Consider the following 113,844-nt stretch of genomic DNA (forward strand, 5'->3'; position numbering starts at 1 on the left):
TTCGACAACACCATCCCCCCCTTCACCGGCACCACCCCCGACGAAGAGGAAACCGGCAGCCGCGAAACCGTCGTCGTCGAAGTCGGCGGCAAACGCCTCGAAGTCTCCCTCCCGGCACACCTCGGGATGGCGCTGGCCCGGACCGGTCTGGCGGCGGGCGCGAAGCCGAAGCGCAGGGCCGCGGCGAAGGCGGCGACGGCTGTCTCCGGCGACACGCTGGCCTCGCCCATGCAGGGCACGATCGTGAAGGTCGCCGTCGAAGAGAAGCAGACCGTCGCCGAGGGCGACCTGATCGTCGTCCTCGAAGCCATGAAGATGGAGCAGCCGATCAACGCGCACCGCGCCGGCACCGTCATCGGCCTGAAGGCGGAGGTCGGCTCCTCGATCTCCTCGGGCGCGGTCATCTGCGAGATCAAGGACTGAGACCCGCGGGGCGGCTGGCGCCACGTCAGCCGCCGCTCACCCGAACCCGCTCCTGATGGACGACGACGCCGGTCGCACTGGTCACGGGACCAGCCGACCGGCGTTCGTGCGTGCGGGGCGGGCCGGCGGTGCGGCCCGTACCGCCGGCTCAGCGCAGCGCGGGCTTCGGCGGCGCCTTGAGCAGGAGCACCATCACCAGCGCGGCGGAGACGAAGATCGCGGCGAGGGTGAAGGCGGCGGTGGCACCGTTGATGAACGCGTCGCTGTGCGCGTGCCGGGAGACCGTGCCGAAGACGGTGACCAGGATCGACAGGCCGAGGCTGCCGCCGACCTGCTGCATCGTCTGGAGCAGGCCGGACGCGGAACCCGCGTCCTTGGGCTGGACCCCGGACAGGATGAAGGTGTTCAGCGGCATCATCGTCCAGCCCACCCCGAAACCGACCAGCATCAGCGGGCCGAGGATGCCGGCGGCGTAGCCGTCGGTCGGGCCGAGCTGGGTGATCCAGATCGTGCCGGCAAGGTTGATCGGCAGGCCGATACTCACCACCGTCTTGGCGCCGAACGTGCCGATCATGCGCGGCGCGAGCCGCGCGGCCAGGAAGAGCAGCCCGGCCAGCGGCAGGAACGCGAAGCCGGTCTTCAACGGGCTGAAGTGCAGGTAGGTCTGGAGGTACTGCGTGCTGAAGTAGAAGACGCCGAACATCCCGGCCGGTACCAGCAGCATCACGCTGTAGGCGATGGCCCGGTTGCGGTCGGCGAACAGCCGCAGCACCACCAGCGGGCGCTCGACCCGTGTCTCGTTGACCAGGAACGCGCCGAGCAGGGCGACCGCGATCGCGAACGAGGTCAGCGCCCGGCCGTCGCTCCAGTCGCTCTCCCCCACCCGGATGAAGCCGTACACCAGGGTGGCCATGCCGAGCGTGCCGGTCAGCGCGCCCGCGACGTCGAAGCGGCCGCCGCGGTGCCGCTCGGTCTCCTTGATGAAGCGGGGCGCGAGCAGCATGATGGCGATGCCGACCGGCACGTTGATGAAGAACACCCAGCGCCAGGAGCCCAGGTCGGTGAGGACACCGCCCGCGGTCAGGCCGATCGCCGAGCCCGCGCCGGACACCGCGGAGAAGACGCTCAGCGCGCGGTTGCGCTCGCTGCCCTCGGAGAACGACGTGGCGATCAGGGCGAGGGTGCTCGGTGCCGCCAGCGCGGCGGCGGCGCCCTGGAAGCCGCGGGCGACCAGCAGCGTGGTGGCATCGTTGGCGACGCCGCCCGCGACGGAGGCGAGGGTGAACGCCGCGACGCCCCACACCATCGCGGTGCGCCGGCCGATCAGGTCGCCTATCCGGCTGCCGAGCAGCAGCAGGCCGCCGAAGGCGAGGGTGTAGACGTTCAGCACCCAGGACATGCCGGTGGCCGAGAAGCCCAGGTGGGTGCCGATGCCGGGAAGCGCGACGTTCACCACCGTGGCGTCGAGCAGGATCATCAACTGGGTGCCGACGATGGCACCGAGAACGAGGTAGGAGTGCCTGCTGGCGGGGGACGACGGCAGGCGGGTGGCGCCCGTGGTGGCGCCGGTGGTGCCGGCGGCCGGGCCGGCAGCGGTGCCGGTGGGGCCGTCGGAATCACGCGTAGTGGACGTGGACATGTTGAGTAAGCCTCCAGCGGAGAGGTAAACGGAGGTCTCCTCCGAAAACTATACGGAGGCACCCTCCGGAAGTACAATCGCTTTCGGCGAGATGTTCCGGAGTGGAGGCGTGACGACGATGCGGGCAGATGCTCAGCGCAACTACGACCGGTTGCTCCTGGAGGCCCGTCAGGCGTTCATCGTGCACGGCACCGATGTCGCCCTCGAGGACATCGCGCGTCACGCGGGTGTCGGCATCGGCACGCTCTACCGGCACTTCCCGAGCCGCTACGACCTGATGAACGCGGTCTTCCTCCGCGAGATCGACCAACTCGCGGCGCGTGCCGAAGAGTTGATGTCCGCCGATGACCCGACGGAGGGCCTCGTCGGATGGCTGCAGGCGGTCGCGGTCCACTCCACCGCCTACCGCGGCATGGCGGCGGCGATCGTCGAGGCGTCCGAGACGCAGATGCCCGCATGCAAGGCGAGCCTGCGCGCGTCCGGCGGGTCACTGCTCGCGCGCGCCCAGCGCGCCGGCGCCGTCCGCGAGGACATCACGATCGGCGACCTGCTCAAGCTGACCTACGCGATCGTGCAGGCGGCGGAGAAGGACCCCGCGGAGAAGGGCGTCTTCCAGCGGCTCATGTCCCTCGCGGTGGACGGCATGCGTCCGCGTCCGGCCGGGGACGCCTTCCGGGCGGGCGGCCCGCACGGCGCGAGCGGTCCGGTCGTGGCGGCCGCCGCCGACGCCCCCGCCCATTCCGGCTGAGCGCGCAGCCTGCCGGGCCGGGGACGGGGGCGCCCGGATCAACCGGGCGGGCCGGGTTCGATCGGGTTCGATCGGGTCAGCGCCGCCGGACGTCGGCGAGGCGCGGGGTGGGGGCCTCCCCACCGGCGGGGGCGCCCAGCGCCTGGCCGCCCCGCAGTCCTTGGTGCCGGCGCGGACCCGGCAGGTCGCGGTGGCCGCGACCGGTCGCGAGCCCGTCCGCCGCGGCGGCCGCCGCCACTGCTGGCGACGGCCCCACCCCGGGCAGGGACGCGACGGTGATCTGCACACCCCTGTCGGCCAGCACCTGAAGCTCCGTACCGGCCCGCTCGTCGTCCGGCTCGGGATCGTCGGTGACGAGATGGGTGATCCGGTCGGTCGGCACCGTCTGGAACATCGTGTCGGTGCCGAGCTTCGTGTGGTCGGCGAGCACCACGACCTCCGCGGCGGCCTGCACCAGCGCCCGGTCCACGCTCGCGGAGAGCATGTTGGACGTGGACAGCCCGCGCTCGGCGGTCAGACCCGCGCCGGACAGAAACGCCCGGGACACCCGCAGCCCTTGCAGCGACTGCTCGGCTCCACTGCCGACCAGGCCGTAGTTCGAGCCGCGCAGGGTGCCTCCGGTCATCACCACCTCGACACGGTTGGCATGGGCGAGCGCCTGCGCCACCAGCAGGGAGTTGGTGACGACGGTCAGCCCGGCCACCCGGGCCAGCCGCCTCGCCAGCTCCTGCGTGGTGGTGCCCGCGCCGACCACGATCGCCTCGCCCTCCTGGACGAGACCGGCCGCGAGATCGGCGATGGCCGTCTTCTCCGCGGTCGCTAGATGGGATTTCTGCGGGAAGCCGGACTCCCTGGTGAAGCCACCCGGCAGCACCGCACCGCCGTGCCGGCGGTCCAGCAGTCCTTCCGCCTCCAGCGCCCGTACGTCCCTGCGCACGGTCACTTCGGACGTCTGGACGACCCGGGCGAGCTCCCGGAGCGACACCGCTCCGTTAGCCCGCACCATTTCCAGAATCAACTGACGACGTTCTGCAGCGAACACGGAACCGACAGTAATGCCAACGACCGGACGGTTTCAGCGTTTTGCACCCGTTGATGGAAGACGTGCACAAAACAGACCGTCAAGTGCTATAGCTCGACCGCGCGTTCCCTTCCCCCCAGGGTTGTGCGCCCCCTCCCCGCTCCCCCCCCCGCACGGCGGTTACGCCGGGCCGGCGTGGTGATCCGGTCGGGGTCGAACCCGGCGAGTCGGCCGCTCCCCTTCGCCGGCTGCTGCTTCTTCCGCGCCGCGGCCTGGTCGTCGAGCGTGCGGGCCTCGACCTCCCAGCGGCCGGCATGTGGCTTCACCGGAGGGGGATCAGGTCACCGAGAACGAGCGAACGCGTCCCACTGTTACCGGACCGGGGCCGGCCGTCACCGCCATGTGACAGCGGGGCGGCGGGAGTTCAGCTGCCGTAGCCGGTCTTGCGGGCGTGCAGCTGGCGGGCGACCTCGGCGATGGAGCCGGACAGCGACGGGTAGACGGTGAAGGCGTTGGCGATCTGCTCGACGGTGAGGCTGTTGTCGACGGCGATCGAGATGGGGTGGATCAGCTCGCTCGCCTTGGGCGCGACCACGACGCCGCCGACGACGATGCCGGTGCCGGGCCGGCAGAAGATCTTGACGAAGCCGTCGCGGACGCCCTGCATCTTGGCCCGCGGGTTGCGCAGCAGCGGGAGCTTGACGACGTTCGCCTCGATCCGCTGGGCGTCGACGTCGGCCTGGGTGTAGCCGACAGTGGCGATCTCGGGGTCGGTGAAGACGTTGGAGGAGACCGTCTTGAGGTTGAGCGGCGCCACCGCGTCGCCGAGGAAGTGGTACATCGCGATCCGGCCCTGCATCGCGGCGACCGAGGCCAGCGCGAAGATGCCGGTGACGTCGCCCGCCGCGTAGACGCCGGGGGCGCTGGTGCGGGAGACCTTGTCGGTCTTGATGTGGCCGGAGTCGGTGAGCTTGACGCCCGCCTCCTCCAGGCCCATCCCCGCGGTGTTGGGGATCGCGCCGACCGCCATCAGGCAGTGCGTTCCGCTGATCATCCGGCCGTCGGCGAGGGCCACCTCGACCCGGTCGCCGACCAGCTTGACGGACTGCGCGCGGGAGCGGGCCATCACGTTCATGCCGCGGCGGCGGAAGACGTCCTCCAGGACGGCGGCGGCGTCCGGGTCCTCGCCGGGCAGCACCCGGTCGCGGGAGGAGACGAGGGTGACCCGGGAGCCGAGCGCCTGGTAGGCGCCGGCGAACTCGGCACCGGTGACGCCGGAGCCGACCACGATCAGCTCCTCCGGCAGCTCGTCGAGGTTGTAGACCTGGGTCCAGTTCAGGATGCGCTCGCCGTCGGGCAGCGCGTCCTCCAGCTCGCGCGGGCGCGCGCCGGTCGCGATGAGCACGGCCTCGGCGGTCAGCCGTTCCGTGCTGCCGTCGGCGGCCTCGACCACGACGGTGCGGGTGCCCTCGGCGGTCGGGCAGCCCTCCAACCGCCCGCGGCCGCGCATCACCCGGGCGCCGGCCCGGGTCACGGCCGCGGTGATGTCGTGCGACTGGGCGAGCGCGAGCCGCTTCACCCGGCGGTTGACCTTGCCGAGGTCCACGTCGACCACCCGGGCCGGACGCTCCAGGGGGGCGCGGCCCTCCTGCCCGCCGGCGACCGCGTGGACGGAGTCGTGCACGAGGATGCCCAGCTCCTCGTGCGAGGAGTCGAAGGTCGTCATCACCTCGGCGGTGGCGATGAGGGTCTTGGACGGCACGCAGTCGGTCAGCACCGACGCACCCCCCAGACCGTCGGTGTCGACGACGGTCACCTCCGCGCCGAGCTGTGCCGCTACGAGCGCGGCTTCGTAGCCGCCGGGTCCGCCGCCGATGATCACGATCCGAGTCACGTACCCCATTGTCCCGCACGCGCCAAGCGATCCGCGCCAGGGTCCGGCCGGGACCGCCGACGGGCGGATCGTGCGGGGACGCGGTGTCCGCTCCTTACGCCGTGTCGACCCCGCTCCCGTACTCTCGTGTCCATGTCGCTCTACGCCGCCTACGGAAGCAACCTCGATGCGCGGCTGATGACCCGCCGCGCCCCGCACTCCCCGCTGCGCGGCACCGGGTGGCTCGACGGGTGGCGGCTGACCTTCGGCGGCGAGCAGATGGGCTGGGAGGGCGCGCTGGCCACGGTCGTGGAGGCGCCGGGCCACCAGGTGTTCATCGGGTTGTACGACATCGCCGAGGTGGACGAGGAGTCGATGGACCGCTGGGAGGGCGTGCCGCTGTCCATCTACCGGCGCACCACCCTGCGCGTGCACACCCTGGACGGCGACGAGGCGGCGTGGCTGTTCGTCCTCAACGACTACGAGGGCGGCCTGCCTTCGGCCCGCTATCTCGGCGAGATCGCGGACGCGGCGGAGTCCGCCGGAGCGCCCTACGACTACGTGATGGAGCTGCGCAAGCGGCCCTGCTGAGGCACCCCGCACCGCACGGCCGCCACCCGGATGCCGGAGCGCGCCCACACCGTCAATTGTCAGAAGATCCGATTTCCGGACGCCACGTGCCTGAGGCGTCTACGCGCGTAGGGAAACACGGGTTACGCTCATCCGCGTGAACGCTTCCGCAGAACCCGATCCCTACGCCGCGGCCGATGCCGCCGCCGCCCGCCTCCGCGAGCTGACCGGCGCCGACACGCACGACGTGGCCCTCGTCATGGGGTCGGGCTGGGTGCCCGCCGCCGACGAACTCGGCACCCACGACCACGAGGTACCGATCACCGATCTGCCCGGGTTCCCCGCGCCCGCCGTGGCCGGCCACTCCGGACAGGTCCGCTCGGTGCGGATCGGCGAGGTGCGCGCCCTGGTCTTCCTCGGCCGCACCCACCTCTACGAGGGGCACGGCGTCGACAGCGTGGTGCACGGGGTGCGCACCGCGGTGGCGGCCGGCTGCAAGACGATCGTGCTCACCAACGGCTGCGGCGGCCTCCGCCCCGGCTTCCGGCCCGGGCAGCCCGTCCTCATCAGCGACCACATCAACATGACCGCCTCGTCGCCGCTGCTCGGCCCCCGCTTCGTCGACCTCACCGACCTCTACTCCCCCCGGTTGCGCGCCCTGTGCCGCGAGGTCGACGCCTCCCTCGAGGAGGGCGTCTACGTCCAACTGCCCGGCCCCCACTACGAGACGCCCGCGGAGATCGGCATGGTCCGCGCGATAGGGGGGGACCTCGTGGGGATGTCCACCGCCCTCGAGGCGATCGCTGCGCGCGAGGCGGGCGCGGAGGTGCTCGGTATTTCCCTCGTCACCAACCTCGCCGCCGGGATGACCGGGGCGCCCCTCAACCACGAGGAAGTTCTCGAGGCCGGCCGGGTGTCCGCGGCCCGCATGGGAGCCCTCCTCCACCAGGTGCTGGGCCGCCTCTGAGGGTTCCTCCCCGCCCGCCCGCCCCTTTTTCCGCCCTCAATCGCCGGGCAGGCTGATATCCCCCGGCGCGCAACCGCGAAGCCGTCCCGCCAATGGCACCGAGCCCCGCCCGGCGCAAAACACGACGCGCACCGCAACCAAACCCACGCCGCCCCGCCACCCGACCTCAAGCCACCCGCCACGGCAACCAAACCCAACCCGCCCGGCGACTGAGGACAGAGCAACGAGCAGCCCGAGCACAGCCAAGCCCGCCCGGCGATTGAGGGCAGGACAACGAGCAGCCCGAGCCCAACCCAGCCCGCCCGGCGACTGAGGACAGAGCAACGGGCAGCCCGAGCACAGCCAAGCCCGCCCGGCGATTGAGGGCGAACGAACGGACCAAGGAGGACCGACGTGCGGCTCGAGCCCACGCAGTGGATCGCTGAGGACCCCGACCCCGAAACCCGAGCGGAGCTCCAAGCCCTGGTGGACGCCGCGAAGGACGGGAACGACTCCGCACGGGCGGACCTCGAGGACCGTTTCCGCGGCACCCTGGAGTTCGGCACCGCGGGCCTGCGCGGAGCGATGGGCGGCGGCCCGATGCGGATGAACCGGGCGGTGGTGATACGCGCGGCCGCCGGCCTCGCCGCGTACCTCGAGAACATCGGCGGCGGCCTGGTCGTGATCGGGTACGACGCCCGCCACCGGTCGGAGCGCTTCGCACGGGACACCGCCGCGGTGATGGTCGGCGCGGGCCTGCGCGCGGCGGTACTGCCGCGCCCGCTGCCCACCCCGGTGCTGGCGTTCGCCATCCGTCATCTGGGAGCGGCGGCCGGGGTGATGGTGACCGCGAGCCACAACCCGCCGCAGGACAACGGCTACAAGGTCTACCTGGGCGACGGCTCGCAGATCGTGCCGCCGGCCGACGCGGAGATCGCCGCGCGGATCGCGGCGGTGGGCCCGCTGGAGACGGTGCCGAGGCCGGAGGACGGCTGGACCGTACTCGGCGAAGAAATCGTCACGGCGTACCTGGACCGTGCGGTGGGCGTGGTCGCGCCGGGCGGCCCGCGCGAGGTGGCGACCGTCTACACGCCGATGCACGGGGTCGGGCTGCGCACGCTGCTGGCGGCGTTCGAGCGGGCCGGGTTCCCGGCACCCGCCGTGGTCCCGCGGCAGGCGGAACCGGACCCGGACTTCCCCACCGTGGCCTTCCCGAACCCGGAGGAGCCCGGCGCGATGGACCTCGCCTTCGCGACCGCGCGCGAGCACCACCCGGACGTGGTCATCGCCAACGACCCGGACGCGGACCGCTGTGCGGCGGCCGTACCGGACCCGGCCGCGCCCGGCGGCGTGCGGATGCTGCGCGGCGACGAGCTGGGCGCGTTGCTCGCGGTCCACCTCGTCCGGCGCGGTGCGGCCGTCCCCGGCCGGGACACCTTCGCGGCGAGCATCGTCTCCTCCTCGCTGCTGTCGAAGATCGCCGCCGGCGCCGGACTCGGCTACGCCGACACCCTCACCGGCTTCAAGTGGATCTCCCGTGTGAAGGGCCTGCGCTACGGCTACGAGGAGGCGCTCGGCTACTGCGTCGACCCGGCGGGGGTGCGCGACAAGGACGGCATCACCGCGGCGCTGCTCGTCGCCGAACTCGCCGCCACCCTGAAGCGGGAGTCCCGCACGCTCGCCGACCTGCTGGACGAACTCGCCCTCACCCACGGCTTGCACGCCACCGACCAGCTCTCCGCGCGCGTGGCGGACCTCTCCCTCATCGGCGCGGCGATGAAGCGGCTCCGGGCGGACCCGCCGGCCGCCCTGGCGGGCCTCGCCGTGACCGGCGTCGACGACCTCGCCGAAGGGGCAGGCGGCCTGCCTCCCACCGACGGCCTGCGGTACCACCTGGCCGGGGCCCCGGTCGACGGTGCCCGTGTCGTGGTCCGCCCCAGCGGGACCGAGCCCAAGATCAAGTGCTATCTCGAAGTGGTCGTGCCCGTTTCCGACGGGTCCGCGCTGACGGCCGCCCGGAGCACGGCGGCCGACCTGCTGGCAGCCCTCAAGGCCGACCTCGCGGCGGCGGCCGGCATCTGATCGCCCGGGCGGGGCCGGCTCAGCCGATCGCCGCGAGCACGATCAGGACGACCGCGCCGGCCGCGGAGGGGGCGATGATCTCGTAGCACCAGCGGATCACCGGACGCGGCCGGGTCTCCTCGTCGATCGGGTGCCGGTCGGCCAGCTCGCGCAGCTCGTTCACCGAGCGGTCGGAGGGAGCGCGGATGGTGCCGTCGTCGTCGGGCCGGCCGGGACGGCGGCGGGGCATCGCGCCGAACACGTCACGGCTGTCCCCCGCCTGCGCCCTCGCGTTCTGCCGGGCCGCGCTCTTGCGGGCGCGTACGGACACCGGGATCGCCCAGAGCTGGAACTTGTGGCCGTCCGCGACCATCTCGGTCGAGTACGCGGCGCGGATGCTGTCCACCCCGGCCCACGGCACGGTGATCGTGCGGAACGGGTTGCGCACCAGGATGCGCTCGTCGCTGGCGTAGACGACCGGCCGGAGGCTGAACGCGATGATCAGCGGGACCGCGCACAGCATCGCCGCCAGGGCCAGCCACGGGGTGTGGCCGGTGCCGCGCGCGATCGCGTCCCCGCCGAGCCATCCGGCCAGGCAGAGCAGCAGCACGCCGCCGATCACGCCGGCCACGGACCGGTAGGAACGGTCGGCGTACTTCGGCTGCCCGTTCCCGGCGGTGGCCGGTCCCGAGCGGTCGTTCTTGGGACTCGTCATAAGGTCCGATTCTGCCCGATCAGGCGTCCCTGTGGTGCCCCTGACCCCCCAGGGTGCCCCGCCCTGCCGGTCGAGGGACCATCTCCCGGTGGTGGGCTTGTCGCGCAGTTCCCCGCGCCCCTGCGTAAGTGCGGGTCCTTCCGCGAAAAAAGGTCGAGCGGCCCCCGCACGCCCGGGTACGTCCACGGAACAAGGGTCACCACCAGGGGGCGCGGGGAACTGCGCGACAAGCCACCCACCGCCAGGTGGTCCGAGAACCGACCGGACCGGGCAACCCGGCCGGACCCCTTCCGTAAGGAGCGTCACCACCAGGGGGCGCGGGGAACTGCGCGAGCAACCCCCACCGGCAGGTGGTCCGGGAACCGACCGAACCGGGCAACCCGGCCGGACCCCTTCCGTAAGGAGCGTCACCACCAGGGGGCGCGGGGAACTGCGCGAACAACCCCCACCGGCAGGTGGTCCGGGAACCGACCGAACCGGGCAACCCGGCCGGACCCGCACCCAGCCCCCCGCAGGAGGTAGCGGAGGTGTTACGCGCGTAGATATGGTGATGTGGTGACCATGTCCTCAGAAGTAGTCCCGCCCTCGACCCTCCTCCCCGACGTGAGCTCCTCCCCCCGGGCCCTGCGCAGCTACCTGCACGGCCTGCCCGGGGTGGACGCCGTCGGGCTGGAGGCGCGAGCGGCAGCCCTGGGCACGCGCTCGATCAAGACGACCGCGAAGGCGTACGCGATCGACCTGGCGATCTCGATGATCGACCTGACCACCCTGGAAGGCGCGGACACCGCCGGAAAGGTGCGCGCGCTGTGCGCGAAGGGCGTGCGGCCGGACCCGGCCGACCGGAGTGTCCCGCCGGTCGCCGCGATCTGCGTGTACGGCGACATGGTCGCCGTGGCGAAGGAGGCGGTGGCCGCCGCGGGCGGCACGGACGTGCACGTCGCGGCCGTCGCGACCGCCTTCCCGTCCGGCCGGGCCGCGCGCAGCGTCAAGCTCGCGGACACCGCGGAGGCGGTCGCCGCGGGTGCGGACGAGATCGACATGGTGATCGACCGCGGCGCGTTCCTGTCCGGCCGCTACCTGGACGTGTTCGAGGAGATCCAGGCGGTGAAGGCGGCCTGCACCCGCGAGGACGGCAGCCGCGCCCACCTGAAGGTGATCTTCGAGAACGGCGAGCTGTCGACGTACGACAACATCCGGCGCTGCTCGTGGCTGGCGATGCTGGCCGGCGCCGACTTCATCAAGACCTCGACCGGGAAGGTGGGGGTGAACGCCACCCCGGCGAACACCCTGGTGATGCTGGAGGCGGTCCGCGACTTCCGCCGGGCCACCGGCGTGCAGATCGGGGTGAAGCCGGCCGGCGGCATCCGTACCGCGAAGGACGCGGTGAAGTACCTGGTGATGGTGAACGAGACCCTCGGCGACGACTGGCTGTCGCCCGAGTGGTTCCGGTTCGGCGCCTCCAGCCTCCTCAACGACCTGCTGATGCAGCGGCAGAAGCTCAGCACCGGCCGGTACTCCGGTCCCGACTACGTCACGGTGGACTGATCCCTCATGGCACACCAGAAGTTCGCGTACGCGCCCGCGCCGGAGTCCCGGGCGATCGTCGACCTCGCACCCTCGTACGGGCTGTTCATCGACGGCGAGTTCGCCGAGGCCGCCGACGGCCGGGTCTTCAAGTCGGTCTCCCCCTCCAGCGAGGAGGTGCTCGCCGAGGTGGCGCGGGCCGGCGAGGCCGACGTCGACCGGGCGGTGCGGGCCGCGCGCAAGGCGTTCGGGACGTGGTCGGCGCTGCCGGGCGCCGAGCGCGGCAAATACCTGTTCCGGATCGCCCGCATCCTCCAGGAGAGGTCCCGGGAGCTGGCGGTGCTGGAGTCGCTGGACAACGGCAAGCCGATCCGCGAGACCCGCGACGTGGACCTGCCGCTGGTCGCGGCCCACTTCTTCTACTACGCGGGCTGGGCCGACAAGCTGGCATACGCCGGTTACGGCCCCGATCCGCGACCGCTGGGCGTGGCCGGCCAGGTCATCCCGTGGAACTTCCCGCTGCTGATGCTCGCGTGGAAGATCGCGCCCGCGCTCGCCGCGGGCAACACCGTGGTGCTCAAGCCCGCCGAGACCACCCCGCTGAGCGCGCTGTTCTTCGCCGACGTCTGCCGCCAGGCGGGCCTGCCGCGCGGTGTCGTCAACATCCTCACCGGGTACGGCGACGCGGGCGCGGCGCTGGTCGCCCACGAGGGCGTGGACAAGGTGGCCTTCACCGGGTCGACGGAGGTGGGCAAGGCGATCGCCCGCACCGTCGCGGGCACCGGGAAGAAGGTCACCCTCGAACTGGGCGGCAAGGCGGCGAACATCGTCTTCGACGACGCCCCGATCGACCAGGCCGTCGAGGGCATCGTCAACGGGATCTTCTTCAACCAGGGCCACGTGTGCTGCGCGGGCTCGCGGCTGCTGGTCCAGGAGTCGGTGCAGGACGAGGTGCTCGACGCGCTGAAGCGGCGGATGGAGACGCTGCGCGTCGGCGACCCGCTGGACAAGAACACCGACATCGGGGCGATCAACTCCGCGGAGCAGCTGGCCCGGATCACCGCGCTCGCCGAGGCGGGCGAGGCGGAGGGCGCGGAGCGCTGGGCGCCCGCGTGCGAGCTGCCCGAGTCCGGTTACTGGTTCGCGCCCACGCTGTTCACCGGGGTGACGCAGGCGCACCGGATCGCCCGGGAGGAGATCTTCGGCCCGGTGCTGTCGGTGCTGACCTTCCGCACGCCCGCCGAGGCCGTGGAGAAGGCCAACAACACGCCGTACGGGCTGTCCGCGGGGATCTGGACGGAGAAGGGCTCGCGCATCCTGTCGATGGCGAGCAAGCTGCGGGCGGGGGTGGTGTGGGCGAACACCTTCAACAAGTTCGACCCGACCTCGCCGTTCGGCGGCTACAAGGAGTCCGGCTACGGCCGGGAGGGCGGCCGGCACGGCCTGGAGGCGTACCTCGCGGCGGCGGACGTGCCGGCCGGCGGGCGGGGCCACGGAGAAGGGGAGGGCGACCGATGAAGGCGCCGGGGACCACGACGCGGCTGAGCGTCCAGAAGACCTACAAGCTGTACGTCGGGGGCAAGTTCCCCCGCTCCGAGAGCGGCCGGGTGTACGAGGTGACGGACTCCAGGGGTGCCAAGGGCTCCGGCGGCGGGCAGGACGGCGGCGCGTGGCTGGCGAACGCGCCGCTCGCCTCGCGCAAGGACGCGCGGGACGCGGTGGTCGCGGCCCGCAAAGCGGTGGCCGGCTGGTCCGGGGCGACCGCGTACAACCGCGGGCAGGTGCTCTACCGCGTCGCGGAGATGCTGGAGGGGCGGCGCGAGCAGTTCGCCCGCGAGGTCGCCGACGCGGAGGGCCTGTCGAAGGCGAAGTCGGCGGCCGTGGTGGACGCGGCGGTCGACCGCTGGGTCTGGTACGCGGGCTGGACCGACAAGATCGCCCAGGTGGTAGGGGGCGCCAACCCGGTTGCCGGTCCTTACTTCAACCTCTCCACGCCCGAACCGACCGGCGTGGTCGCGGTACTCGCGCCCCAGGACTCGTCCTTCCTCGGACTGGTCTCGGTGCTCGCCCCGGTGATCGCCACCGGCAACACCGCGGTCGTGGTCGCCGCCGAGCGCGCGCCCCTGCCGGCGCTGTCCCTGGGCGAGGTGCTCGCCACCTCCGACGTGCCCGGGGGCGTGGTCAACCTCCTCTCCGGCCGCACCGCGGAGATCGCCACGCCGCTCGCCGCCCACCAGGACGTCAACGGGATCGACCTCACCGGCGCCGGCCCCGAGCTGGCCGCCGAACTGGAGGCCGCCGCGGCCGACAACCTCAAGCGGGTCCGCCGGCCCGCCCTTGGGGAGGACTGGACCGCCGACCCGGGCACCTCGCGCCTGACGGCCTGGCTGGAGACCAAGACGGTCTGGCACCCGATCGGGGTCTGAGGGCTCCGGCGGTCAGTGCGGGAGCAGGCCGGTGACGGAGCCGGTCAGCGGCAGGCTGCCCAGCGAACCGCCGCCGGTGAGGGGCTCGGTGGCGTCGGTCGTCGACACGGTCTGGAAGTCGGCGACCTGGGAGCCGACCCCGTTGGTGAGCGGGTCGACCGTGGTGTTGCTGAGCGGGTCGAGCTTCAGCTCGCGGACCGGCTCGATGCCGTTGGCGAGGGCGCCGGTCACCGACTGGGTGGGCACCGCGGAGGTGATCCCCGAGGTGGGCAGCGCGCCGGTGGCGCTCTGGAGGTCCGGCAGCGCCGCCGGGGCGTCCGCGGCGAAGGCGGTGGCCGCCGGGGTGACGGCCACCGCCGCCGCGGCGGTCAGCGTGAGGGTGAGGGCGGTGCGCAGCGAGGGCATGTGCGTGCTCCTGTCGACGTCATCGGTTGCTGTCGCAGCGTAACGTAATGACCGCGGACGGTAGTTGTCATACCGGGGGGAGTCCCCCGGGCGTGGTTCCGGGAGAATGGTTGTCCGTGAGTTCACCTTCCCGCTCCCGCGTGATCCTGCTGGCCGGACCGTCCGGTTCGGGCAAGTCATCGCTCTCCGCGCGAACCGGCCTGCCGGTCCTGGCACTCGACGACTTCTACAAGGAGGGTGGCGACCCCACGCTCCCGCTGCTGCCCGGCGGTGACGCGGCCGACTGGGACGCCCCCGGTTCCTGGCACGCGGACGCGGCCGTCGCCGCGATCAGCGAGCTGTGCGAGCGCGGCAGTACGGACACGCCGCGCTACGACATCGCGTCCAGCGCGGTCGCCGGGTGGAACCGGCTGGACCTCGCGGGCGCGCCGCTGTTCGTCGCCGAGGGCATCTTCGCCGCGGAGATCGTCGAACGCTGCCGCGCCCTCGGGCTGCTGGCCGACGCGATATGCCTGCGCGGCAACCCCGCGACGACCGCACGCCGCCGCTTCGTCCGCGACCTGCGCGAGGGGCGGAAGTCGGTACGGTTCCTCATCCGGCGGGGCTGGCACCTCTTCCGCGCCGAACGCGCGATCGTGGCTCGCCAGGTCGGGTTCGGCTGCGCGCCGTGCGATCAGCGCGCGGCGCTTTCCCGTATCGCCGAGGCCCACCCCCGGATGCCCCTGTCCGTCAGCTGAGGGACCTTGCGGTCCGCGGTGGTTGCTCGCGCAGTTCTCCCCCAGCCTGGCGGCTGGGAGGTGCCCCCACGCGCCCCTTGGTGGTGACCCTCTTTCCGCGGAGGGACCCGTACCCATCCGGGGGGTTGCGACCTTCATTCCGCGGAAGGACCCGCACAAACCAGGGGCGCGGGGAACTGCGCGACAAGCCCACCACCGGCAGGTGGTCCCTCAACCGGCAGAACGGGGCACCCCGGAGGGTCCGGGAACCGTCGCTACGCGACCAGCTCTCCGAACGCCTCTTCCTCGCTGCGCCCGAAACTCAGCGCCTCGTCCTCCCGCATGCGCCGCAGCGACCGCCAGATGCTGCTCTTCACGGTGCCGACGCTTATGTTCAGGATGTCGGCGATCTCCGGGTCGGTGCGGCCCTCGTAGTACCGCAGCACGAGCATCGTGCGCTGCTGCTCGGGCAGCCGGGCGAGTGCCTGCCACAGCACGGCCCGCAGCTCCGTCCCGCCCATCTCGTCGGTGTCGCCGACCGTCTCGGGCAGTTCCTCCGTCGGGTACTCGCTGAGCTTGCGGCGCCGCCACGCGCTGATGTGCAGGTTGGTCATGGTCCGCCGCAGGTAACCGCCGACGGCCGCCTTGTCGCTGATCCGGTCCCAGGCGCGGTACGTGGAGAACAGCGCGCTCTGCAGCAGGTCCTCCGCCGCGAAACGGTCGCCGGTCAGGTGGTAGGCGGTCGCGTAGAGCGACGCGCGCCGCTCCTGCACGTACGCGGTGAACGCGGCCTCCGCCTCGGCGGAGTGCTGCGCGCCGCGCTGCTCCGGCACCCGCGCCGCGGCGGGCTCGGCGCCCGCGGGCTGCGTCGCGTCGACCGGCGCGATGTGCGCGGGACGCGGGCGGGCCGGCTGGAAGGTGCTGGTGCGTCCGGTGCCGCGCGCGTACCCCCGTCCGTTCGCGGCACCGGACATCTCGCTGGCCCGGAACCCGGGGCGTGCGTGCGCGGCATGAACTGCGGTGGTGGTGGTGCTGTGCAGTGCGTTCATCTCGCGCCCCCGTTGGTGGAACCTGCCACGTGGTCTTCGGCGTCGCAGCCTGTGTGGCCTCGCGTTCGTCCGATGGGCATAAGACTGCCGGGCCAGTTTCATCACGCTGTCCGCCGAGTGTCACAGAGCCGTCACAGAGGAAAGCCGCAGGAAGGCGGGGCCGGGCAGAGCACGTCACCCCCGCGCATCCAGGGTCCGTACGGCCCCTCGCCCCTCAGGAAACCCACCAGGAACCGGGCGTCACACCGGTTTACGCGCACCTGCGGGAGTCGCTACGGCTCGACCCCTTCCCGCACCCTCACCCTCGTAGGCAACAATGGCGCCGTGCCTTTCCTGTTGCTGATCGAGGATGACGACGCCATCCGTACGGGTCTCGAACTCGGCCTGTCCCGCCAGGGCCACCGTGTGGTGGCCGCTGCGACGGGCGAGGACGGCCTGAAACTGCTCAAGGAGCAGCGGCCCGACCTGATCGTGCTGGACGTGATGCTGCCCGGGATCGACGGTTTCGAGGTCTGCCGGCGCATCCGGCGGACCGACCAGTTGCCGATCATCCTGCTCACCGCGCGCAGCGACGACATCGACGTGGTGGTGGGGCTGGAGTCCGGTGCCGACGACTACGTGATCAAGCCGGTGCAGCCGCGGGTGCTGGACGCCCGCATCCGTGCGGTGCTGCGCCGCGGCGAGCGGGACAGCACCGACTCGGCGGCGTTCGGCTCGATCGTGATCGACCGGAGTGCGATGACCGTCACGAAGGACGGCCAGGACCTCCAGCTCACCCCGACCGAGCTGCGGCTGCTGCTGGAGCTGAGCCGCCGGCCGGGCCAGGCGCTGTCCCGGCAGCAGTTGCTGCGGCTGGTGTGGGAGCACGACTACCTCGGCGACTCGCGGCTGGTGGACGCCTGCGTGCAGCGGCTGCGCGCGAAGATCGAGGACGTTCCGTCGTCGCCGACCCTGATCCGTACCGTCCGCGGCGTCGGCTACCGCCTGGACACGCCTCAGTGAGCCGTGCCCATGGCGGCCTGTTCGGGTTGCTGCGCTGGACCAGCCTGCGGTTGCGGCTGATCGCGGTGTTCGCGCTGGTGGCGCTGACCGCGGCGGTGTCGGTGTCGGGGATCGCGTACTGGCTCAACCGCGACGCGGTGCTCACCCGGGCGCAGAACAGTGCCCTCAACGACTTCCGCGACTCCCTGCAGCGCAACGCCTCCTCGCTGCCGGTGGAGCCCACCTGCAAGTCGCTGGGCATAGCCGCGAACCGGATCGGGGGCCCGGACACCTACCAGGTCGTCCTGATCGACAACTCGGCCGGCGGGCCGTGCGCGGAACGGTCGGACGGCAGCACCTTCTCGATGGACGACGTGCCCGCCTCGCTGGTGCGGGCGGTGAACACCAAGCACACGAAGGACGACGGCCGCTACCACCTGCACTGGGAGCGGATCTCGCTGGAGGGCCACCCCTATCTGGTGGCGGGCGCCCGGATAAACGGCGACGGCCCGACCGGCTACATGCTCAAGTCGCTGGACGCCGAGCGCAAGGACCTCAACTCGCTGGCCTGGTCGCTGGGCATCGCCACGCTGCTGGCGCTGATCGGCGCGGCCCTGCTGGCCCAGGCGGCCGGATCCGCGGTACTGCGGCCGGTGCGGCGGCTCGGCGAGGCCGCCAAGCGGCTCGGCGAGGGCCAGCTCGACACCCGGCTGAAGGTGTCGGGTACCGACGAGCTCGCCGAGATGTCGCGGACCTTCAACAACGCGGCCGAGCAGTTGGAGGGGCGGGTCGAGGAGCTGCGGGCCCGCGAGGCCGCCAGCCGCCGCTTCGTGGCGGACATGTCGCACGAGCTGCGCACCCCGCTGACCGCGATCACCGCGGTCACCGACGTCCTGGAGGACGAGGCGGATGCGCTGGACCCGATGATCGCCCCGGCGGTGCGCCTGGTGGTCAGCGAGACCCGGCGGCTGAACGAGCTGGTGGAGACGTTGATGGAGGTCACCCGGTTCGACGCCGGGACCGCGAAGCTGCGGGTCGACGAGGTGGACGTCGCCGACATGATCATGGCCTGCATGGACGCGCGGGCCTGGCTGGACTCGGTGGAACTGGACGCGCCGCGCGGGCTGCTGGCCACCATCGACCCGCGCCGGCTCGACGTGATCATGGCGAACCTGATCGGCAACGCGCTCAAGCACGGCGGCTCCCCGGTCCGGGTGAGCCTGCGCCGGGAGGGCGGCCCGGACGGCGAGATCGTGATCGTGGTCTCCGACCGCGGTCCCGGCATCCCCGAGGACGTGCTGCCGCACGTCTTCGACCGGTTCTACAAGGCCGACGCCTCCCGGGCCCGTTCCGAGGGCAGCGGCCTGGGCCTGTCCATCGCGATGGAGAACGCGCACATCCACGGCGGCGACATCACCGCCGCCAACGGCTCCGAGGGCGGCGCGGTGTTCACGCTGCGGATGCCGGTGCGCCCGCCCGCGGAGGACGACGAGGGCGGCGCCACCCGGGCGAACGGCACGGCGGGGACGAACGGCGACGACGGCAAGGGGTCCCCGCCGCCCGGCGGATCCACCAGGAGTGGCGAGGGCGGCGCCGAAGGGCCCGCGGGGGGCGCGTGATGACGGCGAGAAACGCACCGGCGGGCGGCAGGGGGCCCGGCGGGCGCCGGGTGCGGCCCGGAGGGGGCGGGCGCGGCCCGCGCCGCTCCGCGGCCGTTCTGGCGGCCTCCTGCGCGGTACTGGTGACGCTGGCGGGATGCGGCATCCGCTCCACCACCGTCCCGGTCGACGACGGCGCGGCGCCGTCCCGGGTGGCGTGCGCGCCGCCCAAGGCCCCGTCCGCCACCTCACCGGACATGGTGGTCCACCGCGTCTACCTGGTGTGCAACACCCAGGTCGCCCCGGTCTCGCGCACCACCGAGGTGCGCGACGGGCGGATCAACCGGCTCGGCGAGGTCAGGACGCTGCTCTCGCAGCTCCAGATCAGCCCGCGCGCCACGGAGACGAAGGACGGGTTCTCCACCGCGGTGCCCGGCTTCCTGCAGATCGACGGACCCGTCAAGGGCGACCGCGCGGACGCGCTGCGCCTCAACGAGCCGCTGGACGAGCTGCCCTCCTTCGCCCTCGCGCAGATCGTGTGCACGTTGGCCGCCGACTCGGCGGTCGCCCCCGACGGCAAGGTGGTCCTCGGCGGCCCGGCGCCCGACGGCAAGCTGCGCGGGTACGGCTGCACGTCGGATCTGCTCACCGGCACCGACGAGGCGGACATGACGGGCATGCCCCTCAGCTGATCGTCAGGGGCCTCGCCAGGGGCTTGTGACCGGGATCACGCAGGTGGCGGGCGTGTCGCAGTGGCGGAACGGGAACCGGCGCGCGTGATGCGGGCGTCATCGAGAACGTGCGGCACGACGGCTTTGTCTTCAGGGTGCGCGCGGCCGGGCTGCTGCTCACCGCCGCGTATCTCGTGTTCGTCGGATGGATGCTGTTGCGGCCGCATTACGTGGCGTGGGTGCCCGCGCCGAACCTGCGGCCGCTGGGCACGATCCGCGAGGACCTGTCGATGGGCCCGGTCGAGGCCGCCCGTCGGCTGGGCGCGGGGCTCGGGCTGCTGGCCCCGCTGGGCGTGCTGCTGCCGATGGCCGGCGGGCGGCCCGACGCGTCGGGGCTCGCGTCCTTCCTGCGGACGGTCTTCGCCGGGCTGATGGTCTCGATGCTGGTGGAGTTCACCCAGACGATGGTGCCCGGGCAGCTCTTCGACGTGGACGCGCTGATCCTCAACACGGTGGGTGTCGCGGTGGCGCACCTGCTCGTCGTCCCGGCGGCCCGGCGCCGCCTCCTGCGGGGACTCCGCGAGGCCGAGCCGGTTCCCCCGCTTCCGCTGACCGCGAGCGTGCCCTGACCCTCCGGGGTGCCTCGTCCTGCCGGTTGAGGGACGTTGCGGTCCGCTGTCAACAGAACGGGGCACCCCGGAGGGTCAGGGCACCCGGGATTACTCAGCCACCGAGAGGCAGACCGCCGAGCAACCCCGTGGCCGGCCCGAGCGAGTTCCCCGACAGGTGATTGTCCGAGGGCACGAGGCTCCCCGACCCGGTCGGCAACGCGGACGTCCCGTTGCCGAGAGCGGTCTGCGCACCCGCCACCGTGGAGGTGGCACCGGGAACGAGGTTGGCGGCCGAACCGATCGGGGCGAGGGCTTCGCCCGACTGCACCAGGCCGGTGGCGGAGGCGGTACCGGCCGCCGCGGCGGTGACGGCGAGACCGAGGGCGACGGTGGTGAGGGACTTCTTGGTGAGGGTTTGCATGGCAACGGAACGTAGTCAGCTGATCGCGTTACTCGCAACCGGCGTGGCGCGGCCGTGATGCCGATCCGCACCCCGGCGCACAACCCCCTCGCTCAACCCCGCTCTGCGGCAGAATCGCTGGCCAGAGGCGGTGCGGCGGCGCCCGACGCGAACAGCCACTCCGCCTTCAACTCGGCGTAGCCCGGCTTGATCACCTCGTTGATCATGGCAAGCCGTTCGTCGAAAGGGATGAACGCGGACTTCATCGCGTTGACGGTGAACCACTGCATGTCGTCGAAGGTGTAGCCGAACGCGTCGACCAGATGCCCGAACTCCTCGCTCATGCTGGTGCCCGACATCAGCCGGTTGTCGGTGTTGACGGTGACCCGGAAGTGCAACCGCCGCAGCAGCCCGATCGGGTGGTCCCGGTAGGAGGTCGCCGCACCGGTCTGGAGGTTGGAGCTGGGGCACATCTCCAGCGGCACCCGCTTGTCGCGCACGTAGGAGGCGAGCCGGCCGAGGTGCACGCCCTCGTCGTCGACCGTGATGTCGTCGATGATCCGCACCCCGTGGCCGAGCCGGTCCGCGCCGCACCACTGGAGGGCCTGCCAGATCGACGGCAGGCCGAACGCCTCGCCGGCGTGGATGGTGAAGTGGTTGTTCTCCCGCTTGAGGTAGTCGAACGCGTCCAGGTGCCGGGTGGGCGGGTAACCCGCCTCCGCGCCGGCGATGTCGAAGCCGACGACGCCCCGGTCCCGATAGCGGTTGGCGAGTTCGGCGATCTCCTGGGAGCGGGCCGCGTGCCGCATCGCGGTGAGCAGCGCACCGACCCTGATCCGATTGTCCCCCTCCCGCGCGCGCCGCTCGCCTTCCCTGAACCCCTCGTTGACCGCCTCCACCACCTGCTCCAGGGTCAGCCCGCCCTCCAGGTGCTGCTCGGGGGCGTACCGCACCTCGGCGTAGACGACGCCGTCGGCGGCCAGGTCCTCGGCGCACTCGGCGGCGACCCGGACCAGCGCGTCGTAGGTCTGCATCACCGCGCAGGTGTGCGTGAAGGTCTCCAAGTACCGTTCCAGCGAGCCGGAGTCGGCCGCCTCGCGGAACCACCGGCCCAGCTTGTCGGGATCGGTCTCGGGCAACGCGTCGTATCCGGTCGCCCGCGCGATGTCGACGATCGTGCCGGGCCGCAGCCCGCCGTCGAGGTGGTCGTGCAGGAGGACTTTCGGGGCGCGGCGGATCTGTTCTGCCGTGGGGAGGTGAGGTGTCGGGTTCTGCATCCTCGAACGATAGTCCCTACGCGCGTAGATATCGCGTCGGGACCAACTATTTTCCGCTCGGCCATCGAACGCACACCCTCCTGTCTGCCATCGTTGCGCCATGGCTTCGCAAGCATTACCGGCACGTGGCGCGCGACTGGGGCGTCAGGTCGCACCCGGCCTGGTATCCGTGCCCCGGCAGCGCGATCAGTACGCCGGCGCGAGGACCGTGCGCGCGGTGGTGCTCGCGCTGCCCGGCGGCGACGCGCTCAGCACCCGCCGCCGCTCGCCCATGGCCGCCGCGACGATGTGGCCGCTCGCCCGCCACCTCGTCCGGTCCGGCGCGCCCGACGGGGTGGCCGCGCACGTCGTGCACTACCGCTTCCGCGGCTGGAACGGCGGTCACGCGCATCCCGCGGAGGACGCGGAGTGGGCCGTCGGCGAGGCGGTGCGGCGCTACGGCGACGTGCCGGTGTGCCTCGTCGGCCTCGACATGGGCGCGCGGGCGGCGCTGCACGCCGGCGGGCACCCCGCCGTGCGTTCCGTCGTCGCGCTCGCGCCGTGGCTCCCCGAGGATCCCGAGCCGGAGCCGGTCAAGCAGCTCAACGGGCGCCAGGTGCTGATCGTGCACGGTACCGACGACAGTTCGACCGATCCCGAGCTCTCCTATCGCCTCGCCGAGCGGGCGAAGAAGGTGAATCGGGAGGTGTGCAGGTTCGAAGTGCACTCCGACGGGCACGGGTTGCACCAGCACCGGGCGGAAGTCTTCGCGCTCACCACGGATTTCGTGCTGGGGTCTCTTTTGGAGCGGCCGTTTGCCCGGCCTGTCGCCGATGCGCTTGCGGCTCCGCCGCCTTTGGGGTTGAGGATGCCGCTTGCCTCGGGGTTCGGCCGGTCCCTGAGGGTGCCCTGACCCTCCGGGGAGCCCCGTCCTGTTGTCACGGGACCTTGCGGTCCGCGGTGGTTGTTCGCGCAGTTCCCCGCGCCCCTGATATGTGCGGCACCCTCCGCGAAAAGAGCGTCACCAACCAAGGGGCGCGGGGAACTGCTCCCCCAGAGCTCCGCCTGGGAGGTGCCCCCACAACCCACAGCGGACCGCAAGGTCCCTCAACCGACAGGACGGGGCAGGCGGGTGGGTCGGGGCGGTCAATACGTTCTCAGGGGCGGTCGATGCGTTCGAGGATGACGGGTGAGGGCGTGAAGGAAGCACCCTCGGGTGCGAGGGTGAAGGCTCCTTCGAGGGCGTCCAGGGCGGTCTGGAATCGCTCCGGGGTGTCCGTGTGGAGGGTGAGCAGCGGGGCGCCCTCGGCGACGGTGTCCCCCGGCTTCGCGTGGAGTTCGACGCCCGCGCCGGCCTGGACGGCGTCCTCCTTGCGGGCGCGGCCGGCACCGAGGCGCCAGGCGGCGACGCCGACGGCGTAGGCGTCCAGCGCGGTGAGCACGCCGCTCGCGGGGGCCGTCAGGACGTGCTGCTCGCGGGCGGTGGGCAGGGGCGCCGAGGGATCGCCGCCCTGGGCGCTGATCATCCGGCGCCAGACGTCCATCGCGGAGCCGTCGGCGAGTGCCTTGACCGGGTCGGCGTCGGGCAGGCCGGCGGCGTCGAGCATCTCGCGGGCGAGGGCGAGGGTGAGCTCGACGACGTCGGCGGGGCCGCCGCCGGCCAGCACCTCGACGGACTCGCGCACTTCGAGCGCGTTGCCCGCGGTGCGGCCGAGCGGGGTGGACATGTCGGTGAGCAGCGCGACGGTGCGCACCCCGTGGTCGGTGCCCAGCCCGACCATGGTGGATGCCAACTCGCGGGCGTCGTCGAGGGACTTCATGAAGGCGCCGGATCCGACCTTGACGTCGAGGACGAGCGCGCCGGTGCCCTCGGCGATCTTCTTGGACATGATCGAGGAGGCGATCAGCGGGATCGACTCGACGGTGCCGGTCACGTCCCGCAGCGCGTACAGCTTCTTGTCGGCGGGCGCGAGCCCGTCGCCCGCCGCGCAGATCACGGCGCCGGCGTCCGCGAGCACGGCCAGCATCTCGTCGTTGCCGAGCGAGGCCCGCCAGCCGGGGATGGACTCCAGCTTGTCGAGGGTGCCGCCGGTGTGGCCCAGGCCCCGCCCGGACAGCTGCGGAACGGCCGCGCCGCACGCGGCGACCAGCGGTGCCAGCGGCAGCGTGATCTTGTCGCCAACGCCGCCGGTGGAGTGCTTGTCGGTGGTCGGCCGGACCAGCCCGGAGAAGTCCATCCGCTCGCCGGAGGCGATCATCGCGGCGGTCCAGCGGGCGATCTCGGCCCGGTCCATGCCGTTCAGCAGGATCGCCATGGCCAGCGCCGACATCTGCTCGTCGGCCACCTCGCCACGGGTGTAGGCGTCGATCACCCAGTCGATCTGGCCGTCGCTGAGCCGGCCGCGGTCGCGCTTGGCACGGATGACTGAAATGGCGTCCATGAAACGGGACTTCCTAGCGCTTGAGGTCTTCGGGCCCGAAGGCGTCGGGCAGGACGTCGCTCATCGGCCGCACCCCGCGCGGGGTGTCGACGAGCAGGTCGGGGCCGCCGTGCTCCCACAGCAGCTGCCGGCAGCGCCCGCACGGCATGAGCAGGTCGCCGCGCAGGTCGGAGCAGGTGAAGGCGACCAGCCGGCCGCCGCCGGAGGCGTGCAGGGCCGAGACCAGCCCGCACTCGGCGCACAGCGCGACCCCGTAGGCGGCGTTCTCGACGTTGCAGCCGACCACGGTGCGGCCGTCGTCGGTGAGCGCGGCCGCGCCGACCGGGAAGCCGGAGTAGGGCGCGTACGCCCGCTCCATGGCCTCCCGGGCGGCGCTGCGCAGCGCGCGCCAGTCCACGTCGGGCCCGGGCACGGCCGCGGGGGCCGGCCCCCGGTCGCCCGGCCCCCCGGCGTCCTGCGTCATCCGCTCTGCCCCTTCCGGTACGGGAGCCCGTCCGCCTTCGGCATCCGCAGCCGCTGCGCCGACAGGCCCATGACGAGCAGCGTCACGACGTACGGCGTGCCCTCCACGATCTCGTCGGGCACGGAGTCGGTCAGCAGGTACCAGACTGCCAGCAGCACCGCGAAGCCCAGCGCCACGGCCGCGGCGATCCGCGCGCCGCGGTAGAACTTCCACAGCGCCATCGCCAGCAGCAGCACCGCGATGAGCAGCAGCAGCGCGTGCACGGACGGGCCGCCGTTGCGCAGTTGGAGGCTGTCGGCGTAGCCGAAGAGCCCGGCGCCCATGGCGAGGCCGCCCGGCCGCCAGTTGCCGAAGATCATCGCGGCGAGGCCGATGTAGCCGCGGCCGCCGGTCTGGCCTTCGAGGTAGAAGTGCGTGCTGATGGCGAGGAAGACGCCGCCCAGCCCGGCCAGCGCGCCGGAGATGACCACGGCCGCGTACTTGTACGTGTACACGTTGACGCCCAGCGACTCGGCGGCCACCGGGTTCTCGCCGCAGGAGCGCAGCCGCAGGCCGAACGGCGTCCGCCACAGGACGAAGAAGGTCCCGACGAACAGCACGATCGCCAGCAGCGTGATCGCGGAGATGTTGGTGACCACGCCGCCGACGATGCCGGCGAGGTCGGAGACGAGGAACCAGTGATGGGTCTCGACGGTATTGAGCCAGTGCGACAGGCCCGGCACGGTGAAGTGCTTGACGTCGTCGAGTTGGGGCGACTGCCGGTTGGTGCCGCCGTGCTGGGCGGCCTTGCCGACGTTGAACCACCGCTTGGCCAGGTAGGTGGTGACACCGGAGGCGAGGATGTTCATCGCGACGCCGGCGATGATGTGGTCGACGCCGAAGGTGACGGTGACGATCGCGTGCACCAGGCCGCCCAGGGCGCCGCCGAGGACACCGGCCAGTACCGCCATCCAGGCGTTGGTCTGCCAGCCCGCCCAGGCGCCGAAGAACGTGCCGAGGATCATCATGCCCTCGAGGCCGATGTTGACCACGCCGGCCCGTTCCGACCACAGGCCGGCCAGTCCGGCCAGGCCGATCGGCACCGCGCCGGCCAGCGCGCCCGCGACCTGGCCGGAGGAGGTGACGTCCTCCGCGCCGGTGATCGCCCGCACCGCGGAGACGGCTATCAGCGCGCCCGCCACGATCAGCAGGATCACCGGCAGGGTGAGCTTGATCCGGCCGCTCGCCCGGGCACCGGCCTTGGCGGAGGGCGCGGAGGGCGGCGGGGTCTGTGTCGTGGTGGCGCTCACGCCGCAACCTCCTGCTTGTCGTCGGTACCGGCGGCGGCGAGTTCCGCGCCCACCTGACGTTGCTGCCGGGTGAGTCCGTAGCGCCGTACCAGCTCGTAGGCGATGACCACGGCGAGCACGATGACGCCCTGGATCACCCCGACGATCTCCTTGTCGTAGCCCTCGAACTCCAGCCCGGCGGAGGCGCGTTCGAGGAAGGCCCAGAGCAGCGCGCCGACCGCGATGCCGACCGGGTTGTTGCGGCCGAGCAGGGCGACCGCGATGCCGGTGAAGCCGATGCCGGTCGGGAAGTCGTTGCCGTAGTCGTAGGACTGGTTGAGCAGGGTGGGCATGCCGACCAGGCCCGCCATGGCGCCGGAGATCAGCATGCTGGTGATCATCATCCGCTTGACGCTGACGCCGCTCGCCTGGGCCGCGGACTCCGAACGGCCCACCGTCCGCAGGTCGAAGCCGAAGCGGGTGCGGGAGAGCAGGAACCAGTAGATGACGCCGGCCAGCACCGCGAAGACGATGAAGCCGAAGACCGGGTCGGTGGCGGTCTTGAAGCTGAACAGGTGGCTGGAGACCGGGATCGGCTTGGTGGACACCATGTTGGCGTCCTTGTCGAGCACGCCGAGCCGGCCGCCCTGGAGGAAGTAGCCGATCACGATGCCCGCGATCGAGTTCAGCATGATCGTGGAGATGACCTCGCTGACCCCGCGGGTCACCTTCAGCACGCCGGCGATCGCCGCCCAGATCGCGCCGACCGCCATGGAGGTCAGGATGATCACGGGCACCTCGACGACGCCCGGGATGGAGATCGCGCCGCCGACCACGGCCGCGAAGAACGCGCCCAACTGGTACTGCCCGTCGACGCCGATGTTGAACAGGTTCATCCGGAAGCCGATGGCGACCGCGAGCCCGGCGAGGTAGTACGTGGTGGCCTTGTTGAGGATGTAGACCTGGCTGTCGGTCTTGTCGCCGTAGTTGACCATCACGTCGAACGCGTGGAACGGCTCCTTGCCGGTGGCCAGCAGCACCAGGGCGGTGACGATCAGCGCCCCGACCACGGCCAGCACCGGCGCGGCGATCCCCAGGACCACCCGGTCCTTGTCGAACTTCTTCATCGGTCCTCTCCCCCGGCCTGCTCGCCGATCCGGGGCTGCGCGCCGTCCCCGGTCGGTGTGCCGTTCCCGGCCTGCTGCTCAAGGTGGCCGGAGGCGGCGCCGGTCATCGCCGAACCCAACTGCTCCGGCGTGATGGTCGACGGGTCGGCGTCCGCGACCAGCCGGCCCCGGTACATCACCCGCAGCGTGTCGGACAGGCCGATCAGCTCGTCCAGGTCGGCGGAGATCAGCAGCACCGCCAGGCCCTCCCGGCGGGCCTCGCGGATCTGGTCCCAGATCTGTGCCTGCGCGCCGACGTCCACACCCCGGGTCGGGTGCGCGGCGATCAGCAGCTTGGGCAGGTGGCTCATCTCGCGGCCGACGATCAGCTTCTGCTGGTTGCCGCCGGACAGCGAGGCCGCGGTCACCTCGATGCCGGGGGTGCGCACGTCGTACTCGCGGACGATCCGCTCGGTGTCGCGGCGGGCCGCGGCGGTGTCGATCAGGAAGCCCTTGCTGTTGGGCTGCTCGGTGACGTGGCCGAGGATCCGGTTCTCCCACAACGGGGCTTCCAGCAGCAGGCCGTGCCGGTGCCGGTCCTCGGGGACGTAGCCGATGCCGTCCTCACGGCGGCGGCGGGTCGGGGTGTCGGTGATGTCCCGGCCGTCCAGCTGGAGCGATCCGCCGTCCAGCGCGCGGATCCCCATGATGGCCTCGACCAGTTCGGCCTGGCCGTTGCCCTCCACGCCCGCGATGCCGAGCACTTCGCCCTTGTGGATGGTGAAGCCGATGTCGTCCAGCACCGCGCGCTCGGTGCCCTCGGGGTCGACGGCCACCAGCCGCAGCCCGGTCACGGTGAGCATCGGCTCGTCGGTGACGGTGGACTCGCGGGTCTCCGGCGAGGGCAGTTCGCTGCCGACCATCAGCTCGGCGAGCTGCTTGGCGGTGGTGCTGCGGGGGTCCGCGCTGCCCACGGTGGTGCCGCGCCGGATCACGGTGATCTCGTCGGCGACCGACAGCACCTCGCCGAGCTTGTGCGAGATGAACAGCACGGTCAGGCCCTGGGACTTCAGCCCGCGCAGGTTCTCGAAGAGCGCCTCGACCTCCTGCGGCACCAGGACCGCGGTGGGCTCGTCGAGGATGAGGATGCGGGCGCCGCGGTAGAGGACCTTGAGGATCTCCACCCGCTGGCGGTCGGCCACGCCCAGGTCCTCGACCAGGACGTCGGGCCGCACCCCGAGACCGTAGGCGTCGGATATCTCGGTGATCTTCGCCCGGGCCCGGCCGCCGATGCCGTGCAGCTTCTCGCTGCCCAGCACGATGTTCTCCAGCACGGTCAGGTTGTCGGCGAGCATGAAGTGCTGGTGCACCATGCCGATGCCGCGGGCGATCGCGTCGCCCGGGTGACCGAAGGAGACCTGCTCGCCGTCCACCGCGATGGTGCCCTCGTCCGGCTTCTGCATGCCGTAGAGGATCTTCATCAGGGTGGACTTGCCGGCGCCGTTCTCGCCCACGAGGGCGTGCACGGTTCCGCTGTGCACGACGATGTCGATGTCGTGGTTGGCGACGACCCCGGGGAAGCGCTTGGTGATGCCGCGCAGTTCGACGGCCACCGGGCCGCTGTACTCGGGCGGCGGCGGGGTCGGTGCGGGTGGACTCGTGGACGCGTTGATGGCGCACTCCCCTCGGGGAAAGGCTCGGGCGGGCGGAACGTGGGGGTGAAGGTATCGCGCCAAGATGTATCTACGCGCGTCGTCCCGAAGATCCACAGCACGAAGAAGGGGCCCGGCGGGAGGTGCCGCAGCAACCCCCCGCCGAGCCTCCGTGTCCCTGTCCTGCTGTGTGTCTCCGGGTGGCCGGCGACGGAACCGCCGCGCGGGCGGCCGGTCGCCGGGTCACCCGGTTCGGGTCACGGGGTGGACTTGACCTTGATCTGCCCCGACACGACCTTCTGCTTCGCGGCGTCCAGCTGCGCCTGGACGTCGGCGAGGAAACCGCCCGACGTGGCCAGCGACACACCGCCGTTGGAGAGGTTGTACGAGTTGGTGCCGACCTTCGGCTTGCCGTCGTGCACCGACTTGATCAGGTCGTAGACGGCGACGTCCACGTTCTTGATCGCCGAGGTGAGGATCTGGTTCTTGTACTTCGCCAGCGCCGGGTCCTCGTGCTGGTCGGAGTCGACGCCTATCGCCCAGGTGCCGGGCTTGCCGGCGATCGTCTGGATCGAGCCGTCACCGGACAGGCCGGCCGCGGTGTAGATGACGTCGATGCCCTTGTCGAGCATGCCCTTGGCCTTGCCGGCCGCCGCGGCCGGGTCGTTGTAGCCGCGGTCGTCGGTCTCGTACAGGTACTGGTCGGTGACCTGGTCGCCCGGCTTGGTGTCCTTGACGCCCTGGTCGAAGCCGGCCTGGAAGGTGCCGATCAGGGTGTTGTGCACGCCGCCGATGAAGCCGACCTTGCCGGTCTTGGACTTCAGCGCCGCGGCCACCCCGGCCAGGTACGAGCTCTGCTCGGTGGAGAACACCATGCTGTCGACGTTGGGCGCGCTCACCACGGAGTCGACGATGGCGAAGGTGGTCTTGGGGTACTTCTTGGCTATCTTGGTGACCGCGTCGCCGTAGGTGTAGCCCACCGCGACGACGGGGTTGTAGCCCGCGCCGGCCAGCTGGTCCAGCCGCTCCTCGCGGTCGGACTCGGTGTCGGAGTTGCTGGCCGTCTGCTCCTTGGACTTCAGGCCGAATTCCTTGGTGGCCTTGTCCATGCCGCGGGCGGCGGAGTCGTTGAAGGAGTGGTCGCCACGACCGCCGACGTCGTAGGCCATGCCGACGCCCTTGTCCTTGCCACCGCTGTCGGTGGAACTGCTGCCGCACGCGGTCGCGGTCAGCGCGAGGGCCGCGGACACCACACCCGCGGCAGCGATCTTGGATACCCGGCGCAAGAGGGTCCCCTTCAGTTCGAAAGCGCCCCGTCCGGCGCTGGCTAAGCCGGAGCTTAACGCGCGTAGATCCCAGGTAAAGACCGCATGAAGACCCGTTATCGGATCGACGCATTTCGACCAGGTGAAGCCCCGGTAGCCGGGGCTTCACCCCCTGTCAGGACAGCAGCGCAGCGGCGGTGAACAGCTCCACGCCGACCGCGATCGCGCCCTCGTCGATGTCGAAGTCCCCTTGGTGCAGGTCGCGTTTGGTGGTGTCCCCGACCGGCCGGACGCCGAGCCGGGCCAGCGCGCCGGGCACGTGCTCCAGGTACCAGGAGAAATCCTCCCCGCCGAGGCTCTGTTCGGTGTCCTCCACGCTGTGCCCGCCGAACCGGCGGACCATCGCGTCGCGCAGCAGCTCCACCGAGGTCGCCTCGTTGACCACCGGCGGGACCCCGCGCTGGTAGGTGATCTCGCACTTGGCCCGGTACATCGCGGCGATCTGGTCGATCACCTCGTGCACCAGGTCGGGCGCCTCGTGCCAGGCACCCAGCTCCAGGCAGCGCACGGTGCCCTCGAGTTCGGCGCGCTGCGGGATGACGTTGGCCGCGTGCCCGGCCTGGATCCGGCCCCACACCAGGCTCAGCCCGGCGCGCGGGTCGACCCGGCGGGAGAGCGCGGCCGGCAGCTCGGTGGCGAGCTTCGCCGCGGCCATCACCAGGTCGGTGGTCAGGTGCGGCCGCGCGCTGTGGCCGCCGGGGCCGTCCAGCGACAGCTTCAGCTTGTCCGCGGCCGAGGTGATCGGGCCCACCCGCAGCCCGATCCGGCCGACGTCCACCTTCGGGTCGCAGTGCACCGCGAGGATGCGCTCCACACCGTCGAGCACCCCGGCCTTGATCGCGTCGAGCGCGCCGCCGGGCATGATCTCCTCGGCGGGCTGGAACACCAGCCGCACCGGGCGCGGCAGCCGCCCGAGCCGGTCGAGGTCGGCGAGCACCAGGCCGGTGCCGAGCACCACGCTGGTGTGCGCGTCGTGGCCGCAGGCGTGCGCGCGGCCCTCGACGGTGGAGCGGTAGGGGACCGCCTTGGTGTCCGGGACCGGCAGCGCGTCGAGGTCGGCGCGCAGCGCCAGGCGCTTGCGCCCGTCGCCCGCGGCGCCGATGTCGCAGACCAGCCCGGTCCCGCCCGGCAGGACACGCGGGCTGAGCCCGGCCTGCGCCAGCCTGGCCCTGACCTGCTCGGTGGTACGGAATTCCTGCCGGCCGAGTTCGGGATGGCGGTGCAGGTCGCGGCGGAAGGCGATCAGTTCGGCGCGCAGGTCGTCGCTGAGTACGGCCTCGTCGGGCACGCCGGACTGCGCTGCGGGTGAGTCGTTCACCTCAGTTAGGTTATGCCTCACGACCGGCTCCTCATCGGGTGATCGGAAAAAAACGATGTTCTGCTGTGAAGATCTGGAGGAGAAGAGTCGCCCGTTCGGCGCATACCTGGTCATCCTCTGGGGTATGCCCACCCTTTTGGGGTCGAGGCATGAACACCCTCATAGTCGCGCAACGACGGCGCTCCGGCGAGGCAACGCCGTACGGTCACCGCCGCCTCACACGTGCGGCCCCACACCGCTGACCTCACGCGTCACGGCGCGGCGTCCTCGGCCGGGTGGGCGGGCGCCCAGCGCAGCCCGGGGGTGCCGGCGCCGATCAGCGCGACCGCGGCCACGCACAGCAGCCCGCCGCTGACCAGCGCGGCCGTGCCCGACCAGGCACCGGCGACCAGCCCGCCGCGCATGTTGCCGAGGTCCGGCCCCGCTTGGCCGACGATCTGCTCGGCCGCGCCGACCCGGCCGAGCATCGCGTTCGGCGTGTGCAGCCGCACGATGGTGCCGCGCGAGACCACCGCCACCGTGTCGGCCGCGCCCGCCACCACCAGGCAGCCCAGCGCCGCCCACGGCCGTGTGGACAGGCCGAAGAGCGTCAGCGCGACGCCCCACAGCGCCGACCCGCAGAGCATCACCAGGCCGGGGCGCGGGAGCCGGGTGAAGGACCCGGACAGCACCGAGGCACCGATCCCGCCCACCGCGATCGAGGTAAGGAACAGCCCGAGGGTGCGCGGGTTGCCGCCGAACCGCTCGGCGTTGACCAGCGGGAAGAGGCTGATCGGCATGGACAGCACGGTGGCCGCCAGGTCGGTGAGCAGGGCGCCGCGGACCGCCGGGGTGCGGGCGAGGAAGGCCAGTCCGTCCGCGACACCGCGCAGCCCGGGCCGGGCGGGTTCGTCGCCGGGCATCATCGCCGGCAGTCCGAGCAGGCCGTACAGTCCGGCGGCGAAGGACAGCGCGTCGACCAGGTAGCAGCCGCCGACGCCCCACGCGCCGATCACCAGGCCGCCGACCGCGGGGCCGACGAGCATCTGGGCCTGGAACGCGACCCGGTTCAGCGCGAGCCCGGCGGCCAGCGACTCCTTGGGCAGCAGCCGCGGCAGGAAGGTGCCGGACGCCGGTCCGGAGAACGCGCCGAAGGACGACTGCGCGGCGATTACGGCGAGCAGTCCCGCCGCCGGGAAGCGGGCGCCCAGCCCCTGGACGGCGAGCAGGACCGAGCACAGTGCCTGGCCCAGCGCCATCGCCAGGCACAGCCGGCGCCGGTCCACCCGGTCCGCGACCGATCCGGCCGGCAGCCCGAGGGCGACCACCGGTACCGCCTGGGCCAGCCCGGCCGCGCCGGTCCACACGGTGCTGCCGGTCGACTGCCACACCTGGTACATCACGGCGACGAGCGTCATCTGCCCGCCGAACCCGGAGATCGCCCGGCCGGTCCACAGCCGCCGGAAGGCCGGGGATATCCGCAGCGGGGTGGTGTCGACCAGCAGGTGTCTCACTGCCATTCCGGGTCCTCCGCCAGGAGTGCGCGGATCCGGTCGTGGAAGCTGCGGCGCTCCAGCGCCTGCTCGATGTCGGTGACCACCCGGCTCAGCGGGTAGGGCAGTTCGGCCTCCAGCTCGACCAGTGCCCGCTCGGTGGCCTGCCATTCGGCCGCCAGCCGGGAGGCGAGCCGGCGGGACTTCGCGGTGAGCGCGACCCGCTTGGTACGGGCGTCGGAGCCGGGCACGGTGCGCACCATGCCCGCCTTGCGCAGGGCGGCCACCTTCTGGCTGACCGCGGAGTGGGTCAGGTGCACGGACGCGGCCAGCTCGGTGATGGTCATCGGGCCGCGGGCGTGCAGCCGCAGGAGTTCCATGACGTGGGTGGGCCGGATGCCCTCGATCGCCGCGCCCGCGTAGAGGCGCGCGATGTCGTCGTCCATCGCGGACAGCAGCAGCCGCAGCGGCCGCCACACGCTCTCCTCGGAGGGATCGAAGGACTGCGGGCGCGGTGCCGGTTCGTCGCTCGTCATGGGATCGATGTAACAGCACTTATATAAGTACTGTCAAAAATTTGGGCGGTGCCGGGCCGGGCCGTGGCCCGGAAGGACGCGAGGAGGAGAGGTCGCGGGTCGGGGAGGACCCGGGTCAGGAAAGCGGCGCCTGCGCGGACGGCGGGCCGGTGACGGGCGGGGCGGCGGGGGCGGACGGGGGTGCGGGCAGGGACGGGCACGCCGGGTCCGTCACGTCCCGCTGCCAGCCGGAGCCGACGACCTCGATCCGGACCGCCGAGGAGGACGCGCCACCTCCGGCCGCGGTCGGCGCCGCCCCGCCGGAGACGGCGACGGCTTTCGGCGAACCCAGCGCGCCCGCCGCCGTGCACGCCACCTGCCGCATCGCCAGGGTGTCCGGCGCCGGCCGCCCGCCGGGCAGCCGCACCGTGACCGTCTGCCCCTCGGTGTGGACCGCGACCGCGACGGGCGGCCGGGGCAGGCGCGTGGTGAGCTCGCCGCCCGGTTTCGGCGGGCCGGCGAAGAGCAGTTCGACGGCCGCGGTCACCGGATCCGCCCCGGGCGGTACGTCGCGGACAATGGGACGCAGGTTGTCGCCGTCCAGGAAGTAGACCGGCACCAGGGAGGACCGGCGCTCGGGTGCGGGCAGCCCGCTCGCGGGCACCCCGACGTCGACCACACCGGTGGTGGGCACCCCGCACCCGGCGAGCAGCACGGCCGCCGCTCCCGCCGCGGCGACCGCCGCGCCCGCACGCCACCCGGTCACGAGGCCCGCCCCGGGTGCCCGGCCGGCAGGTCGACGGTGAAGACGGCGCCGCCCGCGGGGTCGTTCCGCGCCTGGATCCGCCCACCGTGCAGCCGCACGTTCTCCGCGGTGATCGCCAACCCGAGCCCGCTGCTCTCGCTGCGGGTACGCGCCGAACTGCCCTTGTAGAAGCGCTCGAAGACGTGCGGCAGCACCTCCGGGGTGATCCCCGGCCCGCGGTCGGCGACCACCAGCCGCGCCCACCCCTCCCCCGACGGCTCCCGGCGCAGCTCCAGGGAGACGGTGACCGGGGGCGTGCCGTGCCGCAGCGCGTTGCCGACGAGGTTGGCCACCACCACGTCGAACCGCCGCGGATCGACCGGCATCCGTGCCGCACCGGGCGGTGGCAGCCGGACCGCGACCTTCTCCTGCCAGCCGCGCGCGGCCAGGGTGCGCCGCACCGACTCGGCCAGGTCGATCTCGTCCAGGTGGAGTTCGGCCGCGCCCGCGTCGAACCGGGAGATCTCCATCAGGTCGTTGACCAGCCGGACCAGCCGCTCGGTCTCCTCGCTGATCAGCTGGACGGCCTCGGCGGTGCCCCGTTCCAGGTGCGCCGCCTCGTCGTCCAGCACGTCCGTGACCGCCGACATCGCGGCCAGCGGTGTGCGCAGCTCGTGGGAGACGTCCGCGGCGAACCGCCGGGACTGCTCCTCCATGCGGCGCAGTTCCGACACGGACCGCTCCAGCGCGACCGCCGTCTCGTTGAACGCCGCGGACAGGTCGGCGAGTTCGTCGGAGCCGTTGACGCTGAGCCGGGTGTCGAGGTGTCCCGCGGCCATCCGGCGGGTCGCCTGGCGCAGCGCCCGGACCGGGCGCAGCACGCCGCGGGCGACGAACAGCGCGAGCAGCACCGCCAGGCACAGCGCCGGCACCGCCGCCCGCTCGACCGCCCCGACCAGCGCGGTCACGTACTGCTGCTCGGTGGTCTGCGGCACCACCAGGTAGAGGGTCAGCCCGGATCCGACCCGGCCGCCTTCGCCGTCGCCGTAGACGACCGGCAGGCCGACGACGAGCGAGGAGCGGCCGCCGGTGTGCACCCGCTGGAAGACCGCCACCGACCGGGTCCGCACCGAGGTGCGCAGCGTGCCGGTCAACTCGGGGAAGCCGTCGCCGGGTGCGGAGCCGGCCCGCAGGTCGCCGTAGGTGGCCAGCACCCGCCAGTGCTGCGAGCGGTGGGTGGAGGCGAGCTGGTACACCAGCGCGTCCAGCCCGGACTGGCCGGGCGGGGCGGGCACGCCGGGCGTCAACGCGTCGACGCTGTCCCGGAACTGGTTCACGACGGTGTCCTGGCTCTGCTGGAGCACTCCGGTGCGGGCCTCCCGGAAGGTCAGCGCGCCGGTGCCGAGCGCGCTCACCACCGCGATCAACCCGAAGCCGGCGACCAGCCGGAACCGCAGGCTCCGCACCGCTCCGGGCATCCTGACCATGGACGGCGACCCGCTCTCACGCGGCGCGGAAGCGGTAGCCGAAGCCGCGCACCGTCTCGATGCAGCCGGGGCTGCCGCCGAGCTTGCCGCGCAGCCGCTTCACGCAGGCGTCCACCAGCCGGACGTCCCCGTGGTAGCTGTGCTCCCACACCAGTTCCAGCAGCTGCTGGCGGCTGAGCACCTGGCCGGGCGAGGCCGAGAGGGCCAGCAGCAGGCGCAGTTCGGAGGGCGCGAGCGGAACCGGCTCGCCCCGGTAGGTGACCACCAGGGCCGACCGGTCGACGACCAGGTCGCCGAAGGTCCGCGGCCGCGGCCGGGTCAGGCCGGTCGCGTCGGGGTCGGTCCGGCGCAGCACCGCCCGCATCCGCGCCTCCAGCACGCTGGCCCGCACCGGTTTGACCACGTAGTCGTCCGCGCCCGCCTCCAGCCCGACGACCACGTCCACGTCGTCGCCGCGGGCGGTCACGATGATGACCGGGACCTGGTCGCGCTCGCGTATGCGGCGGCAGACGTCGAGCCCGGACATGCCGGGCAGCATCAGGTCGAGGACCACCACGTCGGGCCGGTGGGAGCGCAGCAGGGGCAGCCCCTCCTCGCCCGTGGAGGCGGCCGCCACGACGTGCCCGCGGTGCCGCAGCGCCCACTCGACGGCCCGCCGGACGGCCGGGTCGTCTTCGATCAGCAGGACGCGGGACACGCGCATCAGTATGGGCACGCCGCGCCGCGGGCCAACCCGCGGGAGGGCCGGGCGGGCCATCTGTTGCAGAACGGTCACATGGGCCACCGGACCGCCATCGCCCCCCAACAGGCCACATCCGCCACACCGTTACCGATCCGTGACCGTACGGACCAGGCGCGATCACGTGCCGCGGCGAGCCTGGAGGCCGCACGCACGGTGCGCGGTCCTCCCCCCTCGACCGCCCGTGCGGGCCGGCGGCACGGGACGGGACCCCAGGGGTCGCGCCGTGCCGCCGTCGTGCCGGTGATCGGAGAGGACGTGGAATGGGCAGGGCGCGCAGTCGGAGTGCGAGTTCACATGCGGGCGGGCGGGCCCGCACCGGCCGGGGGGCGTACCTGCTGTTCGGGATGATCTTCCTGGCGCTGCTCGGGGCGACGGTCTACGCGGTGAAGTCGGGCGGTCAGGCCCACGCGGGCACCTCGGCGGCCTCTGCCGCCCCGGGCGCCCTCCAGGACGGCGCGCCGTCGATCGAGGGCGACACCCCGCCGCAGGAGACGGCCACCCCGAAGGCGACCCCGAAGGCGAGCGCGTCGAAGCCCGGCACCGCGAAGGTCCCGACCCACGGCACCGGCACGTTCAGCACCGCGGACGCCTCGGCTCAGCCGGTGGGCCACGGTGACATACGCCGCTACGAGGTCCAGGTCGAGGGCGGCACGGGCGTCGCGTCCGCATCCGCCGCGCGGGAGATCCAGGACATCCTCGGGGACCCGCGCGGGTGGACCGACGACGGCCGCGACGGCTTCCAGCTCGTCTCGTCCGGGCCGGCCGACTTCGTGATCAAGATCGCCACGCCCGACACCGTCGACGACATCTGCGGCGCGGCAGGCCTGCACACCCACGGCGAGGTCAACTGCGACGTCGGTGCCACCGTCGTGGTCAACCTCAAGCGCTGGATCCTCGGCTCGCCCGAGTTCGACGGCCCGATCCACGACTACCGCGCCCTGATCATCAACCACGAGGTCGGCCACCGCATCGGCCACGGCCACGAGGGCTGCCCCGGCACCGGCAAGCTCGCCCCCGTCATGATGCAGCAGATCGACGGCCTGCACGGCTGCAAGGCGAACGCCTGGCCGTACGACAGCAACGGCCACTACATCCAGGGACCGCCGGTCGCCTGACCCGGTCCCCCACCCCGGGGGCGGGCGGTCGATCAGCGGCGCGGGCCGAGCAGGCGGCCGTACAGGTCCAGCAGGGGCGCCGACTCGGTCTGCCAGGACCACTGGCGCAGCACGTCCACCCGGTCGTACGCCTTGCGGTAGCGGCGGGGGTTGGTCAGCACCGCGCCGACCGCGCGGACGAAGTCGGCGGTGTCGCGGGCCCGGAACACCTCGCCGTTGCCGACCTCCAGGGTGGCCGCGGCCATCGCCCGCACGTCGGAGACGACCACCGGCAGCCGGGCGTGCGCGTACTCGTAGTAGCGGGTGGCCAGCACGGTCTGGTGGTGCGGGAGTTGATGCACCGGCAGCACGCCGATGTCGGCCGAGGACAGGAACGCGGGGACCTCCGGCACCGGTACGTACGGCAGGACGTGCAGCCGGGCGTGCACCCCCAACTGGGCGGCGCGGTCCAGGAGTTCGGCCAGGTGCGGGTGGTCCGGGTCGGGCACGACGAACGCCGCGTGCAGGTCGTAGAGCTTGGGCAGCGCCTCGATGACGGTGACCGGGCCGCGGTCGGGGGTGACCGGGCCGGCGTGCACCAGCAGCGGGACGTCGGGGCCGAGCCGGCAGCGGGCCCGCACGCCCGCGTCGCGGCTCGCCGGCGCGGAGGTCAGCGGCGGGGTGTTGCGGACGACGGCGGGCAGCGCGGACAGGCCGTGCCGGGCCCGCAGTTCACCGGCCAGCCGGTCGCCGACGGTGACCACGCCGTCGGCCTCGCGGGCGTACGAGCGCAGCAGCGCCTCGTCCGTGACGGCGGCCCTGCGGGTGGGCGCGGGGATGCCCGGGGGCGCGTCCCACACCACCTCGATCCGGTGCCCGGCCCCCTCGGCGCGCAGCGCGGCCCTGATCGCCAGGGCCAGCGCGCGGTGGCCGAGCGCGTGGATCAGGTGCGGGCGGACCGAGTCGAGCACCGGCCCGTACGCGATCTCCTGGTCCAGCAGGCCCGGGTCCAGGCGGCGCCAGGCACGGCGGCCGAGCAGCAGGCGGGCGAGCCCGGCGACGAGATCGTCCAGCCGCGCGTCCGGCGTTCCGCGCCGGTGCACCGCGGCCCGGTGCTGGGCGGCCCGCAGGCCGGTCCAGCCGGCCCGGAGCCCCAGCCGGACCGCGCTCATCGCGTGGCCGGTCCTGGCGAACGCCTGCAACGGCAACGCACGGTGCACCACGTCCAGTTCGGCCGCACGCGTGGCCAGCAGGGAGCGGTGGGCGGCGACGAGCGCGGTGCGGCGCTCGTACGACTCGGCGCTGCGGTAGGCCAGCGGCCAGCGCAGCCCAGGGCGGGGGCGGCGCTCGCGGTACCCGCCCAGGGCGGTGCCCACGGCCACGTGGCGTATCTCGGCGCCCGGTTGCGCCGCCCTCGCGGGAGGCGCGCCGATCAGCGTGACCTGGTAGCCGGCGGAACGCGCGGCGGCCGCCACGCGCATCGCTCGGGAGTCACCGTCGAGGGCGCCGTCGGTGAGGACGGCCACGCGCAGGGTCGGCAGGGTTAAGGGCTCCGCCATTCCCGTATCCGACCCCATCGACATGATCAAGGGGTTACGCGCGGTTGGCTACCGGGCGAACACCGCCAGGTGCCGCCCACGTCAACGGGCGCCCCGCTACGTCAGGTTGTGCAGTTCGCGGGCCTTGTCGGTGATGTCGCTCAGGAAGGTGTGGGCGCGGGGGGAGGCCGCGGTGGTCAGCCATTCCTGGTCGATGTCGCAGACGGTGATCGTGACCCCGGTGCCCGCCAGTGCCAGCGGCAGCGTGTGCACGACGGTCGAGGGGAAGGACAGCACGGACCGCCCGATCGGCCCGCGGCGGGCGACGAGTTCGAGCGGGAGGTCGGGCCGGACGATCTCCAGGCCGGTCTCCGCGGCGAGCCGGTGCAGCTTGGCCGGGGACTCGCGGCGGTGCGCGAAGTACCGCCGGGCACCGTGGCGTTCGGCCAGCCCGCGGACAACGGTGAGGTAGCGCTCGGGGTCGACCACACCCGTCTCGACCAGCGAGGTGCCGATCAGGTCGGTGCCGGACAGCGTGCGGGGCGGCCCGAACCGCCCCCGGGTCCACGCGAACCGGTTCGCCCGCACCGCCATCCCCGGCGGCGGCGTGGCCGGCATCGCGCTGAACAGCTCGATCCGGTGCCGGCGGCCGGGCGTGAGGTGGCGGCGCGCGGTCCGGGCGAAGAGCCCGAAGGCGACGTCGCCCGGGGAGCGGCGGCGCCCGCTGCGGTGCCAGCGCACCAGCTTCCCGCCGCGGGCGAGGATCTCGGTGAACTCCATGGTCGCGGTGCCGTCGTCGACGACGGTGATGTCCTTCGCCCGGCACAGCGGCAGCAGCACCTGCACCAGGCGGGAGAACGGGTCGCCGATCACCAGCCGCTTCACCCGCAGCAGCGTCGGGGCCAGCGCGCACGCGGTGCGCAGCAGCCCGCCGCGGCCACCGCGCGCCTCGTACCAGCGCACCAGCGCGCCTTCGTCGCGGGCGAGTTCGGCCATCCGCTTCAACTGGCCGCGGCTGGTGGGGTCGGCGGGCGAGAGCACGACGATGGTGAGGGGCTCCGCCGGTTCGCCGGGTGCGGCAGGCGGGCGGACGTGCCCCCACTCCAGCACGTTGAGCAACTGGACGGGGGACTCGACGAGCGCGACAGCACCCGGTGGGGCGGGCCGATCGGCCATGAGGGTTCCTTTCGGAAGGCGGCTGCACGGTTCCGCCGTTGGTGCGGGACCGGGCCCGCCGGGCGTTGCGGTCCTTCCGCGGAAGGACCGCAACGCCCGGGGGCGCCGGGGGTACTCCCCTGGTCTCGCCGGGCCCCGGCCCGCCACCGGCAACTGGTCGGGGAACCGGTGGAAGGCGGCGGCCCGGGCGGGGCCGTCAGACCGCGGCGTCGGCCGCCTGCTGCTCGGCGACCACGCCGGGCACCCGGCGCAGCTTCTTCATCGGGCCCAGCTCGCCCTCGTAGACCTTCTTGACGCCGTCACCGAGGGAGGTCTCGATGATGCGGATGTCGCGGACCAGGCGCTCCAGGCCCTGGGACTCGACGGAGGCGGCCTGGTCCGAGCCCCACATGGCGCGGTCGAGGGTGATGTGGCGCTCCACGAACACCGCGCCGAGCGCGACGGCGGCGAGCGTGGTCTGCAGGCCGACCTCGTGGCCGGAGTAGCCGACCGGCACGTTCGGGAACTCGGACTGCAGGGTGTTGATCATGCGCAGGTTCAGCTCTTCGTGCTTCGCCGGGTACGTCGACGTGGCGTGGCACAGCACGATGTTGTCGCTGCCGAGCACCTCGACCGCGTGCCGGATCTGGCGCGGCGTGGACATGCCGGTGGACAGCACGACGGTACGGCCGGTGGCACGCAGCGCCTGGAGCAGCTCGTCGTCGGTCAGGCACGCCGAGGCGACCTTGTGCACCGGCACGTTGAACTTCTCCAGGAACTCGACCGAGGGCACGTCCCACGGCGAGGCGAACCAGTCGATGCCGCGCTTGCGGCAGTACTCGTCGATCGCGCGGTAGCCGTCCTCGTCGAACTCGACGCGGTGGCGGTAGTCGATGTAGGTCATCCGGCCCCAGGGGGTGTCGCGCTCGATCTCCCACTGGTCGCGCGGGGTGCAGATCTCCGGGGTGCGCTTCTGGAACTTGACCGCGTCGCAGCCCGCGGCGACGGCCGCGTCGATCAGGGCGAACGCGTTCTCCAGGTCGCCGTTGTGGTTGATGCCGATCTCGCCGGTGATGTACACGGGCTGGCCGTTGCCGATGTGGCGCGAGCCGACGGCACGGAGGTTGGCGGGGAGGGAGGTGGTCACGAGGTGTTCCTTCACTACGGGGTTGGGACAGGGGGATGGCGCAGGCCGGAAGGGTTGGGGAGGAAGGGGGACGGCGGCGGGCCGCTCAGCGGGCGAGCGTGGGGCCGAGCAGCCAGGCGGCGATCTCGCGGATCGCGCCGTGGCCGCCGTGGGCGCTGGTCACCGCGCGGGCCGCGGCGCGCACCACGTCATGCGCGCCGGCCACGGCGACCGGCCAGCCGACCAGGCCGAAGCACGGCAGGTCGTTGACGTCGTTGCCGGCGTACAGGACCCGCTCGGGGGCGATGCCCTGCTCCTCGCACCACTGCTTGAGCGCGAGGTCCTTGCGGTCGATGCCGTGCAGTACCGGCACCTGGAGCTTGCGGGCGCGGGCGGCGACGACCGGATTGGTCTCGGTGGACAGGATCAGGACGGGCACGCCGGCCTTGCGCAGTGCGGCGACGCCGAGGCCGTCGCCCCGGTGCACCGTGACCGCCTCGTGGCCGTCGGAGTCGATCAGCACCCGGTCGTCGGTCTGGGTGCCGTCGAAGTCGAGGACGACCGCGTCGATGTCGTCGCGGCGCGGGGTGGTGGCACCGGCGTCGAGCAGCGGGGCGAGCGCGCGGGCCCGCTCCAGGTCGGCCGGCTCGTCGATCTCCAGCACCCGGGCCGGGTCGGTCCACACCAGGCTGGTGCGGCCGAAGAAGCGGTGGCCCGCGGTGCGGAAGCCGTCGGCGCGCATGCCGTAGACCGCGCCGGTCTCCAGCAGGTCCTGCGGGCGGTCCTGGCGGCGCGGGCGGGTGGTCTTGTCGTGGTTGACACCGACGCCGTTGCCCGCGTCGGTGCCGTCCTCGCGCCAGACGAAGCCGTGGAAGGGCGCGACGGTGTGCGCGGTGTCGGCGCCGCCGTCGGTGATCTCCGCGACGACACCGTCGAGTTCGTCGCCGGTGATGAACGGGCTGGTGCACTGGACGAGCAGCACCACGTCGGCGGCGGAGCCGCTCATCGCCTCGTACGCGTCCATGGCGTGCAGTACGGCGGCCTCGCTGGTCGCCGTGTCGCCGGCGATCGCCGCCGGCCGCAGCACCACTTCGGCGCCGGACACCCGCGCCACCTCGGCGATCGCGGGGTCGTCGGTGGAGACCAGCACGGCGCTGACCCGGCGCGCGGCGGTGCAGGCGCGCACCGCGCGGGCCACCAGGGGCACCCCGCCGACCGTCGCGACGTTCTTGCCCGGGACGCCCTTGGAACCCCCGCGGGCCGGGATGACGGCGAGGACCCGGGCGTCGGCGGCCGGGGCGCGGGGTGGCTCCCCCGCTGACGTGATGGTCTGGGTCATCGTGCGGCTCCTGTCGTGGCGGTGGTACTGGCCGCGGTCGCGGCGCGGTGCGTCCCGGGGACCGGGTCGGTACGGGGGCGGCCACCCCCGGCGGGGCCGGCCGGTCGCATCCCGCCACCGGCGGCGCGGGTCACCGCCCCGGGGCCGCTGATCACAGCTGGCCCCAGCGGCGGATGGCCGGGGCGACGCGCTGGACGCCCTGGCGGTAGGCGGTGCGGGCGGACTTGCGGATCATCCGGCGGGCGGCCTTGCGCACCCGGCTGCTGCCGCCGGTGGCGGTGGCCGTGCGCACGGTGGGCAGCCCCTCCGGGTCCAGGCCCTGCCGGGCGAGGATGCCCGGCAGGTAGCCGGGGGCGGTGCGCAGCGTGTAGTACGGCGTCAGTCGCGGCAGCCGGCCGGCGGCGCGCAGGGCGTGCACGCGGGCGCGCAGGTCGGCGTACGGGTCACCGGTGCCCACGCCGTGGGAGGCGGTCCACTCGGGGTCGGCCTCGGGCAGTCCGCCGTCGTCGAGCTGGTCCCAGGAGGCGAGGCAGCCCGAGCCGAGGAAGTGGTGGTTGCCGAGGGTCTCGCGGATGCCGAGGTCGGTGAGGATCGCGGTGGGTATGCCGCGGTGCAGCGACTCCAGCGCGGCGGTGGAGCTGACGGTGACCAGCAGGTCGGTGCGGTCGAGCACCTCGCCCATCGCGCCGTAGACCAGGGAGACGTTCTCCGGCGGCTCCAGCGACTCCATCAGGTGCTGGTAGGGGTGTTCCTCGATGTGCGTGGTCTGCTCGCCGGGCATGCTGCGCAGCTTCACCAGCACCTCGCGGTCGGGGTTCCGGCGGGCGTGCTCGACGGCCCGGCGCAACAGGTAGAGCCGTTCGGGCCGTTCGGCCGGCGCGGACGGCTGCACGGCGAAGGTGACGGTGAACGGCCGGCTGCTGTCGCGGCGGTACGCGGCGCCGTCGAGGAACGGCAGCGCGGTCTCCACGATGGCGCCGGTGGGAAAGCCGACCCCTTCGTACACGGACCGGAAACGCAGCGCGTCGTCGGTGCTGTTGGCGAGCACCACGTCGGCGCCGGCCCGCAGCAGCAGGCCGTCGGTGAGCTTCTCGTAGACCACGCCGACGTAGCCGGTGACCACCACCGGGCGGCGGGCGTGGCCGCGCCAGGCCCGGTCGAAGCCGTGCAGGAAGCACTGGATGGTGCCGCCCACACAGGAGACGACCAGCACGTCGCAGGTGTCCGCGCTGATCTCGGCGAGCATCTCCGCGGCGGTCTGCTCGGTCATCGTGTCGGCCGGAATCCCCAGTTCGGCGAGTTGCCGCGGGGTGGGCGTGGCACGGCCGCGCAGGAAGCGGGCATCGAGCCGCGCATCCGGGTCGATCCGGCGCGCGGTCAGCGCACCCCACTTCCAGCGGGTGTCCGAATCGGCGATCACCGTGACCCGCAGGGGCAATGACGTACGTTCTGGCACGTCGCAGACAGTAGGAAGCGGGTGGGTGGAATGGGCTAATCGAAGGCCAACGGAAGGTAAACAGAATGCCGCTACTTTGCGAGTGATCACCCAGCGCGAGCGAATCACCTTCTCGCCATTCTCCGTTTACCTGGAAGTACGCAACCGGCAAAGTACCGAGCCGAGCGGCGCCCTAAAGTAATCGCGTGGTCAAGCTCTCCGTCATCGTGCCCTTTTTCAATGTGCAGCCATTCGTTCCCGATGCGCTGCGCAGCCTCCGAGCAAACGCCCGTTCGGACTTCGAGTTCCTGCTGATGGACGACGGGTCGACCGATCGGACCCCGCAACTCCTGGAAGAGGGTGTCGGTTCGCTGCCGGGCGCCCGGGTCATACGCCGCGACCACACCGGGGTCGCGGCGCTGCGCAACGCGGGAATCGACGCGGCGCGGGGCGAGTACCTGACCTTCATGGACGGCGACGACTGGCTCGCCCCCGGCTACCTGCCGCAACTGGCCCGCGCCATGGACGAGTTGGACGTCGACTTCCTGCGCACCGACCACGTCCAGTGCACCGGCTCCACCCGCAACGTGATCCGCGCCCCGCACGGCCGCCGCAACGCGCGGCTCGACCCGCGCTCGGCGATCCTGCCCGCGGACCGGCCGTCGCTGGTCGACTACCCCTACTCCTGGGCCGGCGCCTACCACCGCCGGATCGTCGAGCAGGGCCTGGTGCACATGCCCGAGCACCTGCGCACCGCCGAGGACCGGCCGTGGATCTGGCGGCTGCACCGGGAGGCGAAGTCCTGCGCGGTGGTCGGCCTGCTGGGGGTGCACTACCGGCGCGGGGTGAACACCTCGCTGACCCAGATCGGCGACGAGCGGCAACTCGACTTCGTCCGCTCCTTCGACCAGGTGATCGCCGAACTCGCCGGCGACCCCGACGAGGAGCGGTTCCTGCCCAAGGCGATCCGCACCTACTGCGCGATCATCGCCCACCACCTGGACAACATCGACCGGTTCGAGCCGGTGCTGGCCCGGCGGCTCAAGACGCTGTCCGCCGCAGCGCTCGGCCGGCTGCCCGCGGACCTGCTCGCCGACGCGCTGGACTCGATGGACGCCGAACGCAGCGCCCGGGTCCGCCGCCTGCGCGGGCGGATGTCGGGCAGGGCCGACGGCCCCGCGGCGGGCTCGGCCGGCGATGACGGCGACGACGGTGTACGCGACAACGCGACCAGCGGATCGGCGGTGGCCTGATGGCTCGCACCCAGCTCCTCCTTGCCTCCACCCTCTACGGCATGGCCACGCTCGCCGCGGCCATCGACGCGGGCACGCTGCCGCCGGCCGACCGCCGCATCCTCGTGGTCAGCAACAACGCCGGCGTGCCCGAGACCCATGACGCCCCCGACCGGTCGCCCGGCTTCGAGCCGCTGCGCGCCCGCTTCGACCGGGTCGTGTCCTGGAACGACGCGATCCGGCCGATGCACCCGGGCGGCTGGTCCCCGCGCACCGACGAAGTCCCCATGTGGGACCGGTACTTCCGGCAGCTGTGGCATCTGGGCGAGGACGACCTCGACCTGGTCGTGGAGTCCATCCAGGTCGCGCCCGCGCTGTCCTTCGCGCAGGTCTTCACCGGCGCCCCGATCACCGTCTATGCCGACGGCCTGATGTCCTACGGCCCGACCCGCAACAAACTCGGGCTGCTGGTCGACACCCGGATCGACGCGCTGCTCCACCTGGACCTGGTGCCCGGCCTGGAGCCGCTGCTGCTCAGCGAGTTCGGCGTCCCCGCACGGGTGGTACCGAGCGCGGAGTTCACCAAGGTGCTCGCCGAGGTGGCCGAGGCGACCCGCACGAGCAGCCTCGTCGGCGCCGACCCGGTGGACGAACTGCCCGCCGACGCGGCCCTGTTGCTCGGCCAGTACCTGTCGGCGCTCGGCATCCTCAGCGTCGAGGAGGAGGAGCGGCTGCACCTGACGCTGGTGCGCGGTGCGGTCGCCCTCGGCCACCGCCGGCTGGTCTTCAAGCCGCACCCGACCGCGCCCGCGCACTGGTTGGAGCCGCTCCGCGAGGAGGCGCGCAAGCTGGGCGCCGAACTGACCGTGCTGGACAGCCCGGTGCTCGCCGAGGTGGTCTACCAGCGGGCCCGGCCCGCCCTGGTGGCCGGCTGCTTCTCCACCGCGCTGCTGACCGCGTCCGCCCTCTACGGCATCCCCGTCGCCCGCAGCGGCACCAAGCTGCTGCTCGACCGGCTCTCGCCGTACCAGAACAGCAACCGGGTGCCGGTGACCCTCGTGCACGCGCTGCTGCCCGACGTGTCCGACGCGGACGCCGTACGCGACTGGACGTCGCCCTCGCCGCAGCAGGTGGCCGACGAACTCACGCCGCTGCTGCACACGGTGGGCTACTGCATGCAGGCCGAGGCGTACCCGCACCTGCGGTCCGAGGCGGTGGCCTGGCTCGGCGCGAACCTCGGCCCCGGCACCTGGCCGTACTTCAAGCGGCGCCGGCTCACCTCGCTCGGCCTGCCCGGCGCGCTCCCGCCCCGGCGCTCGCTGGTGCCGCGGGTGCGCGCCGTCCGGAGGGTCGCCCGCGGCGCCCGCGCGCTGAAGAAGGCCGCCCTCGGGTGAGCCCGGGCACGGCCCGCGGGCTGCGCAGCTCGCCGGATAACGGACACGGTCGCTCGGACGCCCTGCCCTACGATGGAACAGTGAGCGACATCACCCGTGGAAGTCTGCGCGAGCAGCCGACGCGCGCCGAGGCGATCCTCGCCGTCGGGCTGCGCGACGAGAAGAGACGGCAGACCAGGCGCCACATCGCGGAGGTGGCCACCGGGCTGTTCCTCGAGCACGGCTTCGCCCGGGTGACGATCGCCGAGGTGGCCCGCACCGCCGAGGTGTCCGTGAACACCGTCTACACGTACTTCCCCTCCAAGGAGGACCTGGTCTTCTACCCCGAGGAGGCGTCCGCGCAGCGGATGGTGCAGATGGTGCGGGACCGCGAGCCGGGCCAGTCCGCCGCGGTGGCGGTGCTCGCCGCCCTGCGCGGTGAACTGCGCAACGGCGACCGCATGGTGGGCCTCACCCAGGGCTTCGGCCGCTTCCTCGAAATGGTCCGCGCCGAGCCCACCCTCTCCGCGCGCCTGGACGCCACCACCCGCGAGATGGTCGACGCCCTCGCCGAGACTCTCGCCGCCGAGACCGGTGCCGAGCCCGGCGACCCCACGCCGCGCCTGGTCGCCTCCCAGCTCGGCTGGGTCCAGGAGCAGCTCTTCCGCGAGATCGGCGACCGGTCCCGGGCCGGGCGCCCGCCCGGCACCGTCGCCGAGGACGCCCTCGCCCTGCTCGACTCCGTCGAGTCCCTCCTCGGCCGGCGCGTCCTGACCTACGCCACCCGCTGAGCGCCGCGCCGCGCGGCTCCGCCACGGGCGGCGGGGCGGGAACGCGGCGTCGAACCCGCCGCCCGGGGAGGCCCGTTCTAGAACGCGTCGGTGGGGACGTACGTCCCCCACACCTCGCGCAGCGCGTTGCAGACCTCGCCCACCGTGGCGCGGCAGCGCAGCGCCTCCTTCATCGGGTAGAGCACGTTGTCCGTGCCGGTGGCCGCCTTGCGGAGGGCGTCGAGCGCCTGGTCGACCGCGGCCTGGTCGCGGTCGGCGCGCAGCCGGGCCAGCCGCTCCGCCTGCTGCGCCTCGATCGCCGGGTCCACCCGCAGCGGCTCGTACGGCTCCTCCTCGTCGAGCTTGAACCGATTGACGCCGACCACGACCCGCTCGCCCGCGTCGGTCTCCAGGGCGATCCGGTAGGCGTTCCGCTCGATCTCGGACTTCTGGAAGCCCCGCTCGATCGCGTTCACCGCCCCGCCCAACTCCTCGACCTTGCCCATCAGTTCCAGGGCGGCGGCCTCGACGTCGTCGGTCATCGCCTCCATCACGTACGAACCCGCGAACGGGTCCACGGTGGCGGTGACGTCCGTCTCGTGGGCGAGCACCTGCTGGGTGCGCAGCGCGAGCCGGGCCGACTTGTCGGTGGGCAGCGCGATGGCCTCGTCGAAGGAGTTGGTGTGCAGCGACTGGGTGCCGCCGAGGACCGCGCCCAGGCCCTGCACCGCGACCCGGACCAGGTTCACCTCCGGCTGCTGCGCGGTGAGTTGCACCCCGGCGGTCTGGGTGTGGAAGCGCAGCATCTGCGACTTGGGGTTCTTCGCCCCGAACTCCTCGCGCATCACCCGCGCCCAGATCCGGCGGGCGGCCCGGAACTTGGCCACCTCCTCCAGGATGGTGGTGCGCGCCACGAAGAAGAACGACAGCCGTGGTGCGAAGTCGTCGACGTCCATCCCGGCGGCGATCGCGGTCCGCACGTACTCGATGCCGTCCGCGAGCGTGAAGGCGATCTCCTGCGCGGGCGAGGCCCCTGCCTCGGCCATGTGGTAGCCGGAGATCGAGATGGTGTTCCACCGCGGGATCTCCGCCTGGCAGTACGCGAAGATGTCCGCGATCAGCCGCAGCGACGGCTTCGGCGGGAAGATGTAGGTGCCGCGGGCGATGTACTCCTTGAGCACGTCGTTCTGGATGGTGCCGGTGAGCTTGTCGGCGGGCACCCCCTGCTCCTCGCCGACGAGTTGGTAGAGGAGCAGCAGCAGCGCGGCGGGCGCGTTGATCGTCATCGAGGTGGACACCTTGTCCAGCGGGATGCCGTCGAAGAGCACCCGCATGTCCTCGATCGAGTCGATCGCCACACCGACCTTGCCGACCTCGCCGCCGGCCAGCGGGGCGTCGGAGTCGTGTCCCATCTGGGTGGGCAGGTCGAAGGCGACGGACAGGCCATTGGTGCCGTGGGAGATGAGCTGCTGGTAGCGCGCGTTGGACTCGGTGGCGGTGCCGAACCCGGCGTACTGGCGCATGGTCCAGGGGCGGCCGGTGTACATCGACGGGTACACGCCGCGGGTGAACGGATAGCGACCGGGCTCGCCGAGACGCCCGGCGGCGTCCCAGCCCGCCAGGGTCTCCGGGCCGTACACCGGCTCGATCGGCAGACCGGACTCCGACTCTCGCGTCATGCTCTCCGCCTCCGCTGGCTCGCTGATGGGGGTACCGGGCCCTGCGGCCGGGCGCACCCGGTCCCGCCGGGATGCGCGGGGCGTACGGCGCGCGGTACGGGCGGCAGACGGGGCCGTCGCCCCCCGCCGCCCGCCCGGGTCGCGGCGAAGTGACCGACGCGTAAACGGATGGGCCCGCCACGGACTGTAGCGGGACGCGGGTGGGCCGGGCGGGATTCGCGCTGGGACCTTCCTCACAGTGCGCCGCGGCGGCACTGGGCGAGCGCGGCCGGGCAGGGGGAAAACGCACCCGGCCGCGCTCTGTGTCGCGGACACCGGTACGGGGAGAACCGGCGTCCACCGGACCGATGACCAGTCGGTCCACTCCTATACGGCGGCGCGGGGCGCGGAAGTGTCACCCGACGTGCCGGGCGGGCCGTCCGGCGGGCCCGCCGAAGGTCAGTGCGACGCGCCCGGCGGTGTCACGCGGGAGTGCCCCCGGGCGCGGTGCCGGCCGCGCGGGAGGTGCTTCTTCTGGTCGCCGTCGCCGTGCTCGTGGTTGCCGTGCGCCGAGGGCGCGACGAGCTGGCGTTCCGCACCGTGCGCGGCGCCGTGCGCGGGCGGGGCCGGGGGCGGGCCGCCAGGGTCGGGCGCGTCACCCGGCGCCTCAGCACCGTGGCCGGTCACCCCGACGACGCCTGCGTCGGGCCCGCCGGACCGGTCCGGCGTGGCGGTCGACGGCGCGCTGGTGCCGGCCGGCCGGACCGGCTCCCGGGCCCCGGCCTGCCCGGTGACCGCCGCCACGGCGACCGCGACCCCGCCGAGCACGACCACGGAGGCCGCCGCGGCCATCACGATCCGCGTCGACCGCCCGACCCGCGCCCGCCGCGCCGGCACCGCCCGTTCGGCGCACGACCGGCTCGCGGCGAACCGGCCCACCACCACGGGTTCGGGCAGCGAGACGCCCGGGCCGGGCCGGCCGGCGGCCGGACGCCCCGCCACCGGCACGCAGGGGGACGGTGCGCCGACCGCCGGCAACTCCACCGCCGGACCGTCGGTGCGGGCCGCACGCGCCGCGCGGAAGGCCGCCAGTGCCTCCTCCTCGCGCAGCGGATCGAGCGCGTCGAGCGAGGCGGGTCCGGCCGCCGCCGCCAGCAGGAGCAGCGCCAACCGCTGCGCCTCACCTTCGGCTTGTGCGTCGGCGAGCGGCGGCCGCCGCCCGGACAGCAGTGCCTCGGCCGCGTCGTGGGTCAGCCAGTCCGCGCGGCCGGCAGGCACACCGGGGTGCACGGGCACACCGCCCGAGCCGCCGGTTCCCCGCGGGCCCGGTGGTCCTTCGGGCCGTCGCGGGCCGGGGAGCCCGGCCCGTCCGTCGTCGCTCATGCCTCTTCTTCCTCACCGTGCCCTCGGCGCGGAGAACGTCACATCCGTCCGCGCTGCCGCTCGTTCCTCTGCTTCCTCCTGCGCTCCGTGAGTATCATCCTCCCGGTCCTCGCGGGCCGGGGCGAGCTGTTCGGCCAGCCGTCGCAGACCGCGATGGGTGGCCATCCGCACCGAACCGGCCCGCCTGCCGAGCACTTGGGCCGCACTGGTGGAGTCCAGGCCCATCACCACCCGCAGCAGCACCGCTTCGGCCTGCTCGCGCGGCAGGGCCGCTATCGCGGCCAGCGCGCGGTCGGTGGCCACCGCGTCCAGCGCCTCGCCCGCGGTGTCGGCCAGGCCCGGCAGGGCGACGAGTTCGTCCACCCCGGCCCCCGAGACCGGCCGGCGGCTGCGCGCCCGGATGTGGTCGAGCGCCCGGTTGCGGGCGATCCGCGCCGCCCAGCCCCGGACCGCGGCGCCGCCGCCGCGGAAGCCCGGCAGGTCACGGGCGATCTGCAGCCAGGCCTCCGAGGCGACGTCCTCCGCGTCGCCCGGCCCGACCAGGCTGCGTACGTACTGCAGCAACTGCGGTTGCACCGCGCGGTACAGCACCCTGAACGCGGTCTCGTCACCGCCTTGCGCCGCGCTCACCGCGGTTTCGAGATCCACGTCCGGCCCCGCCCCCTCGACCCCCTGGTCCCCCGTGGACATCCACCATCCTGCCCCATGGCGGCCGGTGACACTTTCGGACCTGCGTACGCCGTACAAGACGGCGGCCGGGGACGCTCCTGTGGGGGGAGGCGGACCCCGGCCGTCTTCATCCGCCCGCGGACGCCGCGACGGCGCCCGCCGGGCCCGTCGTCACCGTGCACGCGCGGGGCCGCCGCACATGGCCGCGCATGGCCGCGCATGACCGCGCATGACCGCGCATGTCGGAGGCGCTCCCGCACGTCCGCCACGCCGAGCGCACCCTCCGAACAGCCGCACGTACGGGTGAATTCGCGGATCGGGCCAACCGGCCCGGGCGCGGCGGCGTCTACTGTTGCGGTACCCCCGTCACGCGCCGCGTCACAGGCCGCGTACCGCCCGCCGTGCGACTCCCCGCACCGGCGGGACCGCATCGCGATCCAGGAGTTCCGCTGTCCAGCGACACGCCGCCCGAGGGGCTGAGCCTGCTCAACCGCGCCTCGGCCGCCGACGCCGAAACGGCCCTCCTCACCTGCTGCGGGGCCCGCCGCTGGGCCCGGCGGATAGCCGCCCACCGCCCCTACCCGACCGTCGACGCGCTGCTGGCCGCGGCCGACGAGGCGGCCTACGACCTGACGCCCGCCGACCTCGCCGAGGCACTGGCCGGCGAGGACACCACCGCGCTGCCGGACCGCGGCGGCCTCACCGTGCACACCGCGCTGCGGGCGGCGCACGCCGCGTACGAGGCGAAGTTCGGGCACGCCTTTGTGATCGCCCTGGAGGCGGCCGATCCGGCCGTCGCCCTCGACCAGACCATGTCCAGCCTGCGCACCCGGCTCGGCCACGACGCGGACCGCGAGTCGGTCGTCGCCGCGGAGCAGTTGCGGCGGATCGGCCGGGCCCGGCTGCTGCGGCTGGCGCTGCGCCCCGGCGCACGCCCGCCGATCGTGCTGGCGGACGCGGGCACCGCCTGACGTTCACCCGACCGTGCGGGATCGATCACACAAGCCCGACCCCGCCCGTCGGGGCACAGGTCACGTCGCTACGATGGCCGGGGCCGGTGGACCGTACCCGGCCGGGCGTGACCGACACGAAGCCGGCAGCCCTCACCCCGCTCCCGGAGGGTAATTTCCGTGCCGGCTGGAACGCTGTACCGCGGCCGGGAAGGCATGTGGTCGTGGGTGGCTCATCGAGTCACCGGTGTCCTCATCTTCTTCTTCCTGTTCGTCCACGTCCTCGACACCGCCCTGGTGCGGGTCTCCCCCGAGGATTACGACAAGGTCGTGGCGACCTACAAGACGCCCGTCGTCGGCCTGCTGGAGTACGGCCTGGTGGCCGCGATCCTCTTCCACGCGCTGAACGGCCTGCGGATCATCGCGGTCGACTACTGGACCAAGGGCCCCCGCTACCAGAAGCAGATGTTCTGGAGCGTGATGGGCCTGTGGATCCTCCTGATGCTCGGCGCGATCTACCCGGTCCTCGGCCACGCCGCCCGAGACCTGTTCGGGAGCTGAACGACACATGGCCACTGAAGTCTCCCCCAAGGACGCGGTGGAGCTGACCAGCTCCAGCGCCTCGTACAGCCCGGACAACCCGGCGCCGCTGATCGAGCCGCCGCGGGCCCGCACCCGGCGCACACCGCGCAGCACCCGCACCAACTTCGAGCTGTACGGCTGGCTGTTCATGCGGCTGTCCGGCGTCGTGCTGGTGGTGCTGGTCATCGGCCACCTGCTGATCCAGCTGGTGCTGGACGGCGGTGTCACCAAGGTCGGCTTCGCGTTCGTCGCGGGCCGCTGGGCCTCGCCCTTCTGGCAGTACTGGGACCTGGCAATGCTCTGGCTGGCCATGCTGCACGGCGGCAACGGCCTGCGCACGATCATCAACGACTACGCCGAGCAGCCGAACACCCGTGTCTGGCTCAAGACCATTCTGTTCACCGCCGTGGCGTTCACCATCGCGCTCGGGTCCCTGGTGATCTTCACCTTCGACCCGAACATCCGCTAGGGCCAGGGCCGGACAGGGAATCGACACCATGCAATTCCACACGTACGACACCGTCATCGTCGGCGCGGGCGGCGCCGGTATGCGCGCTGCCATCGAGGCCACCAAGCGCAGCCGCACCGCCGTCCTGACCAAGCTCTACCCGACCCGGTCCCACACCGGCGCGGCGCAGGGCGGCATGGCCGCCGCCCTGGCCAACGTCGAGGAGGACAACTGGGAGTGGCACACCTTCGACACGATCAAGGGCGGTGACTACCTGGTCGACCAGGACGCCGCCGAGATCCTGGCGAAGGAGGCCATCGACGCGGTCCTGGACCTGGAGAAGATGGGCCTTCCGTTCAACCGGACGCCCGAGGGCCGGATCGACCAGCGCCGCTTCGGCGGCCACACGCGCAACCACGGCGAGGCCGCGGTACGCCGCTCGTGCTACGCCGCGGACCGCACCGGTCACATGATCCTCCAGACGCTGTACCAGAACTGCGTCAAGGAGGGCGTGGAGTTCTTCAACGAGTTCTACGTCCTCGACCAGCTGCTGACCGAGGTGGACGGGGTGCGCCGGTCGGCCGGCGTGGTGGCGTACGAGCTGGCCACCGGCGAGATCCACGTCTTCCAGGCGAAGGCGGTGATCTACGCGTCCGGCGGCACCGGCAAGTTCTTCAAGGTGACGTCCAACGCGCACACCCTCACCGGTGACGGCCAGGCGGCGGTCTACCGGCGCGGGCTGCCGCTGGAGGACATGGAGTTCTTCCAGTTCCACCCGACGGGCATCTGGCGGATGGGCATCCTGCTCACCGAGGGCGCCCGCGGCGAGGGCGGCATCCTGCGCAACAAGGACGGTGAGCGCTTCATGGAGAAGTACGCGCCCGTCATGAAGGACCTCGCCTCGCGCGACGTCGTCTCCCGCGCGATCTACACCGAGATCCGCGAGGGCCGCGGCTGCGGCCCCGAGGGCGACCACGTCTACCTCGACCTGACCCACCTGCCGCCGGAGCAGCTGGACGCGAAGCTGCCGGACATCACCGAGTTCGCCCGCACCTACCTGGGCATCGAGCCGTACACCGACCCGATCCCGATCCAGCCCACCGCGCACTACGCGATGGGCGGCATCCCCACCAACGTGCAGGGCGAGGTGCTCTCCGACAACACCACCGTCGTCCCGGGCCTGTACGCGGCCGGCGAGGTGGCCTGCGTCTCCGTGCACGGCGCGAACCGGCTGGGCACCAACTCGCTGCTGGACATCAACGTCTTCGGCCGACGCTCCGGCATCGCCGCCGCGGACTACGCCCACGCCAGCGACCTGGTGCCGCTGCCGGAGAACCCGACCGAGAAGGTCGAGGCGCAGATCGAGCGGCTGCGCAACTCCACCGGCGACGAGCGGGTCGCCGAACTGCGGCTGGAGCTGCAGGAGTGCATGGACGCCAACGTCATGGTGTTCCGCACCGAGCAGACCATCAAGACCGCGGTGGAGAAGATCGGCGAGCTGCGCGAGCGCTACCTCAACGTGTCCATCCAGGACAAGGGCAGGCGGTTCAACACCGACCTGCTGGAGGCCGTCGAGCTGGGCAACCTGCTGGACCTCGCCGAGGTCATGGCCGTCTCCGCGCTGGCCCGCAAGGAGTCCCGCGGCGGCCACTACCGCGAGGACTTCCCCACCCGCGACGACGTCAACTTCATGCGGCACACGATGGCCTACCGCGAGGTGGACGCAAACGGCGCCGAGTCGATCCGCCTCGACTACAAGCCGGTCGTGCAGACCCGCTACCAGCCGATGGAGCGTAAGTACTGATGAGCACCCCGACGCTCGACAAGCACTCTTCGGCCCTGGACGCGGCCGAGGTCACCGGAACCCACCTGATCGCGATCACGCTGCGGGTGCGCCGGTTCAACCCGGAGGTCTCCGCGGAGGCCGAGTGGGTCGACTACCAGATCCAGGTCGACCCGAAGGAGCGCGTGCTGGACGCGCTGCACAAGGTCAAGTGGGAGATCGACGGCTCGCTGACCTTCCGCCGCTCGTGCGCGCACGGGGTGTGCGGCTCGGACGCGATGCGGATCAACGGCAAGAACCGGCTGGCCTGCAAGACGCTGATCAAGGACGTCAGCCCGGAGAAGCCGATCACCGTCGAGGCGATCAAGGGCATGACGGTGCTGAAGGACCTCGTGGTCGACATGGACCCGTTCTTCCAGGCGTACCGCGACGTCATGCCGTTCCTGATCACCACGGGCAACGAGCCGACCCGCGAGCGGCTGCAGTCCGCGGCCGACCGCGAGCGGTTCGACGACACCACCAAGTGCATCCTGTGCGCGGCGTGCACGTCGTCCTGCCCGGTCTTCTGGAACGACGGGCAGTACTTCGGCCCGGCCGCGATCGTCAACGCGCACCGGTTCATCTTCGACTCGCGCGACGAGGGCGGTGAGCAGCGGCTGGAGATCCTCAACGACAAGGACGGGGTCTGGCGCTGCCGCACCACCTTCAACTGCACGGACGCCTGCCCGCGCGGCATCGAGGTGACCAAGGCGATCCAGGAAGTGAAGCGCGCCCTGATCACCCGCCGCTTCTGATCCCGCCGGTGGGCTGCCGAGCAGCCCCGTGACGGACGCCGGGCCCCGCTCCTGATGAGGAGCGGGGCCCGGCGCGTTGCGGCCGGCGACGGGCTCCGGTCAGAGCTGGCTGAGGATGGTCCGGTCGGTGATCTCCGTGTCCCGGGCGAGCAGCATCGCCTTGCTGAGGATCACCGCGAGGGTGCGGTCCCCCTCGAAGGGCAGGTAGCCGACGTCGGGGGTGGCCGGGGCGGCCTTGGGCACGATGCACAGGTACGCGTCGTAGGGCGCGATGAGGATGTTGCCGGACCCGAGGTGGATCTTGTACGTGTGCCGGTCGCCGCGGACGTGCAGGAAGCGGCCCTCGACGTGGCAGCGGTCGCCGATGGCCAACCGGGGCACGAGCCGGGCCAGCAGGTCCCCGCGGCTGCGCGCGGTCTGCGACAGCTCGCCGAATCCGTAGCTCTCCCAGTAGGCGCGGAAGTGCCCGCCGGGACCGCCGTCCTGCCAGGTGGGGTCGTTGCCGACGCTGGCCACCCCGACGAACAGGTCCACGTCGCGCAGTACCTCGCTGAGCACCAGCGCGGGTACCTGCTCCAGCGGCAGCGCGGCCGCGACCGTCCCGGAGTACCGGCCGTAGCCGTAGCCCCCGCCGGAGGCGTGCGCCTCGTGCACGGGCGCGTCCGCCGGGTAGAAGCGGACCTGGTCGGTGGTCAGCCAGCTGTAGGCGCCGGAGTCGGTGATCCCGCCGCCCGCCTCGAAGTCGACCCCCTCGATCCAGAACTCGGCGCGCAGGCCCCACTCGGGGAGCTCGCGCATCGCCGGCGGGTAGGAGTCGTCGACGCACAGCCGGAGCCGGTTGCGCCAGCCGCGGACCGCGGCCAGCGCGTGGAACTGGTGCTGGCGCAGCACGTGCGCCGCGAACCGGTTGGAGTAGGTGCCGGTGGTCCGCTCGGCGTCGGTGAGGAGGTACACCTCGCGGTGGGCCTGCTTGAACGGCTGGGTGATCCCGTGCCGTTCGAGCCACTCCCGCCAGCCGGCCACCTCGGCCGGCTCCCGTCCCACCGGGTGCCACAGCTCGACGGCGGCGTCGTCCGCCACCGGCCCGAGCGGGGCGTCGTCGAGGGCGCGCAGGGCGTCGCCGGCCCAGCCGCAAGGCGTGCCGTCGACGGTCCACAGCAGCCGGCGGGCGAGGGTGCCGACCAGCGGGTGGTCGAGGTAGCGGTCCCGCCACGCGGCGTGCGCCCAGCTGCGGCGGGCCAGGAACTGCCGGTCCAGCCGTTCGGCCTGCGCGCTGAGCGTCCGGTCGATGTCCTTCGCGGCGGTCTTCAACTCCGCGATGAGCTCGGGTTGTTCCCGCTTCAGCGGCGCGGGCGGGCTCTTCACGTCCTTGCCCGCCGCGTTGCGCCAGGTCAGGACCGCCTTGGCGCCGCGTACGGCCAACTCCCCGTATGCGTGCGGCAGCCGGCCCACCTCGGTCAACCCGTAGGAGGGCACGGCCAGTTCCTCCACCTCCGCGCGGCTCAGCCCCATCGCCGCGGCCCGCGTCCCCAGGCCCGCGTCGACCTGCTTGAGGGTGCCCTTGAAGGTGATGCGGGAGGCCAGCCGGGCGAGTTCGGCGAGTGCGGGCTCACCCTCGATCCGGGACAGCGCCAGCACGGCGGCGTTGGCGACCTTCGGGTTGCGCGGGCCGGTGCCGGGCACCTTGCGCAGCGAGGTCTCCACCAGCCGTCCGAGGGCGCGGGCGGTGTCGGGGTGCGGCGGCAGCAGGGACAGCAGCCAGGCGAGGCCGCGCAGCGCGTTGGCGTTGTACGGGTCGTAGAGGTCGTTCTGGCCGGGCGCGTGCTCCTTCTCCTCGTACGGCAGGCTGCGGGGGCGGCCGACGAGCGCGAGCCAGCCGAGCAGCCGGGCCCGCACGGCGCCGGGGTCGAGCGGGTCGAGAAGGGCACGGCCCTGCTTCTCCCACGCCTCCGACGGCCGCGCGGCCGTCGCGCCGACCGCGTGCCGCAGCAACCCGGTCCATTCCGGACCCAGTTCGGCGGCCTCGGCGAGCGCGGTGTCGGCCCACGGCTCGCCGACGTTGAGCACCGGCTCGTGCAGCGTCCTGGCGAGGGCGGCCAGTTGCTTGCCCCAGTACGCCATCGCGGCGGTGCGCCGTATGACGCCGACCGCCTCGGGCGGCAGGGTGCGCCCGGCGGCGAGTTCGGCGGCCGCGAGGACGCTCAGCTCGTCGCCGTGCCACACGGTGTGCACGTGGGCGTACCCGGCCAGCCGCAGGGACCGCTCGGTGGCGAGCGCGTCCTCGCCGAGGCCCTGCACGGCGAGGGTCACCAGTTGCAGCAGCAGCGGGCGGGTCTCCTCGGTGCCGGCCCGGTGCCGGTCGACCAGCGCGTCAACCAGGCGCCGCCGGTCGCCGTCGGGCAGCGCCATGACGGTGGCGATCGGCTTCTCCATGCCGGGGTACAGCCGTCCGGTCCGCGTGAGGGCCTCCACGAGGGTGTCGGCCAGCCGGCCCATGTTCCCGTCGGCGGCGTGCCGTCGGGCGGCCACCACCAGCTCGCCGAGGACCGCCATCAGCCACCCACCAGCGGCACGAGCTTGAGGAAGACGACCTCGGTGCCGAGCGGCAGGTCGACCTCGTCGTCCGCCTCCTCGACCTGGCGGTCGCCGACCAGTACCAGGAAGCCGTTGCGCCGGAAGGCATCCAGCGCCAGCGCGCACTGCTCCTCGGCGTCGATCCGGCGCGGGGTGCGCAACCGATAGCCGTTCAGGGTCTGTTCGGCGTCCGTGGGCCGCACCAGGCCGCGGAACACCTCCGGTCGGGCCGCGTTGTACTCCGCGACCTCCTGGAAGACCCGCCTGCGTATCAACTCCCCTGCGGTCAGCCGCTCTTCCGCGATCTCCAGCCCCCAGGAGCCGCGCCTGTCACCGGACGTCGTCTCGTCGACGAAGGTCACCGTTGCCATGGCGGGGACTCTAGGCGACCCCGCCGACAACCACCCCGGCCCCGGATGTCGGTGGCCGCGCCTAGCGTGCCGGTGATGTCCCCGCCGGGGGACGGGCGCCGAGCGGCGCGCGAGCAGGGGGCATGCGATGACGATGACGGCACTGCTGGAAGTGCGGCTCCACCGGGCCGCGGCCGACGACCGCGAGCGGGACGGCGCGGCGGAAGGGGAGTTCGGGGCATCCGCCGTCGGCCGGCTCGTCGCGGGGCTGAACGAGGACGAACTGCTCCTGGCGGCGGAGCGGTTCCACCGCATTCTGTCGCACGCGCAGGACGACCGGGTCGTCGCCCGCGCGGTACGCGCCTTCGCCGCGATGAGGCTGCCGTGGACCGCGGCGCAGGCGGCCGTCCTGGCCGGGCGGGTGACCGGCCAGGAGGACGAGGTCTGGTCGCGGACGGCTCCGATGGTCGAACTCGCGGTGGCCGCGATGGAGTCGCTGGACCCGTCCGAACTCGCCGCGCTGCGGCCGGTCGTGGTCGAGTTGAGCAGGTGGACCCCGCACGTCAAGGGCGCCGCGGACCGGGACGGCCTGCGCCGCCGGCTCGACGTCCTCGCCCCGCCCGAGGAGGACGACGCCACCGGCCTGCCCCGGTCGGTACTGGACGACGACGACGCCTACGGGCCGCGGATGCGTGCCGAGCACGCCGACCTCCTCGCCTCCCACGGCGTCGCCGCCCTCCTCGCCCACTGCGCGACCCTGGCCCAGCCACGCGCCACGAAGAAGTTCCGCACCCTGGCCGGGCAGTTGCTCGCGGCGGCGCCCCGCGGCCCCGAGGCGGTCCGGCTGCTGCTGGCGGGATTCGCCGCGCAGCCGGAGACCGCGGTGACCGTGCGCTGGAGCTACGGCCGGGTGTCCCGGGTGCGCGGTCTGGCCGGAGCGGCCAACACCAGCCTGGTGCGGGGGCTGCTCTGGACCGCGGCGGATCTGGAGGACGACCGGGTCGTAGCCCTGGTCGGCGCGTGCGCGCTGCTCGCCGGGACCGGTATCGGCGGGTCGGGCGGCATGTCCCGCAACGGCAACGTCGCGACCGCGGCCGTGGCGGTGCTCGGTTCCTTCGAGGGGACCCGCGGGGAGCAGGCCGTCGGCGCCCTGGCGGCGGTGCGCGCGAAGGTCCGCAACCGGACGCTGCTGAAGTCGGCCGAGCGGGCGCAGCTCGACATCGCCGCCAGGACCGGGCTCACCCCGGCGCAGCTGCGCGAGCGCGCGGTGCCGTCGTCGGGGCTCGACGCGCGCCGAACGAGGGAGTTCGTCCTGTCCGGCGGGTACACCGCACTGCTCGCGGTGGACGGCGCGGCCACCGCGGCACTGACCTTCCGCACCCCGCAGGGGCGGGTGGTGCGCGCCGCTCCGAAGCCGGTGCGGGACCATGCCGCCACCGAACTCTCCCTGGTACGAGGTTCGTTGAAGGAGCTGCGGTCCCTGCTGTCGGCGGAGCGGGCCCGGCTGGAGGAATGCCTGGCGGCGGGCGCGGAGTGGACGGGTGCGGACTGGCAGCGCTACTACGCCGACCACCCGGTGACGGGCGCGCTCGCGGGTGCGCTGCTGTGGGAGGTGCGGGCGGCCGGCGCGGGTACCTGGACCGCGGGGCTCCCCGAACGCGGAGCCGCGGGCTGGGCGCTGGCCGGTACGGACGGCACCGCGGCCCGGGTCGGCGCGGCGGACCTGGTGCGGCTGTGGCACCCGCTGCGCGCGGCCGTCGACGACGTGCAGGCGTGGCGGACGGAGCTGACCGGGCGGGAGCTGCGGCAGCCGGTCAAGCAGGTCTTCCGCGAGGTCTACCTGCTCACCCCCGCCGAGGAGGAGACCCGGTCGTACTCCAACCGGTTCGCCGCGCACATCCTGCGCTTCCCGCAGGCACGGTCCCTGATGGCCGCGCGCGGCTGGTCCGCCGACCACCTGGGGTACTGGGACGGCGGATACGACGGTCAGGCGGTGCGGGTGCTCCCGTCGGCGGGCGGGTCCGGGTGGCGGGCCCGGTTCTTCTACCAGCTGGTGGAGCGGGAGGAGGACGGCCACGCCATCGCCTCGCTGTGCTCCACCGACCAGGTGCGGTTCGAGCGGCGGCCGCCGGGGCGCTCTTCCTGGGTCGAGGCGGAGCTGGCGGAGGTGCCGCCGCTGGTGCTGTCGGAGGCGATGCGGGACGTGGACCTGTTCGTCGGGGTGTCCTCCATCGCCGCCGACCCGCAGTGGCAGGACGGTGGCGACGCCCGGCACGCGGACTACTGGCGGCGCGCCGCGTTCGGCGACCTGCCGTCGTCCGCGCAGGTCCGCAAGGAGGCGCTGGCCCGCCTGCTGCCGCGGACCCGGATCGCCGACCGGGTGGAGATCGCCGGCCGCTTCCTGCGGGTCCGCGGTGAGTTGGGCGCCTACCGCATCCACATCGGCTCCGGGAACGTACTGATGGAGCCGCACGACGCGTACCTGTGCATCGTCACCGACCGGGGCAGCCGGGCACCGGGCCGGCTGTTCCTGCCGTTCGAGGAGGACGGCGGGATGCTGGCGGTGGTGCTCTCCAAGGCGTTCCTGCTCGCGGACGACGCGTCGATCACCGACCCGTCGATCCTCCGCCAGTTGCCGGGCCGGCCCCTTCCCGCCTGACGCCTTCGGCCTGGGCCTTCTGCCCGACCTTTTCCGCCCGGTCCCCTTTACCGCGGCGGCCCGCTCTTCCCCGCGTCCTCGGCGACGACCATGATCCGGCGCAACAGGTCGGACAGGGTGCGGCGTTCGGCGGCGGTGAGGGTGCCCAGCAGGCGGTACTCCTCGTGGCCGACGACGTCCAGCGCGCCGAGCCACGCGGCGCGGCCGGCGTCGGTGAGTTCGACGTCGACGCGGCGGCGGTCCTCCGCGGAGTGGCTGCGGCGCACGTACCCGCGCTGCTCCAGGCCGTCCAGCCGCCCGGTGATCGAGGCGGGGGCCATCTTGAGGTCGGCGGCGAGTTCGGAGGGGGCCGCGCGCCCGCCGCGGCCGGCGAGGGTGTGCAGGGTGTCGAACTCGTGCTTGTGCAGGCCGAAGTCGACCAGCGAGCGCTCCCGCACCCGGCGCAGGTGGGAGGTGAGCGCCTGGGCGCGGGTGACCGCGCCCTCGATGTCGGGGTCGAGGCCGGGCAGCACCGGTTGCCAGCGCTCGACGTGCCCGTCGGTCCAGTCCCGGGCGGCGTTCCCGGCATTCCCGGCTCGCGGCGGCCGGCCGGCCGGCGGGGGCGTCGGCGGGCGGGCGGCGGAGGCGGGCGTCATGACCGCATCCTATGCCGGGCCCTCACTCCTTCCTCGGTGGTGAAATATTCGTTGACGAAAGATTCGGCGCCGAAATACCCTGCTCGGCGTGACGCACCCTCTCCGGATCCGCGCCTTCCGCCTGCTGTTCACCGGGCGCACCCTGTCCTCGCTCGGCGACGCCGTCGTGCCCGCCGCCCTGGCCATCGCGATCAGCCGCGCCACCGGCTCGGCCTCCGCGCTCGCCCTCGTGCTGGGCTGCGCGATGGTGCCGCGCCTGCTGCTGCTCCCGCTGGGCGGCGTGGTCGCCGACCGGCTGGACGCGCGCAAGGTGGCCCTGACCACCGACCTCGTCCGGTGCGCCGCCCAGCTCCTGGTGGGGCTCGAACTCATCGGCGGGACACCGCGGTTGGCGCACATCGCGGTGGCCGAGGCGATCGGCGGCAGCGCGTCCGCCTTCGCGATGCCGACCACGGCGCCCCTGGTCAACGGCACCGTGGGAGCCGCCGGGCTGCTGCGCGCCAACGCGCTGACCGCATCCGCGGCGAACGCCACCCGGCTGGCCGGCCCGGCCGTCGCGGGCGGGCTGATCTTCACCGCCGGGCCCGGCTGGGCCTTCGTCCTGGACGCCGCCTCCTTCGCGGCCAGCGCCTCGATGCTCGCGGTGATCCGCATCCGCCGGGAGCGGATACCCGCGCGGTCGATCCGCGCGGACCTGGTCCAGGGCTGGAGCGAGGTGCGCTCACGCGACTGGTACTGGACCAGCCTCGTGGCGCACGGGATCTGGAACGGCGCGGCAGCCGTCCTGGCCACGCTCGGCCCGCTGGTGGCGCACCGCAGGGCCGGCGGCGACGGGGTCTGGGTGGCGGTCCTGGAGGCCGGCTCGGTCGGGCTGCTCCTCGGGTCGCTGCTGGCCTCCCGGGCCCGGCCGCGCCGGCCGATCCTCACCGGCAACCTCGGCCTGGCCACGTACGCGCTGCCGCTGGCACTGCTCGCCGCCGGCGCGCCCGCGTGGCTGCTGATCGCCTCCTACGGCCTCGCCCTGGCCGCCCTCGGCTTCCTCACGCCGGTCTGGGAGACCTACGTCTACGCGTCCGTGCCCGCGGGGGTACTCGCCCGCGTCACCTCCTACGACTGGCTGCTGTCGCTGGCCGCGATGCCGGTCGGGTACGCCGTCGCGCCCTTCGCCGCCGGCTCCTTCGGCCCGGCCGCGCCCCTGTACGTCTCGGCCGCCCTCGTCGCCGCCGCGTGCCTGGGCACCGCCGCCGTACCGGGCGTCCGCGCCGCCCGCGCGCTGCCCGCCCCCGAGGTGCGCGTACCCGCCGCCTGACCGGCGGTACGGACCGGCCGGCGCGCGGGCGGACGGGCCCGCTACACCGGGGCGAGGTGCCGGCTCACCACCGGCAGCGTCACCCGCACCGTCAGGCCGGCGCCGGGCGCCGTCTCCAGGCGGACCGAGCCGTGGTGGGCCTGGACCAGGGCGTGGACGATGGACATGCCGAGGCCGGCGCCACCGGTGTCCCGGGCCCGGTCCGGGGCGGCGCGGAAGAACCGGTCGAAGACGCGTGCGGCGTCGGCGGACGCGAGCCCGGGCCCGCCGTCGCTGACGGTGAGATGGATCCCGTCGTCGCCCTCCGCCCCGACCTCGACGGTGAGCGGGGCGTCGGCGGGCGTGTGCACGCGGACGTTGCCGAGCAGGTTGCCGACGACCTGCCGCAGCCCCGCCTCGTCGCCGAGCACCGCCGCGTCCTCGGACACCCGTATCGTCACCGGCCGTTCGGGCTGCTGCGCGGCGAGGTCGGCGACGGACTCCCGCACCAGGCAGGCGAGGTCGACCGGGCCGAAGCGCAGGGCAGGACGGTCGTCGAGCCGTGCGAGCGCGAGGAGTTCGTCGACCAGGCGGCTCATCCGCAGCGCCTCGGCGGACACCCGGCGCAGCGCCCGGTCCTGCTCGTCGGCGTCGAGCATGCCCTTCTCGTAGAGCTGGAGGTAGCCGCGGACCGACGCCAGCGGGGTGCGCAGCTCGTGCGAGGCGTCGGCGAGGAACTGCCGGAGCTGGGCGCTGGCGCGCTCGCTGTCGGTGACGGCGGTCTCGATCTGCTGGAGCATCGCGTTGAGCGAGCCGCTGAGCTGCTCGACCTCCTCCGAGCCGTTGCGGGCGGTCGGTTCGGGCACCCGCCGGGACAGGTCGCCCTCGGAGATCGCGGAGGCGGTCTCCACCATGTCCTCCAGCGGGCTGAGCCGGCGCCGGGCCGCGGTCAGCGAGCCGACCGCGAGCAGCGCCAGCAGCACCACCCCGACGCAGCCCTCCACGACCAGGAGCGTGCCGACCGCGTGCTCCACCCCGTTCATCCGCATGCCCTTGACCACGATGGTGCCGTCGGCCAGCCGCACCGCGACCACCCGGTACTTCTTGCTGCCGCTGTGCACGGTGACCGCGCCGCCCTGGGCCAGCTTGTCCGGGTTCGGCAACGCGGCGGCCAGTGCCCGCTGTTCGGCGTCGATCGGCGCCGCGCCGTTCTCGCACACCGCGGCGGGCGTGCCGCGCCGGTCCAGCACGATCAGCATGTCCTGCTGGAACGCCTTGGCGACCGCCGAGCCGTCCTTGCTGCCGAGCAGGTCCGCGAGCGTGCACAACTGCCGCAGTCCGCGCGCGTCGAGGGAGGTCTGCGCGATGGCCGACCGCGACGACTGCAGCGAGCCGTCGATCTCCCCGATCAGCACCATGTACGTGGCGGCGATGCTGGCCGCGGCGGCGAGCACCAGGCCGACGGCGAGGAAGGACACGTTGGCGATGGTGAACCGGCCGCGCAGCGACTGCGGTCGCGGCCAGAAGCCGCAGCGCGCCCGTACCGCCGGTGCGGCCCTCATGCGGCACCCCCGGTCGCGGAGACGCCGCGAGCCCCGTGCGCCGGGGGCGGCTCCGACGGGTCCGACCCGTGCGGGACCTCGCGCGCCTCGGATGTCCCGGCTCCCGCGGTGGTCGGCGAGGGGGCCGGGTGGTCCGCGCAGATGCCGTAGCCGACCCCGCGCCGGGTCTGGATCAGCGGCGGCCCGAGGCGGTCCAACTTCCGCCGCAGGTAGGAGATGTAGGTCTCGACGACGGTGGAGGACACCGCGGTGTCGTACCGCCACACGTGCTGGAGCAGCTGGTCCTTGGTGAGGATGCGGCCGGCGTTGCGCAGCAGGTGCCGCAGCAGGTTGTACTCCGTGGGGGTGAGTTCGACCAGCTGGCCGGCCCGGCGGGCGGTGTAGGTCGCCTCGTCGAGTTCCAGGTCGCCGTGGCGCAACACCCGTGCCGGGGGCAGCGGATGGCGGCGGGTGCGGCGCAGCACGGCGTGCACCCGGGCCACCACCTCGTCGACGCCGAACGGCTTGGTGATGTAGTCGTCGCCGCCGATCGCGAGCCCGGCCACCACGTCGCGCGGGGCGTCGCGGGCGGTGACGAAGATGACCGCGAGGTCGTCGGGCTCATCGGCCGGGCCGGTGCCCTCGGCGGCACGCTCCTCGCGCAGCGTGCGGCACACCTCCCAGCCGTTGCCGTCGGGCAGCATCACGTCGAGCAGCACCAGGTCGGGCCGGTGCTCACGGGCGATGGACAGCGCCTGCCGGCCGGTGGCGGCCTCGTAGACTGTGAAACCGTTGTATTTCAGGGTGATTCGCAGGATGTCGGCGATACCCGGTTCGTCCTCGACGATGAGCACGGTGGCGTCCATGCCCCTCAGTATCCGCGCGCCGAGGAGCGGGCGGGCGGCGGAGAACTTTGGAGTTCCTTGAGAGAACGCGGTTCGGCTTGGTGGCCGGGTGGACGGCCACGGACGCTGAAGGGGAGAACCACGTCCGGGTGCCCCGGACGATCTCCGACGAGATGGGGGACAGGACCGTGGCAGGTGTGGCGCGTTGGTGCTTCCGGCACAAGTGGTGGGTGATCCTGCTGTGGCTGGCCGCGCTGCTGAGCGTGGGCGGCGCGGGCCGGGCGGCCGGGGAGGCGTACTCCAACGCGTTCTCGCTGAAGGGCACCGAGTCCGCGAAGGTGCTCGACCTCCTGGACAAGGCGGTGCCCGCCCAGTCCGGTGAGGGCGACACCGTGGTGTGGCACGTGGACTCCGGCTCGGTGCGGGACGCCTCGGTGCGGGAGCGGATCACCCCGGTGCTGGCGCGGATCACGCACCAGAAGGACGTCGGCGCGGTGGTCAGCCCGTACGTCACGGCGGGCGCGGCCCAGATCAGCAGGGACGGCCGGACCGCGTACGCCACCGTGACGTACACCAAGCTCGGCGGCGACCTGTCCAACGCCCAGGCGCAGTTGCTGATCGACACCGCGCACTCCGCGCGCGGACCGGGGTTGCAGGTGGAGGTCGGCGGCGCCAAGCCGGCGCAGGCCGAGCAGCCGCTGCCCGAACTCGCCGAGGGCATCGGCATCGCGGCGGCCGGGGTGGTGCTCTTCCTCGCGCTGGGCTCGCTGTTCGGGATGCTGCTGCCGATCATCACCGCACTGTTCGGGATCGGCATCTCCTCGTCGGCGATCATCCTGCTCAGCCACGGCATGGATATCGCCGACTTCGCCCCGCAGTTGGCGACGCTGGTGGGCCTGGGCGTCGGTATCGACTACGCGCTGTTCATCGTCACCCGGCACCGGCGGGCGATCCTGCGCGGCCGCACCCCGGAGCAGGCGGCGGTGGTGGCGCTGAACACCTCCGGGCGGGCGGTGCTGTTCGCGGGCGGCACGGTGTGCATCGCGCTGCTCGGCATGTTCACGCTGCGGCTGACCATTCTCAACGGAGTCGCCGTGGCGGCCGCGTTGACCGTCATCATCACCGTCGCGGCGGCGGTCACCCTGCTGCCCGCGCTGCTGGGCCTGCTGGGCCTGCGCGTGCTCAGCCGCCGGCAGCGGCGCGCCCTGGCCGCGTCCGGGCCGCAGGTCGAGGCGGCCACCGGGCCGGCCGCGCGCTGGTCGGCGTTCCTCCAGCGGCACCCGCGCTCGCTCGCGGTGGTCGCGGTCGTGGTGATGGTGACCCTGGCGATCCCGGCGCTCTCGCTCCGGCTCGGCTCCTCCGACCAGGGCAACAACCCGGCCGGTACGACCACCCGCAAGGCCTACGACATGCTCGCGGACGGGTTCGGGCCGGGCTTCAACGGGCCGCTGACCATCCTCGCCGAAGTGCCCTCGGCCGCCGACCGGACCGCCCTGGACGGGCTGGTCACCTCCCTGCGCGCCACCCCCGGCATCGCCTACGCGGCCCAGGCGCCGATGAAGCCCGGCCAGACGGTCGCGCTGGTGGACGCGGTGCCGACCACCTCCCCGCAGGACAAGGCGACCTCCGACCTGATCGACCACCTGCGCGACGACGTGGTGCCCGCGGCCGAGCGGGGCAGCACCATGCGGGCCTACGTCGGCGGCCAGACGGCGATCTTCGAGGACTTCTCGACGGTGCTGTACGGCAAGCTGCCGCTCTTCGTCCTGGTGATCATCGCGCTCGGGTTCGTGCTGCTGCTGTTCGCGTTCCGCTCGCTGGTGGTGCCGCTGACCGCGGCGGTGATGAACCTGGTGGCGGCCGCGGCCTCCTTCGGGGTGCTGGTCGCGGTCTTCCAGTGGGGCTGGGGCGGCGCGCTCGCCGGACGGGCCGGGCCGGTGGACGCCTTCCTGCCGGTGATCATGCTGTCGCTGCTGTTCGGCCTGTCGATGGACTACCAGGTGTTCCTGGTCAGCCGGATGCACGAGGAGTGGATGCTCACCCGGGACAACGCGCGGGCGGTACGGGTCGGCCTCGCCGAGACCAGCCGGGTGATCAACTCGGCGGCGGTCATCATGATCTGCGTCTTCGCCGCCTTCGTGCTCAGCGGGCAGCGGGTGCTGGCGATGTTCGGCATCGGCCTGGCCGGGGCGGTGGCGCTGGACGCGTTCATCCTGCGCACGGTGCTGGTGCCGTCGCTGATGCACCAGTTCGGCGCCGCGAACTGGTGGCTGCCGCAGTGGCTGGGCCGGCGCCTGCCGCACCTGGCGGTGGAGCCCGCCGAGGAGGAGGCCGACGCTCCGGCGGCCGGTGACACCACGGGCGACCCGGCAGCGGGCTCCCCCGCCGGCGCGGACTCCGGCGGGGGTACGCCCGCGGGCGCGCTGGTGCGGGGGCGGGTGACCGGCTCCGCGGGACTGCCGGTGCCGCGCGCCGAGCTGACCCTGATCGCCTCCGACGGCCGCCAGGCGGGGCGGGCGCGGGCCACCCCGGAGGGCACCTTCTCCCTGCCGGTCCCGACCGGCGGCTCGTACGTCCTGGTCGCGGGCGCCCCCGGCCACCACCCGCAGACCGCGAGCGTGCTCACCGCGGGCAGCCCGGTCGACTGCGACCTGGTGCTGACCGGCACCGGCTCGCTCACCGGCACGGTGCGCCGCGCGAACGGCGCGCCCGTGGAGGACGCGAAGGTCGTCCTGCGCGACGCCGACGGCCACCAGGTCGCCGAGGTGCGCACCGGCAAGGACGGGTCGTACGCCTTCGCCAACCTCTATCCCGGCAGCTACACCCTGCTCACCATGGGCTACCCCCCCTTCCCCGCGACGGTGCGGCTGACCGACGGCGAGGAGGGCGGCGACGGCGACGGTGACGTCGACCTGGAACTGAGCCACTCCTCCGACTGACACCACCCCGGCGCGGCCCCTCTCCCTCGCGCCCACCGAACCGGGCCCGGCTCCCTCCCCCGTAGGAGCCGGGCCCTTTCGCGTCCTCGCCGGCGCGTCCCGGCGCCCGGCCTCCGTCAAACGGGGGTCGTCCCCAATCACTTGAACATGTTCAAAAACAGGTCTAGCATCCTTGCCGTCAGAGAGTTTTGAACACGTTCAACAACACTCGCATCAGGGGTGGAATGCGCCATGGACCTCACCGTCCTCGCCTATGTCATCTACCTGGCGATCAGCGTCACGCTGACCGTCTGGGTGGCCCGGACCCTCAGCTCCAACGGCAGGATCTTCCTGTCCGACGTGATGCACGGGGACGAGAAGCTCGCCGACGCCGTCAACCACCTGCTGGTGGTCGGCTTCTATCTGGTCAATCTCGGCTTTGTCGCGCTCTACCTGAAGACCACCGACACCATCGACGACGCCCGTGAGGTCTTCGAGGCGCTGTCGGTCAAGCTCGGCGTGGTGCTGCTGGTGCTCGGCGCCATGCACCTGGGCAACGTCTACGTCCTCAACCGCTTCCGGCGGCGCGGACTGAGCGACCGGGAGCAGTTCCCGCCGATCGACCCGGACGACAGCACACCCACCACGTGGGCGGTCGGACCGAAGACCGCCGGGGCCTGAGATGACCGCCGCGCCCACCCGCAGGCACGCGGCGGCCGACCGCCGGCCGCTGCGCGCGCTGACCGTGCTGTACGACCCGCACTGCGGGTTGTGCGCCTTCGCCGCGGGCTGGCTCGCCCGCCAGCGCCAGCTCGTACCGCTCGTCCTGGTCCCGGCCGGATCGGCCGAGGCACGGACCCGGTTCCCGGAGCTGGACCACGCCGCCACCGCCAAGGACGTCACGGTGGTCGGCGACCACGGCCAGGTCTACCGGGGGGACAGCGCCTGGATCGTCTGCCTGTGGGCGCTCGCCGACCACCGCCGGTTCTCGCACACCCTGACCTCCCCGGCCGGGCGCCGGCTGGCCCGCGCCGCGGTGCTCGGCGCGGCGAAGTACCGCGGCGCGACCCGCCACGGCGCCCTCGCGCATCCGCCGGCCAGGCCGCCGGGCACCGAGACGTACCCGGTCGCGCCGGGCTGGACGTACGACCGCGTCACCGGGTGGAGCCAGGCACCGGGCCCCGCCGCGGCGGCGGACCGCGACGCCGCCTGCACGGACGGCTGCGGGCCCGACCCCGGATAGGCTCACCCGGGTGGAGGACATGAACGACCGCACCACCGCGAACACCGCCCCGCAGACCGGCACGCAGGCCGACGCCGGCGAGGCCGAGCCGCTGCCCGGCGGCCGGGCCCGGCCGAAGACCGGCAAGAGCGAGCAGACCCGCGCGGCGATCCTGGACACGGCGATGCGGCTGTTCCAGGAGCGCGGGTACGACAAGACCACGATGCGGGCGATCGCCCAGGAGGCCGGGGTCTCGGTCGGCAACGCGTACTACTACTTCGAGTCGAAGGAATTCCTGATCCAGGGGTTCTACGACCTGATGACGCACGACCACGCACGCGACGCGGCATCCCGCATGGAGGGGGAGCGGGATTTCGCGCGCCGCCTGGAGATCGCCCTGATCTCCTGGCTGGACTGCGCGGCGGACTACCACGAGTTCGCCGCGCAGTTCTTCCGTACCGCCGCCGACCCGGACAGCTCGCTCAGCCCGTTCTCGAACGAGTCCCACCCGGCCCGCGAGACCGCGGTCACCCTCTTCCGGGACGTCCTCACCGGCTCCGACCTCGCGCCCAAGCTCGACACCGAACTCGCCGAGCTGCTGCCCGACCTGCTGTGGCTGCACCTGATGGTCGTCGTCCTGTACTGGGTCTTCGACCGCACCGAGGACACCGCGCGCACCCGGGAGTTCGTCCGCCGCTCCACCCCGTTCGTGGCCCGGATCATCGCGCTGTCCCGCTACCGCGCGTTCCGCCCCCTGGTCCGCGACGCCAAGGGTCTGATCCAGGACTTCATACTCCCCACCATCGGCAAGACCCCGCTCCCCCGCGCGGAGAGCGCCCCGTCCCGCCCGGCCGGACGCAAACGCCGCGGCTGACCCGTGGCTCCCCGCGGGGATCGCTCGACGGGGGCGCTGCTCAGCGGGAAGCGCTCAGCGGGTGGCCGACCGCTCCTCGACCGGGGCGTCCGCCGACGAGACCGCCGCCGCTCCGTCCGCCGCGTCACCCGCCGCCTGCTGCCGCCCGGCACCGTCCCGTTCCGGGCGCAGCGCGCGCAGCCCGCGGATGCCGAGGACGCCGATCGCCGTACCGAGGACCGTGGAGGTGATCGCGAGGGCGAGGTGGATCCAGAAGTACGCCGTCGGGTGGGAGTGGTCGCCGTGGTGGAAGGCGAGGCCGCTGGTGTCCTTCCAGAGGTTCTTCACGAACGTCGTCCAGACGATCCAACTCCACACGCCGAAGGCGACCAGGAACCAGGAGACGCGGCGGCTGAGCTTCATACGTACCAGTATGGGCGGGTCGCCCGCGGCGGCGACGGCCGGGGGCGGGGGTCGCGGGCGGCGAGAGTGCGCAGGGTCACGTGGAGCGGGACGGGGCCCGGGGGCGCGGTGGGACGGCCGAGGCGGGTACGTTCTGCGGGTGGCCAAGAAAGCGACCTCCGCCCTGAAAGCGTCCGCTGCGTCCCTGACCGCCCTCCTGCTGGGGGGAAGCGTGCTGGCCGGCACCGCGCAGGCGGCGCCGGCACCGTCGAGGACACCCGCCCCGCCCGCGGTGATGTCCAAGGTCGGTGGTGACCGGCTGAGCCTGCCGGGCACGCAGGCGAACACCGGTGCGGGCATACCCGCGCTCCCGAAGGGACTCACCGCGCGCTCCTGGATCGTCACGGACGCCGAGACCGGCGAGATCCTCGCGGAGCACAACGCGCACTGGAAGCTCGCCCCGGCCAGCACCCTGAAGATGCTGCTGGCCGACATGCTGATCCCCAAGCTGCCGCAGGCCGAGTCGCACAAGGTGGCGGCCTCGGACCTGAAGGGCATGGGCGAGGGCAGCAGCCTGGTCGGGATCAAGGAGAACCTGACCTACACCGTGAAGGACCTGTGGCTCGGGGTGTTCCTGCGCTCGGGAAACGACGCGGTGCACGTGCTGTCGGCGATGAACGGCGGCGTCCCCGCGACGGTGGCCGACATGAACGCCGAGGCGCACGAACTCCAGGCCGACGACACGCACGTGGTCTCCCCCGACGGCTACGACATGCCCGGGCAGGCCAGCAGCGCCTACGACCTGACGCTGTTCGCGCGCGCCGGGCTCCAGTTGCCCGAGTTCCGGGAGTACTGCTCGACGCCGACCGCGCAGTTCCCCGGCGACTACAAGAAGGTCGCGCACCCCAAGAAGGGCCAGCCGTCCAAGACCCGCGAGTCGTTCCAGATCCAGAACACCGACCGCCTGCTGACCGGCGACTACGACCTCAAGCCGTACCAGGGGATCGCCGGGGTGAAGAACGGCGACACGACGAACGCCGGTGCCACCTACACCGGGGTCGCGCAGCGCGGCGGGCGCAAGCTGCTGGTCACCGTGATGCACCCGGACCCGAAGTCCGGGCACAACGCGGTCTACCGCGAGGCGGCGTCCCTGCTGGACTGGGGCTTCAAGGCCGCGCCGAGCATCCAGCCGGTCGGCTCGCTGGTGCCGCCGCTGAGCCAGGTGACCGCGCCGGAGCCGTCGAAGCAGCCGGCCAAAACGTCCGCACGGCCGGTGGCCGCGGTCACCACGTCGTCGTCGTCCTCGCGCGGGCTGTGGACGGCGGCCGGCATCACCGCCGCGACCCTGGTGGTGCTCGCCGCGGTGATCATCGTCGTGCGGCGCCGCCGCCCGCTTCCGTCCGCGGTGGTTCCCAGCGGTGCGCGCCTCCCGGCGCAGCATCCGCAGCAGGCGCCGGACGAGGCGACTCCGCCGGATCAGGCGTCTTCGCCGGCTCCTTCCCCCCGTCCCGACCGTCGGCGCCGTCCCCGCTCGCTCCGGAGGCACTGACGCCGCCGCCCGGCTCGGCCCCGCCGTCCTGCGTCGCGGTCCACGCGGCGCAGTACAGCAGCAGTTTCGCCATGAAGTTGAACCACAGCAGCAGCGCGATGGGCGTGCCGAAGGCGCCGTAGATGTTCTTGCCCGCGACCCCCCGCAGGTAGCCGCTGAGCGCGACCTTCAGCAGCTCGAAGCCGACCGCGCCGATCAGCGCGGCGACGGCGACGGCCCTGCGGGGCGGGTCCACGCCGGGCAGCAGCGTCAGCAGGTAGAGCAGGATGAGGAAGTCGGCGACGACGGCGATCAGGTAGCCGACCACGGTGAGCAGGACGCGGCCCGGGTCGTGGTTGTCGAGCCCGGCCCGGTCGGCGGTCCAGTTGACCGCGGCGGTGGCGAAGCCGGACGCGCCGAGCGAGACGAGGACCGCCCCGCCCAGGCCGAGCAGGACGAGCGCGTCGTGCAGCCGGCCGGTGACCGGGTTGCGCCCCTCGTCGTCCTTGTGCCACACCGCGCGCAGGCACTCCCGCAGCGAGGTGACCCAGCTGATACCGGTGAACACCAGGGCGACGGCGCCGATCACGCCGATGGTGCCGGCGTTGGCGACCAGGCCGTTGATGTCGAGCTTGTCGGCGATCCCCGGGATCTGCTCGGTGATCTTGTTCTCCAGCTTGTCCAGCTGACGGTCCGACAAGGTCGCGGCGCCGACCGCGGCGACCACGGCGAGCAGCGGGAAGAGCGACAGGAAGCTGGTGAACGTCATCGCCGCCGCCAGCCGCGACCAGTGCACGCTCTGCAGATGGGCGAAGGCCCGCCAGGCATGCGTGCGCATCGCCCTCGCGATCCGCGGGCCGATCCACGGCAATCCGGTCAGCCAGTCCATGTCGGGCGGCTACCCTCCCCCGCCGTCCGCACGCCCGTGGCCTGCGCGGCTCCCCCGTCCGGACGAGGGAGCCGACGGTCGTCCGGCTCGACGCCGGCCCTGAACACCAGCGTTCGGGTGCCCCAGAACCGCAGCGCGGTGGCCAGAACCATCCCCACGCCCGCGCCGGAGACGATGTCGGCGCGGGCGGAGGTGCGGCCGAGGACGTAGTGCGAGAAGCCCAGGCACGCCAACTGCACCAGCGCCCCGGCCAGGTTCACCGCGAAGAACGCCCCGTACCGCCGCGCCCTGCCGCCGCCGGACCGGCCGCGGCCGCGGTAGGTGCCCAGCGCGTTGCCCAGGTACGCCACCGCGCAGCCGGCCAGGAATGACAGTGCCTTCGCGGTGAGCGGGCCCATCCCGGCCGGCCCGCGCAGCCAGACGAACAGTCCGAGGTCGGCGGCGTAGGCGGCGCCGCCGGCGAGCGCGAACCCCATCACCTCGGGCCACATCCCCGGCCGCGCTCCCCTCCTCACCGCCCGCACGAGCCGGCCCGCCACGCGCCCGGCCCCCCGCGGCGGCTCACGAATTGACCATCGCGAGCACGTACAGCGCGCTCCAGCCCAGCGCGATCACCAGCAGCGGGCGGTCGCGCAGCACCACGTCCTCGGGCTCGCCCGCGGCGCCGGCGTCGGCGAAGACCGCGTAGCGCAGCACCGACAGGGTGAAGGGGACCATGGACAACTGCCGCCAGGGCAGCAGGCCGTGCTCGCTGTGGCTGCTCTCCAGCGCCCACAGGCAGTAGCCGAGCACGGCCACGCCCGCCGCGAGCTGCCACACGAACCGCAGGTAGCCGATGGTGTACTCGCCCAGCAGCGCGCGGGTGGCGCCGACGTCGCCGTCGCGCTCGGACATCAGGACGAGTTCGGAGTAGCGCTTGGCGGCGACCATGAACAGCGCGCCGAAGCCGGAGGTGATCAGGAACCAGCGGGAGAGGTGGATGTCCAGGGCGAGGCCGCCGGCCATGGCCCGCATCAGGAAGCCGGTGGTGACGATCACGAGGTCGACCACGAGCATGTGCTTCAGCCGCAGGCAGTAGGCGAGTTGCATCACCACGTAGGCGGCGAGCAGTGCGGCGGTGTGGCCGTTGCAGGCGAGCGCGCCGGTGGCCGGGGCGAGGACGGCGAGCAGGCCGCCCGCGGTGTAGGCGGCGGCGACCGGGACCTGGCCGCTGGCGACCGGGCGGCGGCACTTCACCGGGTGGGCGCGGTCCGCCTCGGCGTCCCGTGCGTCGTTGATCAGATAGACGGCGGCCGAGCAGGCGACGAAGAGCACCAGCGCGGTCGCGAGTCGTATCGCCCCGTCCATGTCCAGCAGCCGGCCGGCGGCGAGGGGCGCGGCGAGCACCAGGCCGTTCTTCACCCACTGCCGGGGGCGGGCGGCCCGCAGCAGGCCGGTGGCGACGTCCCATCCGGTGCCGGGCGGCGCGACCGCGGCGGGCGCGGGCTTGTTGTCCATGACGACGGCGGGTTCACTCATCGCACACCCCTGTGGGTCCAGTCGCGCCCGAGGCGGGCGGTGGTCGCACCGAGCAGAGCGCCGAAGGCGACGTCGGTCGGGTAGTGGACGCCCGCGACCAGCCGTGACAGGCAGATCGCGGTCGCGAGCGGGCGGAAGGGCGCGGCCGGGGCGAGGGCGCCGAAGGCGAGCGCGGCCGCGGCGGAGGAGGCCGCGTGCGAGCTGGGGAAGCTGTGCCGCCCCGCGGTGCGCACCAGGGGGGTGGCACCGGGCGGAAGCGGCGGCCGGGGCCGGCGCACCACCCGTTTGACGGCCATGCTCGCGGCGTGCGAGGCGGCGACCAGCGTGGTGGCACGCAGCCACGCGCGGCGGCGGGCGGGGTCGGCGGCGGCGCCGGCCAGGCCCGCGGCGAGCCACACCGCGCCGTGCTCTCCGGCCAGTGACAGGCCCTTGGCGGCGGCGGCACCGTACGGGTGCCGGCCGCAGCGGCGCAGCATGTCCAGCAGGTCGTGATCCGGGCGGAACACGGGCCGCACCTCCTCGCTCCCTCAGCCGCTTCCTCGTGCGTGGCCGGCGCGTGACGGGCGTCGTGCGCGTCGCATGCGTCATACGAGTCGTACGAGTCATACGATTCGGCCACCTGACTGCGGATTCTTACCGTGCGACTCCCTCCCTTACCCCTCCCGATCGCCCGTTCCAGTGAGAAAAGCCGCAAACACTGACGTTCCACACCTCATCGGGCATTCCTTCGGGTTGGCCGGCGGTACGTTCGCGGCATGCCCGTACCGCTCGCGCCGGCCATCACCTCCGTCACCGGCTGGGGCCGCACCGCCCCGACCGCCGCCCGACTGCTGCGCCCGGGCACGTACGAGGAAGCCGTCGCGGCGGTACGGGCCGCTGACAACCGTGGCGCGATCGCGCGGGGTCTGGGTCGGGCGTACGGCGACGCGGCGCAGAACGCGGGCGGCGTGGTGCTGGACATGACCGCCCTGGACCGCATCCACGAGATCGACGTCGTCAACGGGGTCGTGACGTGCGACGCGGGGGTGTCGCTGCACCGCCTGATGGAGGTGCTGCTGCCGCTCGGGTGGTTCGTCCCGGTCACGCCCGGGACCCGCTACGTCACCGTCGGCGGGGCGATCGGCGCCGACATCCACGGCAAGAACCACCACGTCTCCGGCTCCTTCAGCCGCCATGTGCGCGCCTTCGAACTGCTGACCGGCGACGGCGAGACCCGGCTGGTGACGCCCGAGACCGAACCGGACCTGTTCTGGGCGACGGCCGGCGGCATGGGCCTGACCGGCGTGCTGCTGGCCGCCACGATCCAACTGATGCCGGTCGAGACCTCGTTGATGACCGTCGACACCGAGCGGGCCACCGACCTCGACGACCTGATGGCGCGGCTGACCGCCACCGACCACCGCTACCGCTACTCGGTCGCCTGGATCGACCTGCTGGCCCGCGGCGCCCGCACCGGCCGCGCGGTGCTCACCCGCGGCGACCACGCCCCGCTCGACGCCCTGCCGCGGCGGGCCCGCAACGCCCCGCTCGCCTTCCGGCCGCGCCGGCTGCCGGCCGCACCCCGCCCCGCGCCCGACGGCCTGCTCGGCCGCACCACCGTCGGGCTGTTCAACGAGTTCTGGTACCGCAGGGCCCCCCGCGAGCAGCGCGGCCGGCTGCAGAAGCTCGCCACCTTCTTCCACCCGCTGGACGGCCTGCCGGACTGGAACCTGGTCTACGGCCGGGCCGGCTTCGTGCAGTACCAGTTCGTGGTCGGGCACGGCCAGGAGGACGCGCTGCGCTCGGTGGTGCGGCGGCTGAGCACCCGCGGCTGCCCGTCCTTCCTCGCGGTGCTCAAGCGGTTCGGCGCGGGCGATCCCGGCTGGCTCTCCTTCCCGATGGCCGGGTGGACCCTCGCCCTGGACATCCCCGCCGCGCTGCCGGGGCTCGGCGCGCTGCTCGACGAGTTGGACGAGGAGGTCGCGGGCGCGGGCGGGCGGGTCTACCTCGCCAAGGACTCCCGGCTACGGCCCGACATGCTCGGCCGGATGTACCCGCGGCTGGACGACTTCCGTTCCCTGCGCGCCCGTTACGACCCGCGCGGCGCCATCACCTCCGACCTGGCACGTCGACTCGCGCTGTGACGTAGGGAGTTCGCTCATGAAGGACGCGTTCGGGGCTCCCCAGTCCCTGCTGGTGCTCGGCGGCGGCTCCGAGATCGGGCTGGCCACCGCGCGCCGGCTGATCGCCCGCCGCACCCGGCGGGTGCACCTCGCCGGACGGCCCTCCCCCGCGCTCGACGCCGCCGCGGCCGAACTGACGGCGCTCGGGGCCGAGGTGCACGTCAGCGCGTTCGACGCGCTGGAACCCGGCACGCACGAGGAGGTGCTCGGCAAGATCTTCGCCGAGGGCGACATCGACATGGTGCTGCTCGCCTTCGGCGTGCTCGGGGACCAGGCGCGCGACGAGCAGGAGCCGACGGCCGCGGTGCGCGTCGTGACGACCAACTACACGGGGGCGGTGTCCGCGTCGCTCGTCTGCGGCGCCGCGCTCCAGCGCCAGGGACACGGCTCCCTGGTCGTCCTCTCCTCCGTCGCCGGCGAGCGCGCCCGCCGGGAGAACTTCATCTACGGCAGCAGCAAGGCCGGGCTCGACGCGTTCACGCAGGGGCTCGGGGACGCGCTCCACCCCTGCGGGGTCCATGTCATGGCGGTACGGCCCGGGTTCGTGCGGACGCGGATGACCGGGCATCTGCCTGCGGCGCCCTTCGCGACGACGCCGGAGGTGGTGGCCGCCGCGATCGAGGCCGGCCTGCGCCGGCGGGCCGAGGTGATCTGGGTGCCGGGGCGGCTGCGGCCGGTGATGGCTGCCTTGCGGCATTTGCCGAGGCCGCTCTTCCGTAGGGTCACCGCGGCGAGGTAGTCGGCGCCCCTGTCCCCCCGGGCTGCCCCGTCCTGCCGGTTGAGGGACCACCTCACGGTGGCGGGTCGCGCGCGCAGTTCTCCCCCAGCCTGGCGGCTGGGAGGTGCCCCCACGCGCCCCTGGTGGGTGCGGGTACTCCCGGGTCAGGAACGGGTCAGCGTGGAGCCGTCACGCGGCGGGTGTGCTGGTGGGGGAGGGCGGGGGGCTCTTCCGTGGCGAAGGGGTAGACGCGGAGCTGACGCCAGACGTCGTCGGGGCCCTGCTCGTAGAGGGCGAAGCCGGACGCCGTCCACTCCGCGGAGAACCCCGCCAGCTCCAGCTGCGCGCGGTCCATCGCCTCCTCGGCGATGCCGTGCGCGACGGTGACGTGCGGGTGGTAGGGGAACTGGAGCTCCCGGGCCACCGGCCCGGACCGCACCTGCTCCTGGAGCTCGCCGCACGCGGCGTCCCCCTCGGCGACCCGCACGTACACCACCGGCGAGACCGGCCGGAAGGTCGCGGTGCCGTCCAGCCGCATGACGAACGGCCGGCCGCCCGCGGCGACCCGGGCGAGGTGCCGGTCGAGGCCGGGCAGGTCCTCGCGGAGCACCTCGGTCGGCGGGAGGAGGGTGATGTGTGTGGGGATCGCGTGCGCCGCCGGGTCGCCGAACCCGGCCCTGCGGTCCTGGAGCAGCCGGCCGTAGGGCTCCGGGACCGCGATGGACACGCCGATGATCGTGACACCCACTGCGTTCACCCCTTCCCGGGTCGCCTCGCGGCCGCGCTCGTGTGCTGTGTGCCGCGTGTGATGCGTGCTCGTCGTCCAGCTCAGTGTCGCGCGCATGCGTACGAACCGGACAGCGACGTGTGTCACAGCCCGATCCGTTCCGCGCCCGACCCTCGGTTCTTCGGTTCTTCCGTGCTCTGGTGCTGCGGTTCCTCAGTGCTTCGCGGGCAGGAAGCCCATCCGGTCGTAGGCCAGCGCCAGCGTCTCGGCGGCGACGGCCCGCGCCTTCTCGGCCCCCTTGGCCAGGAGGGAGTCCAGCGTCTCCGGGTCCCCGAGGTACTCCTGCGTGCGCTCGCGGAACGGCGTGACCCACGCCACGAAGATCTCCGCGAGGTCGGTCTTGAGCGCACCGTAGCCCTTGCCCGCGTACTGCTCCTCCAGTTCGGCGATTCCGGTACCGGTGAGGGCCGAGTGAATCCTGAGCAGGTTGCTGATGCCCGGCTTTTCCGTTTCGTCGTAGCGGACGACCGTGTCGGTGTCCGTGACGGCGCTGCGGAACTTCTTCGCCGACACCTTCGGCTCGTCCAGCAGGTTGACCAGACCCTTGGCGGACGCGGCGGACTTGCTCATCTTCGCGGTCGGGTCCTGCAGGTCGTAGATCTTCGCGACCTCGCGCACGATGTGCGCCGCGGGCAGGTTGAAGGTCGCGCCGAACCGGCCGTTGAACCGCTCGGCCAGGTCCCGGGTCAGCTCGATGTGCTGCCGCTGGTCCTCCCCCACCGGCACCGCGTCGGCCTGGTAGAGCAGGATGTCGGCGACCTGGAGGATCGGGTACGTGAACAGGCCGACGGTGGCGCTGTCCGCACCCTGCCGGGCCGACTTGTCCTTGAACTGCGTCATCCGGGACGCCTCGCCGAAGCCGGTGATGCAGTTCATCAGCCAGCCGAGCTGCGCGTGCTCGGGCACGTGGCTCTGCACGAACAGCGTGCAGCGGTCCGGGTCGAGGCCGGCCGCGAGCAGCTGAGCCGCGGCGAGCCGGGTGTTGGCGCGCAGCGTCGCCGGGTCCTGCGGCACGGTGATCGCGTGCAGGTCCACCACCATGTAGAAGGCGTCGTGGGTGTCCTGCATGGCCACGTACTGGCGGATCGCACCCAGGTAGTTGCCCAGGTGGAAGGAGCTGGCAGTGGGCTGGATGCCGGACAGGGCACGCGGTCGCTGGTTGGCCATACCCCCATTCTCTCAGGCCGCCGGGCCGCTCCCACACCCCTGTGCGATGCCGTCGGCCCGGTGCACAGGTGCAGGTCCGCGGGACGTTTCACCGGCCCGGCGGTGAGCGACGATAGAGGGAAGGGGCATCACCCCCGCCCCGCTCCAGGCCCGGCCTGGCTCCTGACGCACGACGAACGGAGTGAGCACGTGACGATCCACCCCGGCATCCCGGATTCCGGCGGCGCCCCGGCTCCCGGCACCACCGCGACCGACCGCGAGATCGCGGCCGTCGAGGAGCACAGCGCGCACAACTACCACCCGCTGCCCGTCGTCATCTCCTCCGCCGAGGGCGCGTGGGTGACCGATGTCGACGGCCGCCGGTACGTCGACATGCTCGCCGGGTACTCGGCGCTGAACTTCGGCCACGGCAATCCGCGGCTGATCGCCGCCGCCAAGGCCCAGCTCGACCGGGTGACCCTCACCTCGCGGGCCTTCCACCACGACCGGTTCGCGGAGTTCTGCCAGGCCCTGGCCGAGCTGTGCGGCAAGGAGATGGTGCTGCCGATGAACACCGGGGCGGAGGCGGTGGAGACCGCCGTCAAGACCGCCCGCAAGTGGGGCTACCAGGTCAAGGGCGTGCCCGACGGCCGGGCGAAGATCGTGGTGGCCGAGGGCAACTTCCACGGCCGCACCACGACGATCGTCAGCTTCTCCACCGACCCCGAGGCCCGCGCGGACTTCGGCCCGTACACGCCCGGCTTCACCGTCGTCCCCTACGGCGACCTCGCCGCCATGGAGGCCGCGGTCGACGAGGACACGGTGGCCGTGCTGATCGAGCCGATCCAGGGCGAGGCCGGCGTCCTCGTACCGCCGCCCGGCTACCTCGCCGGGGTGCGGCGGCTCACTCGCGAGCGCGGGGTGCTCCTCGTCGCCGACGAGATCCAGTCCGGCCTGGGCCGCACCGGCCGCACCTTCGCCTGCGAGCACGAGGACGTCGTCCCCGACGTGTACGTCCTCGGCAAGGCGCTCGGCGGCGGTGTCGTCCCCGTCTCCGCGGTCGTCGCCTCCCGCGAGGTGCTCGGTGTCTTCCGCCCGGGCGAGCACGGGTCCACCTTCGGCGGGAACCCGATGGCCTGCGCGGTCGGCATCGAGGTGGTCGCCATGCTGCGGACCGGGGAGTTCCAGCAGCGGGCCACCGAGCTCGGCGACCACCTGCACCGCGAGCTCGCCGCGATCGCCTCCGGCGGGGCGATCAGGGAGGTGCGCGGGCGCGGGCTCTGGGCCGGGATCGACGTCGATCCCGCGATCGGGTCCGGGCGCGCGCTGACCGAGCGGCTCCTCCGGCGGGGGGTCCTCGCCAAGGACACCCACGGGTCCACGATTCGGCTCGCGCCCCCGCTGACCATTTCCAAGGAGGACCTCGACTGGTCCCTCGCTCGCCTGCGGGAGGCGCTGGCCTGACCCCTCAGGCTGCCCCGTCCTGCCGGTCACGGGACCTTGCGGTCCGGCCGTGGTTGTTCGCGCAGTTCCCCGCGCCCCTGGTTCTGTGCGGCTCCTTCCGCGGAAAGAGGGTCACCTACCAAGGGGCGCGTGGGGGCACCTCCCAGCCGCCAGGCTGGGGGAGAACTGCGCGGCGAACCCCCACCGGCAGGTGGTCCCTCAACCGGCAGGACGGGGCAGCCGGGCGGGTCAGGGGCGCCCTGGACTCAGGGGCGCGCCGCGGGGCTGAGCCGGCACGTCACGCCGATACGATTCCACGCGTTCATCGTGACGCACATCGCGAGGAGCCGAGCCATCTCCGCCTCGTCGAAAAGCCCCGCAGCCTCGTCGTAGACCGCGTCGGCGACCCCGTGGGCGCCGAGGTGGGTGACCGCTTCCGCCAGCGCGAGAGCGGCCCGCTCGCGCGCGGTGAAGAAGGGCGTCTCGCGCCACACCGTCACACCGGTGAGCTTCTGCTCGCTCACCCCGTGCGTGCGCGCGTCCGCGCTGTGCTTGTCGACGCAGAACGCGCAGCCGTTGAGCTGCGAGGTACGCACCCGCACCAGCTCGCGGACGACCGGGTCGAGCCCGGCGGCGGCGGCCTTGTCGAGGGCGAACATGGCCTGGTAGAAGTCCGGTGCCTGCGCGCGAAGGTCGATCCGGGGCGGAGGCGGGGCCACGGTGTCCTCGGTGGTGGTGGCGGGAGTCTGTTCGGCTGTGGTCATGCCCCCAAACGTAGCTGCGAAGTGGCTCCGTCCCGTGGTCCACTTGAACCATGAACGCACGGGCCAATTCGGGCCACCGGGATCAGCCCTCCGAGTCGGGGCGCGCCGGCGGGTACGACCTGCTGCTGGATCTCGCGGTCGGCCGGGACCGGCGGGTCGGGGCGCGCGCCGGGCTGGAGGCGGCGCTGCGGGAGGCGGTGCGGGACGGGCGGCTCGCACCGGGGACCCTGCTGCCGTCGAGCCGCACCCTCGCCCGCGACCTGGGACTCGCCCGGAACACCGTCGCCGACGCGTACGGGCAGCTCGTCGCCGAGGGCTGGCTGACCGCGCGGCAGGGGTCGGGGACGAGGGTCGCGGCGCGGCAGGGCGTGACGGCGGTCCCGGCCGCGGCCGCCGCGCCGCGCGGCGGCGGCACCGAGCACGGCATGGTGCCGGACCCGGTGCGGCTGCCGTACTCGCTGTGGCCCGGCTCGCCGGACGTCTCGGCCTTCCCCCGGGCCGCCTGGAGCGCCGCCGCGCGCCGGGCGCTGACCGCGGCGCCGAGCGAGGCGTTCGGGTACTCCGATCCGCGCGGGCGGCCCGAGCTGCGGGAGGCGCTCGCGGCGTACCTGGCGCGGGTGCGGGGGGTGCGGGTCGACCCCGAGCTGCTGGTGATCTGCACCGGCTTCGTCCAGGCGATCGGCCTGCTGGCGCGGGTGCTGTACGCCCGCGGCGGCCGCCGGATCGCGGTGGAGGAGCTGGGCTTCCCCGACACCCGCACGCTGCTGCGGGTGTCGGGGCTGAAGACCGTGCCGCTGGCGCTGGACGCCGACGGCGCCCGGGTGGACGGTCTCGGCGACGCGGACGCGGTCCTGCTCACGCCGGCGCACCAGTTCCCGACCGGCGTCCCGCTGTCGCCCGAGCGGCGCACCGCCGTCGTGGACTGGGCCCGCGCGACCGGCGGCCTGGTGATCGAGGACGACTACGACGGCGAGTTCCGCTACGACCGGCAGCCCGTGGGCGCGCTGCAGGGTCTGGCTCCCGAGCACGTGGTGTACGCGGGCACCGCCAGCAAGAGCCTGGCCCCCGGGCTGCGGCTGGCGTGGATCACGGTGCCACCGCACCTGAGGGACGCGGTGGTCCGGGAGAAGCGGATGGCCGACCACCACTCGCCCGTGATCGACCAGTTGACGCTGGCGGAGTTCATCGGGTCCGGCGCCCACGACCGGCACGTGCGGCGGATGCGGCTGCGCTACCGGGCCCGCCGGGACCGGCTGGTGGCCACGCTCGGCGAACGCGTCCCCTCGGTGCGGGTCTCCGGCATCGCGGCCGGACTGCACGCCGTCGTCGAACTCCCCCCGGCGGCGGGCCCGTTGGACGCGCTGGTCGCCCGGGCCCGGGAACGCGGGCTGGCGCTGGGCGACGTGGACCTGCTGGGTGCCCCGGAGTCCGGCACGGCTCTGGTGATCGGCTACGCGACCCCGCCCGACCACGCGTTCGGGGGCGCGCTGGACCTGCTGTGCGAGGTGCTGGCGGAGTTCTGCCGCTGAGCGGGGACACCGTCCGCTCCCCCGCGCGCCACCCGGGTCCGGGCCCTCTCCCGGCCCCGGACCCGCGTCGACTCCGCTACGGCGCGGAGTCCTTGACGTTCGAGCTGAGCGCGTAGGCGCGGGTCGGCGAGACGCTGCCGTAGGTGTGGTCGGAGGAGGTGGGCCGCCCCTGCGCGTTGAGGCCTATGACGTCGTCGAACGTGCTGACGTGGGCGCACTTGCTGAGCTTGGAGTTGGCGCCGTCGAGGGCCTGCTTGGTGTCGGCCGGGGTCGAACCCGCCTTGCCGCCGGGGAACACGGTGCCGGTGGTCCAGTCGTTGCCGATCAGCAGCACGATCCCGGTGCCCGTGCCCTGCTTGACCGCCTTCGAGGGCAGCCCGAGCGCTTTGGCCACGCTCTGGGCCTGCGCCTGCTCACCGGCCGGGTAGCTCAGCAAGGTGGTCGCGGCGGAGGCGCCGTTGCCCGAGGTGGTCTGCTGGCTGAAGCCCTTGTCGATCAGCTCCTGCGCGATCGCGCCGGCCCGGCCGCCGGTCTCCGTGCCGTTCTGCACCGTCACGGCGATAGTGCTCGGCGGCACCGTCGGCGCGGCGGACGCCTTGGTCTTCCCGCCGCTCGCGGTGGTGAGGGACTGGTCGTCGATGATGGTCTTGAAGAGCGCGGGGGCGCTCGGCTTGCTGATCAGGGTCTCCGAGACGCCGTTCACCGTGGTGTCGTACGTCTGCAGGGTGGCGTAGGTGATGCGGTTCTGCGGGACCTTGTTGAGGTCGTTCGCGAGGCCGATCAGCTTGGACGGGGAGTCCAGGGAGTTGTCCACGGTCAGCGCGGAGGTGGCCGCGTTGGCGAGCTTCCACAGCTTCGTCGGGCTGCTCAGCGTGCCGTGGCTCTTGAGGGTGCCGACCAGGGAGTTGAGGTAGATGTGCTGCGCGACCGTACGGCCGCGGCTGTCGCTGGAGTCCCCGAAGCCGTGCCGGGTGCGGAGGAACTCCAGGGCGGCGTCGCCCTTGAGGGTGTGGTCGCCCTTCTTCAGCTTCAGGTGGCTGTAGGGGTCGTAGACGTTGTTGTCGACGCATATGGGGACCCCGCCCACCGCGTTGGACATCTTCACCACGCCGTCGAAGTCGACCATCATGAAGTGGTCGATGGTTATCCCGGTGAGCTGGTGGACGGCGTCCACGCTGCACCCGGGACCGCCGTTGAGCGCCGCGTTGATCTTCTGGTCGGTCTGCGGCCCCATCGAGGCGTGGCCCTTGTCGTGGCAGCCGCTCCAACTGGCCACCAGGTCGCGCGGGATGCTCATCACCGTCGCGTTGGAACGGTCGGCGGATATGTGCAGCACCATCTCCACGTCGGCACGGGCGCCGCTGGAGTCTGCGGCGCCGCCGAGCTTCTTGTCGGCCGCGTCGGCCCGCGCGTCCGACCCGATCACCAGGATGTTGATCGGGGTGCGGCCGAACGCGTCGGGCTTCTCCTTGCCCGCGCCGTTCTTGCCGTTCGCGGACAGGTCGTCGGACTTGATGTTGCCGGTCAGCTTGAAGTACGCGTACGCGCCCGCGCCGCAGCCGACCAGCAGGAGGAATCCCATGGTCAGGCCGACGATCTTCAGGGCACGCCGGCCGCCGCCGCGCTTCCCCCGGCCCCTGCTCCTGCGCGCCGCCGCGCGCCCGCCCGGCCCCGGCCCCGCTCCCGGCCCCGTTCCCGGTATCGGACCAGAGGGCGGGGGAGCCTCTCCGGGCCTCCTCGCGCCATGCCTCCGGGAACCATGGGAGGACCTGGTCATACGCACTTCCCCGCTACCTCGAGCCGATGGCACCTGTCTGGAACGCCTACTGAGACCTAGCAAACCCCCGTCAGGTTGCAGTCGGCTTACAACCTCACAGCGATTCTTCACCGCAACCCCGTGCACGACTGCGGCGTTCGGTGCGATTGCGGTCACACCGCCCCACCGGTGTGACGCGCCCCACACCGATCGGCACCGTGCCGCGCCGTACGCGTACGGCCCCTCCGCTCATCGACGTGAGCGGCGGGGCCGTACCGGACCGGGCCGACGGGCCCGGGTGGATCAGATCAGGCCGAGGGCGCGGACCGCGTCCCGCTCCTCCGCGAGCTCCTGCACGGACGCGTCGATGCGCGGCCGGGAGAAGTCGTTGATGTCCAGGCCCTGGACGATCTCGTAGCGGCCGTCCTTGGTGGTCACCGGGAAGGAGGAGATCAGACCGGCCGGCACGCCGTAGGAACCGTCGGAGACGATGCCCATGGAGGTCCAGTTGCCGTCGGCGGTGCCGTTCACCCAGGTGTGGACATGGTCCAGGGCGGCGGAGGCGGCCGAGGCGGCGGAGGAGGCGCCGCGGGCCTCGATGATCGCCGCACCGCGCTTGGCGACGGTCGGGACGAAGGTGTCGGCGAGCCACTTCTCGTCGTCGATCACCTCGGCGGCGTTCTTGCCCGCGATCTCCGCGTGGAAGATGTCCGGGTACTGGGTCGCGGAGTGGTTGCCCCAGATGGTGACGCGCTTGATGTCGGCGACGGCGGCACCGGTCTTCTTCGCGAGCTGGCCGAGCGCGCGGTTGTGGTCGAGCCGGGTCATCGCGGTGAAGCGGTCGGCGGGTACGTCGGGGGCCGCGGACTTCGCGATCAGCGCGTTGGTGTTCGCCGGGTTGCCGACGACCAGGACCTTGATGTCGTCGGCCGCGTGGTCGTTGATCGCCTTGCCCTGCGGCTTGAAGATGCCGCCGTTGGCCTCCAGCAGGTCGCCGCGCTCCATGCCCTTGGTGCGGGGGCGGGCGCCGACCAGCAGCGCGACGTTGGCGCCGTCGAACGCGACGTTCGGGTCGTCGGTGATGTCGATGCCGCGCAGCAGCGGGAAGGCGGCGTCGTCGAGCTCCATGGCGGTGCCCTCGGCCGCCTTGAGGCCCTGCGGGATCTCCAGCAGCCGGAGCCTCACCGGCACGTCCGCGCCGAGCAGGTGGCCCGAGGCGATGCGGAAGAGGAGGGCGTAGCCGATCTGGCCGGCCGCTCCGGTGACGGTGACGTTGACGGGAGTGCGAGTCATTGCCTTCTCCTGGCCTTCTTGCTTCGGGTGGTGCTGCGGGCGGTACTGCGGGATCTGGTCGCCCCGGCAGTGGCCCGAGCGGCCCCGAACGTGGATCTCTCGGCGTCAAGAGAGCCGTCCGCCAGGCTATCGCGCGCCGGACCGGGAGATGACGCGGCCTCCTGTGGCCCGGGTCACCGGAGGGACACGGCGGGTCGTGCGGGCCGGGCGGGGTCCGGCGGCACCGGGTGCGCCGGTCCCGTCAGCCGACGCAGACGCCGAGCAGGATCAGGCCGATGCACAGCTGCGACGGCGACGCGCTCGGCGACGGGGACGGGGTGGTGCTCGGCGGCGCGGAGGACGCCGGAGGCCCGGAGGTGCCGGTGGACGTGCCGCCGCTTCCGCTTCCGCCGCCGGTGGACGGCGTGGTGGCCGGGCCGCCGGCGCCCTTCCCGCCCGGCGTGCCGGAGGCCGGCGTGCCGCTCGTGCTGCCCGCGGCGGTGCCGGACGCCGACGGCTCGTCCGTCCCCGAGAGGGGCTGGTCCATGGCGGCGGGGTCCTGCGCGCCCGGGTCCGCGGTGGCGCCCGGCCCGGTCGCCCGGGGCGAACCGCCCTGGTGCCGCTGCCCCGGTGCGGAGGTGCCGGGCCCGGCGGGCGCCGACGCCGACGGGTTCGCCTCGCCCGCGGGCGCCCGGCCGGTGCTCGGGCCCGCGGTCAGCAGCACCGCGATCAGCGCGCCCACCGCGAGCAGGCCGATCCCACCCAGCAGCAGGAACCGCCGCCCCTTGCCGGGCAGCCCCTCCTCCGCGCCCAGCGGGTCCAGCGGATCGGGGGACGGCACCGGCCGCCCCCTGCCGCGGTCCCCCGTGCCGTGGCTCGCCTTCTCCGCGAGCCGCCACAACGCGCCGATCCGGTCGTAGTCCGCGCCGCTCGCCTGCGCCAGCACCTCCACCGCGTCCAGCGGCGGCAACTGGCGCCCGGCCAGGGCCCGTTCCCAGGTCTGGGCGGACTGGGCGGTCCGCGCGGCCAGCGCCGGCACGGTGAGTCCGCTGCGGTCCTTCATCCGGCGAAGCTGCGTGGCGAGCCGCCGCATGTCCAACGGAATGCGGTCCGCCAACGGCTCCCACTGCGCCACGGCAACCCCTCGCCCTCACCCGCGCCCTACTCCCGGTCCACGCTAGGACGAAGTTCCCCCAAGAGAAGGGGTTTCGGCCGAATTCCCGTGGAATGGGCACGCCCGTGGTAGGGGGACCCAACGAAGAGGTGCGTTCTGCCGGTTGAGGGACCACCTCCGGTGGGGGTTCGCCGCGCAGTTCCCCGCGCCCCTGGTGGGTGACCCTCCTTACGCGGAGGGAGCCGCACTTACCCAGGGGCGCCTGGGGGCACCTCCCAGCCGCCAGGCTGGGGGAGAACTGCGCGAGAAGCCACCCGCTCACGGGTGGTCCCTCGACCGGCAGGACGGGGCAGCCTGGAGGGTCCGCTAGCGAACCGAGAAGTGGATGATGTCCTCGAGGAAGGGGATGCGGATCAACGGGTCCGGCTGCGCCATGAGCGCGAGCAGCACGATCGCGGCCCCGAGTATCCCGTAGGTGATCACATCAGTGAACCTGCTGCGGATCGCGAGCATCCCGACGTTGGTGAGCGCCCACCGCAGGACCGCCCCGAGCAGCAGCGCCGCACCGATCAGGAGCGTGCCTGCACGAAACGCCCCGGTCGCCGTGACGATGAGCCCGATGATCGCGCCGGCGATGACGACGATGATCGGCCACTGCCGCGCGGGGGCCGGAGCGTCGCCGCCGGCCGCGCGGCCGCCGCCCTCGGGCCGCGCGGTGCTGCGGGTGATCGCGGGCCGGCCGCCCGGCTCGCGGGGCGCCGCGTTCGCGGTGCCGTCCGGCACGTCTGCGGGCCCGCCCGCCGCCTCAGCCGACATGGCCCGCCGCCGCGCGCTCGGCCGCTTCCACGACGTTCTGCAGGAGGAGCGCGCGGGTCATCGGCCCGACCCCGCCCGGGTTCGGCGAGAGCCAGCCGGCCACCTCGGCCACGCCCGGGTGGACGTCGCCGACGATCTTGCCGTCCTCGTCGCGGCTGACGCCGACATCCAGCACCGCCGCACCGGGCTTGACGTCCTGCGGCTTGACGATGTGCGGCACGCCCGCCGCGGCCACGATGATGTCGGCCTGCCGCAGCTGCGCCGACAGGTCCCGGGTACCGGTGTGGCAGAGCGTCACCGTGGCGTTCTCGGACTTGCGGGTGAGCAGCAGCCCGATCGACCGGCCCACGGTGATGCCGCGGCCGACCACGACCACGTGCGCCCCGTTGATCTCGACGCCGTGCCGCCGGAGCAGTTCCACGATGCCGTTGGGCGTGCAGGGCAGCGGTCCGGGGACACCGAGCACCAGACGGCCCAGGCTCATCGGGTGCAGCCCGTCCGCGTCCTTCTCTGGGTCCATCAACTCCAGCACCCGGTTGGTGTCGATGCCCTTGGGCAGCGGGAGTTGGACGATGTAACCCGTGCACGCCGGGTCGGCGTTGAGCTCGTGGACGACCGCCTCGATCTCCTCCTGCGTGGCGGTGGCGGGCAGCTCGCGCTGGATGGAGCCGATGCCCACCTGCGCGCAGTCGCGGTGCTTGCCCGCGACGTACCACTTGCTGCCCGGGTCGTCGCCGACCAGCAGGGTGCCGAGGCCGGGCTGGACCCCGCGGTCCTTGAGCGCCTGGACGCGGACGGTCAACTCGGACTTGATCGCGGCGGACGTGGCCTTGCCATCGAGAATCTGGGCGGTCATACCCCCATACTCGCGGATCGACACACCGGCCGACCAATCCGCCCGCGAACCGGACGCTTCCCGGAGGACGACCCGGCATCAACCGGCACCGACCCGGCACCGACGTGACGGCGTACCGGCGCCGAACCAGGCAACCGTGCCCCTTGCGCGGCTGCCCGCCCGGGCCCGACGATGTGCGCGCACGCCCCGTCCCCCGCCGCTCCAGCCGCCAAGGAACCCGCTCGTGAGCCAGCCCCCCGGTCCTGCCGACCCGTACGGTCCACCGCCCCCGCAGCCCTACGGCCCGCCGCCCTCCGGCGCCCAGCCGCCGTACGGGCCGGGCCCGTACCCCCAGGGCGGCCCGCAGCCGCCCCACCCGCAGGCGTACGGCGCCGGGCCGGGCTACCAGGCGGGGCCGTACGGCTACCCGCCGGCGGGCAACCTGCCGCAGGGCATGCCCCCGACGGCGAGCTGGGGCGCGCGCCTCGGCGCCCTCCTGCTGGACACCCTGATGTTCAACCTCATACCGAGCGGGCTGTTCTTCGCCGGGTACGGGCGCTTCGTGGGCAAGGTGCTCGACGCGTGGCAGACCTGCGACGACCACAACATCGACCGGGCCGACTGCACGACCCCGCACATCCCCGCCAGCTCGGTCCTGCTCATGGTGATCGGCTCGGTGCTCTCGCTCGCCGCGTTCCTCTTCCTCTGCTACCGCGAGGGTTCCACCGGGCAGACGCCCGGCAAGCGCATCGTCGGCATCCGGCTGCTGCGCGAGGCGGACGGTTCCGCCCTCGGCTTCGGGCTCGCCTTCGGCCGCCGCATCCTGCACGGCCTCGACGCGCTCCCCTGCTGCCTCGGCTACCTCTGGCCCCTGTGGGACGAGAAGCGCCAGACCTGGGCGGACAAGATGGTGCATACGGTGGTTGTCCGCGACGACGCGTAGCGGGGTGCCCCTGACCCCCCAGGGTGCCCCTGGCCGCCGGTTGCGGGACCTTGCGGTCCGCGGTGGTTGTTCGCGCAGTTCCCCGCGCCCCTGGTTTGTGCGGGTCCCTCCGCGAGAAGAGGGTCACCACCAAGGGGCGCGGGGAACTGCGCGGCGAACCCCCACCGGCAGGTGGTCCCTCCACCGGGGGACGGGGCACCCTGGGGGGTCAGGGCACCCCGGACCGCTCAGTGGAAGAAGTGGCGGGTGGAGGTGAAGTACATGGTCACGCCGGCCTCGCGGGCGGCCTCGACCACGGCCTCGTCGCGGATCGAGCCGCCAGGCTGAGCCACCGCCTTGACGCCGGCGGCAGTCAGCACCTCCAACCCGTCCGGGAACGGAAAGAACGCGTCGGACGCCGCGTACGAACCCGCGGAGCGCTCCGCCCCGGCCCGCTCCACCGCGAGCTTCGCCGAGTCGACGCGGTTGACCTGGCCCATGCCGACCCCGACGGTCGCGCCGTCCTTGGCCAGCAGGATCGCGTTGGACTTGACCGCTCGGCAGGCCCGCCAGGCGAAGGCGAGGTCGGCCAGGGCGTCCTCGGACAGCGGCTCGCCGGTCGCGAGGGTCCAGGTGGACGGGTCGTCGCCGTCGGCCTGGAGGCGGTCCTTGGCCTGGACGAGGACGCCGCCCTCGATCGGGCGGTACTCCGTCGTGGCGGCGGGCGCGTCCGCGCAGCGCAGCACGCGGATGTTCTTCTTGCGGGCCAGCACCTCGACGGCGCCGTCCTCGTAGGCCGGCGCGACGATCACCTCGGTGAAGATCTCCGCGACCTGCTCGGCCATCGCCACGGACACCGGGCGGTTGACCGCGATGACACCGCCGAACGCGGAGAGCGGGTCGCAGGCGTGCGCCTTGCGGTGCGCCTCGGCGACGTCCGCGCCGACCGCGATCCCGCACGGGTTGGCGTGCTTGATGATCGCCACGCAGGTGCCGTCGTGGTCGTAGGCGGCCCGGCGGGCGGCCTCGGTGTCGACGTAGTTGTTGTACGACATCTCCTTGCCGTGCAACTGCTCCGCGCCCGCCAGGCCCGTACCGCTGCCGTCGGTGTAGAGCGCGGCGCCCTGGTGCGGGTTCTCGCCGTAGCGAAGGGTGTTGAGGCGGGTGTAGGTGGCGCCGGTGAAGGCGGGGAACTCGTCGTCCGCGCTGTAGCCGTCCAGGAACCAGGAGGCCACCGCCACGTCGTAGGCGGCGGTGTGCTGGAACGCCTCGGCGGCCAGGCCCTTGCGGGCCGCGAGGTCGAAGCCGCCGTCGTTGACCGCGGCGAGCACGTCGGCATAGCGGGCGGGGCTGGTGACGACCGCGACGGAGGGATGGTTCTTGGCGGCGGCGCGGACCATGGAGGGGCCGCCGATGTCGATCTGCTCGACGCACTCGTCGGGGCTCGCGCCCGAGGCGACGGTCTCACGGAAGGGGTAGAGGTTCACCACGACCAGCTCGAACGGCTTGACGTCCAGCTCCTCGAGCTGCCGCCGGTGGTCCTCCAGGCGCAGGTCGGCGAGGATGCCGGCGTGCACGCGCGGGTGCAGGGTCTTCACCCGGCCGTCCAGGCACTCGGGGAAGCCGGTCAGCTCCTCGACCTTGGTGACGGGGACGCCGGCGGCGGCGATCCGCCCGGCGGTCGACCCGGTCGAGACCAGTTCGACCCCGGCCGCGTGCAGGCCGCGGGCCAGGTCCTCCAACCCGGTCTTGTCGTAGACGCTGATCAGCGCGCGGCGGATCGGCCGCTTCGTTCCGTTCCCCTGGGGAGTGTCCTGGGAGGTGGCGCTCATGCCGGAATCAGTACCTTTCGTCCCTCAATGCGGTAGCCGTCGCGCGACAGGCGTCCCACCACGTCGACGAGCAGCCGTCGCTCGACTTCCTTGATGCGCTCGTGGAGCGCTTCCTCCGTGTCGTCCGGCCGGACCTCGACCACGCCCTGGGCGATGACCGGGCCGGTGTCGACGCCGTCGTCGACGAAGTGGACGGTGCACCCGGTGACCTTGGCGCCGTAGGCGAGCGCGTCGCGCACGCCGTGCGCCCCCGGGAAGCTGGGCAGCAGCGCCGGGTGCGTGTTGACGAACCGGCCGCCGAACGAGGCCAGGAACGTCGCGCCGACGATCTTCATGAAGCCGGCCGAGACCACCAGGTCCGGGTCGTACGCCGCGGTGGCCTCGGTGAGGGCGGCGTCCCAGCCGGCCCGGTCGGCGTGGTCCCGCAGCCGCACGGTGAACGTGGGCAGTCCGGCGCGCTCGGCGCGCTCCAGGCCCTCGATCCCGTCGCGGTCCGCGCCGACCGCCACGATCCGCGCCCCGTACCCGGGGTCGGCGTCGATCGCGTCGAGCAGGGCCTGGAGGTTCGTGCCGGAACCGGAGACGAGGACGACAAGGCGGGCGGGAGTGCGGGCGGCCACGGACGGGGCCTCTCTCGGGCGTGCGGGAATCCCGCGAACGGGGACCCTGGCGGCTGTATTTCGGGCTGCTTGGATGTTTCTATGAGACCGGGACCGTTCGAATTCGGGGAACCCTACGAGAGCGCCGGCCGTCAGCAACGATACCGGCACTCCGGACAGCCCCCACGGGACGGGGGAGCGTGCGGGCGGTAGCGTCTGCGGGAGAACACGTACGCGACAGGAGTCGAGCCCAAGGGGATGGCGCATCACATCATGAGCAGCGGTCGCATGGAACTCGCGCTGCGCGCGCCCGAGGGCGATCGGCGGGACAACCCGTTCGCGCCGCCCCCTGAGGGCGCTCCGGACCGTCCGTGGCAGCCGCGGCGGCCGTCCGGTGACGCGGGCGAGGGGTCGGGAGCGGGTGGCGGGCACGCGTCCGGTTCCGGCGGCGGGTCCGGATCGGGTTCCGGCAGCGGGTCCGGATCGGGCTCCGGCGGCGACGGCTCAGGCTCAGGTGACGACTCGGGTTCGGGCGACTCCGGGCAGCAGGGTCAGCCCCCTCCCCCGCACGGCGCGCCCCAGGCGTGGGGCCATCAGTGGAGCAGCCGCCAGCCGCAGTCCGGACGCCCCGACCCGTTCGCCCGCCGGCCCGACAGCCAGCAGGGGCCGAACGGACCGCAGGGCCAGGGCCCGCGCTTCGACCCGACCGACCCGGCGCAGCGCCGCTCGCGCTACTCGCTGGTGTGCGGCGGCTGGGGCCTGATCTTCTCGCTGCTCGGCTGGACCCCGGTGGGCCTGCTGCTCGGCGCGCTCGCCCTCTACTGGGGCATCAGCGCGATGCGGATGTCCCCGGAGGACCGCGCCAACGCCCGCGCCCAGGCCGCCTCCGCGCTCGCCGACGCCACCCAGACCCCCCGCCCGGCGCCGCCCGCGCCCGGCCCGGACGCCCAGCGCTCCTTCCTCACCGCGGCCTGGACCGGCATCGTCACCAGCGCGCTCACCCTCGCCATCGTCGGCGCCACCTACGGCTTCCAGATCGCCTACCGCGACTACTACGACTGCAAGGCCGACGCGCTGACCGCCCCGGCCTCGCACGCCTGCCAGAAGCTCCTCCCCTCGCCGCTGCGCGGCCTGCCGGCCCTGAAGGACTAGGCGAGGGCGCCCCAAAGGCACGTCCACGGCCCGGCGGGGGCGGTCCCCCACCGGGCCGTCCCGCGTGCCGCCCCCGCCGGGCCGTGGACCTCGTTCGGCCCAAGCGGCGCGCACGGTCGTCCCTCAGCAGGGCGAACGCGATCCGCTGCGCCGGCGGCTCGGCAGGGTCGCCTGCACGCAGCCCGCGTCGGAGTGCCCCGTGCCGGCCGCGGCCGCGGATCTGCCCGCGTCCGGCGACCGGTGCACGGAGCCGGCGGCCGGGCTGCCCGCGGTGACGGCGAGGATGACCCGGATGCCCTCGGCGAAGTGCCGCTGCGGGACCGGGATCTCGTAGCCGTCGTCCCGCACGTAGCCGACCGCGCCGGGCGCGTAGTCCATGACGGCGTCCACGAGTTCGGTACGCGGCCGGCCGGCGCGCCCGGCGCGGCCCGCGAGCAGCCCGAGGATGCGCAGCACGGTCGGCGTGCTCGCGTCCGCGTCGTACACCTGCTGCGCCTCCTGGTAGGAGACGGTCACCCCGCGCCGCGCGGGGAGCGCTGCGCCGCTGCGCGAGGGCGGGGTGTCGAGGCGGGTCCGGCCGCGCCACAGGGACGCCAGGTCGGTCTCCCCCAGCGAACGGTGGTGCAGGTAGAGGCAGTAGGACGCGGTGCCGTTCCCGGCCCCGGCGGCGTACTGCCACCAGAAGCGCGCGCCGTCCTCGTCCGCGGCGAGCTGCAGGATGCAGGCCAGGACGTTCGCGCCCTGCGGGGCCGGAAGATGCTCGGCCTCGAAGTCCTCCAGCGCGGTGGCGGTGTGCGCGACGACCGCCTCGCACAGCGTCCGCAGGTCGTGCCCCGCGGCGTCGCTGTCGTGCCAGCCCTCGGGGATCGGCGCCGGCCAGCCCTGGCCGTGCGCGGCGGAGGCCGTCGCTCCCGCGGCCCGGCCGGCGGCGGGCGCCTCACGCGGGACCGCGGGGTCGTCCAGGAGCAGGGCGCGGGACAGCAGGACGTCGACGGGAGCCGGCGGGGTCTTCGGAGTCGGCGGAGTCACTGGGTTCCTCCCGGGTGGTGCTGGTCGAGAATGTGGGCCAGGCGCCGCCTGGCGTAGCGGTCGGCGTGGAGCACCGACGCGAGCGGCACGCCCAGGACCTCGGCGACGACGTCGTCGGGCAGGCCGCGCAGGTGCTTGAGGACCGCGACATCGAGCTGCTGGTCGGGCAGGGCGCCCACCGCGTGGAAGAGCCGCATGGACTCCTCGATCTGCGCGAGCTGCCCCCCGGGCGGGGTGCGGCTGAGCACTTCGGTGCCGAACCCGGCGGCCCGCAGGTCGGGGCGGCCGTCGCCGGTGCACGGGGTGCGCGCCATCACGGACTGCCGCAGCACCCGCCAGCCGTACCGCCGGATGTCGGGGCTGGCGAGGGCTTCGTCCCAGCGCAGCCAGAGGATGTCGAAGGTCTCGGTGACGACCTGCTCGGCCTGCTCGGCATCGGCCAGGAAGACCCGCGCGTAGAGCGTGTAGCGGCGGCCGTTGAGCTGGGTGAAGCCCCGGTGGTCCACCGGCGGCAGGTCGGGGCGCGGGTCGGCGGCGGCCTTCCTGGCGACGGCCTTCTGCGCGTCGATCCAGTCCCGCTTCTTGTTCGCCTCGACCGCGGCCGTCGCCCACAGCCGCAGCACGGGGGGCGTGGGTATGCCGAGCACCACGAGCACGCTGCAGGTGATCTCCCAGCGCGGGTAGAGCCCTGTCCCGCGCAGGAGTTCGGAGATCTTCGACTTCGCGTAGTTGGTGCGCTCGCTCAGGTCGCCCACCGTCATCCCGCTGGCGAGGAAGCAGTCGCGGACCGGCTCCAGCCAGGCCCGGTGCGCGACCCCCACCTCCGGTGCGACGGGGCCGAGTTTGCGGCCCGGCCTACTGGGGGGCTCCCCCTCCGGCTGCTCGGAGAGCACCGAACGCGGGGTCACCTGGTGCGCTCCTCGTCCGGGGCCGCCACCGGCGCGGGCGCCGGGGTGGGCGCGGGCGCGGGAACCGGGGCGGGCGGCGGAACCTGCGCCGCGGGCCGCTTCGTACCGCCGTCGGTCAGCGCCTTGACGACCTGCTGGGCGAGCAGGCCGACGGACGGGACCAGGGTCGCGATCGCGGCGACCTGGCCGAGTGCGGCCATCACCACGCTCCATGCGAGGACCGTCACCAGCCCGATGACGACCAGCACCTGATTTGTGAACATCTGACCTTCCCACGTGCCGTACGAATGTCCGGAAGGGGCTTCCGGGGGCGGTGCCGACGCGCCGTCAGGAAGCCGGGGAGCCAGCATGATGGGAAGGCGGGCGGATACGCCACGTGATCATGGGATCACGGAACATTGGGTGCGCGGGCGCGGGGGCGCACGGTACCGCCGATGCCCCGACGGCGCGGGCGGAACGGCCGGTTGACGCCCCGTGAGGGGTGAAGTCCCCTGCTTTCGTTGCGCGTTGGGGCGAGGTCGGCGCCAATGGGAGGACAGGCGCCGTCGGCGCCGACCTTCCTGTCCGGAAGGCCGCGCGGTCCCTCCGTGCCGATACGAGGGGGGACGCGCTGCGTTCCCGCCCGGCCGCACCAGGTGCGGGCCGGGCGGGAGCGGTGAACGGGAGCAGCGCGCGGGGTCGGCTCGGCCGGTGGGCTACGCGGGCTCCTCCGGCGGCTCGGGCGCCGGGGCCGTTTCCTTCGCGGGTGTCCCGTCCGCAGGCGCCACGTCCTTCGGCGCGATGTCCGAGGGCGCGGGCGGTTCGGGGAGCGCCTCGACGGGGGGTTCAGTGGGCAGTTCCGCCGGGGGTTCCGCGGGCGGGCCGGCCGGAGGCTCCGCCGCCGGCTCGGGCGGGGGACCGGCCGGCGGTTCCGACGGGGGCTCCTCGGGGCGGGGCGGGATCGGGGTCGGGGGCGCCGCTGGGGACACCGGCGGGGTCGGGGGCGCGGACGGCGGCAGGTCCGGCAGCGGCGGCGGGAAGAGCGGCAGCGGGGCCGGGCTGGGCCAGGGCAGCGGATCGGAGTGCGCCGGGCCTGGCCCGTGCAGGGGGAACCCGGCCGACGGCGCGGCAGCGCCCGCTCCCCCGTACCCGGGCGGGCCCGCGGGCGCCGCCGGCACCGTACCGCCGGGTTCGTCCGGGCCGGCCGGGCGCACCGCCGACCTCCGCAGCCGCGGCCAGGGCACGTCCGGCATCCGCGGCCGGGGAACCCGCATCCCTCCGACCAACGCCCGCCACGGGTGCGGCGGATGGGCCACGTGGTAGCGCATGACCAGCGCCGCCGGCACCGCGATCACCAGGGTCCACCCGGTCGCCGCCGCCCCCGCCAGCCACCAGCGCGGCCCGAAGTCGGCGAGGCGGTGCAGGCCGATCGGCCCGCCCGACCAGGCGGCGAGCACGGCGACACCGATGCCCAGGAACAGCGTGGCGCCCGCCGTGACGCGGACCGTGCTCCACACCGGCCAGGCGTCGTTCCCGACACACCAGGCCAGCCCGAGCGCGGCGAGCACGGGCAGCGCGAGCGTGGTCCAGCCGACCCAGCACGTCCCGCTGTGCGGCAGCGCGGCCAGCAGCGGGAACCCGGGCAGCAGCAGGTAGCCCGAGGCGCCGGCCGGGGCCACCGCACTGCCCGCGCCGACCGAGAAGCCGACGCCCAGCGCGTACGCCGACGCCCACACGACGAGGTTCGGCACCAGTCCGACGGCCAGCAGCAGCACCGAGACCCGCCCCACCAGCGGCCCGCTGAGCTGCTGGAACGACCGCCCGACCGCGCCGCCGTGCCACGCCAGCGCGATCGCCCCGATCAGTGCCCCGCCGGCCAGCAGCAGCCCGCAGGCCAGGGCGGCGGCCCGCAGCGCCGCGCCGGCCTCCTCGGCGTACGCGCGGTGCAGCCGGTGCACCCGCGCGCTCCGGACGCGGCCGAGCGGCAGCCGCTCCGCGCCCGGCCGCCCGCAGCCGGCCCACGCGCCGCACCCGGCCGCGGCGGCCGCGAACACCGGCACGTACAGGGCGCTCAGGGGGTCGACGTGGACCGTGCCGCCGGTCGCGTAGACCACGGCGATCACGGCGAGGGTGAGGTAGCCCGCGAGCACCCAGCCGGCCACCGTGAGCGCGACGTGCAGCCGGGCCTGACCGGAGAGGCGGCCGTCGGGATCGCCGCCGCCCCCGGCACGGTCCGGCCCGCCGGCGAACTCCCGTCCTCCGGCGCCGGGAGACCCGCCGGAGCCGTCGGGTGCGTCGGCGTCCTTGCCGTCGACCGCGGCGGCCACCGCCGCGGCCGTGCCGCGGAAGACCAGCCACGCGGGCAGCGCGCTGAGCAGCAGCGGCGCCACGTCGACGGGAGCAGGGTCACCGGAGAGGGTCTCGGTGCGCACCAGGTCCGCGCCCTGCGCGAGCAGCCAGAGCCCGGCCCCCACGTGCAGAGCGCCGCCGAGCCCGCTGTCGGGGTAGGGCGAGCCGATCCACAGCAGCAGCACGGCGGCGGCGATCCCGCCGAGCCCGAGCCCGGCGGCGACCGCGCCCGTGGCCAGCCCGGACACGCGGAGGGCGGCCCAGCGCGGCGGCGGGGCGGATACGGAAGCGGTCAGCGGCTCGCTCATCTGCGTCACGGCGACCCATGGTGTCATTTGGACCCGTTTCGCCCCGGGAGAAGGCAGAAAGTCGACGTGTCGGTCACTATGGCCGTTATGTGTCTTTTTATCGGACCGTCACGTCAGCGGATGGACGCCACCGGAATGGCGCAGGCCCGGCAGGAGGCGGACCGATGAGTTCACGGCGCAGGTCCCGCAAGCGCTCCACGGCCGGAGGGACGGCGCGGACCCCGCGGCCGCCCCGCGCCCCCCGCACTCCGGGCGCCTCGGGCAGCCCGGCCGCACCCACCGCCCTCGCCGACCCCGCGGGCGCCCGTCCCGCCGCACCCTCGGCCGCAGGCCACGCCCCCGCTACGGCCGGGCACCCCAGGACCACCGCCGCCCCGGGTGCGGCCACGCTCGTGGCCGCCACCGCTCCGACCTCCATCGGCGCCCCCACCAGGACGGCCACGGAGGCACCCGCGCCCGCAGCCCCGGACGCGACCACGGCACCTTCACCGGCACCGGCACCGGCACCCGCTGACGCGACCGCGGCACCCGCACCCGCACCCGCACGAACGCCCCCGCCCGCCCTGGCCCTTGGGCTGCCCGACGACGCCACCCCCGAGAACGCTTTCGACGCCCTCTACACGCACGCGGCCGGCCCGCTGCTGCACCAGGTGGAGCTGCTGACCGGTGACACGGTGCGCGCCCGGCAGTCCGTGGCACACGCCTTCGATCTGGCCTGGCAGCGCTGGGAGGAGGTGGCGCAGGACAGCGACCCGGTGGGGTGGGTGCGCGCGACGGCGTACGAGCACGCGCTCGCGCCCTGGCAGCGGTGGGTGCCGTCGTGGGCGGGCGGGCACCGGCCGCGGCCGCGGATCCCCGCGGACCCGCTGGCGGCGGCCCTGCTCACGCTGCCCCCGGTCCGCCGCAAGGCGGTCCTGCTCCATGACGGCCTGGGGCTCGACCTGCCCGCGACGGCCGCGGAGGCGGAGGCAGGCGAGGAGGCGGCCGCGGCGCGGATCGCCGGCGCCCGCGAGGCGCTGACCGAGGCGGTGCCCGACCTCTCGGCCGAGGCGCTGCCGGTGCGGCTGGGCGCCCTGCTCGACGGCGGCGCAGGTACCGAGCCGGAGCCGCCGGACCGCCCGGAGGGCGTGCGGGACGCGAGCCGGCGGGGTGCCCGGCGCCGTACCTTCGGGGCGTACGCGCTCACCGCGGCGATTGCGGTGGCCACCACCGCGGCGGTGATCCTCACCCCGGCCCACCAGTCGTCCCGCCGGCCGGTCCGGCCCGGACCGGCAGCGACGGTGCACGCACCCGCCCGTACCGGCGGTCAGGGCTCCCCCTGACATGCGGCGGCGCGGGCCCGCTCCCCTCCGGGAGACGGACCCGCGCCGCCGTGGATCACCGGGCCCGGCCTGGGCCGGACCCGGGGTGGTCCGGCCGGGGCCGGACCTGTGGTCAGCCCGCGAGGATGGACCGGGCCAGGCGTGCGGTCTCCGACGGCGTCTTGCCGACCTTGACGCCCGCGGCCTCCAGGGCCTCCTTCTTGGCCTGCGCGGTGCCGGAGGAGCCGGAGACGATGGCGCCCGCGTGGCCCATGGTCCTGCCCTCGGGCGCGGTGAAGCCGGCGACGTAGCCGACGACCGGCTTGGTCACGTTCTTCTCGATGAAGGCCGCGGCCCGCTCCTCGGCGTCGCCGCCGATCTCGCCGATCATCACGATCAGGTCGGTGTCGGGGTCGGCCTCGAACGCGGCGAGCGCGTCGATGTGGGTGGTGCCGATGATCGGGTCGCCGCCGATGCCGACCGCGGACGAGAAGCCGATGTCGCGCAGCTCGTACATCATCTGGTAGGTCAGCGTGCCCGACTTGGAGACCAGGCCGATCCGGCCCGGCTTGGTGATGTCGCCGGGGATGATGCCCGCGTTCGACTGGCCGGGGGTGATCAGGCCGGGGCAGTTCGGGCCGATGATCCGGGTCTTGTTGCCCTTGGCCTGGGCGAGCGCCCAGAACACGGCGGAGTCGTGGACGGCGACGCCCTCGGTGATCACGACCGCGAGCGGGATCTCGGCCTCGATCGCCTCGACCACCGCGCTCTTGGTGAACTTCTCCGGGACGAAGATGACGGTCACGTCCGCGCCGGTGGCCTCCATGGCCTCCTTGACGGAGCCGAAGACCGGGACCTCACCCTGCTCGAAGGTGACGCTGGTGCCGGCCTTGCGGGGGTTGACGCCGCCGACGATGTTGGTGCCGTCCGCCAGCATCAGGGTGGTGTGCTTCATGCCGGTGGCACCGGTCATGCCCTGGACGATGACCTTGCTGTCCTTGGTGAGGAAGATAGCCATGGTGTCTTGAGTCCCTCTTCCTTACTTCGCAGCCAGCTCGGCGGCCTTGTCGGCCGCGCCGTCCATGGTGTCGACGCGCTGCACCAGCGGGTGGGCGGCGTCCGAGAGGATCTTGCGACCCAGCTCCGCGTTGTTGCCGTCCAGGCGGACGACCAGCGGCTTGTTGACGTCCTCGCCCTTGGAGGCGAGCAGGGCCAGCGCCTGCACGATGCCGTTGGCGACCTCGTCGCAGGCGGTGATGCCGCCGAAGACGTTGACGAACACGGACTTCACGTCCGGGTCGCCGAGGATGATCTCCAGGCCGTTGGCCATCACCTCGGCGGAGGCGCCGCCACCGATGTCGAGGAAGTTGGCGGGCTTGACGCCGCCGTGCGCCTCACCGGCGTAGGCGACGACATCGAGGGTCGACATGACCAGGCCCGCGCCGTTGCCGATGATGCCGACCTGGCCGTCGAGCTTGACGTAGTTGAGGCCCTTGGCCTTGGCGGCGGCCTCCAGCGGGTTGGCGGCGGCCTTGTCCTCCAGCGCCTCGTGCTCCGGCTGCCGGAAGGCGGCGTTCTCGTCCAGCGAGACCTTGCCGTCGAGCGCGATGATCTGCCCGTCACCGGTCTTGACCAGCGGGTTGACCTCGACCAGCAGGGCGTCTTCCTTGACGAAGACGGTCCACAGCTTCTGGAGCACGTCCGCGACCTGGTCGGCGATCTCCGCCGGGAACTTCGCGGCCGCGACGATCTCGGCGGCCTTCTCCGGGGTCACGCCCTCCAGCGCGTCCACCGGGACCTTGGCCAGCGCGTCGGGGTTCTCCTCGGCGACGACCTCGATCTCGACGCCGCCCTGGACGGACGCCATCGCGAGGAAGGTGCGGTTGGTGCGGTCCAGCAGGAAGGAGACGTAGTACTCCTCCTTGATGTCCGCGGTCTGGGCGAGCATGACCTTGTGGACCGTGTGGCCCTTGATGTCCATCCCGAGGATCGCGTCGGCCTTCGCCACGGCGTCGGCGGGGTCGGCGGCCAGCTTCACGCCGCCCGCCTTGCCGCGGCCGCCCACCTTGACTTGCGCCTTGACGACCGCACGGCCGCCCAGTCGCTCCGCCACCGCGCGCGCCGCCTCAGGCGTGTCGATGACTTCACCGGCCAGCACCGGTACACCGTGCTTGGCGAAGAGGTCCCTCGCCTGGTACTCGAACAGGTCCACGCGCGTCCGTCTCCCTTTTGGTTTCCTGGATTCCTCGGGCTTGCCCGGAATTCAGCGTCTCGCAGGCGGCTGCCGCCGGAAGTGCAGCGCCGCCTGATCGGCTGGGCGTGCCGCTACGGGCAGGGCGACTGTGCGCAGTCACAAGGGAAGCGCACACGGTGACCGAGTACGCGGCATGTCCGTCTTGCAGGTTATCGCCGCGGGCCGTGGCGTCCTAAATCGCACCTCACATGCGGGCGGTGAGAACGGTCACAACCTTCCCCGGGATCGGCCCGCCCGCCGCGGGCCCCGGGACGCCCCACCGGGAGTCGCCCCGGGTCAGGGCTCCGGGACGGGAAGCGGCCGCTTCTCGATCGCGGCGGCCATGATCTCCGGGAACAGGTCGGGAGTGCACGCGAAGGCGGGCGCGCCCAACGCGGCGAGCGCGGCGGCGTGCTCCCGGTCGTACGCCGGCGCACCCTCGTCGGACAGCGCCAGCAGTGCCACGAACTGCACACCGGACGCCTTCATCGCCGCGACCCGCTTGAGCATCTCGTCGCGGATACCGCCTTCGTACAGGTCGCTGATCAGCACCACGACGGTCTCGGCCGGCCGCGTGATCAGCGACTGGCAGTACGCCAGCGCCCGGTTGATGTCGGTGCCGCCGCCGAGCTGGGTGCCGAAGAGGACGTCGACCGGGTCGTCGAGCGCGTCGGTCAGGTCGACCACCGCGGTGTCGAAGACCACGAGCTTGGTGTCGATCGAGCGCATCGAGGCGAGCACCGCCCCGAAGACGGAGGCGAAGACGACGGACGCGGCCATCGACCCGGACTGGTCGATGCACAGCACGACGTCCTTCTTCACCGCCTGGTCCGCGCGGCCGTACCCGACCAGCCGCTCGGGGACGATGGTGCCGTGCTCGGGAAGGTAGTGCCGGAGGTTGGCCCGGATGGTGCGGTCCCAGTCGATGTCGCGATGGCGCGGCCGGAAGGTCTTCGCCGAACGGTCCAGCGCCCCGGTCAGCGTCGCCCGGGTCCGGGTGGCGAGCCGCTTCTCCAGGTCGTCCACCACCTTGCGCACCACGGCCCGCGCGGTGTCCTTGGTGGTCTCCGGCATCGCCCGGTTCAGCGAGAGCAGGGTGCCCACCAGGTGCACGTCCGCCTCGACCGCCTCCAGCATCTCCGGTTCCAGCAACAGGGCCGACAGGCCCAGCCGGTCGATCGCGTCGCGCTGCATCACCGAGACGACGGAACTCGGGAAGTAGGTGCGGATGTCGCCCAGCCAGCGGGCCACCCGCGGCGCGGAACCGCCCAGCCCCGCCGACCGCTCCGCCCCTTTCTCGCCCCGCCCGCTCCCGCCGCCGCTGCCGTAGAGCGCGCCGAGCGTACGGTCCATCGCCTCGTCCCGCCCGGTCAGCTCGCAGCCGGTGCCGTCGGCCGCGCCGCCGAGGACGAGCCGCCAGCGCCTCATCCGCTCGTCGGCGTCCGCTTCCCGCCGGGTGCCGCTGGTGTTCATCGGTGTGCTCCCCCTTGGTCGTCCCGCTCCGCCGGGTCGCCGTGGTCCTCCCACTCGCCCGGTCCTGTGGTGCTGCCGCGCCCGAGCAGCAGCCGGACGGTCCTGGCCGCGGTGTTCGCCCGGACCCGATCCAGGTCCGGCCCGAAACCGGGCAGTCCCGTCTCACCGGTGGCGGCCGATGCCCGCGGACGGCGCACCGCGGCAGGCCCGCGCCGCACCAACTCGCCGACCGAGCGGCGCACTCCGGGCTCGAACTCCGCGAACGTCCGCCGCAGCAGCGGGAGTACGTCGGTGAACGCCTCCCGCGGCACCCCCGCCAGCCATCCGTCCACCAGCCCGAGCAGCCGCTCGTCGTGCAGCAGGAGCATCCCGCCGCCCGCGAGGAAGCCCTCGATCCAGCCGGCCGCCTCCGCGGGGCCGGTACCCGGCGAGAGCGCGAGCCCCATCAGCCGGGCGGCTTCCGCGGCGTCCAACCGGCCCTCGTCCAACAGCAGTCGGGCCGCGGCGCCCCGCAGCAGTCCCGGCACCGCGCCGTCCCGCTCGGCGAGTGCCCGCAGCATCCCGGCCCACCGGTCCCGGAGACCGCCCGATGCGGGCGCGCCGCCGGATGCGGGCTCCCTGCCGGACGCGGGTTCGCCGCCGGACGCGGGCCGCTCGGCCCCGGTCGTCGGTCCGGCCTCCGACGGGGACTCGGGGAGCAGGGCGATCGCGCGGTGCACCTCGTCCATACGGGCGCGGAGCGCGGCGGCGCCGTCCTGGTCGAGATTGACGCAGGCCGGGGGGAAGCCGATCCGGATCCGCTCGGCGAGACCCGCCGCGACCCGGGTGAGCGCGGTGGAGTCGGTGCCGCGGACGTCGCCGTACCGGACCGCGCGGACCAGGGCGGGCAGTGCGGCGGCGAGGTGGCCGACGTCGGCGTCCAGCGCGGCACGGTCGGCGAGTACCCGCATCACCGTCGGCAGCGCGTCGGACAACCCGGCCAGCAGGCACACTTCGGCGAGCGAGGTGACCTCGGCGAGGGTGGCCGCGGCGACCGCCGCCTCCTGGGCGCGGGTGCCGGCCGCCGCCCGCACGGTGGTGCCCCAGATCCCCGCCTCGGCGACACGGATCGCCGACTCCGGCTCCCAGCGCAGTCTCCAGCTCTCCCGGAAGGTGCCCTTGCCGCCGCGTCCGGCGGTCGGCTCGCCCCAGCCGATGCCCAGCAGCCGCAGCCGGTGCAGGAGTTGGCTGCGGCCGGCGTCGATCTCCTTGCGCAGGTCGAGCTCCAGCTCGCGCTCCAGCGCCTCGGGCTTCAGCCGCAGCCGACGCTGCTCCCGGGCGAGGTCGCGGGCGAGCGGTACGGCGGGGGCGTCCGGCGGGACCTCGCCGAGCACGTCCCCCACCACCAGGCGGTCCTGGATCAGCGCGAGCGGCACGTCGGAGCCGTCGCACATCACCGCCCGCACCGCGTCGACGGTCTCGCCGAGACCGGCCAGCGGGCGGCCGCGCATCGTGGCGAGCGTGTCGGCCAGCCGCACCGACTCGATGACGTGGGCCGAGGAGACCGGCAGGTCCTCGTCGCGCAGCAGCCCGGCGACCTTCGTCATCCACCGGGTGACCGGGCGGTCCGGCGCGGTGAACAGGTGCTGGTACCAGCCGGGCGAGTCGATCCCCGCGCCGTACCCGCCGGCGCGGGCGAGCCTGCGGTGGGTCCACGGCACCCAGGTCGTCTCGACCTTCGCCTTCGGCAGTCCCTTGAGCAACTGCCGGTCGGCCGCGGCCGGTACGGCGTCGGCGAGCGCCGGGACGTGCCACGCCCCGCACACGACGGCGGTGCGGGCGTACCCGCGTCGCGCCTCGCGCAGCCGCAACCGCATGTGCGCCTCCCGCAGCGGGTCGCGGTCGTCACCCCCGTCGCCGTAGGTCGCCCGGATCGCGGCCATCGCCTCCGCGACCGCGGCGAACGGCAGCAGCGGATCGGTCTCCTCGGCGCCGCCCCGGTGCTCGACCGCGTCCTCCCACCAGCGCTCCGGGTCGTCGTACCCCGCGGTCTCGGCGAGCACCGCCAGCGGGTCGACCCGGACGTCGGCGTCTCCGCCCGGGGGTGCCGGGTGGCGATCGGGTACGGGTACGGGTTCGCCGTCGGCACCCGGCAGCCCGTCCGCGCCGTCGCGATCGGCCGCGCGCAGCGCCAGGGTGTGGGCGGCCGGGAGGTCGATGAAGCGCACGGGCACGCCGGCCGCGGCCGCCCACCGCATCGCCACCCACTCCGGGGAGAACTCGGCGAACGGCCAGAACGCGGCGCGTGCCGGGTCGTCCACCACGTGGGCGAGCAGCGCGACCGGCGGCCGCATCGCGGGGTCCGCGGCCAGCGCGGTCAGCTCATCGGCCTCCGGCGGCCCCTCGATCAGCACGACCTCCGGGCGGTACGCGTTCAGCGCGGCACGCACCGCGCGCGCCGAGCCGGGCCCGTGGTGCCGCACTCCCAGCAGCACCACGTCGTCCGACCGGCCGGAGGAGGGCCGGCGCCGCACCGCTCCCACTGCTCCGCCGGGCGCGTGGCCCTTCTCCGGCGTGGCGGAGGACGGCGCGGCTCCCGCCTCCGCACCGGAGACGGTCAGGGCCGCGGACCGGACCGCGGACCCCGCCCCGCCACCGACCGCGTGCGGCTCGCGCGCGGAGACCGGACCGGGGGCCCGGCTCCCGGGCACCTCAGGCTCACCGTCCGCAGCGCCGATTGCCGCACGGGGCACGGCGTGTGAGAGCCGGACGCCGGCGAGCGCCGCGCCGCCGGAGGAGGCCGCCCTCATGCGGACACCTCACGGCAGGCCCGGTAGAAGTCCTTCCAGCCGTCGCGCTGGCGGACCACCGTCTCCAGGTACTCCTGCCAGACCAGCCGGTCCGCGGCCGGGTCGCGGACGACCGCGCCGAGGATGCCGGCCGCGGTGTCGCCCGCCCGCAGCACCCCGTCGCCGAAGTGCGCGGCGAGCGCGAGACCGCCGGTGACGACCGAGATCGCCTCGGCCGTGGAGAGCGTCCCCGAGGGCGACTTGACCTTGGTGCGGCCGTCCTCGGTGACGCCGGCGCGCAGCTCGCGGAAGACGGTGACCACCCGGCGGATCTCCTCGGCGCCGCGCGGCGCGACCGGCAGGTCCAGGCCGCGGCCGAGCTGGTCGACCCGCCGGGAGACGATGTCCACCTCTTCTTCCGCGGTGGCGGGCAGTGGCAGCACGACGGTGTTGAACCGGCGGCGCAGCGCGCTCGACAGTTCGTTCACCCCGCGGTCGCGGTCGTTGGCGGTCGCGATCAGGTTGAAGCCGCGCACGGCCTGGGTCTCGCTGCCCAACTCCGGTATCGGCAGCGTCTTCTCGGACAGGATGGTGATGAGGGTGTCCTGTACGTCCGCCGGGATGCGGGTCAGCTCCTCGACCCGGGCGATCCGGCCCTCGGCCATCGCCCGCATCACCGGGCTGTGCACGAGGGCGTCGGTGCTGGGGCCGTGGGTGAGCAACTGCGCGTAGTTCCACCCGTAGCGGATCGCCTCCTCCGGGGTCCCGGCGGTGCCCTGGACGAGGAGGGTGGAGTCGCCGCTGATCGCGGCGGCCAGGTGCTCGGAGAGCCAGGTCTTGGCGGTGCCCGGCACGCCGAGCAGCAGCAGCGCGCGGTCGGTGGCGAGGGTGGTGACCGCGACCTCCACGATGCGGCGCGGGCCGACGTACTTCGGGGTGATCACGGTGCCGTCCGGCAGGGTCCCGCCGAGGAGGTACGTGGCGACCGCCCACGGCGAGAGCTTCCATCGGGCCGGGCGGGTGCGGTCGTCGGCGGCGGCGAGCGCAACGAGTTCGTCCGCGAAGGAGTCTTCCGCGTGCGGGCGCAGCGCCTGCTCGGCGCTCGGCGCGGCGCCGGGCGCGGCCGGCCCAGAACCGGTCGGCCCAGAACCGGTCGGCCCGGAACCGGTCGGCTCGGAACCGGCGGTGGTGCTGCTGGGTGCGGACAAAAGCGACACGATTCTCCCCCACTCGCTTGCGCGGAGCCCTTCGACCCCGTGCTCGTTCGGTGTGCTTCCCACGATGCACCCGACCACTGACAATCCGTCACCCAGCGCTATTTCCGCAGCTCATGGCGATTGTCAGTGCCGGGACCTACGGTCTGGGACATGGAGACGGAAACGCGCTGGACGGTGGATCAGGTGCTCGCGCTGGCGCCCGACGCCGCATCACGCACGGCGGGCGCGAAGCTCGCCCAACCCGCGCCGTGGTCCGGCACGGGGGCGGCGGGGACCGCCGTGTGGGGGCTGTGCAAAGGCAGCGGCAGCAAGCCGTACCAGACGGCGGTGGACACCCGCGGGCCCGCGTACCGCTGCACCTGCCCGAGCCGGAAGTTCCCGTGCAAGCACGCGCTGGCGCTGCTGCTCCTGTGGGCCGGGGGCGCGGACGGGCCGATCGCCGCGGCGGGGGCCGCGGGCGCCAGCGCGGAGCCGGAGTGGGTGGAGCAGTGGACGGCCGCGCGGCGCAAGAAGGAGGAGTCCGGAGCGGGAGGCGCCGCCGGTGCCGACGCGCCGCGCGCCGCGGGCCCCGCGGACCCGGGGGCGGCCAGGAAGCGGGCCGACCGGCGTGCGGTGCGGGTCGAGGGCGGCGCCGCCGAGCTGGAGCAGCGGCTCGCCGACCTGCTGCGCGGCGGGCTGGCCGGGGCGGACACCGCCGGACACAAGGCGTTCGACGAGACGGCCGCCCGCATGGTGGACGCCCAGGCGCCCGGACTCGCCGCGCGGGTGCGGGAGTTGGGCGCGATACCCGCGACCGGCGGCGATTGGCCGTCCCGCATGCTGGAGGAGACGGCGCTGCTGCATCTGCTCGCGCGCGGGTTCCTCGGCCGCGAGGGGTTGCCGGAGCCGCTGGTGGACACCGTCCGGGCCAGGATCGGCTTCACCGTCGACAGCGCGGATCTACTGGCCGGTCCGACCGTGCACGGGCAGTGGCTGGTCCTCGCGCAGTACGACACGACCGACGACCTGACCACCCGCCGGATATGGCTCCATGACGCTGCGGCCGGACGGTTCGCCCTGGTGCTGTCCTTCGGCGCGGCCGGTCGCGCCCCCCAACTCGCGCTGCCGGTGGGCCTCGTGGTGGAGGCCGAGCTCGCCTACCACCCGTCGGCGGTGCCGCTGCGGGCAGCTCTCGGCGCGCACCGCGCCAGCGTGGAGGCCCCGGGCACCATCCCGCCGGGCACCGCCATCGGCCCGGCGCTCGATGCCTACGGTGCCGCTCTCGCCGACGATCCCTGGCTCGATGCCTGGCCCGTCCTGCTGACCGACGTCGTCCCCGTGCCGGGGCCCGACCGCTGGCAGCTCGCCGACGTCGCCGGCCCCGACGCGGTCCCCCTCACCGGCCCGGCCCCGTGGCGGCTGGCCGCGCTGTCCGGCGGCCATCCCCTCACCCTCTTCGCCGAACTCACCCCCACCGGAGCCCGGCCGCTCACCGCATGGTCCCCGTCCTCTCCCGCACCCGCGCCCACACCGGTCCTCGCCTGACCGCCGCCGGCGGGCGCCGGAGGGGGGCGTCCACCGGCGGCGGTCAGCCGTTTCCCGGAAGGCAGGAAGCACGAGACGCGCGGGCACCGGAGCACCCGGGCGTGGCGACAGGGACACACCAGCGACCCGAAGGACGAAGGGAAAGGGGCACACGATGGGTGGGACGTGGGACGACCTGGTGGGGAGCGCGCTGCTGGGGACGGAGCGGCGCCGCCCCACGGGAGTCGTGGGGGACGCGCAGGAGGCGGCCGTCGGGCTGCTCGACGCGGCGGCGGTCGGGGTGGTGCGACGGCGGGCGGGCCTGCGGCCGGGAGTCGCCGGGGAGCGACCGAAGCCGGTGGCGCCCGACCCGCGCCCGGAGGTGCCGGACGCCGCCCGCCGCCGGCTGGAGATGATGCTGACCGAGGGCGGCCGCGGCCGGCAGGGTTCGGCGCCGAGCCTGCTGGAGCTGCTGCCCCAGTGGCTGGCGGCGGCCCGCCGTCGGGGTTTCGCCCTGCCGCCCGCGCTGCTGCCCGCGCTGCTGGACACCGCCAGGGCGCGTACGGACCTGCGCGCGGACGCCTTGGCCGTCGCGGGACCGCGGGCGCTGTGGCTGGCGGAGCTGAATCCCGAGTGGAAGTTCGCGCTGCGGGCGGGCAGCGGCGCGGTAAGCACGGCCGCGGCCGCCGAGGACGCGGCGGCCCGCGAACGGCTCTGGGAGGAGGGCCTGTTCGCGGAACGCGTCGCCCTGCTGACCCGGTTGCGGCAGTCCGATCCGGCCGGTGCGCTGGCCCTGCTGCGCTCGACGTGGCGGGCCGAACGCGCCGAGGACCGGCTGATGTTCGTGGACGCGCTGCGTACCGGGCTGTCCCCGGCGGACGAGCCGTTCCTGGAGGAGTCGTTGGCGGACCGCAGCCGCAATGTCCGTTCGACGGCTGCCGAGTTGCTCTCCGCGCTGCCCTCGTCCGCGCTGGCCGCACGGATGGCGGCCCGGGCGCGCACCTGCGTGTCGCTCGGCGCCGACGGGATCACCGTCGAGGCACCGTACGAGTGCGACGCCGCCATGGAGCGGGACGGCGTGGCCCCGCAGCCGCCCAGCGGAAGAGGTGAACGCTCGTGGTGGATGGGCCAGTTGGTGGACGCGGCCCCGCTGTCGGTGTGGCCGGGGCGGTTCCGCGGGCGGACCCCTGAGCAGATCATCGCCCTCCCGGTGCTGGACGAATGGCAGCCCGACCTGCACGCGGCGTGGTGTCGGGCGGCGGTACGCCAGCGGGACCGCGGCTGGGCGCGCGCGCTGCTCGGCGCGCCGTCGGCCCGCGGCGGCCCGGTGGCGGCGATCGGCGATCCCGCGAAGCTGCTCGCGATCCTGCCCGCGGGCGAACGCGCCGACTGGGTCGCGGAGTTCGTCGCCGTGCACGGCCTGTCGGAGGCGTTCCAGATGCTGGGGGTGTGCGCGGTGCCCTGGAGCGGGCCGCTCGGCCGGGCGGTGGTGGACGCGCTGGACATCGCGCGGGACGGCGGGAGTTACCCGTGGAGCTTCAGCGGGGTGATGGGGCTGGCCGAGCGCTGCCTCGATCCGGCCGCCGCGGACCAGGTGGGCGTGCTGAGCGCTGCCGCCGAGGAGGCGCCGAACGGTTCGCCGGGGGCGAGTGCGTACTGGTCGGAGGCGTTCCAGCGGTTGACCGGCACGCTGCGGTTGCGCGCGTTGATGCTCACGGAGCTCGGTGAGACGGCGCCCTGACCCCCAGGTTGCCCTGACCCCCCGGGCTGCCCCGTCCTGCCACTACGGGACCTTGCGGTCCCGCTGTGGTTGCTCGCGCAGTTCTCCCCCAGCCTGGCGGCTGGGAGGTGCCCCCACGCGCCCCTCGTTTGTGCGGCTCTCTCCGCGAAAAAAGGGCCACCAACCAAGGCGCCCTGGAGGGTCAGGCGGCTTGACCCACGTTCTGCTTGACCCAGGCCACGACGTCCCCCGTGGGCGTGCCCGGGGTGAAGATCGCGGCGACGCCGAGTTCGGTGAGCGGGGGGATGTCCGCCTCGGGGATGATCCCGCCGCCGAAAACGGTGATGTCCTCCGCGTCACGCTCGCGCAGCAGCTCCACCACCTTGGCGAAGAGCGTCATGTGGGCGCCGGAGAGGATGGAGAGCCCGATCGCGTCGGCGTCCTCCTGGATCGCGGTGTCCACCACCTGTTCGGGGGTCTGGTGCAACCCGGTGTAGATGACCTCCATGCCGGCGTCACGGAGAGCACGCGCGATCACTTTTGCACCGCGGTCATGGCCGTCGAGCCCCGGCTTGGCGACCACCACGCGGATCGGTCCGGACACTCCCATTACTGCCTCCATGATCCCTGGCACAGGACTCACCTGGCGCCGTTGCGCAGAGTGAGCGAGCTACCGCGTAAACGAACGTTAGCGCCAGCTCGCCGCGCCCGACAGTTTTACGCGGGGCAGGGAGGGGGAAATCACACAGTGGGACACATGCACAAGGGTCGGGGCTGCCCACGGTGCCCGGTGCGGGACACACCGGAAGCCGCGGGGACGCCCGGCTCGTTCCTTCGAGAGCCGCAGTCAGGACGCCGCATCGCCGCGTATCGAGCCGCAGGGCGCGGGGATGCGGCATCCGCTCCGGCTCCCGCTGAGGGCACCCGGGGTCGATGACGACCCCGCGGCGCCGCGACGGGAGGTGGGCCATGACAGCCCAGTCCTCGGAAAGCGAGCCGGACCCCGAGCCGGGCCCGACACCGGGCCCGACACCGGGCGGGGCCCCCGGTGGGAGCCCCTGGAGCCGTATCCCCGGCCGCGCGCTGTGGAGCGGAGCCCTGTGGAACGGGCACACGGCGGAGCTGGCCAAGGCCACCGCCATCGACGTGGCCGTGCTCGCCGGGCACCTGCTGCTGTATCCGACCGGAATCCTGCCCGAGCGCATCGCCGCGCCGCCGCACCAGGCGGACGGCCAGGACCCGCAGGACCCCCAGGACTCGCAGCACAGGGCGCCCGGTGCCACCGGAAAGGCCCGTTCGGACCCCGCCCTCCTGCCCACCGAAGGCCGCTCCCACCCCCCGGTGCTGCTGCTGCACGGCTTCGTCGACAACCGCTCGGCCTTCGCCCTGCTGCGCCGTTCCCTGCTCCGCAACGGCTGGACCCGCGTCCAGGCGCTGAACTACTCCCCGCTGACCGGCGACATCCGCACCGCCGCGGCCATGCTGGGCCCGCACATCGAGCGGGTCTGCGCGGAGTCCGGGCACTCCCGGGTGGACATCGTCGGCCACAGCCTGGGCGGTCTCGTCGCCCGCTACTACGTCCAGTGCCTGGGGGGTGACGCCCGGGTCCGCACCCTGGTCACCATGGGCACACCCCACTCCGGCACCCGCGCGGTGCCGGCCCTGGCCCCGCATCCGCTGGCCCGCCAGATGCGGCCCGGCTCGCCGGTCCTGGAGGAGCTGGCACGGCCGGCGCCCGGCTGCCGGACCCGGTTCGTGGCCTTCTGGAGCGACCTCGACGAGCTCATGATCCCCGCCGAGGCGGCGTGCCTCGAACACCCGGACCTTTCCACCTCCAACATCAAGGTGCGCGGTGTGGGCCATCTCGCGCTGCCCGTGCACGGCTCGGTGGCCGCGGAGATCAGGCGTGCCCTGTCCGGGCCGGGGCCGCTGCCGGGCGCGATCGACGCCGCATAACGGACACATAACGGTCGAATATCGACCGAACACCGGGCAAGGCGGACGCCAGCTCCGGACAGAAGATTGTCTGCGCCCCGTACGGAGGGCTACAGTCGCCGCTAATTCTCCTGCTGCCTAGGCGAAAGAGAAGCTGGCGGTGAACCAACGTCACCCGTCGGAGTACTCCTCCGACTACGACGCCCACGCGTACGACGCCTATTCCTCGGGCTCCTACCCGACCCTCGGCACCACCTACGCGGACGACACGACCGGCAGCCATGCCTACGGCCACATCCCGCAGCAGGCCGCGCCGTACGACCAGCAGTACGCCTACGGTTACGACCAGGGCACGGCGCAGCAGGGCTACGACCAGAGCGGGTACGACACCGGGAGCTACGCCACCGGTACGTACGCCACGGGCACGTACGAAACCGGCAGCTACGAGACCGGCGGGTACGCCACGGGCACGTACGACACGGGCGGTTACGCCGTCCACGACCCGTACGCGGCCACGGCGACCACGACCGGCACAGGCGCCACGTACTACGACACCGGGACGTACGACACCACGGCCTGGCAGACCCCGCAGCAGCCCGCCTTCCCGCAGCAGCAGGAGTGGGACTCCGGCGCCTACCCGACCTACGGGTACGGCTACGGGTACGACAGCAACGGCGACACCGGGCTGTACGAGCAGGTGTCCGTCCCCTTCGAGGCCACCGGGAGCACCGGGACCGCCGAGGCGTACGACACGCCGCCCGGCGGGTACCCCGGCGCCGAGTACGCGAGCGGGTACGGCGAGCCCGAGGCGGGCACGGCGACCGCGACCGGCACGACGCCGTTCGCCGCGCCGGTGGCGCCCGAGCCGGAGCCCGACGACACCGCCCTGCTCGGCGAGGAGTACACGTTCGGCACGCCGGCCGACGACGAACCGGTACGGCACGAGTTCGCCGTCGACGAGGTGCCCACCGCGCGCAGCCGCCGCCGGAAGCCGGCCAAGCGCTCGGCGCTGCTGACCGTCGGGGTGCCGTCGGTGGCCGTGATGGGCGTGGCCGCGGTCGGCGCGGCGGCCGTCGGCGGGGTCGGGATGGCCCAGGGCACCTCGAAGTCGACGACCGACGCGTCGGGGAAGGCCCCGACCACCCAACTCGACCGGCAGCTCAGCGGGGTGAGCCAGGACGCCGACGACTTCGCCACCCGCGCCAGCCGCTCCCAGGAGCGGGTGGACCTCAAGGACCGGCAGGCCGCGGCGAAGAAGGCGGCGGCGGAGGCCGCGGCCCGCAAGGAGGCGCTGCGGCCCAAGTTCGTGCTGCCGGTGAAGCAGAAGGGCCTGAGCGCGTACTTCGGGCAGTCCGGCGAGCACTGGATGGCCCTGCACACCGGGATCGACTTCCCGGTGCAGGTCGGCACCCCGGTGATGGCGGTGACCGACGGCACCGTGCGCACCCAGTGGAACAGCTCCTACGGCAACATGGCGATCGTCACCGCGCCCGACGGCACCGAGACCTGGTACTGCCACCTGAGCAGCACGAAGATCCGCTCCGGCACGGTGAAGG

General features: G+C 73.4%; 98 protein-coding genes and 1 pseudogene (1 of these 99 only partly in view). 41 read left to right on the forward strand and 58 right to left on the reverse strand.

Annotated elements, in window-relative coordinates; all coding sequences use genetic code 11:
- Positions 1–423 (forward strand): acetyl-CoA carboxylase biotin carboxyl carrier protein subunit (locus tag C4U44_RS17415; protein ID WP_146088283.1); only part of this gene is annotated, 423 nt, incomplete at its 5' end.
- 148 nt (positions 424–571) lie between these two features.
- Here the strand turns inward: C4U44_RS17415 and C4U44_RS17420 are convergent.
- Positions 572–2,062, reverse strand: coding sequence for an MFS transporter (locus C4U44_RS17420; protein WP_103886759.1), 1,491 nt, complete (start codon positions 2,060–2,062; stop codon positions 572–574).
- Positions 2,063–2,180: 118 nt separating this feature from the next.
- Here C4U44_RS17420 and C4U44_RS17425 point away from each other — a divergent pair, with 118 nt between their 5' ends.
- Positions 2,181–2,810 (forward strand): TetR/AcrR family transcriptional regulator, encoded by a 630-nt coding sequence (locus C4U44_RS17425; protein ID WP_103887084.1) that lies wholly within the window; start codon positions 2,181–2,183, stop codon positions 2,808–2,810.
- 76 nt (positions 2,811–2,886) lie between these two features.
- Here C4U44_RS17425 and C4U44_RS17430 read toward each other — a convergent pair whose 3' ends face one another.
- Both C4U44_RS17430 and C4U44_RS17435 read right to left on the reverse strand, forming a co-directional pair.
- Entirely contained in the window at positions 2,887–3,816 is a 930-nt protein-coding gene (locus C4U44_RS17430) for a DeoR/GlpR family DNA-binding transcription regulator (protein ID WP_235032159.1), read from the reverse strand.
- A 439-nt stretch (positions 3,817–4,255) separates the two neighbouring features.
- Complete coding sequence (locus tag C4U44_RS17435) at positions 4,256–5,734, reverse strand: NAD(P)H-quinone dehydrogenase (protein ID WP_103886761.1); 1,479 nt, start codon at positions 5,732–5,734, stop codon at positions 4,256–4,258.
- Between the two features lie 123 nt (positions 5,735–5,857).
- On the opposite strand from C4U44_RS17435, the gene C4U44_RS17440 reads away from it, so the two are divergent.
- The 3 genes from C4U44_RS17440 (at position 5,858) to C4U44_RS17450 (ending at position 9,302) form a co-directional block, all read left to right on the forward strand.
- Positions 5,858–6,295 carry a gamma-glutamylcyclotransferase gene (locus tag C4U44_RS17440; protein WP_103887085.1) on the forward strand — a complete coding sequence of 146 codons (438 nt, stop codon included), beginning with the start codon at positions 5,858–5,860 and terminating at the stop codon, positions 6,293–6,295.
- Positions 6,296–6,431: 136 nt separating this feature from the next.
- Complete coding sequence (locus C4U44_RS17445) at positions 6,432–7,241, forward strand: purine-nucleoside phosphorylase (RefSeq protein WP_103886762.1); 810 nt, start codon at positions 6,432–6,434, stop codon at positions 7,239–7,241.
- A 393-nt stretch (positions 7,242–7,634) separates the two neighbouring features.
- Complete coding sequence (locus C4U44_RS17450) at positions 7,635–9,302, forward strand: phospho-sugar mutase (protein WP_103886763.1); 1,668 nt, start codon at positions 7,635–7,637, stop codon at positions 9,300–9,302.
- Positions 9,303–9,321: 19 nt separating this feature from the next.
- Here C4U44_RS17450 and C4U44_RS17455 read toward each other — a convergent pair whose 3' ends face one another.
- Complete coding sequence (locus tag C4U44_RS17455; RefSeq protein WP_103886764.1) at positions 9,322–9,996, reverse strand: PH domain-containing protein; 675 nt, start codon at positions 9,994–9,996, stop codon at positions 9,322–9,324.
- A gap of 561 nt (positions 9,997–10,557) precedes the next feature.
- Here C4U44_RS17455 and deoC point away from each other — a divergent pair.
- From deoC to C4U44_RS17470, 3 genes are read left to right on the forward strand one after another with little or no spacing between them, the layout of a single operon-like run.
- On the forward strand, positions 10,558–11,541 hold the full coding sequence (gene deoC, locus C4U44_RS17460; RefSeq protein WP_103887086.1) for a deoxyribose-phosphate aldolase: 984 nt from the start codon (positions 10,558–10,560) through the stop codon (positions 11,539–11,541).
- Between the two features lie 6 nt (positions 11,542–11,547).
- Complete coding sequence (locus tag C4U44_RS17465; protein ID WP_103886765.1) at positions 11,548–13,038, forward strand: aldehyde dehydrogenase family protein; 1,491 nt, start codon at positions 11,548–11,550, stop codon at positions 13,036–13,038.
- Positions 13,035–13,946, forward strand: coding sequence for an aldehyde dehydrogenase family protein (locus C4U44_RS17470; RefSeq protein ID WP_103886766.1), 912 nt, complete (start codon positions 13,035–13,037; stop codon positions 13,944–13,946). Before C4U44_RS17465 ends, C4U44_RS17470 begins: the two co-directional genes overlap by 4 nt.
- Before the next feature lie 12 nt (positions 13,947–13,958).
- Here C4U44_RS17470 and C4U44_RS17475 read toward each other — a convergent pair whose 3' ends face one another.
- Entirely contained in the window at positions 13,959–14,351 is a 393-nt protein-coding gene (locus C4U44_RS17475) for a hypothetical protein (protein WP_103886767.1), read from the reverse strand.
- A gap of 47 nt (positions 14,352–14,398) precedes the next feature.
- On the opposite strand from C4U44_RS17475, the gene C4U44_RS17480 reads away from it, so the two are divergent.
- A complete protein-coding gene (locus tag C4U44_RS17480; RefSeq protein ID WP_235032160.1) occupies positions 14,399–15,088 on the forward strand; it encodes a nucleoside/nucleotide kinase family protein in 690 nt (229 codons plus the stop codon).
- Positions 15,089–15,342: 254 nt separating this feature from the next.
- Here the strand turns inward: C4U44_RS17480 and C4U44_RS17485 are convergent, their stop codons facing one another.
- Entirely contained in the window at positions 15,343–16,116 is a 774-nt protein-coding gene (locus C4U44_RS17485; protein WP_103886768.1) for a SigE family RNA polymerase sigma factor, read from the reverse strand.
- A gap of 324 nt (positions 16,117–16,440) precedes the next feature.
- On the opposite strand from C4U44_RS17485, the gene C4U44_RS17490 reads away from it, so the two are divergent.
- From C4U44_RS17490 to C4U44_RS17505, 4 genes are all read left to right on the forward strand, one after another.
- Positions 16,441–17,118, forward strand: a complete 678-nt coding sequence (locus C4U44_RS17490) for a response regulator transcription factor (RefSeq protein ID WP_103886769.1) — start codon at positions 16,441–16,443, stop codon at positions 17,116–17,118.
- Entirely contained in the window at positions 17,115–18,716 is a 1,602-nt protein-coding gene (locus tag C4U44_RS17495; protein WP_235032161.1) for a sensor histidine kinase, read from the forward strand. Before C4U44_RS17490 ends, C4U44_RS17495 begins: the two co-directional genes overlap by 4 nt.
- On the forward strand, positions 18,716–19,387 hold the full coding sequence (locus tag C4U44_RS17500; protein ID WP_200823298.1) for a hypothetical protein: 672 nt from the start codon (positions 18,716–18,718) through the stop codon (positions 19,385–19,387). The genes C4U44_RS17495 and C4U44_RS17500 overlap by 1 nt, the downstream gene beginning before the upstream one ends.
- Before the next feature lie 107 nt (positions 19,388–19,494).
- Entirely contained in the window at positions 19,495–19,995 is a 501-nt protein-coding gene (locus C4U44_RS17505) for a VanZ family protein (RefSeq protein WP_235032162.1), read from the forward strand.
- 94 nt (positions 19,996–20,089) lie between these two features.
- Here the strand turns inward: C4U44_RS17505 and C4U44_RS17510 are convergent, their stop codons facing one another.
- Both C4U44_RS17510 and C4U44_RS17515 read right to left on the reverse strand, forming a co-directional pair.
- Positions 20,090–20,398: a hypothetical protein gene (locus C4U44_RS17510; protein WP_103886771.1), complete on the reverse strand. Its 309-nt coding sequence runs from the start codon at positions 20,396–20,398 to the stop codon at positions 20,090–20,092.
- A 92-nt stretch (positions 20,399–20,490) separates the two neighbouring features.
- Positions 20,491–21,654, reverse strand: coding sequence for an adenosine deaminase (locus C4U44_RS17515; RefSeq protein ID WP_103886772.1), 1,164 nt, complete (start codon positions 21,652–21,654; stop codon positions 20,491–20,493).
- Between the two features lie 100 nt (positions 21,655–21,754).
- Between C4U44_RS17515 and C4U44_RS17520 the strand changes: the two genes are divergently transcribed.
- Positions 21,755–22,546, forward strand: a complete 792-nt coding sequence (locus tag C4U44_RS17520) for an alpha/beta hydrolase (protein WP_103886773.1) — start codon at positions 21,755–21,757, stop codon at positions 22,544–22,546.
- Positions 22,547–22,790: 244 nt separating this feature from the next.
- Here C4U44_RS17520 and C4U44_RS17525 read toward each other — a convergent pair whose 3' ends face one another.
- From C4U44_RS17525 to C4U44_RS17580, 12 genes are all read right to left on the reverse strand, one after another.
- The gene (locus C4U44_RS17525) at positions 22,791–24,074 is read right to left on the reverse strand and encodes a thymidine phosphorylase (protein ID WP_103886774.1); all 1,284 of its coding nucleotides are present in this window, start codon (positions 24,072–24,074) and stop codon (positions 22,791–22,793) included.
- 13 nt (positions 24,075–24,087) lie between these two features.
- Complete coding sequence (locus C4U44_RS17530; protein ID WP_103886775.1) at positions 24,088–24,537, reverse strand: cytidine deaminase; 450 nt, start codon at positions 24,535–24,537, stop codon at positions 24,088–24,090.
- Complete coding sequence (locus C4U44_RS17535) at positions 24,534–25,826, reverse strand: ABC transporter permease (RefSeq protein ID WP_103886776.1); 1,293 nt, start codon at positions 25,824–25,826, stop codon at positions 24,534–24,536. Before C4U44_RS17535 ends, C4U44_RS17530 begins: the two co-directional genes overlap by 4 nt.
- The gene (locus C4U44_RS17540; protein WP_103886777.1) at positions 25,823–26,932 is read right to left on the reverse strand and encodes an ABC transporter permease; all 1,110 of its coding nucleotides are present in this window, start codon (positions 26,930–26,932) and stop codon (positions 25,823–25,825) included. Before C4U44_RS17540 ends, C4U44_RS17535 begins: the two co-directional genes overlap by 4 nt.
- Positions 26,929–28,647 carry an ABC transporter ATP-binding protein gene (locus C4U44_RS17545; RefSeq protein ID WP_407642850.1) on the reverse strand — a complete coding sequence of 573 codons (1,719 nt, stop codon included), beginning with the start codon at positions 28,645–28,647 and terminating at the stop codon, positions 26,929–26,931. The genes C4U44_RS17540 and C4U44_RS17545 overlap by 4 nt, the downstream gene beginning before the upstream one ends.
- A gap of 173 nt (positions 28,648–28,820) precedes the next feature.
- On the reverse strand, positions 28,821–29,849 hold the full coding sequence (locus tag C4U44_RS17550; protein WP_103886778.1) for a BMP family lipoprotein: 1,029 nt from the start codon (positions 29,847–29,849) through the stop codon (positions 28,821–28,823).
- Between the two features lie 154 nt (positions 29,850–30,003).
- On the reverse strand, positions 30,004–31,206 hold the full coding sequence (locus tag C4U44_RS17555) for a M20 family metallopeptidase (protein WP_407642851.1): 1,203 nt from the start codon (positions 31,204–31,206) through the stop codon (positions 30,004–30,006).
- A gap of 251 nt (positions 31,207–31,457) precedes the next feature.
- Positions 31,458–32,705 (reverse strand): MFS transporter, encoded by a 1,248-nt coding sequence (locus tag C4U44_RS17560; RefSeq protein ID WP_103886780.1) that lies wholly within the window; start codon positions 32,703–32,705, stop codon positions 31,458–31,460.
- Positions 32,696–33,214 carry a MarR family winged helix-turn-helix transcriptional regulator gene (locus tag C4U44_RS17565; protein ID WP_103886781.1) on the reverse strand — a complete coding sequence of 173 codons (519 nt, stop codon included), beginning with the start codon at positions 33,212–33,214 and terminating at the stop codon, positions 32,696–32,698. The genes C4U44_RS17560 and C4U44_RS17565 overlap by 10 nt, the downstream gene beginning before the upstream one ends.
- Before the next feature lie 115 nt (positions 33,215–33,329).
- Entirely contained in the window at positions 33,330–33,959 is a 630-nt protein-coding gene (locus C4U44_RS17570; RefSeq protein ID WP_103886782.1) for a GerMN domain-containing protein, read from the reverse strand.
- On the reverse strand, positions 33,956–35,404 hold the full coding sequence (locus C4U44_RS17575) for a sensor histidine kinase (protein WP_322973637.1): 1,449 nt from the start codon (positions 35,402–35,404) through the stop codon (positions 33,956–33,958). The genes C4U44_RS17570 and C4U44_RS17575 overlap by 4 nt, the downstream gene beginning before the upstream one ends.
- Positions 35,405–35,441: 37 nt before the next feature.
- Complete coding sequence (locus tag C4U44_RS17580) at positions 35,442–36,122, reverse strand: response regulator transcription factor (protein ID WP_103886783.1); 681 nt, start codon at positions 36,120–36,122, stop codon at positions 35,442–35,444.
- A 305-nt stretch (positions 36,123–36,427) separates the two neighbouring features.
- Between C4U44_RS17580 and C4U44_RS17585 the strand changes: the two genes are divergently transcribed.
- Positions 36,428–37,282, forward strand: a complete 855-nt coding sequence (locus C4U44_RS17585) for a DUF3152 domain-containing protein (protein WP_103886784.1) — start codon at positions 36,428–36,430, stop codon at positions 37,280–37,282.
- Between the two features lie 32 nt (positions 37,283–37,314).
- Here the strand turns inward: C4U44_RS17585 and C4U44_RS17590 are convergent, their stop codons facing one another.
- From C4U44_RS17590 to C4U44_RS17610, 5 genes are all read right to left on the reverse strand, one after another.
- Entirely contained in the window at positions 37,315–38,820 is a 1,506-nt protein-coding gene (locus C4U44_RS17590; protein WP_103886785.1) for a glycosyltransferase family 4 protein, read from the reverse strand.
- Between the two features lie 96 nt (positions 38,821–38,916).
- Complete coding sequence (locus tag C4U44_RS17595) at positions 38,917–39,975, reverse strand: hypothetical protein (protein ID WP_103886786.1); 1,059 nt, start codon at positions 39,973–39,975, stop codon at positions 38,917–38,919.
- A gap of 196 nt (positions 39,976–40,171) precedes the next feature.
- Positions 40,172–41,101, reverse strand: coding sequence for an N-acetylneuraminate synthase family protein (locus tag C4U44_RS17600; protein ID WP_103886787.1), 930 nt, complete (start codon positions 41,099–41,101; stop codon positions 40,172–40,174).
- A gap of 85 nt (positions 41,102–41,186) precedes the next feature.
- Entirely contained in the window at positions 41,187–42,419 is a 1,233-nt protein-coding gene (locus C4U44_RS17605; RefSeq protein ID WP_103886788.1) for an acylneuraminate cytidylyltransferase, read from the reverse strand.
- A 151-nt stretch (positions 42,420–42,570) separates the two neighbouring features.
- The gene (locus tag C4U44_RS17610; RefSeq protein WP_200823299.1) at positions 42,571–43,875 is read right to left on the reverse strand and encodes a DUF6716 putative glycosyltransferase; all 1,305 of its coding nucleotides are present in this window, start codon (positions 43,873–43,875) and stop codon (positions 42,571–42,573) included.
- 185 nt (positions 43,876–44,060) lie between these two features.
- Here C4U44_RS17610 and C4U44_RS17615 point away from each other — a divergent pair, with 185 nt between their 5' ends.
- The 3 genes from C4U44_RS17615 (at position 44,061) to C4U44_RS17625 (ending at position 47,250) form a co-directional block, all read left to right on the forward strand.
- The gene (locus tag C4U44_RS17615; RefSeq protein WP_103886789.1) at positions 44,061–45,107 is read left to right on the forward strand and encodes a glycosyltransferase family 2 protein; all 1,047 of its coding nucleotides are present in this window, start codon (positions 44,061–44,063) and stop codon (positions 45,105–45,107) included.
- Complete coding sequence (locus C4U44_RS17620; protein ID WP_103886790.1) at positions 45,107–46,480, forward strand: polysialyltransferase family glycosyltransferase; 1,374 nt, start codon at positions 45,107–45,109, stop codon at positions 46,478–46,480. Before C4U44_RS17615 ends, C4U44_RS17620 begins: the two co-directional genes overlap by 1 nt.
- Positions 46,481–46,560: 80 nt before the next feature.
- Entirely contained in the window at positions 46,561–47,250 is a 690-nt protein-coding gene (locus C4U44_RS17625) for a TetR/AcrR family transcriptional regulator (protein ID WP_235032164.1), read from the forward strand.
- Between the two features lie 77 nt (positions 47,251–47,327).
- Here C4U44_RS17625 and C4U44_RS17630 read toward each other — a convergent pair whose 3' ends face one another.
- The 3 genes from C4U44_RS17630 to C4U44_RS17640 all read right to left on the reverse strand — a co-directional run bounded on the left by C4U44_RS17630 (position 47,328) and on the right by C4U44_RS17640 (position 50,960).
- Positions 47,328–48,908 carry an acyl-CoA mutase large subunit family protein gene (locus C4U44_RS17630; protein ID WP_103886791.1) on the reverse strand — a complete coding sequence of 527 codons (1,581 nt, stop codon included), beginning with the start codon at positions 48,906–48,908 and terminating at the stop codon, positions 47,328–47,330.
- Positions 48,909–49,346: 438 nt separating this feature from the next.
- The gene (locus C4U44_RS17635; RefSeq protein ID WP_103886792.1) at positions 49,347–50,270 is read right to left on the reverse strand and encodes a hypothetical protein; all 924 of its coding nucleotides are present in this window, start codon (positions 50,268–50,270) and stop codon (positions 49,347–49,349) included.
- Positions 50,271–50,282: 12 nt separating this feature from the next.
- Positions 50,283–50,960, reverse strand: coding sequence for an RNA polymerase sigma factor (locus tag C4U44_RS17640; RefSeq protein ID WP_103886793.1), 678 nt, complete (start codon positions 50,958–50,960; stop codon positions 50,283–50,285).
- Between the two features lie 380 nt (positions 50,961–51,340).
- Between C4U44_RS17640 and C4U44_RS17645 the strand changes: the two genes are divergently transcribed.
- From C4U44_RS17645 to C4U44_RS17665, 5 genes are all read left to right on the forward strand, one after another.
- A complete protein-coding gene (locus C4U44_RS17645; protein WP_235032165.1) occupies positions 51,341–51,910 on the forward strand; it encodes a 2-oxo-4-hydroxy-4-carboxy-5-ureidoimidazoline decarboxylase in 570 nt (189 codons plus the stop codon).
- 159 nt (positions 51,911–52,069) lie between these two features.
- Entirely contained in the window at positions 52,070–52,450 is a 381-nt protein-coding gene (gene sdhC, locus C4U44_RS17650) for a succinate dehydrogenase, cytochrome b556 subunit (protein ID WP_103886795.1), read from the forward strand.
- A 7-nt stretch (positions 52,451–52,457) separates the two neighbouring features.
- The gene (locus tag C4U44_RS17655) at positions 52,458–52,940 is read left to right on the forward strand and encodes a succinate dehydrogenase hydrophobic membrane anchor subunit (protein WP_103886796.1); all 483 of its coding nucleotides are present in this window, start codon (positions 52,458–52,460) and stop codon (positions 52,938–52,940) included.
- Positions 52,941–52,968: 28 nt separating this feature from the next.
- A complete protein-coding gene (gene sdhA, locus C4U44_RS17660; protein WP_103886797.1) occupies positions 52,969–54,723 on the forward strand; it encodes a succinate dehydrogenase flavoprotein subunit in 1,755 nt (584 codons plus the stop codon).
- Positions 54,723–55,496, forward strand: coding sequence for a succinate dehydrogenase iron-sulfur subunit (locus tag C4U44_RS17665; protein ID WP_103886798.1), 774 nt, complete (start codon positions 54,723–54,725; stop codon positions 55,494–55,496). The genes sdhA and C4U44_RS17665 overlap by 1 nt, the downstream gene beginning before the upstream one ends.
- Before the next feature lie 99 nt (positions 55,497–55,595).
- On the opposite strand, the gene C4U44_RS17670 is transcribed toward C4U44_RS17665, so the two are convergent.
- Both C4U44_RS17670 and C4U44_RS17675 read right to left on the reverse strand, forming a co-directional pair.
- On the reverse strand, positions 55,596–58,049 hold the full coding sequence (locus C4U44_RS17670) for a DUF4132 domain-containing protein (RefSeq protein ID WP_103886799.1): 2,454 nt from the start codon (positions 58,047–58,049) through the stop codon (positions 55,596–55,598).
- On the reverse strand, positions 58,049–58,441 hold the full coding sequence (locus C4U44_RS17675) for a hypothetical protein (RefSeq protein ID WP_103886800.1): 393 nt from the start codon (positions 58,439–58,441) through the stop codon (positions 58,049–58,051). The genes C4U44_RS17670 and C4U44_RS17675 overlap by 1 nt, the downstream gene beginning before the upstream one ends.
- 127 nt (positions 58,442–58,568) lie before the next feature.
- On the opposite strand from C4U44_RS17675, the gene C4U44_RS17680 reads away from it, so the two are divergent.
- A complete protein-coding gene (locus C4U44_RS17680; RefSeq protein ID WP_103886801.1) occupies positions 58,569–61,079 on the forward strand; it encodes a DUF4132 domain-containing protein in 2,511 nt (836 codons plus the stop codon).
- A 47-nt stretch (positions 61,080–61,126) separates the two neighbouring features.
- Here C4U44_RS17680 and C4U44_RS17685 read toward each other — a convergent pair whose 3' ends face one another.
- The gene (locus C4U44_RS17685) at positions 61,127–61,714 is read right to left on the reverse strand and encodes a MarR family winged helix-turn-helix transcriptional regulator (protein ID WP_103886802.1); all 588 of its coding nucleotides are present in this window, start codon (positions 61,712–61,714) and stop codon (positions 61,127–61,129) included.
- Positions 61,715–61,802: 88 nt separating this feature from the next.
- Between C4U44_RS17685 and C4U44_RS17690 the strand changes: the two genes are divergently transcribed.
- Positions 61,803–63,023 carry an MFS transporter gene (locus C4U44_RS17690; protein ID WP_103886803.1) on the forward strand — a complete coding sequence of 407 codons (1,221 nt, stop codon included), beginning with the start codon at positions 61,803–61,805 and terminating at the stop codon, positions 63,021–63,023.
- 41 nt (positions 63,024–63,064) lie between these two features.
- Here the strand turns inward: C4U44_RS17690 and C4U44_RS17695 are convergent, their stop codons facing one another.
- The gene (locus C4U44_RS17695; RefSeq protein ID WP_103886804.1) at positions 63,065–64,564 is read right to left on the reverse strand and encodes a sensor histidine kinase; all 1,500 of its coding nucleotides are present in this window, start codon (positions 64,562–64,564) and stop codon (positions 63,065–63,067) included.
- Entirely contained in the window at positions 64,561–65,409 is an 849-nt protein-coding gene (locus tag C4U44_RS17700) for a response regulator transcription factor (RefSeq protein ID WP_103886805.1), read from the reverse strand. The genes C4U44_RS17695 and C4U44_RS17700 overlap by 4 nt, the downstream gene beginning before the upstream one ends.
- Positions 65,410–65,561: 152 nt before the next feature.
- Between C4U44_RS17700 and C4U44_RS17705 the strand changes: the two genes are divergently transcribed.
- The 4 genes from C4U44_RS17705 to C4U44_RS17720 all read left to right on the forward strand — a co-directional run bounded on the left by C4U44_RS17705 (position 65,562) and on the right by C4U44_RS17720 (position 70,402).
- Positions 65,562–68,327: an MMPL family transporter gene (locus C4U44_RS17705; RefSeq protein WP_146088284.1), complete on the forward strand. Its 2,766-nt coding sequence runs from the start codon at positions 65,562–65,564 to the stop codon at positions 68,325–68,327.
- A 231-nt stretch (positions 68,328–68,558) separates the two neighbouring features.
- On the forward strand, positions 68,559–68,987 hold the full coding sequence (locus C4U44_RS17710) for a hypothetical protein (RefSeq protein WP_103886807.1): 429 nt from the start codon (positions 68,559–68,561) through the stop codon (positions 68,985–68,987).
- 1 nt (position 68,988) lies between these two features.
- Positions 68,989–69,549 (forward strand): thiol-disulfide oxidoreductase DCC family protein, encoded by a 561-nt coding sequence (locus tag C4U44_RS17715; RefSeq protein ID WP_103886808.1) that lies wholly within the window; start codon positions 68,989–68,991, stop codon positions 69,547–69,549.
- Between the two features lie 19 nt (positions 69,550–69,568).
- Positions 69,569–70,402, forward strand: coding sequence for a TetR/AcrR family transcriptional regulator (locus tag C4U44_RS17720; RefSeq protein ID WP_103887094.1), 834 nt, complete (start codon positions 69,569–69,571; stop codon positions 70,400–70,402).
- A gap of 54 nt (positions 70,403–70,456) precedes the next feature.
- Here C4U44_RS17720 and C4U44_RS41940 read toward each other — a convergent pair whose 3' ends face one another.
- Positions 70,457–70,804: an SCO4848 family membrane protein gene (locus C4U44_RS41940; RefSeq protein WP_200823316.1), complete on the reverse strand. Its 348-nt coding sequence runs from the start codon at positions 70,802–70,804 to the stop codon at positions 70,457–70,459.
- Positions 70,805–70,943: 139 nt separating this feature from the next.
- On the opposite strand from C4U44_RS41940, the gene C4U44_RS43470 reads away from it, so the two are divergent.
- On the forward strand, positions 70,944–72,332 hold the full coding sequence (locus C4U44_RS43470; protein ID WP_322973640.1) for a D-alanyl-D-alanine carboxypeptidase family protein: 1,389 nt from the start codon (positions 70,944–70,946) through the stop codon (positions 72,330–72,332).
- A 91-nt stretch (positions 72,333–72,423) separates the two neighbouring features.
- On the opposite strand, the pseudogene C4U44_RS17730 reads toward C4U44_RS43470, so the two are convergent.
- From C4U44_RS17730 to C4U44_RS17745, 4 genes and pseudogenes are all read right to left on the reverse strand, one after another.
- Positions 72,424–73,200, reverse strand: a pseudogene (locus tag C4U44_RS17730) (YihY/virulence factor BrkB family protein); the annotation flags it as partial.
- Positions 73,188–73,691, reverse strand: a complete 504-nt coding sequence (locus C4U44_RS17735; RefSeq protein WP_103886810.1) for a GtrA family protein — start codon at positions 73,689–73,691, stop codon at positions 73,188–73,190. The gene C4U44_RS17735 and the pseudogene C4U44_RS17730, both read right to left, overlap by 13 nt.
- A 70-nt stretch (positions 73,692–73,761) precedes the next feature.
- A complete protein-coding gene (locus C4U44_RS17740; RefSeq protein WP_103886811.1) occupies positions 73,762–74,718 on the reverse strand; it encodes a decaprenyl-phosphate phosphoribosyltransferase in 957 nt (318 codons plus the stop codon).
- Positions 74,715–75,194, reverse strand: a complete 480-nt coding sequence (locus C4U44_RS17745) for a phosphatase PAP2 family protein (protein ID WP_103887096.1) — start codon at positions 75,192–75,194, stop codon at positions 74,715–74,717. Before C4U44_RS17745 ends, C4U44_RS17740 begins: the two co-directional genes overlap by 4 nt.
- A gap of 279 nt (positions 75,195–75,473) precedes the next feature.
- On the opposite strand from C4U44_RS17745, the gene C4U44_RS17750 reads away from it, so the two are divergent.
- On the forward strand, positions 75,474–76,841 hold the full coding sequence (locus tag C4U44_RS17750) for an FAD-binding oxidoreductase (RefSeq protein WP_103886812.1): 1,368 nt from the start codon (positions 75,474–75,476) through the stop codon (positions 76,839–76,841).
- Between the two features lie 16 nt (positions 76,842–76,857).
- On the forward strand, positions 76,858–77,619 hold the full coding sequence (locus C4U44_RS17755) for a decaprenylphospho-beta-D-erythro-pentofuranosid-2-ulose 2-reductase (protein ID WP_103886813.1): 762 nt from the start codon (positions 76,858–76,860) through the stop codon (positions 77,617–77,619).
- 154 nt (positions 77,620–77,773) lie between these two features.
- On the opposite strand, the gene C4U44_RS17760 is transcribed toward C4U44_RS17755, so the two are convergent.
- The gene (locus C4U44_RS17760) at positions 77,774–78,346 is read right to left on the reverse strand and encodes a 2'-5' RNA ligase family protein (RefSeq protein WP_200823300.1); all 573 of its coding nucleotides are present in this window, start codon (positions 78,344–78,346) and stop codon (positions 77,774–77,776) included.
- Positions 78,347–78,538: 192 nt separating this feature from the next.
- The gene (gene trpS / locus C4U44_RS17765; RefSeq protein WP_103886815.1) at positions 78,539–79,552 is read right to left on the reverse strand and encodes a tryptophan--tRNA ligase; all 1,014 of its coding nucleotides are present in this window, start codon (positions 79,550–79,552) and stop codon (positions 78,539–78,541) included.
- A gap of 207 nt (positions 79,553–79,759) precedes the next feature.
- On the opposite strand from trpS, the gene rocD reads away from it, so the two are divergent.
- Complete coding sequence (rocD, locus tag C4U44_RS17770; RefSeq protein ID WP_407642865.1) at positions 79,760–80,995, forward strand: ornithine--oxo-acid transaminase; 1,236 nt, start codon at positions 79,760–79,762, stop codon at positions 80,993–80,995.
- Positions 80,996–81,240: 245 nt separating this feature from the next.
- Here rocD and C4U44_RS17775 read toward each other — a convergent pair whose 3' ends face one another.
- Positions 81,241–81,738 carry a carboxymuconolactone decarboxylase family protein gene (locus C4U44_RS17775; protein ID WP_103886816.1) on the reverse strand — a complete coding sequence of 166 codons (498 nt, stop codon included), beginning with the start codon at positions 81,736–81,738 and terminating at the stop codon, positions 81,241–81,243.
- A 50-nt stretch (positions 81,739–81,788) separates the two neighbouring features.
- Here C4U44_RS17775 and pdxR point away from each other — a divergent pair, with 50 nt between their 5' ends.
- The gene (pdxR, locus tag C4U44_RS17780; RefSeq protein ID WP_103886817.1) at positions 81,789–83,267 is read left to right on the forward strand and encodes a MocR-like pyridoxine biosynthesis transcription factor PdxR; all 1,479 of its coding nucleotides are present in this window, start codon (positions 81,789–81,791) and stop codon (positions 83,265–83,267) included.
- Positions 83,268–83,343: 76 nt separating this feature from the next.
- Here pdxR and C4U44_RS17785 read toward each other — a convergent pair whose 3' ends face one another.
- The 5 genes from C4U44_RS17785 to C4U44_RS17805 form a co-directional block, all read right to left on the reverse strand.
- The gene (locus tag C4U44_RS17785; RefSeq protein ID WP_103886818.1) at positions 83,344–84,849 is read right to left on the reverse strand and encodes an LCP family protein; all 1,506 of its coding nucleotides are present in this window, start codon (positions 84,847–84,849) and stop codon (positions 83,344–83,346) included.
- Between the two features lie 477 nt (positions 84,850–85,326).
- Positions 85,327–86,316 carry a malate dehydrogenase gene (locus tag C4U44_RS17790; RefSeq protein ID WP_103886819.1) on the reverse strand — a complete coding sequence of 330 codons (990 nt, stop codon included), beginning with the start codon at positions 86,314–86,316 and terminating at the stop codon, positions 85,327–85,329.
- A 241-nt stretch (positions 86,317–86,557) separates the two neighbouring features.
- Entirely contained in the window at positions 86,558–87,430 is an 873-nt protein-coding gene (locus tag C4U44_RS17795) for a helix-turn-helix domain-containing protein (RefSeq protein WP_103886820.1), read from the reverse strand.
- 345 nt (positions 87,431–87,775) lie between these two features.
- Positions 87,776–88,225 carry a DUF3017 domain-containing protein gene (locus tag C4U44_RS17800; protein WP_103886821.1) on the reverse strand — a complete coding sequence of 150 codons (450 nt, stop codon included), beginning with the start codon at positions 88,223–88,225 and terminating at the stop codon, positions 87,776–87,778.
- Positions 88,215–89,081 (reverse strand): bifunctional methylenetetrahydrofolate dehydrogenase/methenyltetrahydrofolate cyclohydrolase, encoded by an 867-nt coding sequence (locus tag C4U44_RS17805; protein ID WP_103886822.1) that lies wholly within the window; start codon positions 89,079–89,081, stop codon positions 88,215–88,217. Before C4U44_RS17805 ends, C4U44_RS17800 begins: the two co-directional genes overlap by 11 nt.
- A 223-nt stretch (positions 89,082–89,304) precedes the next feature.
- Here C4U44_RS17805 and C4U44_RS17810 point away from each other — a divergent pair, with 223 nt between their 5' ends.
- Complete coding sequence (locus C4U44_RS17810) at positions 89,305–90,003, forward strand: RDD family protein (protein ID WP_103886823.1); 699 nt, start codon at positions 89,305–89,307, stop codon at positions 90,001–90,003.
- Between the two features lie 227 nt (positions 90,004–90,230).
- On the opposite strand, the gene purH is transcribed toward C4U44_RS17810, so the two are convergent.
- Both purH and purN read right to left on the reverse strand, forming a co-directional pair.
- Positions 90,231–91,814, reverse strand: coding sequence for a bifunctional phosphoribosylaminoimidazolecarboxamide formyltransferase/IMP cyclohydrolase (purH, locus tag C4U44_RS17815; RefSeq protein ID WP_103886824.1), 1,584 nt, complete (start codon positions 91,812–91,814; stop codon positions 90,231–90,233).
- Positions 91,811–92,434, reverse strand: coding sequence for a phosphoribosylglycinamide formyltransferase (gene purN / locus C4U44_RS17820; protein WP_103886825.1), 624 nt, complete (start codon positions 92,432–92,434; stop codon positions 91,811–91,813). The genes purH and purN overlap by 4 nt, the downstream gene beginning before the upstream one ends.
- 252 nt (positions 92,435–92,686) lie before the next feature.
- Here purN and C4U44_RS17825 point away from each other — a divergent pair, with 252 nt between their 5' ends.
- Positions 92,687–93,565 carry a hypothetical protein gene (locus tag C4U44_RS17825; RefSeq protein ID WP_235032166.1) on the forward strand — a complete coding sequence of 293 codons (879 nt, stop codon included), beginning with the start codon at positions 92,687–92,689 and terminating at the stop codon, positions 93,563–93,565.
- A gap of 123 nt (positions 93,566–93,688) precedes the next feature.
- Here C4U44_RS17825 and C4U44_RS17830 read toward each other — a convergent pair whose 3' ends face one another.
- The 4 genes from C4U44_RS17830 to C4U44_RS17845 all read right to left on the reverse strand — a co-directional run bounded on the left by C4U44_RS17830 (position 93,689) and on the right by C4U44_RS17845 (position 98,138).
- Entirely contained in the window at positions 93,689–94,594 is a 906-nt protein-coding gene (locus C4U44_RS17830; protein WP_103886827.1) for a hypothetical protein, read from the reverse strand.
- Positions 94,591–95,502 carry a sigma-70 family RNA polymerase sigma factor gene (locus C4U44_RS17835; protein ID WP_103886828.1) on the reverse strand — a complete coding sequence of 304 codons (912 nt, stop codon included), beginning with the start codon at positions 95,500–95,502 and terminating at the stop codon, positions 94,591–94,593. Before C4U44_RS17835 ends, C4U44_RS17830 begins: the two co-directional genes overlap by 4 nt.
- Entirely contained in the window at positions 95,499–95,765 is a 267-nt protein-coding gene (locus tag C4U44_RS17840; protein ID WP_103886829.1) for a hypothetical protein, read from the reverse strand. Before C4U44_RS17840 ends, C4U44_RS17835 begins: the two co-directional genes overlap by 4 nt.
- 432 nt (positions 95,766–96,197) lie before the next feature.
- Complete coding sequence (locus tag C4U44_RS17845) at positions 96,198–98,138, reverse strand: cell division protein PerM (protein ID WP_235032190.1); 1,941 nt, start codon at positions 98,136–98,138, stop codon at positions 96,198–96,200.
- Between the two features lie 164 nt (positions 98,139–98,302).
- Between C4U44_RS17845 and C4U44_RS41545 the strand changes: the two genes are divergently transcribed.
- A complete protein-coding gene (locus tag C4U44_RS41545; protein WP_160145055.1) occupies positions 98,303–99,460 on the forward strand; it encodes a SigE family RNA polymerase sigma factor in 1,158 nt (385 codons plus the stop codon).
- A gap of 112 nt (positions 99,461–99,572) precedes the next feature.
- On the opposite strand, the gene sucD is transcribed toward C4U44_RS41545, so the two are convergent.
- The 5 genes from sucD to C4U44_RS17885 all read right to left on the reverse strand — a co-directional run bounded on the left by sucD (position 99,573) and on the right by C4U44_RS17885 (position 107,121).
- A complete protein-coding gene (gene sucD, locus C4U44_RS17865) occupies positions 99,573–100,457 on the reverse strand; it encodes a succinate--CoA ligase subunit alpha (protein ID WP_103886833.1) in 885 nt (294 codons plus the stop codon).
- A gap of 21 nt (positions 100,458–100,478) precedes the next feature.
- Positions 100,479–101,651, reverse strand: a complete 1,173-nt coding sequence (gene sucC, locus C4U44_RS17870) for an ADP-forming succinate--CoA ligase subunit beta (RefSeq protein WP_103886834.1) — start codon at positions 101,649–101,651, stop codon at positions 100,479–100,481.
- A gap of 318 nt (positions 101,652–101,969) precedes the next feature.
- Entirely contained in the window at positions 101,970–103,145 is a 1,176-nt protein-coding gene (locus C4U44_RS17875; RefSeq protein WP_103886835.1) for a VWA domain-containing protein, read from the reverse strand.
- Positions 103,142–105,667 carry a DUF5682 family protein gene (locus C4U44_RS17880; protein WP_407642866.1) on the reverse strand — a complete coding sequence of 842 codons (2,526 nt, stop codon included), beginning with the start codon at positions 105,665–105,667 and terminating at the stop codon, positions 103,142–103,144. Before C4U44_RS17880 ends, C4U44_RS17875 begins: the two co-directional genes overlap by 4 nt.
- Positions 105,668–105,930: 263 nt before the next feature.
- Positions 105,931–107,121, reverse strand: coding sequence for an ATP-binding protein (locus C4U44_RS17885; RefSeq protein WP_103886836.1), 1,191 nt, complete (start codon positions 107,119–107,121; stop codon positions 105,931–105,933).
- 159 nt (positions 107,122–107,280) lie between these two features.
- On the opposite strand from C4U44_RS17885, the gene C4U44_RS17890 reads away from it, so the two are divergent.
- The gene (locus C4U44_RS17890; RefSeq protein WP_103886837.1) at positions 107,281–108,654 is read left to right on the forward strand and encodes an SWIM zinc finger family protein; all 1,374 of its coding nucleotides are present in this window, start codon (positions 107,281–107,283) and stop codon (positions 108,652–108,654) included.
- A gap of 154 nt (positions 108,655–108,808) precedes the next feature.
- Positions 108,809–110,374, forward strand: a complete 1,566-nt coding sequence (locus tag C4U44_RS17895; RefSeq protein WP_103886838.1) for a DUF5691 domain-containing protein — start codon at positions 108,809–108,811, stop codon at positions 110,372–110,374.
- Positions 110,375–110,555: 181 nt separating this feature from the next.
- On the opposite strand, the gene C4U44_RS17900 is transcribed toward C4U44_RS17895, so the two are convergent.
- Positions 110,556–110,963 (reverse strand): cobalamin B12-binding domain-containing protein, encoded by a 408-nt coding sequence (locus C4U44_RS17900; RefSeq protein ID WP_103886839.1) that lies wholly within the window; start codon positions 110,961–110,963, stop codon positions 110,556–110,558.
- 359 nt (positions 110,964–111,322) lie between these two features.
- Between C4U44_RS17900 and C4U44_RS17905 the strand changes: the two genes are divergently transcribed.
- A complete protein-coding gene (locus C4U44_RS17905; RefSeq protein WP_103886840.1) occupies positions 111,323–112,309 on the forward strand; it encodes an alpha/beta fold hydrolase in 987 nt (328 codons plus the stop codon).
- A gap of 139 nt (positions 112,310–112,448) precedes the next feature.
- Positions 112,449–113,844 carry the 5' portion of a M23 family metallopeptidase gene (locus C4U44_RS17910; protein WP_235032167.1) on the forward strand. The gene runs 137 nt beyond the window's last position, so 1,396 of the gene's 1,533 nt are visible here — the first part of the coding sequence; it begins with the start codon at positions 112,449–112,451; its stop codon lies off the right edge, out of view.

It is taken from the genome of Actinacidiphila yanglinensis (assembly GCF_900107965.1).
Lineage (GTDB): Bacteria > Actinomycetota > Actinomycetes > Streptomycetales > Streptomycetaceae > Actinacidiphila > Actinacidiphila yanglinensis.

What these genes read in the sequence shown, in the direction of transcription:
- C4U44_RS17720 (WP_103887094.1), top strand. Translation starts at nt 69,569, where the DNA reads ATGAACGACCGCACCACCGCGAACACCGCCCCGCAGACCGGCACGCAG.
- C4U44_RS17525 (WP_103886774.1), bottom strand. Translation starts at nt 24,074, where the DNA reads ATGGACGCCATTTCAGTCATCCGTGCCAAGCGCGACCGCGGCCGGCTC.
- C4U44_RS17485 (WP_103886768.1), bottom strand. Translation starts at nt 16,116, where the DNA reads ATGAACGCACTGCACAGCACCACCACCACCGCAGTTCATGCCGCGCAC.
- C4U44_RS17640 (WP_103886793.1), bottom strand. Translation starts at nt 50,960, where the DNA reads ATGTCCACGGGGGACCAGGGGGTCGAGGGGGCGGGGCCGGACGTGGAT.
- C4U44_RS17785 (WP_103886818.1), bottom strand. Translation starts at nt 84,849, where the DNA reads ATGGGATTCCTCCTGCTGGTCGGCTGCGGCGCGGGCGCGTACGCGTAC.
- C4U44_RS17685 (WP_103886802.1), bottom strand. Translation starts at nt 61,714, where the DNA reads ATGACGCCCGCCTCCGCCGCCCGCCCGCCGACGCCCCCGCCGGCCGGC.
- C4U44_RS17715 (WP_103886808.1), top strand. Translation starts at nt 68,989, where the DNA reads ATGACCGCCGCGCCCACCCGCAGGCACGCGGCGGCCGACCGCCGGCCG.
- C4U44_RS17670 (WP_103886799.1), bottom strand. Translation starts at nt 58,049, where the DNA reads ATGGCGGTCCTCGGCGAGCTGGTGGTGGCCGCCCGACGGCACGCCGCC.
- C4U44_RS17905 (WP_103886840.1), top strand. Translation starts at nt 111,323, where the DNA reads ATGACAGCCCAGTCCTCGGAAAGCGAGCCGGACCCCGAGCCGGGCCCG.
- C4U44_RS17425 (WP_103887084.1), top strand. Translation starts at nt 2,181, where the DNA reads ATGCGGGCAGATGCTCAGCGCAACTACGACCGGTTGCTCCTGGAGGCC.
- C4U44_RS17665 (WP_103886798.1), top strand. Translation starts at nt 54,723, where the DNA reads ATGAGCACCCCGACGCTCGACAAGCACTCTTCGGCCCTGGACGCGGCC.
- C4U44_RS17875 (WP_103886835.1), bottom strand. Translation starts at nt 103,145, where the DNA reads ATGAACACCAGCGGCACCCGGCGGGAAGCGGACGCCGACGAGCGGATG.
- C4U44_RS17700 (WP_103886805.1), bottom strand. Translation starts at nt 65,409, where the DNA reads ATGGACGCCACCGTGCTCATCGTCGAGGACGAACCGGGTATCGCCGAC.
- C4U44_RS17430 (WP_235032159.1), bottom strand. Translation starts at nt 3,816, where the DNA reads ATGGTGCGGGCTAACGGAGCGGTGTCGCTCCGGGAGCTCGCCCGGGTC.
- C4U44_RS17510 (WP_103886771.1), bottom strand. Translation starts at nt 20,398, where the DNA reads ATGCAAACCCTCACCAAGAAGTCCCTCACCACCGTCGCCCTCGGTCTC.
- C4U44_RS17560 (WP_103886780.1), bottom strand. Translation starts at nt 32,705, where the DNA reads ATGGCAGTGAGACACCTGCTGGTCGACACCACCCCGCTGCGGATATCC.
- C4U44_RS17590 (WP_103886785.1), bottom strand. Translation starts at nt 38,820, where the DNA reads ATGGCGGAGCCCTTAACCCTGCCGACCCTGCGCGTGGCCGTCCTCACC.
- C4U44_RS17475 (WP_103886767.1), bottom strand. Translation starts at nt 14,351, where the DNA reads ATGCCCTCGCTGCGCACCGCCCTCACCCTCACGCTGACCGCCGCGGCG.
- C4U44_RS17775 (WP_103886816.1), bottom strand. Translation starts at nt 81,738, where the DNA reads ATGACCACAGCCGAACAGACTCCCGCCACCACCACCGAGGACACCGTG.
- C4U44_RS17750 (WP_103886812.1), top strand. Translation starts at nt 75,474, where the DNA reads ATGCCCGTACCGCTCGCGCCGGCCATCACCTCCGTCACCGGCTGGGGC.
- C4U44_RS17840 (WP_103886829.1), bottom strand. Translation starts at nt 95,765, where the DNA reads ATGTTCACAAATCAGGTGCTGGTCGTCATCGGGCTGGTGACGGTCCTC.
- C4U44_RS17845 (WP_235032190.1), bottom strand. Translation starts at nt 98,138, where the DNA reads ATGAGCGAGCCGCTGACCGCTTCCGTATCCGCCCCGCCGCCGCGCTGG.
- C4U44_RS17710 (WP_103886807.1), top strand. Translation starts at nt 68,559, where the DNA reads ATGGACCTCACCGTCCTCGCCTATGTCATCTACCTGGCGATCAGCGTC.
- C4U44_RS17790 (WP_103886819.1), bottom strand. Translation starts at nt 86,316, where the DNA reads ATGACTCGCACTCCCGTCAACGTCACCGTCACCGGAGCGGCCGGCCAG.
- C4U44_RS17480 (WP_235032160.1), top strand. Translation starts at nt 14,399, where the DNA reads ATGACCGCGGACGGTAGTTGTCATACCGGGGGGAGTCCCCCGGGCGTG.
- C4U44_RS17455 (WP_103886764.1), bottom strand. Translation starts at nt 9,996, where the DNA reads ATGACGAGTCCCAAGAACGACCGCTCGGGACCGGCCACCGCCGGGAAC.
- C4U44_RS17740 (WP_103886811.1), bottom strand. Translation starts at nt 74,718, where the DNA reads ATGAGTGAACCCGCCGTCGTCATGGACAACAAGCCCGCGCCCGCCGCG.
- C4U44_RS17620 (WP_103886790.1), top strand. Translation starts at nt 45,107, where the DNA reads ATGGCTCGCACCCAGCTCCTCCTTGCCTCCACCCTCTACGGCATGGCC.
- C4U44_RS17435 (WP_103886761.1), bottom strand. Translation starts at nt 5,734, where the DNA reads ATGGGGTACGTGACTCGGATCGTGATCATCGGCGGCGGACCCGGCGGC.
- C4U44_RS17540 (WP_103886777.1), bottom strand. Translation starts at nt 26,932, where the DNA reads ATGAAGAAGTTCGACAAGGACCGGGTGGTCCTGGGGATCGCCGCGCCG.
- C4U44_RS17695 (WP_103886804.1), bottom strand. Translation starts at nt 64,564, where the DNA reads ATGAGGGCCGCACCGGCGGTACGGGCGCGCTGCGGCTTCTGGCCGCGA.
- trpS (WP_103886815.1), bottom strand. Translation starts at nt 79,552, where the DNA reads ATGGCCAACCAGCGACCGCGTGCCCTGTCCGGCATCCAGCCCACTGCC.
- C4U44_RS17705 (WP_146088284.1), top strand. Translation starts at nt 65,562, where the DNA reads ATGGGGGACAGGACCGTGGCAGGTGTGGCGCGTTGGTGCTTCCGGCAC.
- C4U44_RS17800 (WP_103886821.1), bottom strand. Translation starts at nt 88,225, where the DNA reads ATGTCGGCTGAGGCGGCGGGCGGGCCCGCAGACGTGCCGGACGGCACC.
- C4U44_RS17565 (WP_103886781.1), bottom strand. Translation starts at nt 33,214, where the DNA reads ATGACGAGCGACGAACCGGCACCGCGCCCGCAGTCCTTCGATCCCTCC.
- C4U44_RS17605 (WP_103886788.1), bottom strand. Translation starts at nt 42,419, where the DNA reads ATGACCCAGACCATCACGTCAGCGGGGGAGCCACCCCGCGCCCCGGCC.
- C4U44_RS17465 (WP_103886765.1), top strand. Translation starts at nt 11,548, where the DNA reads ATGGCACACCAGAAGTTCGCGTACGCGCCCGCGCCGGAGTCCCGGGCG.
- C4U44_RS17805 (WP_103886822.1), bottom strand. Translation starts at nt 89,081, where the DNA reads ATGACCGCCCAGATTCTCGATGGCAAGGCCACGTCCGCCGCGATCAAG.
- C4U44_RS17895 (WP_103886838.1), top strand. Translation starts at nt 108,809, where the DNA reads ATGGGTGGGACGTGGGACGACCTGGTGGGGAGCGCGCTGCTGGGGACG.
- C4U44_RS17825 (WP_235032166.1), top strand. Translation starts at nt 92,687, where the DNA reads ATGAGCAGCGGTCGCATGGAACTCGCGCTGCGCGCGCCCGAGGGCGAT.
- C4U44_RS17680 (WP_103886801.1), top strand. Translation starts at nt 58,569, where the DNA reads ATGACGATGACGGCACTGCTGGAAGTGCGGCTCCACCGGGCCGCGGCC.
- C4U44_RS17890 (WP_103886837.1), top strand. Translation starts at nt 107,281, where the DNA reads ATGGAGACGGAAACGCGCTGGACGGTGGATCAGGTGCTCGCGCTGGCG.
- C4U44_RS17675 (WP_103886800.1), bottom strand. Translation starts at nt 58,441, where the DNA reads ATGGCAACGGTGACCTTCGTCGACGAGACGACGTCCGGTGACAGGCGC.
- purH (WP_103886824.1), bottom strand. Translation starts at nt 91,814, where the DNA reads ATGAGCGCCACCTCCCAGGACACTCCCCAGGGGAACGGAACGAAGCGG.
- C4U44_RS17635 (WP_103886792.1), bottom strand. Translation starts at nt 50,270, where the DNA reads ATGAGCGACGACGGACGGGCCGGGCTCCCCGGCCCGCGACGGCCCGAA.
- C4U44_RS17520 (WP_103886773.1), top strand. Translation starts at nt 21,755, where the DNA reads ATGGCTTCGCAAGCATTACCGGCACGTGGCGCGCGACTGGGGCGTCAG.
- C4U44_RS41545 (WP_160145055.1), top strand. Translation starts at nt 98,303, where the DNA reads ATGAGTTCACGGCGCAGGTCCCGCAAGCGCTCCACGGCCGGAGGGACG.
- C4U44_RS17630 (WP_103886791.1), bottom strand. Translation starts at nt 48,908, where the DNA reads ATGACGCGAGAGTCGGAGTCCGGTCTGCCGATCGAGCCGGTGTACGGC.
- C4U44_RS17735 (WP_103886810.1), bottom strand. Translation starts at nt 73,691, where the DNA reads ATGTGGCCCGAGGTGATGGGGTTCGCGCTCGCCGGCGGCGCCGCCTAC.
- C4U44_RS17595 (WP_103886786.1), bottom strand. Translation starts at nt 39,975, where the DNA reads ATGGCCGATCGGCCCGCCCCACCGGGTGCTGTCGCGCTCGTCGAGTCC.
- C4U44_RS17745 (WP_103887096.1), bottom strand. Translation starts at nt 75,194, where the DNA reads ATGCTGCGCCGCTGCGGCCGGCACCCGTACGGTGCCGCCGCCGCCAAG.
- C4U44_RS41940 (WP_200823316.1), bottom strand. Translation starts at nt 70,804, where the DNA reads ATGAAGCTCAGCCGCCGCGTCTCCTGGTTCCTGGTCGCCTTCGGCGTG.
- deoC (WP_103887086.1), top strand. Translation starts at nt 10,558, where the DNA reads ATGTCCTCAGAAGTAGTCCCGCCCTCGACCCTCCTCCCCGACGTGAGC.
- C4U44_RS17900 (WP_103886839.1), bottom strand. Translation starts at nt 110,963, where the DNA reads ATGGGAGTGTCCGGACCGATCCGCGTGGTGGTCGCCAAGCCGGGGCTC.
- C4U44_RS17655 (WP_103886796.1), top strand. Translation starts at nt 52,458, where the DNA reads ATGGCCACTGAAGTCTCCCCCAAGGACGCGGTGGAGCTGACCAGCTCC.
- C4U44_RS17585 (WP_103886784.1), top strand. Translation starts at nt 36,428, where the DNA reads ATGGGCAGGGCGCGCAGTCGGAGTGCGAGTTCACATGCGGGCGGGCGG.
- C4U44_RS17530 (WP_103886775.1), bottom strand. Translation starts at nt 24,537, where the DNA reads ATGACGCAGGACGCCGGGGGGCCGGGCGACCGGGGGCCGGCCCCCGCG.
- sucD (WP_103886833.1), bottom strand. Translation starts at nt 100,457, where the DNA reads ATGGCTATCTTCCTCACCAAGGACAGCAAGGTCATCGTCCAGGGCATG.
- C4U44_RS17470 (WP_103886766.1), top strand. Translation starts at nt 13,035, where the DNA reads ATGAAGGCGCCGGGGACCACGACGCGGCTGAGCGTCCAGAAGACCTAC.
- sdhA (WP_103886797.1), top strand. Translation starts at nt 52,969, where the DNA reads ATGCAATTCCACACGTACGACACCGTCATCGTCGGCGCGGGCGGCGCC.
- C4U44_RS17440 (WP_103887085.1), top strand. Translation starts at nt 5,858, where the DNA reads ATGTCGCTCTACGCCGCCTACGGAAGCAACCTCGATGCGCGGCTGATG.
- C4U44_RS17755 (WP_103886813.1), top strand. Translation starts at nt 76,858, where the DNA reads ATGAAGGACGCGTTCGGGGCTCCCCAGTCCCTGCTGGTGCTCGGCGGC.
- C4U44_RS17420 (WP_103886759.1), bottom strand. Translation starts at nt 2,062, where the DNA reads ATGTCCACGTCCACTACGCGTGATTCCGACGGCCCCACCGGCACCGCT.
- pdxR (WP_103886817.1), top strand. Translation starts at nt 81,789, where the DNA reads ATGAACGCACGGGCCAATTCGGGCCACCGGGATCAGCCCTCCGAGTCG.
- C4U44_RS17500 (WP_200823298.1), top strand. Translation starts at nt 18,716, where the DNA reads ATGACGGCGAGAAACGCACCGGCGGGCGGCAGGGGGCCCGGCGGGCGC.
- C4U44_RS17515 (WP_103886772.1), bottom strand. Translation starts at nt 21,654, where the DNA reads ATGCAGAACCCGACACCTCACCTCCCCACGGCAGAACAGATCCGCCGC.